The organism is Asanoa sp. WMMD1127, assembly GCF_029626225.1.
Taxonomy (GTDB): Bacteria; Actinomycetota; Actinomycetes; order Mycobacteriales; family Micromonosporaceae; genus Asanoa.
On record NZ_JARUBP010000001.1, the window covers coordinates 3,920,497 to 4,034,892 of the forward strand.

104 protein-coding genes and 3 tRNA genes (2 of these 107 cut by a window edge) are annotated in these 114,396 nt (G+C 72.5%); 69 read left to right on the plus strand and 38 right to left on the minus strand.

What is annotated here, in order from left to right; all coding sequences use genetic code 11:
* Both O7635_RS18750 and O7635_RS18755 read right to left on the minus strand, forming a co-directional pair.
* Positions 1-800, minus strand: the 5' portion of a protein-coding gene (locus O7635_RS18750) for an extracellular solute-binding protein (protein ID WP_278081732.1). The gene continues 556 nt to the left of window position 1, outside the view; 800 of the gene's 1,356 nt are visible here — the first part of the coding sequence; the start codon lies at positions 798-800; the stop codon falls past the left edge of the window.
* 6 nt (positions 801-806) lie between these two features.
* Positions 807-1,859, minus strand: coding sequence for a LacI family DNA-binding transcriptional regulator (locus O7635_RS18755; protein WP_278081733.1), 1,053 nt, complete (start codon positions 1,857-1,859; stop codon positions 807-809).
* 224 nt (positions 1,860-2,083) lie between these two features.
* On the opposite strand from O7635_RS18755, the gene O7635_RS18760 reads away from it, so the two are divergent.
* The 12 genes from O7635_RS18760 to O7635_RS18815 all read left to right on the plus strand — a co-directional run bounded on the left by O7635_RS18760 (position 2,084) and on the right by O7635_RS18815 (position 19,337).
* Complete coding sequence (locus tag O7635_RS18760; RefSeq protein ID WP_278081734.1) at positions 2,084-3,403, plus strand: Gfo/Idh/MocA family oxidoreductase; 1,320 nt, start codon at positions 2,084-2,086, stop codon at positions 3,401-3,403.
* 14 nt (positions 3,404-3,417) lie between these two features.
* Complete coding sequence (gene uxaC / locus O7635_RS18765; protein WP_278081735.1) at positions 3,418-4,824, plus strand: glucuronate isomerase; 1,407 nt, start codon at positions 3,418-3,420, stop codon at positions 4,822-4,824.
* Positions 4,821-6,107, plus strand: a complete 1,287-nt coding sequence (locus tag O7635_RS18770; RefSeq protein ID WP_278081736.1) for an enolase C-terminal domain-like protein — start codon at positions 4,821-4,823, stop codon at positions 6,105-6,107. The genes uxaC and O7635_RS18770 overlap by 4 nt, the downstream gene beginning before the upstream one ends.
* Positions 6,104-7,570 (plus strand): mannitol dehydrogenase family protein, encoded by a 1,467-nt coding sequence (locus O7635_RS18775; protein ID WP_278081737.1) that lies wholly within the window; start codon positions 6,104-6,106, stop codon positions 7,568-7,570. The genes O7635_RS18770 and O7635_RS18775 overlap by 4 nt, the downstream gene beginning before the upstream one ends.
* Entirely contained in the window at positions 7,567-8,802 is a 1,236-nt protein-coding gene (locus O7635_RS18780) for a Gfo/Idh/MocA family oxidoreductase (protein ID WP_278081739.1), read from the plus strand. The genes O7635_RS18775 and O7635_RS18780 overlap by 4 nt, the downstream gene beginning before the upstream one ends.
* Before the next feature lie 155 nt (positions 8,803-8,957).
* Positions 8,958-10,268 (plus strand): pectate lyase, encoded by a 1,311-nt coding sequence (locus O7635_RS18785; protein ID WP_278081740.1) that lies wholly within the window; start codon positions 8,958-8,960, stop codon positions 10,266-10,268.
* Between the two features lie 10 nt (positions 10,269-10,278).
* A complete protein-coding gene (locus tag O7635_RS18790) occupies positions 10,279-11,835 on the plus strand; it encodes a pectate lyase (protein WP_278081741.1) in 1,557 nt (518 codons plus the stop codon).
* 183 nt (positions 11,836-12,018) lie between these two features.
* Positions 12,019-13,635, plus strand: coding sequence for a family 16 glycoside hydrolase (locus tag O7635_RS18795; protein WP_278081742.1), 1,617 nt, complete (start codon positions 12,019-12,021; stop codon positions 13,633-13,635).
* A gap of 11 nt (positions 13,636-13,646) precedes the next feature.
* Positions 13,647-15,197, plus strand: coding sequence for a right-handed parallel beta-helix repeat-containing protein (locus O7635_RS18800; protein ID WP_278081743.1), 1,551 nt, complete (start codon positions 13,647-13,649; stop codon positions 15,195-15,197).
* Between the two features lie 59 nt (positions 15,198-15,256).
* Positions 15,257-16,267, plus strand: coding sequence for a pectate lyase (locus O7635_RS18805; protein ID WP_278081744.1), 1,011 nt, complete (start codon positions 15,257-15,259; stop codon positions 16,265-16,267).
* Positions 16,267-17,823, plus strand: a complete 1,557-nt coding sequence (locus O7635_RS18810) for a pectate lyase (RefSeq protein WP_278081745.1) — start codon at positions 16,267-16,269, stop codon at positions 17,821-17,823. Before O7635_RS18805 ends, O7635_RS18810 begins: the two co-directional genes overlap by 1 nt.
* The gene (locus tag O7635_RS18815) at positions 17,823-19,337 is read left to right on the plus strand and encodes a pectate lyase (protein WP_278081746.1); all 1,515 of its coding nucleotides are present in this window, start codon (positions 17,823-17,825) and stop codon (positions 19,335-19,337) included. Before O7635_RS18810 ends, O7635_RS18815 begins: the two co-directional genes overlap by 1 nt.
* Here the strand turns inward: O7635_RS18815 and O7635_RS18820 are convergent.
* From O7635_RS18820 to O7635_RS18835, 4 genes are read right to left on the minus strand one after another with little or no spacing between them, the layout of a single operon-like run.
* Complete coding sequence (locus tag O7635_RS18820) at positions 19,306-20,118, minus strand: PmoA family protein (RefSeq protein ID WP_278081747.1); 813 nt, start codon at positions 20,116-20,118, stop codon at positions 19,306-19,308. The two genes, O7635_RS18815 and O7635_RS18820, sit on opposite strands and share 32 nt — an antisense overlap.
* Positions 20,115-20,924: a sugar phosphate isomerase/epimerase family protein gene (locus O7635_RS18825; RefSeq protein WP_278081748.1), complete on the minus strand. Its 810-nt coding sequence runs from the start codon at positions 20,922-20,924 to the stop codon at positions 20,115-20,117. Before O7635_RS18825 ends, O7635_RS18820 begins: the two co-directional genes overlap by 4 nt.
* A complete protein-coding gene (locus O7635_RS18830) occupies positions 20,921-22,048 on the minus strand; it encodes a DUF993 family protein (protein ID WP_278081749.1) in 1,128 nt (375 codons plus the stop codon). Before O7635_RS18830 ends, O7635_RS18825 begins: the two co-directional genes overlap by 4 nt.
* Positions 22,045-23,196: a Gfo/Idh/MocA family oxidoreductase gene (locus O7635_RS18835; RefSeq protein WP_278081750.1), complete on the minus strand. Its 1,152-nt coding sequence runs from the start codon at positions 23,194-23,196 to the stop codon at positions 22,045-22,047. The genes O7635_RS18830 and O7635_RS18835 overlap by 4 nt, the downstream gene beginning before the upstream one ends.
* Positions 23,197-23,281: 85 nt before the next feature.
* Between O7635_RS18835 and O7635_RS18840 the strand changes: the two genes are divergently transcribed.
* From O7635_RS18840 to O7635_RS18890, 11 genes are all read left to right on the plus strand, one after another.
* Positions 23,282-24,313, plus strand: coding sequence for a LacI family DNA-binding transcriptional regulator (locus O7635_RS18840; protein WP_278081751.1), 1,032 nt, complete (start codon positions 23,282-23,284; stop codon positions 24,311-24,313).
* Complete coding sequence (locus tag O7635_RS18845) at positions 24,310-25,020, plus strand: hypothetical protein (protein ID WP_278081752.1); 711 nt, start codon at positions 24,310-24,312, stop codon at positions 25,018-25,020. The genes O7635_RS18840 and O7635_RS18845 overlap by 4 nt, the downstream gene beginning before the upstream one ends.
* 13 nt (positions 25,021-25,033) lie before the next feature.
* The gene (locus O7635_RS18850) at positions 25,034-25,780 is read left to right on the plus strand and encodes a prepilin peptidase (protein ID WP_278081753.1); all 747 of its coding nucleotides are present in this window, start codon (positions 25,034-25,036) and stop codon (positions 25,778-25,780) included.
* A gap of 169 nt (positions 25,781-25,949) precedes the next feature.
* The gene (locus O7635_RS18855; RefSeq protein WP_278081754.1) at positions 25,950-26,147 is read left to right on the plus strand and encodes a hypothetical protein; all 198 of its coding nucleotides are present in this window, start codon (positions 25,950-25,952) and stop codon (positions 26,145-26,147) included.
* Positions 26,132-26,578: a TadE/TadG family type IV pilus assembly protein gene (locus O7635_RS18860; protein ID WP_278081755.1), complete on the plus strand. Its 447-nt coding sequence runs from the start codon at positions 26,132-26,134 to the stop codon at positions 26,576-26,578. The genes O7635_RS18855 and O7635_RS18860 overlap by 16 nt, the downstream gene beginning before the upstream one ends.
* Positions 26,579-26,631: 53 nt before the next feature.
* Positions 26,632-27,630, plus strand: a complete 999-nt coding sequence (locus tag O7635_RS18865) for a pilus assembly protein TadG-related protein (RefSeq protein WP_278081756.1) — start codon at positions 26,632-26,634, stop codon at positions 27,628-27,630.
* Positions 27,631-27,654: 24 nt separating this feature from the next.
* Positions 27,655-28,446 (plus strand): RcpC/CpaB family pilus assembly protein, encoded by a 792-nt coding sequence (locus O7635_RS18870; protein ID WP_278081757.1) that lies wholly within the window; start codon positions 27,655-27,657, stop codon positions 28,444-28,446.
* A 1-nt stretch (position 28,447) separates the two neighbouring features.
* A complete protein-coding gene (locus O7635_RS18875; RefSeq protein ID WP_278081758.1) occupies positions 28,448-29,623 on the plus strand; it encodes a P-loop NTPase in 1,176 nt (391 codons plus the stop codon).
* Entirely contained in the window at positions 29,620-30,969 is a 1,350-nt protein-coding gene (locus tag O7635_RS18880; RefSeq protein ID WP_278081760.1) for a CpaF family protein, read from the plus strand. Before O7635_RS18875 ends, O7635_RS18880 begins: the two co-directional genes overlap by 4 nt.
* Positions 30,966-32,801: a type II secretion system F family protein gene (locus tag O7635_RS18885; RefSeq protein ID WP_278081761.1), complete on the plus strand. Its 1,836-nt coding sequence runs from the start codon at positions 30,966-30,968 to the stop codon at positions 32,799-32,801. The genes O7635_RS18880 and O7635_RS18885 overlap by 4 nt, the downstream gene beginning before the upstream one ends.
* A gap of 2 nt (positions 32,802-32,803) precedes the next feature.
* On the plus strand, positions 32,804-33,703 hold the full coding sequence (locus O7635_RS18890; RefSeq protein WP_278081762.1) for a type II secretion system F family protein: 900 nt from the start codon (positions 32,804-32,806) through the stop codon (positions 33,701-33,703).
* 1 nt (position 33,704) lies between these two features.
* Here O7635_RS18890 and O7635_RS18895 read toward each other — a convergent pair whose 3' ends face one another.
* Entirely contained in the window at positions 33,705-34,271 is a 567-nt protein-coding gene (locus O7635_RS18895) for a response regulator transcription factor (protein WP_278081763.1), read from the minus strand.
* A gap of 181 nt (positions 34,272-34,452) precedes the next feature.
* On the opposite strand from O7635_RS18895, the gene O7635_RS18900 reads away from it, so the two are divergent.
* Entirely contained in the window at positions 34,453-36,588 is a 2,136-nt protein-coding gene (locus O7635_RS18900) for a protein kinase (protein ID WP_278081764.1), read from the plus strand.
* Positions 36,589-36,628: 40 nt separating this feature from the next.
* Positions 36,629-37,474, plus strand: a complete 846-nt coding sequence (locus tag O7635_RS18905) for an MBL fold metallo-hydrolase (RefSeq protein ID WP_278081765.1) — start codon at positions 36,629-36,631, stop codon at positions 37,472-37,474.
* 40 nt (positions 37,475-37,514) lie between these two features.
* Here the strand turns inward: O7635_RS18905 and O7635_RS18910 are convergent, their stop codons facing one another.
* Positions 37,515-38,936 carry an RICIN domain-containing protein gene (locus O7635_RS18910; protein ID WP_278081766.1) on the minus strand — a complete coding sequence of 474 codons (1,422 nt, stop codon included), beginning with the start codon at positions 38,934-38,936 and terminating at the stop codon, positions 37,515-37,517.
* Between the two features lie 180 nt (positions 38,937-39,116).
* Here O7635_RS18910 and O7635_RS18915 point away from each other — a divergent pair, with 180 nt between their 5' ends.
* Together O7635_RS18915 and O7635_RS18920 are read left to right on the plus strand one after the other, a co-directional pair.
* Positions 39,117-39,665 carry a QsdR family transcriptional regulator gene (locus tag O7635_RS18915; RefSeq protein ID WP_278081767.1) on the plus strand — a complete coding sequence of 183 codons (549 nt, stop codon included), beginning with the start codon at positions 39,117-39,119 and terminating at the stop codon, positions 39,663-39,665.
* Positions 39,666-39,730: 65 nt separating this feature from the next.
* The gene (locus O7635_RS18920; protein WP_278081768.1) at positions 39,731-41,044 is read left to right on the plus strand and encodes an alpha/beta hydrolase domain-containing protein; all 1,314 of its coding nucleotides are present in this window, start codon (positions 39,731-39,733) and stop codon (positions 41,042-41,044) included.
* Positions 41,045-41,076: 32 nt separating this feature from the next.
* On the opposite strand, the gene O7635_RS18925 is transcribed toward O7635_RS18920, so the two are convergent.
* Positions 41,077-41,853: a hypothetical protein gene (locus tag O7635_RS18925; protein WP_278081769.1), complete on the minus strand. Its 777-nt coding sequence runs from the start codon at positions 41,851-41,853 to the stop codon at positions 41,077-41,079.
* Positions 41,850-42,770 (minus strand): ATP-binding cassette domain-containing protein, encoded by a 921-nt coding sequence (locus O7635_RS18930; RefSeq protein ID WP_278081770.1) that lies wholly within the window; start codon positions 42,768-42,770, stop codon positions 41,850-41,852. Before O7635_RS18930 ends, O7635_RS18925 begins: the two co-directional genes overlap by 4 nt.
* A 55-nt stretch (positions 42,771-42,825) precedes the next feature.
* Here O7635_RS18930 and O7635_RS18935 point away from each other — a divergent pair, with 55 nt between their 5' ends.
* The 3 genes from O7635_RS18935 to O7635_RS18945 all read left to right on the plus strand — a co-directional run bounded on the left by O7635_RS18935 (position 42,826) and on the right by O7635_RS18945 (position 45,050).
* The gene (locus O7635_RS18935) at positions 42,826-43,902 is read left to right on the plus strand and encodes a sensor histidine kinase (RefSeq protein WP_278081771.1); all 1,077 of its coding nucleotides are present in this window, start codon (positions 42,826-42,828) and stop codon (positions 43,900-43,902) included.
* Positions 43,899-44,549 carry a response regulator transcription factor gene (locus tag O7635_RS18940; RefSeq protein ID WP_278081772.1) on the plus strand — a complete coding sequence of 217 codons (651 nt, stop codon included), beginning with the start codon at positions 43,899-43,901 and terminating at the stop codon, positions 44,547-44,549. The genes O7635_RS18935 and O7635_RS18940 overlap by 4 nt, the downstream gene beginning before the upstream one ends.
* A gap of 105 nt (positions 44,550-44,654) precedes the next feature.
* Positions 44,655-45,050 carry a hypothetical protein gene (locus O7635_RS18945; RefSeq protein WP_278081773.1) on the plus strand — a complete coding sequence of 132 codons (396 nt, stop codon included), beginning with the start codon at positions 44,655-44,657 and terminating at the stop codon, positions 45,048-45,050.
* Between the two features lie 86 nt (positions 45,051-45,136).
* Here the strand turns inward: O7635_RS18945 and O7635_RS18950 are convergent, their stop codons facing one another.
* Together O7635_RS18950 and O7635_RS18955 are read right to left on the minus strand one after the other, a co-directional pair.
* A complete protein-coding gene (locus tag O7635_RS18950; RefSeq protein ID WP_278081774.1) occupies positions 45,137-46,435 on the minus strand; it encodes an FAD-dependent oxidoreductase in 1,299 nt (432 codons plus the stop codon).
* Positions 46,432-47,325 carry a ferredoxin gene (locus tag O7635_RS18955; RefSeq protein WP_278081775.1) on the minus strand — a complete coding sequence of 298 codons (894 nt, stop codon included), beginning with the start codon at positions 47,323-47,325 and terminating at the stop codon, positions 46,432-46,434. Before O7635_RS18955 ends, O7635_RS18950 begins: the two co-directional genes overlap by 4 nt.
* A gap of 276 nt (positions 47,326-47,601) precedes the next feature.
* Here O7635_RS18955 and O7635_RS18960 point away from each other — a divergent pair, with 276 nt between their 5' ends.
* The 3 genes from O7635_RS18960 (at position 47,602) to O7635_RS18970 (ending at position 50,232) form a co-directional block, all read left to right on the plus strand.
* On the plus strand, positions 47,602-48,531 hold the full coding sequence (locus tag O7635_RS18960) for a DUF4142 domain-containing protein (protein ID WP_278081776.1): 930 nt from the start codon (positions 47,602-47,604) through the stop codon (positions 48,529-48,531).
* A 40-nt stretch (positions 48,532-48,571) separates the two neighbouring features.
* Positions 48,572-49,684, plus strand: coding sequence for a Pecanex-like protein 1 (locus O7635_RS18965; RefSeq protein ID WP_278081777.1), 1,113 nt, complete (start codon positions 48,572-48,574; stop codon positions 49,682-49,684).
* 95 nt (positions 49,685-49,779) lie between these two features.
* A complete protein-coding gene (locus tag O7635_RS18970; RefSeq protein ID WP_278081778.1) occupies positions 49,780-50,232 on the plus strand; it encodes a hypothetical protein in 453 nt (150 codons plus the stop codon).
* Positions 50,233-50,238: 6 nt separating this feature from the next.
* Here the strand turns inward: O7635_RS18970 and O7635_RS18975 are convergent, their stop codons facing one another.
* Complete coding sequence (locus O7635_RS18975) at positions 50,239-51,597, minus strand: glutamine synthetase family protein (RefSeq protein WP_278081779.1); 1,359 nt, start codon at positions 51,595-51,597, stop codon at positions 50,239-50,241.
* 17 nt (positions 51,598-51,614) lie between these two features.
* Between O7635_RS18975 and O7635_RS18980 the strand changes: the two genes are divergently transcribed.
* Positions 51,615-52,676: an amidohydrolase gene (locus O7635_RS18980; RefSeq protein ID WP_278081780.1), complete on the plus strand. Its 1,062-nt coding sequence runs from the start codon at positions 51,615-51,617 to the stop codon at positions 52,674-52,676.
* Positions 52,677-52,704: 28 nt separating this feature from the next.
* Here O7635_RS18980 and O7635_RS18985 read toward each other — a convergent pair whose 3' ends face one another.
* Together O7635_RS18985 and O7635_RS18990 are read right to left on the minus strand one after the other, a co-directional pair.
* Positions 52,705-53,898, minus strand: coding sequence for an endo-1,4-beta-xylanase (locus O7635_RS18985; protein WP_278081781.1), 1,194 nt, complete (start codon positions 53,896-53,898; stop codon positions 52,705-52,707).
* A 159-nt stretch (positions 53,899-54,057) separates the two neighbouring features.
* A complete protein-coding gene (locus O7635_RS18990) occupies positions 54,058-55,689 on the minus strand; it encodes a glycoside hydrolase family 43 protein (RefSeq protein WP_278081782.1) in 1,632 nt (543 codons plus the stop codon).
* A 256-nt stretch (positions 55,690-55,945) separates the two neighbouring features.
* Between O7635_RS18990 and O7635_RS18995 the strand changes: the two genes are divergently transcribed.
* Genes O7635_RS18995 through O7635_RS19010 form a run of 4 tightly spaced genes read left to right on the plus strand, consistent with a single transcriptional unit; the run spans position 55,946 to position 59,603 of the window.
* On the plus strand, positions 55,946-56,995 hold the full coding sequence (locus tag O7635_RS18995; RefSeq protein WP_278081783.1) for a LacI family DNA-binding transcriptional regulator: 1,050 nt from the start codon (positions 55,946-55,948) through the stop codon (positions 56,993-56,995).
* Positions 56,996-57,033: 38 nt separating this feature from the next.
* Positions 57,034-57,858, plus strand: coding sequence for a dioxygenase (locus tag O7635_RS19000; protein ID WP_278081784.1), 825 nt, complete (start codon positions 57,034-57,036; stop codon positions 57,856-57,858).
* A complete protein-coding gene (locus O7635_RS19005) occupies positions 57,859-58,503 on the plus strand; it encodes a spermidine synthase (protein WP_278081785.1) in 645 nt (214 codons plus the stop codon). It begins immediately after the preceding gene.
* Entirely contained in the window at positions 58,500-59,603 is a 1,104-nt protein-coding gene (locus tag O7635_RS19010) for a winged helix DNA-binding domain-containing protein (protein WP_278081786.1), read from the plus strand. Before O7635_RS19005 ends, O7635_RS19010 begins: the two co-directional genes overlap by 4 nt.
* 27 nt (positions 59,604-59,630) lie before the next feature.
* On the opposite strand, the gene O7635_RS19015 is transcribed toward O7635_RS19010, so the two are convergent.
* The 6 genes from O7635_RS19015 to O7635_RS19040 form a co-directional block, all read right to left on the minus strand.
* Positions 59,631-59,900: a hypothetical protein gene (locus O7635_RS19015; RefSeq protein WP_278081787.1), complete on the minus strand. Its 270-nt coding sequence runs from the start codon at positions 59,898-59,900 to the stop codon at positions 59,631-59,633.
* Positions 59,875-60,516, minus strand: coding sequence for a response regulator transcription factor (locus O7635_RS19020; RefSeq protein WP_278081788.1), 642 nt, complete (start codon positions 60,514-60,516; stop codon positions 59,875-59,877). The genes O7635_RS19015 and O7635_RS19020 overlap by 26 nt, the downstream gene beginning before the upstream one ends.
* Positions 60,509-61,693: a sensor histidine kinase gene (locus tag O7635_RS19025; protein ID WP_278081789.1), complete on the minus strand. Its 1,185-nt coding sequence runs from the start codon at positions 61,691-61,693 to the stop codon at positions 60,509-60,511. The genes O7635_RS19020 and O7635_RS19025 overlap by 8 nt, the downstream gene beginning before the upstream one ends.
* Positions 61,683-62,054 (minus strand): hypothetical protein, encoded by a 372-nt coding sequence (locus O7635_RS19030; RefSeq protein ID WP_278081790.1) that lies wholly within the window; start codon positions 62,052-62,054, stop codon positions 61,683-61,685. Before O7635_RS19030 ends, O7635_RS19025 begins: the two co-directional genes overlap by 11 nt.
* A 121-nt stretch (positions 62,055-62,175) precedes the next feature.
* The gene (locus tag O7635_RS19035; protein WP_278081791.1) at positions 62,176-63,039 is read right to left on the minus strand and encodes a helix-turn-helix transcriptional regulator; all 864 of its coding nucleotides are present in this window, start codon (positions 63,037-63,039) and stop codon (positions 62,176-62,178) included.
* A 91-nt stretch (positions 63,040-63,130) separates the two neighbouring features.
* The gene (locus O7635_RS19040; protein ID WP_278081792.1) at positions 63,131-63,364 is read right to left on the minus strand and encodes a DUF397 domain-containing protein; all 234 of its coding nucleotides are present in this window, start codon (positions 63,362-63,364) and stop codon (positions 63,131-63,133) included.
* A gap of 226 nt (positions 63,365-63,590) precedes the next feature.
* On the opposite strand from O7635_RS19040, the gene O7635_RS19045 reads away from it, so the two are divergent.
* The 3 genes from O7635_RS19045 (at position 63,591) to O7635_RS19055 (ending at position 68,085) form a co-directional block, all read left to right on the plus strand.
* On the plus strand, positions 63,591-65,084 hold the full coding sequence (locus tag O7635_RS19045) for a GGDEF domain-containing protein (protein ID WP_278081793.1): 1,494 nt from the start codon (positions 63,591-63,593) through the stop codon (positions 65,082-65,084).
* Between the two features lie 242 nt (positions 65,085-65,326).
* Entirely contained in the window at positions 65,327-67,387 is a 2,061-nt protein-coding gene (locus tag O7635_RS19050; protein ID WP_278081794.1) for a M14 family zinc carboxypeptidase, read from the plus strand.
* 74 nt (positions 67,388-67,461) lie between these two features.
* Positions 67,462-68,085, plus strand: a complete 624-nt coding sequence (locus O7635_RS19055; protein ID WP_278081795.1) for a fasciclin domain-containing protein — start codon at positions 67,462-67,464, stop codon at positions 68,083-68,085.
* Positions 68,086-68,091: 6 nt separating this feature from the next.
* On the opposite strand, the gene O7635_RS19060 is transcribed toward O7635_RS19055, so the two are convergent.
* Complete coding sequence (locus tag O7635_RS19060; RefSeq protein WP_278081796.1) at positions 68,092-69,051, minus strand: 4a-hydroxytetrahydrobiopterin dehydratase; 960 nt, start codon at positions 69,049-69,051, stop codon at positions 68,092-68,094.
* A gap of 155 nt (positions 69,052-69,206) precedes the next feature.
* Here O7635_RS19060 and O7635_RS19065 point away from each other — a divergent pair, with 155 nt between their 5' ends.
* Entirely contained in the window at positions 69,207-71,720 is a 2,514-nt protein-coding gene (locus O7635_RS19065; RefSeq protein ID WP_278081797.1) for an ATP-dependent Clp protease ATP-binding subunit, read from the plus strand.
* A gap of 7 nt (positions 71,721-71,727) precedes the next feature.
* Here O7635_RS19065 and O7635_RS19070 read toward each other — a convergent pair whose 3' ends face one another.
* Together O7635_RS19070 and O7635_RS19075 are read right to left on the minus strand one after the other, a co-directional pair.
* Positions 71,728-72,396 (minus strand): hypothetical protein, encoded by a 669-nt coding sequence (locus O7635_RS19070; protein ID WP_278081798.1) that lies wholly within the window; start codon positions 72,394-72,396, stop codon positions 71,728-71,730.
* A gap of 2 nt (positions 72,397-72,398) precedes the next feature.
* Positions 72,399-75,518: a CHAT domain-containing protein gene (locus O7635_RS19075; RefSeq protein WP_278081799.1), complete on the minus strand. Its 3,120-nt coding sequence runs from the start codon at positions 75,516-75,518 to the stop codon at positions 72,399-72,401.
* 89 nt (positions 75,519-75,607) lie between these two features.
* Between O7635_RS19075 and O7635_RS19080 the strand changes: the two genes are divergently transcribed.
* Together O7635_RS19080 and O7635_RS19085 are read left to right on the plus strand one after the other, a co-directional pair.
* Positions 75,608-76,210, plus strand: coding sequence for a TetR/AcrR family transcriptional regulator (locus tag O7635_RS19080; RefSeq protein WP_278081800.1), 603 nt, complete (start codon positions 75,608-75,610; stop codon positions 76,208-76,210).
* A 45-nt stretch (positions 76,211-76,255) separates the two neighbouring features.
* Positions 76,256-77,347: an aldo/keto reductase gene (locus tag O7635_RS19085; RefSeq protein WP_278081801.1), complete on the plus strand. Its 1,092-nt coding sequence runs from the start codon at positions 76,256-76,258 to the stop codon at positions 77,345-77,347.
* Between the two features lie 20 nt (positions 77,348-77,367).
* Here the strand turns inward: O7635_RS19085 and O7635_RS19090 are convergent, their stop codons facing one another.
* From O7635_RS19090 to O7635_RS19105, 4 genes are all read right to left on the minus strand, one after another.
* A complete protein-coding gene (locus O7635_RS19090) occupies positions 77,368-78,006 on the minus strand; it encodes an HNH endonuclease family protein (RefSeq protein ID WP_278081802.1) in 639 nt (212 codons plus the stop codon).
* Positions 78,007-78,082: 76 nt separating this feature from the next.
* Positions 78,083-78,574 carry a pyridoxamine 5'-phosphate oxidase family protein gene (locus O7635_RS19095; RefSeq protein ID WP_278081803.1) on the minus strand — a complete coding sequence of 164 codons (492 nt, stop codon included), beginning with the start codon at positions 78,572-78,574 and terminating at the stop codon, positions 78,083-78,085.
* 41 nt (positions 78,575-78,615) lie between these two features.
* On the minus strand, positions 78,616-78,972 hold the full coding sequence (locus O7635_RS19100) for a hypothetical protein (protein WP_278081804.1): 357 nt from the start codon (positions 78,970-78,972) through the stop codon (positions 78,616-78,618).
* A gap of 225 nt (positions 78,973-79,197) precedes the next feature.
* Complete coding sequence (locus O7635_RS19105) at positions 79,198-80,556, minus strand: aromatic acid exporter family protein (RefSeq protein WP_278081805.1); 1,359 nt, start codon at positions 80,554-80,556, stop codon at positions 79,198-79,200.
* 270 nt (positions 80,557-80,826) lie between these two features.
* Here O7635_RS19105 and rpmJ point away from each other — a divergent pair, with 270 nt between their 5' ends.
* Positions 80,827-80,949 carry a 50S ribosomal protein L36 gene (gene rpmJ / locus O7635_RS19110; protein ID WP_278081806.1) on the plus strand — a complete coding sequence of 41 codons (123 nt, stop codon included), beginning with the start codon at positions 80,827-80,829 and terminating at the stop codon, positions 80,947-80,949.
* On the opposite strand, the gene O7635_RS19115 is transcribed toward rpmJ, so the two are convergent.
* Positions 80,940-81,671, minus strand: coding sequence for a class I SAM-dependent methyltransferase (locus O7635_RS19115; protein WP_278081807.1), 732 nt, complete (start codon positions 81,669-81,671; stop codon positions 80,940-80,942). The genes rpmJ and O7635_RS19115 overlap by 10 nt on opposite strands.
* Positions 81,672-81,820: 149 nt before the next feature.
* On the opposite strand from O7635_RS19115, the gene O7635_RS19120 reads away from it, so the two are divergent.
* From O7635_RS19120 to O7635_RS19135, 4 genes are all read left to right on the plus strand, one after another.
* Positions 81,821-81,893 (plus strand) — tRNA-Gly (locus O7635_RS19120).
* A gap of 22 nt (positions 81,894-81,915) precedes the next feature.
* A tRNA-Cys gene (locus O7635_RS19125) sits at positions 81,916-81,986 on the plus strand.
* A gap of 13 nt (positions 81,987-81,999) precedes the next feature.
* A tRNA-Val gene (locus O7635_RS19130) sits at positions 82,000-82,074 on the plus strand.
* 195 nt (positions 82,075-82,269) lie between these two features.
* Entirely contained in the window at positions 82,270-83,151 is an 882-nt protein-coding gene (locus O7635_RS19135; protein ID WP_278081808.1) for an SMP-30/gluconolactonase/LRE family protein, read from the plus strand.
* Between the two features lie 111 nt (positions 83,152-83,262).
* Here the strand turns inward: O7635_RS19135 and O7635_RS19140 are convergent, their stop codons facing one another.
* Positions 83,263-83,682: a hypothetical protein gene (locus O7635_RS19140; RefSeq protein ID WP_278081809.1), complete on the minus strand. Its 420-nt coding sequence runs from the start codon at positions 83,680-83,682 to the stop codon at positions 83,263-83,265.
* Between the two features lie 63 nt (positions 83,683-83,745).
* Between O7635_RS19140 and O7635_RS19145 the strand changes: the two genes are divergently transcribed.
* The 3 genes from O7635_RS19145 (at position 83,746) to O7635_RS19155 (ending at position 88,445) form a co-directional block, all read left to right on the plus strand.
* On the plus strand, positions 83,746-86,988 hold the full coding sequence (locus O7635_RS19145) for a CHAT domain-containing protein (RefSeq protein ID WP_278081810.1): 3,243 nt from the start codon (positions 83,746-83,748) through the stop codon (positions 86,986-86,988).
* A gap of 77 nt (positions 86,989-87,065) precedes the next feature.
* Positions 87,066-87,476 (plus strand): adenylyltransferase/cytidyltransferase family protein, encoded by a 411-nt coding sequence (locus tag O7635_RS19150; RefSeq protein ID WP_278081811.1) that lies wholly within the window; start codon positions 87,066-87,068, stop codon positions 87,474-87,476.
* A 57-nt stretch (positions 87,477-87,533) separates the two neighbouring features.
* Positions 87,534-88,445, plus strand: a complete 912-nt coding sequence (locus tag O7635_RS19155) for a GNAT family N-acetyltransferase (protein ID WP_278081812.1) — start codon at positions 87,534-87,536, stop codon at positions 88,443-88,445.
* A gap of 1 nt (position 88,446) precedes the next feature.
* Here O7635_RS19155 and O7635_RS19160 read toward each other — a convergent pair whose 3' ends face one another.
* On the minus strand, positions 88,447-89,208 hold the full coding sequence (locus O7635_RS19160; protein ID WP_278081813.1) for an AfsR/SARP family transcriptional regulator: 762 nt from the start codon (positions 89,206-89,208) through the stop codon (positions 88,447-88,449).
* 184 nt (positions 89,209-89,392) lie between these two features.
* Here O7635_RS19160 and O7635_RS19165 point away from each other — a divergent pair, with 184 nt between their 5' ends.
* From O7635_RS19165 to O7635_RS19195, 7 genes are all read left to right on the plus strand, one after another.
* A complete protein-coding gene (locus O7635_RS19165; RefSeq protein ID WP_278081814.1) occupies positions 89,393-89,824 on the plus strand; it encodes a hypothetical protein in 432 nt (143 codons plus the stop codon).
* Positions 89,825-89,885: 61 nt separating this feature from the next.
* Complete coding sequence (locus tag O7635_RS19170) at positions 89,886-90,764, plus strand: hypothetical protein (protein WP_278081815.1); 879 nt, start codon at positions 89,886-89,888, stop codon at positions 90,762-90,764.
* Positions 90,765-90,852: 88 nt separating this feature from the next.
* Entirely contained in the window at positions 90,853-92,388 is a 1,536-nt protein-coding gene (locus O7635_RS19175; RefSeq protein ID WP_278081816.1) for a hypothetical protein, read from the plus strand.
* Entirely contained in the window at positions 92,385-93,071 is a 687-nt protein-coding gene (locus O7635_RS19180; RefSeq protein ID WP_278081817.1) for an ABC transporter ATP-binding protein, read from the plus strand. Before O7635_RS19175 ends, O7635_RS19180 begins: the two co-directional genes overlap by 4 nt.
* Positions 93,061-94,260: an ABC transporter permease gene (locus tag O7635_RS19185; protein ID WP_278081818.1), complete on the plus strand. Its 1,200-nt coding sequence runs from the start codon at positions 93,061-93,063 to the stop codon at positions 94,258-94,260. Before O7635_RS19180 ends, O7635_RS19185 begins: the two co-directional genes overlap by 11 nt.
* 266 nt (positions 94,261-94,526) lie before the next feature.
* Positions 94,527-94,934 (plus strand): hypothetical protein, encoded by a 408-nt coding sequence (locus tag O7635_RS19190; RefSeq protein WP_278081819.1) that lies wholly within the window; start codon positions 94,527-94,529, stop codon positions 94,932-94,934.
* A 137-nt stretch (positions 94,935-95,071) separates the two neighbouring features.
* The gene (locus tag O7635_RS19195) at positions 95,072-97,162 is read left to right on the plus strand and encodes a hypothetical protein (protein WP_278081820.1); all 2,091 of its coding nucleotides are present in this window, start codon (positions 95,072-95,074) and stop codon (positions 97,160-97,162) included.
* Between the two features lie 62 nt (positions 97,163-97,224).
* On the opposite strand, the gene O7635_RS19200 is transcribed toward O7635_RS19195, so the two are convergent.
* Both O7635_RS19200 and O7635_RS19205 read right to left on the minus strand, forming a co-directional pair.
* Positions 97,225-97,857, minus strand: a complete 633-nt coding sequence (locus O7635_RS19200) for a pentapeptide repeat-containing protein (RefSeq protein WP_278081821.1) — start codon at positions 97,855-97,857, stop codon at positions 97,225-97,227.
* 14 nt (positions 97,858-97,871) lie between these two features.
* On the minus strand, positions 97,872-99,797 hold the full coding sequence (locus O7635_RS19205; RefSeq protein WP_278081822.1) for an AAA family ATPase: 1,926 nt from the start codon (positions 99,795-99,797) through the stop codon (positions 97,872-97,874).
* Between the two features lie 88 nt (positions 99,798-99,885).
* Here O7635_RS19205 and O7635_RS19210 point away from each other — a divergent pair, with 88 nt between their 5' ends.
* Together O7635_RS19210 and O7635_RS19215 are read left to right on the plus strand one after the other, a co-directional pair.
* The gene (locus O7635_RS19210; protein ID WP_278081823.1) at positions 99,886-100,503 is read left to right on the plus strand and encodes a TetR family transcriptional regulator; all 618 of its coding nucleotides are present in this window, start codon (positions 99,886-99,888) and stop codon (positions 100,501-100,503) included.
* An 11-nt stretch (positions 100,504-100,514) separates the two neighbouring features.
* Positions 100,515-101,024: a nuclear transport factor 2 family protein gene (locus tag O7635_RS19215; protein ID WP_278081824.1), complete on the plus strand. Its 510-nt coding sequence runs from the start codon at positions 100,515-100,517 to the stop codon at positions 101,022-101,024.
* Between the two features lie 4 nt (positions 101,025-101,028).
* Here the strand turns inward: O7635_RS19215 and O7635_RS19220 are convergent, their stop codons facing one another.
* The gene (locus O7635_RS19220; RefSeq protein WP_278081825.1) at positions 101,029-101,541 is read right to left on the minus strand and encodes a hypothetical protein; all 513 of its coding nucleotides are present in this window, start codon (positions 101,539-101,541) and stop codon (positions 101,029-101,031) included.
* A gap of 90 nt (positions 101,542-101,631) precedes the next feature.
* Between O7635_RS19220 and O7635_RS19225 the strand changes: the two genes are divergently transcribed.
* Together O7635_RS19225 and O7635_RS19230 are read left to right on the plus strand one after the other, a co-directional pair.
* Positions 101,632-102,921 carry a DUF1800 domain-containing protein gene (locus O7635_RS19225; RefSeq protein ID WP_278081826.1) on the plus strand — a complete coding sequence of 430 codons (1,290 nt, stop codon included), beginning with the start codon at positions 101,632-101,634 and terminating at the stop codon, positions 102,919-102,921.
* Positions 102,922-102,933: 12 nt separating this feature from the next.
* Positions 102,934-104,139, plus strand: a complete 1,206-nt coding sequence (locus tag O7635_RS19230; RefSeq protein WP_278081827.1) for a DUF1501 domain-containing protein — start codon at positions 102,934-102,936, stop codon at positions 104,137-104,139.
* Here the strand turns inward: O7635_RS19230 and O7635_RS19235 are convergent.
* Both O7635_RS19235 and O7635_RS19240 read right to left on the minus strand, forming a co-directional pair.
* Entirely contained in the window at positions 104,126-104,947 is an 822-nt protein-coding gene (locus O7635_RS19235; protein ID WP_278081828.1) for an alpha/beta hydrolase, read from the minus strand. The genes O7635_RS19230 and O7635_RS19235 overlap by 14 nt on opposite strands.
* 21 nt (positions 104,948-104,968) lie before the next feature.
* Entirely contained in the window at positions 104,969-106,600 is a 1,632-nt protein-coding gene (locus O7635_RS19240) for a protein kinase (protein WP_347405291.1), read from the minus strand.
* A gap of 214 nt (positions 106,601-106,814) precedes the next feature.
* Between O7635_RS19240 and O7635_RS19245 the strand changes: the two genes are divergently transcribed.
* From O7635_RS19245 to O7635_RS19255, 3 genes are read left to right on the plus strand one after another with little or no spacing between them, the layout of a single operon-like run.
* A complete protein-coding gene (locus tag O7635_RS19245; RefSeq protein WP_278081829.1) occupies positions 106,815-107,111 on the plus strand; it encodes a hypothetical protein in 297 nt (98 codons plus the stop codon).
* 9 nt (positions 107,112-107,120) lie between these two features.
* Entirely contained in the window at positions 107,121-107,894 is a 774-nt protein-coding gene (locus O7635_RS19250; RefSeq protein WP_278081830.1) for a hypothetical protein, read from the plus strand.
* On the plus strand, positions 107,894-109,072 hold the full coding sequence (locus O7635_RS19255) for a threonine synthase (RefSeq protein WP_278081831.1): 1,179 nt from the start codon (positions 107,894-107,896) through the stop codon (positions 109,070-109,072). Before O7635_RS19250 ends, O7635_RS19255 begins: the two co-directional genes overlap by 1 nt.
* Here the strand turns inward: O7635_RS19255 and O7635_RS19260 are convergent.
* Positions 109,055-109,960, minus strand: a complete 906-nt coding sequence (locus O7635_RS19260; protein ID WP_278081832.1) for a DJ-1/PfpI family protein — start codon at positions 109,958-109,960, stop codon at positions 109,055-109,057. The genes O7635_RS19255 and O7635_RS19260 overlap by 18 nt on opposite strands.
* Positions 109,961-109,970: 10 nt before the next feature.
* Positions 109,971-110,567 (minus strand): isochorismatase family protein, encoded by a 597-nt coding sequence (locus O7635_RS19265; RefSeq protein ID WP_278081833.1) that lies wholly within the window; start codon positions 110,565-110,567, stop codon positions 109,971-109,973.
* Positions 110,568-110,703: 136 nt separating this feature from the next.
* On the opposite strand from O7635_RS19265, the gene O7635_RS19270 reads away from it, so the two are divergent.
* The 3 genes in view from O7635_RS19270 to O7635_RS19280 are tightly spaced (each overlapping or abutting the next) and all read left to right on the plus strand, a layout consistent with a single transcriptional unit that may run on beyond the window.
* Positions 110,704-112,362, plus strand: coding sequence for an FAD-dependent oxidoreductase (locus O7635_RS19270; RefSeq protein ID WP_278081834.1), 1,659 nt, complete (start codon positions 110,704-110,706; stop codon positions 112,360-112,362).
* On the plus strand, positions 112,359-113,864 hold the full coding sequence (locus O7635_RS19275) for an ATP-binding protein (protein ID WP_278081835.1): 1,506 nt from the start codon (positions 112,359-112,361) through the stop codon (positions 113,862-113,864). The genes O7635_RS19270 and O7635_RS19275 overlap by 4 nt, the downstream gene beginning before the upstream one ends.
* Positions 113,861-114,396, plus strand: the 5' portion of a protein-coding gene (locus O7635_RS19280; RefSeq protein ID WP_278081836.1) for an HAD family hydrolase. 121 nt of this gene lie beyond the right edge of the window; 536 of the gene's 657 nt are visible here — the first part of the coding sequence; its start codon is at positions 113,861-113,863; its stop codon lies beyond the right edge, outside the window. The genes O7635_RS19275 and O7635_RS19280 overlap by 4 nt, the downstream gene beginning before the upstream one ends.

Below are 114,396 nucleotides of genomic sequence, written 5' to 3' on the forward strand. Positions count from 1 at the left end.
GCGCCCCGGTCCCGCGCGCCCTTCCAGAGGGTGAACCAGCCGGCCACGTCCTGCTCGGTGAACCCGAGCTGCTTGTCCTTGTAGAGGTCCTTGCCCTGCTGGCGCAGCCACACCCAGAACGCCTTGTAGTCGGCGCTCGGGTCCTGGGTGCCGGGCACCTTGGCGACCTTCGACACGTTCTCGGCCCAGGCGATGTGGTCCTCCCAGCTCTGGCCCGTCGTCGGCGGCTGCAGCTTGTGCTTGTCGAGCAGCGTCTTGTTGTAGACCAGGCCCTGCGTGTTCTCGCCGAACGCGACGCCGGCCAGCTTGCCGTCGACGACGCCGTACTGCCATAGGCTTTCCGGGAACTTCGACAGGTCGAGCTTGCCACCGTCCTTGTAGGACGTGAGGTCGAGCGTGACGTTGCGGGACGCGTACTCCGTGAGGTAGTTGTCGTCGATCTGGAAGAGGTCCGGCGCGTCGCCGCCGGCGGTCAGGGTGGCCAGCTTGTCGAAGTAGCCCTGGTTGGCCTGCCACGTCTTCTTGAACGTCACGTTGGGGTGCTTCTTGGTGTAGAGCGCCAGCGCGTCCTCGGTCAGCTTCGCGCGGCCCTCGGCGCCCCACCAGAAGATGGAGAGCTCGATCGGCTTGTTGGGATCGTCGGCGGCGCCGCCGTCGTCACCGCACGCGGCGGCGGTCAGCGCGAGGGGGATGGCGACGAGCGCGGCCAGCAGGCGTCGCCGCAGGCCAGGCCCGGAAAAGGCGGTACGGTGGTGGCGCGTGGCCGGCTCGACCGCACGCGGGGATGGTGCGCGGTGCATGTGCGCTCACTCCTTGGCGTAGGAGGCGACATCTCCGGGGGCGGCGGCGACCACGCCGCCCGGGTCCGCATGGCTGTGCGGACCCGGGCCCGGCCCCGTCGAGTCGCGGATGACCAGTTCGGTCTGCAGGGTTACCTGTGCGGTGGTGCGGCGGTCGTCGCCGTGCGCGAGGAGCATGTCGACGGCCGCCCGTCCGGCGGCGGCGGTTGGAGTCGCCACCGTCGTCAGCTTGGGCCGGGTGAGGCGGCTCAGCGAGATGTCGTCGATGCCCACCACGCTGATGTCTTCCGGGACCCGGCGGCCCTGGATCGAGAGGCCTTCGATGAGGCCGATGGCCATGAGGTCGTTGTAGGCGAGGACGGCCGTGACGCCGGAGCGCGCGATCTGCTCGGCGACGGCCATGCCGCCGTCTTCGGTCGGCAGGTTGGGGCCGAAGACGGTCAGGTCGGCGTCGCCGGCCCGCGCCGCCGACATGGCCGACCGGCGGATCTCCCGGCTGGTCCACGAGCCGCGGGGGCCGGCGACCAGGGCGATCCGCCGGTGGCCGAGCCGGCCGAGGTGGTCGATGGCGAGCCGGGCGCCCTGCGCCACGTCCATCACCACGGTCGGCAGGCCGGTGAGCTGGCGGTTGACCACCACCAGCGGCACCTCGCGGCTGAGCTGCTCGATCAGGCTGTTGCTCATCCGCGGGCTGCACAGCAGCACCCCGTCGACCTGCTTGGCCAGGGCGCGGACCAGCCCTTCCTCGACGCTCGCGTCCTCATTGGTGTCGGTCACGAAGATGTGGTAGTCCCGTTGCCGGGCCTGGCTTTCCGCGGCTTTGATCAGCGGCGGGAAGAACGGGTTGGCGATGTCGGCCACGATCAGGCCGATGTTGTGCGTGCGCCCGGTGATCAGCGCCCGGGCCGCCCGGTTGGGTCGGTAGCCGAGGTGCTCGGCGCAGGCCAGCACGCGGCTGCGGGTCTCCGGGTTGACCAGGTGCGGCGCCGAGAACGTGCGCGAGACCGTGGAGATGTGCACCCCGGACTCGCGCGCGACGTCGCGGATGGTGGCTGGCACGCGGAAACCCCTCCCGAGGTGTGGTGGCGGTCACTCAAGTGCGCCAATTAATGCAAACGGTTGCGTGACTGTCAACGGTCTCTTGTTGCGACTCGGTTGCGGGCGCGATCCCGGCGGGCACTTAGGACTGGCATAGCCGGGTATAACGGACAAGACATTGACGGGTACGACGGCTGCGTGGTTAGTTTCCTGCAAACGTTTGCAGATCGCGAAGGGAATCGTCGATGCCTGACGGGCGACGTCGCTACGCCTTGGTCGGCGCCGGGGCGCGGGCCGGGATGTTCCTGCGCGCGCTGGCCGTCGACCACGCCGACCGGGCCGTCGTCACCGCCCTCGCCGACGTCAACCACACGCGGATGGCCGCGCACAACCGCTGGCTGGAGGAGCTCGGCGCGGCACCGGTCAACACCTACGCCGCCGCCGAGTTCGCCGCGATGCTGACCAGAGAGCGGGTCGACGAGGTGCTGGTCACCAGCGTCGACGCGACCCACGCCGACTACATCGTGGCGGCCCTGCGGGCCGGCTGCGACGTGGTCACCGAAAAGCCGATGACCACCGACGTCGACGGCTGCCGGCGCATCCTGGCCGCGGTCGAGGAGACCGGCCGGCGGGTGCGGGTGGCCTTCAACTACCGCTACAACCCGTTGCACGAGGCGCTGCGCGAGCTGCTGGCCGGCGGCGAGATCGGCGAGATCGGCTCCGTCCACTTCGAGTGGTTGCTCGACGTGCGGCACGGCGCCGACTACTTCCGCCGCTGGCACCGTGCCGCGGCCAACTCCGGCGGGCTGCTCGTGCACAAGTCCGGCCACCACTTCGACCTCGTCAACTGGTGGCTCGACGCGACGCCGGCCACCGTCTTCGCGCAGGGCCGGCGGTTCTTCTACGGCCCGGAGGGGCGCCGGCACGGCTACGCGCGCGACTACGCCCGCGGGCACGGCGCGCCCGAGGCCAAGACCGACCCGTTCGCGCTGCACCTCGCCGACAACCCGCAGCTGCGCGCCCTCTATCTCGACGCCGAGGACGAGGACGGCTACCTGCGCGACCAGAACGTGTTCGCGCCCGGCGTCACCATCGACGACGACCTCGCCGTGCTGGTGCGCTACTCGACCGGCGCCACCATGACCTACCACCTCACCGCGTACGCGCCGTGGGAGGGTTATCGCGTCATGGTCAACGGCAGCCGGGGCCGCCTGGAGCTCGAGGTCGTCGAGAGCGACCACGTCAGCCCGGCCGGCGCCAGTGAGGTCAAGGGCGCCGCCGTGCACGGCGAGGTCGCCGCGGCCGAACGCGGCCGGGCCCGGCTGACCGTCCATCCGTTCTGGGCGCCGCCCCGCGAGGTGCCGGTTCCCGGTTACCGCCGGGGCGGCCACGGTGGCGCCGACGCCCGGATGACCGCCGTCCTCTTCGGCGGCGCCACGGACCCGATGGACCGCTCGGCCACGGCCCGCGACGGCGCGCTGGCGCTGCTCACCGGGTTGGCCGCCAACCGTTCGATGGCGACCGGCGCTCCGGTGGCCGCCGCCGACCTGCTCGATCCGACCTGACCGCGAGGGAGTGCATGTCCGACCTGCTTTTTCCGGCCGAGCCGGGTCAGCGCGCGATCGCCCGCGAGCTCTACGAACTCGCGCGCGACCAGCCGCTGATCTCGCCGCACGGCCATGTCGACCCCGCCGTCCTGGCCGACGACGAGCCGTTCCCCGACCCGGCCCGGCTGCTCATCGTGCCGGACCACTACCTGACCCGGATGCTGCTCAGCCAGGGCATCCCGCCGGCCCGGCTCGGCGTGCCGACCCGCGACGGCGAGCCCACCGAGACCGACGGCCGTGCCATCTGGCGGCTGTTCGCCGCCCACTGGCACCTGTTCCGCGGCACCCCGTCGCGGCTCTGGCTCGAGCGCACGTTCGAGACCGTCTTCGGCGTCACCACCCGCCTCACGCCGGAGACCGCCGACGAGGTCTACGACGCGATCGCCGCGCGCCTCACCGAGTCGGCCTTCCGGCCCCGCGCGCTGTTCGAGCGCTTCAACATCGAGGTGCTGGCCACCACCGAGTCGCCGCTGGACGACCTGGCCGCGCACGCCAAGCTGGCGGCCGACGGCTGGGGCGGCCGGGTGATCACCACGTTCCGCCCCGACGACGTGGTCGACATGGAGTTCGAGGGCTGGGCCCAGCGGGTGGCCCGGCTCGGCGAGGTGGCCGGCGAGGACACCGCCACCTACAAGGGCTACCTGGCCGCCCTGCGGTCGCGCCGGGAGGCGTTCATCGCGGCCGGTGCGACGTCCAGCGACCACGGCCACCCGACCGCCCGTACCCTCGACCTGGCCCCCGCCGAGGCGGCCCGGCTGTTCGCCCGCGGCCTGCGCGGCGAGGCGGACGCGGCCGACGCGGAGGCCTTCCGCGCGCACATGCTCGTCGAGTTCGCCCGGATGTCCATCGAGGACGGTCTGGTGCTGCAGCTGCACCCCGGCGCGGTGCGCAACCACAACCGGTGGCTGCACGGGGCGCACGGCCGCGACGTGGGCGGCGACATCCCGCAGGCGACCGAATACCTGCACGCGCTCACCCCGCTGCTCGACGCCTACGGCAACGACCCCCGGCTGCGCGTGGTGGTCTACACGCTCGACGAGTACACGTTCACCCGGGAGCTCGCCCCGATCGCCGGTGGCTATGCCGCGATCTATCTCGGCGCGCCCTGGTGGTTCCTCGACTCGCCCGAGGTGCTGCGCCGGTTCCGCGAGGCGGTCACCGAGAGCGCCGGCTTCTACAACACGGCCGGCTTCGTCGACGACACCCGCGCGTTCTGCTCGATCCCGGTGCGCCACGACGTGGCCCGCCGGGTCGACGCCGGCTTCCTGGCGCGGCTGGTGGCCGAGCACCGGCTGCCGTTCGACGAGGCCGCGGAAACCATCGTCGACCTCGCGTACCGGCTGCCCAAGCGGGTATTCCGGCTGGGAGATGAGCAGTGACCACGATCCGCGCCGTGGAGGTGCACGACGTCCGGTTCCCGACCGCGGCCGCCGGCGACGGCTCCGACGCCATCAACCGGGGCGACTACTCGGCGACCTATGTGGAGCTGAGCACCGACGGCCCGCTGGTCGGCGCCGGCTTCACGTTCACCAACGGCCGGGGCAACGAGCTGACCTGCGCCGCCGTCCGGGCGCTGGCCCACCACGTGGTCGGCCGGGACCTGGCCGGGATCGCCGCCGAGCCGGTCGCGTTCTGGCGCTCGCTCACCGCCGACCCACAGCTGCGCTGGCTCGGCCCGGAGAAGGGCGTCATCCACATGGCGACCGGCGCGCTGGTCAACGCCGTCTGGGACCTGCGGGCCAAGGCCGCCGGGATGCCGCTCTGGCAGCTGCTGGCCGAGCTGCCGACCGAGGAGCTGGTCGCCAACGTCGACTTCCACCACATCACCGACGCGCTCACCCCCGACGACGCGGCGGCCATCCTCGACAAGGGTCGCCACGGGTACGCCGAGCGGCTGGCCCAGGTGCGGCGGGACGGCTTCCCGTCGTACACCACGTCGGTCGGCTGGCTGGGCTATCCCGACGAGAAGGTCCGCGAGCTGACCCGGGCCGCGTACGCCGAGGGTTGGCGGGCCATGAAGATGAAGGTCGGCGGCGACCTCGACGACGACGTGCGGCGGGCCCGGATCATCCGTGCCGAGATCGGCCCCGACGCGCTGCTGATGATGGACGCCAACCAGGTGTGGGACGTCGACGAGGCGATCGCGGCGATGGCCCGGCTGGCCGAGGTAGACCCCTACTGGATCGAGGAGCCGACGCACGCCGACGACGTGCTCGGCCACGCCCGCATCCAGCGTGCGGTGGCCCCGATCCGGGTCGCCACCGGCGAGGTCGCGGCCAACCGGGTGATCTTCAAGCAGCTGCTCCAGGCCGAGGCGATCGGGGTCATGCAGATCGACGCGTGCCGGGTCGGCGGGGTCAACGAGGTGCTCGCCGAGCTGCTGCTGGCGGCGAAGTTCGGCGTGCCGGTCTGCCCGCACGCCGGCGGCGTCGGCCTCTGCGAGCTGGTGCAGCACCTCGCGTTCTTCGACTACCTGCGGGTCGGCGGCTCGCTCGACGGAAGGATGGTGGAGTACGTGGACCACCTGCACGAGCACTTCGTCGACCCGGTGCGCACCCGGGGCGGCCGCTACCTCCTGCCGACCGAGCCCGGCTACAGCGCCACGATGAAACCCGAGTCGGTCGCCGAGTTCTCGTTCCCCGACGGGCCGGTGTGGCGATGAACCCGCTGCTCGGTCTCGGCTCGCTGCGCCGGCTGCCGGTCGAGAGCCGGCCGCTGGTGCGGCCCGGCACGGTGCCCGCCGGCATCGTGCACATCGGACTCGGCGCGTTCCACCGGGCACACCAGGCGCTCTACACCGAGGAGGCGCTCGCGGCCGCCGGCGGCGACTGGGGGATCGTCGGCGTCGCGCCCCGCTCGACGGCGGTGGTCGCCGCGCTCGAGGCGCAGGACCTGCTCTACAGCGTCAGCGAGGTGTCCGCGGAGGGCACCCGGGCCCGGGTCGTCGGGGCGTTCGCGGGCGCCCGGGCCGCGTCCGCCGACCCGGACTCCGTCGTGGCCCTCCTCGCCGACCCGGCGATCCGGGTGGTGACGCTGTGCATGACGGAGAAGGCCTACCGGCTCGACCCGGCGACCGGCCGGCTGCTCGACGACCCGGCGCTGGACGCGGACCTGCGCGGTGACCGGCCGCCGACCACGGTGCCGGGGCTGCTCTTCCGCGGCCTGGTCGCCCGGTCCCGCACCGACGCCGGCCCGATCGCGATCGTGAGCTGCGACAACTTCTCCGCCAACGGACGCCGCACGGGCGGCATGCTCGAGGCGGCGTACGCCCGCGCCGGGCACGACGACTCCTGGCTGCGCGCCAACGTGCGCTGCCCCGGCACGATGGTCGACCGGATCGTGCCGGCCTCGACCGACGCGAGCCGGGCCGCCGCCGCCGCGCTGCTGGGCGTGCGGGACGAGGTCGCGGTCTACGGCGAGCCCTACCGGCAGTGGGTGATCGAGGACGACTTCCCGGCCGGGCGGCCCGCCTGGGAGACCGCCGGCGCGGTGCTGACCGACGACGCCGGGCCGTGGGAGCGGCTCAAGCTGCGCTCGCTCAACGGGGTGCACTCGGCCATGGCCTACCTGGGCGCGCTCGCCGGGTGCGAGACGATCGCCGACGCCTACCGGATGGCCGGTCTCGCCGACGCGATGCGGCGGTTCGTGGCCGAGGACGTGGCGCCGAGCTTCACCCCGCCGGACGGCGTCTCGGTGGTGGAATACGGGGAGTCGGCGCTGGAGCGGTTCGCCAACCCGGCCATCGTCCACCGGACCACCCAGGTCGCCATGGACGGCTCGCAGAAGCTGCCCCAGCGGGTGCTGGAGACGATCCGCGACCGCCGGGCGGCGGGCGGGGTCCCGCGCTACGGCGCCCTGGTCGTCGCGGCCTGGATGCGGTACGCCCGCGGCGTCGCCGACGACGGCCGGTCGCTGACCCTCGACGACCCGCTGGCCGACCGGATCCGCGCGGCCGTGGCCGACGCCCCCGCAAGCCCGGAGGGCCTCGCCGACGCGCTGTTCGGGCTGACCGCGGTGTTCCCCGCCGACCTGGCGGCCGACGAGACCGTGCGCGGTCTCGTCGTCGAGTGGCTGACCGAGCTCGACAAGCACGGCGTGGAGTCCACACTGGCCGGTGTGCGATGACCACGGGGGCGCGGGTCGCGCTGATCGGCGCCAACGGCCACGGCCGCTGGCACCGGCGGCGGCTCGCGCCCCGGCACGAGGCGGGCGAGATCGTGTTCGCCGGCATCGCCGAGCCCAACCCGGTCGACCCGGACGCGCCGGTGCCCGCGGACACGCCCGTCTTCGGCGATCATCGTGAGCTGCTCGCGAACGCCCGGCCCGACGTGGTGGTGATCTGCACGCCGCCGGGCAGCCACCTGCCCATCGCGCTGGACGCCCTGGCCGCCGGGTGCGACGTGCTGCTGGAGAAGCCGCCGGTGCTGTCGCTGGCCGACCACGAGCGGCTGGCGGCGGCCCTGGCCGAGACCGGCCTGGCCTGCCAGGTGGGCTTCCAGGCGCTCGGGTCGGCCGCGTTGGACGAGCTGCGCGCGTCCGTCGCGGGGGGCGCGCTGGGCCGGCTCACCGGCGTCGCCGCGGTGGCGTCGTGGCAGCGCGACGACGCCTACTACGCCCGCTCGCCGTGGGCGGGCCGCCGGGCCGTGGACGGCGCCCTGACCAACCCGCTCGGCCACGCCGTCATGCAGGCCCTCGCCATCGCCGATCCCTTGCTCTGCAGCCATATACGCATCACCGGTAGCGGGCCGACAGGTGATGCGTATATGGCTGCAGAGCAAGGGGCGGCGACCCTGCCGAGTCGGATCGAGGTCGAGCGGTACCGGACCCGGCCGATCGAGAGTGACGACACCGCCGTGCTGCGGCTGACCGTCCCGGGCGGGCCACCGGTCGTCGTCGCCGTCACGCTGGCCGGCGAGGAGTTCATCCCCGGTGAGGTGGTCGTCACCGGGGAGCGGGGGAGCGCCACCTTGGAATACCCGACCGACCGCCTGCGGCTGCCCGGCGAACCCGGCCTGCGCGAGGTGCCCGGCCGGGTCGACCTGCTCGACAACCTGCTCGCACACCGGGCCGACCGGGCGGGCGTCCCGTTGCGGGCGCCACTGGCCGCCACCGTGGGCTTCACGGCGGTGGTCGACGCCCTCGGTGACGCGCCGCCGCCGGTGGCGCTCGACGCCGGTGTCGTCAGCGACATCGGCGCCGGGCCGGCCCGGATCCGCTCCATCGGCGGGATCAACGACGTGCTCCGCCGGGCCGCGAACGGGCTCGCGCTGCCGTCCGAGCTCGGCGTGCCGTGGGCCCACCCACCGCACACGGAAACGGTTCTGCAAACCACGGGGTCAACCGCCCACCTGAAATAGGGCCAATAGGCGCCTACCCGACCGTTTCGACGGTCGGGCCCATTGGCATTGCCGCAATTCTCTGCAACATACCTGCACATCGACAGCATTGACACTCATAAAGACCGATACCTATGTTTCAGAATAGGTTTCCAGGTTGCGAACGGAGTGTCTCAATGCGATTTCGCAGTCTCGCCGCCAGCGTGGCCGGCGTGCTGGTCGTGGCCTTCGCGGCGCCTGCCGCAGCCGCCCCGACCTCTATGATCGACCGCTTGGCCAGGCAGATCCTGCCGGCCGGCGACGGTTGGGCGGCGGACGGGGCCGGCACGACCGGTGGCGCCGCGGCCACCCCGGAGAATGTCTTCCACGTGACCGACCGCGACGAGCTCGCGGCCGCGGTCGCCGGCCCCGATCCCGCGATCGTCGTCGTCCACGGCACCATTCTCGGCAATGCCGACCCGTCCGGAGCGCCATTGTCGTGCGCGCAGTTCGCCGATCCGGCGTACTCGTTGGACGCCTTTCTCGCCGCCTACGACCCGGCGGTGTGGGGCCGCGTCGCGCCGAGCGGACCGCTGGAGGAGGCCCGGGTGCGCTCGGCCGCCAACCAGAGCGCGCGGGTGCGGGTCAACGTCGGCTCCAACAAGACCATCATCGGTGCCGGCGCCGCCCGGCTGAACGGTGTCTTCCTGCGCCTCGACGGCAGCGCCAACGTGATCATCCGGAACATCACCCACGAGGACACCCGCGACTGCTTCCCGGTCTGGTCGCCGACCGACGGCGAGGCCGGCAACTGGAACGCGGCGTACGACAACGTCTGGATCCGCAACTCGCAGCACGTCTGGATCGACCACAACACGTTCACCGACGCCGACAACCCCGACTCCGCCCAGCCGCTCCACTTCGGACGGCCCTACCAGGTGCACGACGGGCAGGTCGACATCACCAACGGCAGCAACTACGTGACGGTGTCCTGGAACCGGTTCACCAACCACGACAAGACGATGCTGATCGGCTCGACCAACACGCCCGGCGCCGACGTCGGCGCCCTCAAGGTGACCCTGCACCACAACGAGTTCGACGGCAGCGTGCAGCGCGCGCCTCGGGTCCGGTTCGGCCAGGTCGACGTCTACAACAACCTCTACCGCGTGCCCGTCGCCGAGCCCTACGAGTACAGCTGGGGCGTCGGCGTCCAGTCGGCCATCTACGCCGAGAACAACTACGTCGCGCTCGGTGCTGGCGTCGCAACGGACGCGTTCGTCTACGACTGGGGCGGCACGGCGCTCACCGAGGTCGGCACCTGGGTCCGCTCGGGCTGGTCACTGCCGCGGCCGGCCAGCCTGCTCGCCGCCTACAACGCCACGCACGACCCCGACCTCAGCCCCGACGCCGGCTGGACGCCCAGCCTGCGCGCGGGTCCCGTCCTGCCCGCGCCGGCAGCCGCGCTCGTGGTCGAGCTGTGCGCGGGCGCCCGCCGCCTACCGACCTAGGAGAGCCTCGATGAGAAGACGTCTGGCCGCCGTCGCGGCGGCCGCTGCCCTCGCCCTGCCGCTGAGCGTGGTCGGGATGAACATGGCGTTCGCCGCGCCGGTGTTCGCCGACAGCTTCGACGACGGCAACGCCAACGGCTGGTCGCGGTCGGGCGGGAGCTGGTCGGTGGTGAGCGGGGCCTTCCGGCAGTCGAGCACCGGCGCCAACGCCCGCGCCCTGGCCGGCACCACGTCGTGGACCGACTACACCGTCACCGCTCGGGTCACGCCGATCGCGTTCGGCTCCACCGCCCGCACGGTCGGGGTGGCGGCCCGGGTGCAGACGTCGAGCAACTACTACGCCCTGGTGCTCACCGGCGGCGGATCCGTGCAGCTGCAACGGGTCTCGGGCGGCACGGCGACGGCCCTGGCCACCGGGGTCGTCGGGGTGACGCCGGGCACCGCCTACGGCCTGAGCCTGCGGGTCGCCGGCGGTCAGCTCTCCGGCGCGGTCAACGGCGTGACGCTGGTGCGGGCGACCGACAGCACCTTCGCCTCGGGGCGGATCGGCCTGGTGGCGTCCTACGCCAGCGCCGCCTTCGACGACGTGGCCGTCGAGACCGGCGCCGGGCCCGACCCGACCACGCCGCCGCCGACCGACCCGCCGCCCACCGGCACCTGCCGGGTCAGCGGCACGCCGAGCGGCTTCGCCACCGTCGACGGCACGACCACCGGCGGCGCCGGCGGCCCGACGGTCGCCGTGGACACCGCCGCCGAGTTGCTCACCGCGATCGCCCGGACCGGCCCCGTCACGATCTGCGTGCACGGCACGATCGCCCTGCCGGCCGGGATGCACGACGTGGCCAGCGACAAGTCCATCGTCGGCGTCGGCGGCACGGCCGGCATCACCGGCGGCGGCTTCAACATCGGCGGCCCGGTCTCCGGTGCCACCACGCCGCCGGCCGACGCCGTGCACAACGTGATCATCCAGAACCTGTCGTTCCGCAACGCCAGCGACGACTCCATCAACGTGCAGATGTTCGCCCACCACGTGTGGATCGACCACAACGACCTGGCGCAGGGCTACGACGGTCTGATCGACATCAAGCGCGGATCGTCCTATGTGACCGTGTCGTGGAACCACACCCACCACCACACCAAGAACATGCTGCTGGGCCACGACGACAGCAACGGCGCGCAGGACGTCGGCCGGCTCAAGGTGAGCTACCACCACAACTGGTTCGACGCGACGCCGCAGCGCAACCCACGGGTCCGGTTCGGCGAGCCGGTGCACGTCTACAACAACTACTTCTTCTACAACACCGACACCGGGGTGGCGTGCCAGGCCGACGCCGGCTGTGTGGTGGAGGGCAACTACTTCGAGAACGTCGAGGAGCCGGTGACCAACACGTACGCCGGCCCGCGTGGCCGCTGCGTCGCCCGGCTCAACGTGTTCGCCGGTGAGTCCGGCGCGCCGGAATGCTCGGGCACCGTGCAGGAGCCCAGCGCGTACTACGCGTACACCCTCGACGACGCTTCGGCGGTCAAAGCGCTCGTGACCGCCGGCGCCGGGGTCGGCAAGGTCTGACCCCGGCGAAGGTGCCGGCGGGTCAGTGGCGACCGGAAGGCGTCACGAGGCGGCAGCCTCGAGACGGCTGAGGACCACCGGAGACCCGGCCCGCCGGCACCGCGCAATCAGGTACGGAAGGCGTTCTCAGCCCGGGCCTTCCGCACCCTCAGAGATCGACAACTATCGATCAAGGAGGAATCCGTGTCACCCACGTCAAGACGCCGCGGTTTGCTGGCGGCTCTCGGGGCCGGAGTCGCCGCCGCGGCGCTGGTCCTCGGCATGACCACCGGCGCCAGCGCCGCCACCCTGCTCTCCGACGACTTCGAGGACGGCAACTCGGCCGGGTGGACCACCAACGGGGGCAGCTGGTCGGTGGCCACCGACGGCTCCCGCGTGCTCCGCCAGAGCAGCACCAGCAGCGACGCCCGCGCCATCGCGGGCACCGCGAGCTGGACAGACTATTCCGTGCAGGCGCGGGTGAAGCCCATCGCCTTCAACGGCAGCAACCGGTTCGTCGCGGTGCTGGCCCGGGTGCAGAGCAGCACGAGCTACTACTACCTGGCCCTGCGCTCCAACAACACCGTCGAGCTCAAGCGGCTGGTCGGCGGCTCGTCGACCACACTGGACACCGCCTCCGTCGGCGTGAGCGCGGGCACCTTCCACACGCTGCGGCTCGAGGTGGCGGGGTCGCGGCTGCGCGGCTACGTCAACGGCACGCTGCTCACCGAGGCCACCGACACGCGGTGGGCCAGCGGGCGGGTCGGCGTGGCCACCTTCTACACCACGGCCAGCTTCGACGACGTGCTCGTGTCGACCGTCGGCAGCGGCGAACCAACGGGAGAGCCGACCGGCGAGCCCACGGGTGAGCCCACCGGTGAGCCGACGACCGGGCCCACCAACCCGCCGCAGCCGAACGTGGCCGACGGCTGGGCCTCGGTGAACGCCTGGGGCCAGAACGGCACCAGCGGCGGCGCCGGCGGTCCCACCGTGACGGTGACCACCGCCTCCGCCTTCCTGTCGGCGATCGCGCAGGCCGGCCCGCGCGTCATCCAGGTGCAGGGCATGCTCACGCTGCCCGGGCCCATGCACGACGTCACCTCCGACAAGACGATCGTCGGGCTCGGCTCGGGCTCCGGCCTGACCGGCGGCGGGCTCAACATCGGCCTGCCGATCGACGACGACGTCACCGCGCCGCCGGCCAACGCCGTGCACAACGTCATCGTCCGCAACCTGAACTTCCGCGGCTGGCCGGACGACGCCATCAACGTGCAGATGTTCAGCCACCACGTCTGGATCGACCACAACACGTGGACGACCGGGTCCGACGGCGGCGTCGACGTCAAGCGGGGCTCGTCGTACGTGACGATCTCCTACAACCACGCCGACGGCACTGACAAGAACATGCTGCTCGGCCACGACGACGAGAACGCCGCCCAGGACACCGGCCGGTTGAAGGTCTCCTACCACCACAACTGGTTCGACGCGACCAACCAGCGCAACCCGCGCGTCCGGTTCGGCGACCAGGTGCACGTCTACAACAACCACTACAACGACACGGGCAACTACGGCGTCGCGTCGACCGAGAACGCCGGCGTCATCGTCGAGGGCAACTCCTTCGTCAACGTCGACGACCCGTTCCACCTCGGTGAGGCGTCGTCGGGACCGGGCCGGATCGTGGCCCGCGCCAACTGCTTCACCAACTCCGGCACCGGCGAGGCGGGCGGCAGTGTCTCGGCGGTCCCGTACGCGTACACCCTGCTGCCCTGTGCCCAGGTGCAGTCCACCGTGACCGCGCAGGCCGGCGCGGGTCGGATCTGAGGAGACAGCTGATGACGAGAACGGCACGCCGCGGGCTGCTCGCGGTGACAGCGGCGGCCCTGGCCGCCATCGTGGTCGCGTTCGGCCTGGGCGGCGTGGCCCAGGCGGCGACCCTCTTCTCCGACGACTTCAACGACGGCAACGCCAGCGGCTGGTCGAAGTCCGGCGGCGACTGGTCGGTGGTCAGTGACGGCACACCGGCGTTCACGCAGTCCAAGACGGACAGCGAGCTCGCCCGCGAGTTCGCCGGGCAGACGAGCTGGACCGCCTACTCGGTGCAGGCCCGGGTCAAGCCGTTGGCCTTCAACGGCAGCAACCGGCTCGTCGCGCTGGCGGCCCGGTCGTCGTCCGCCACGAAGATGTACCGGCTGGCGCTCACCAACGCCAACCGGGCCGAGCTGCAGGCGGTCGACGGCTCCGCGGTCACCGTGATCGGCTCGGCGGCGCTGACGGTGTCGACCGGCACCTGGTACACGCTGCGGATCGACGCCAACGGCAGCACGATCTCGGGCTTCGTCAACGGCAACCGGATCGCGTCGGGTAGCAACAGCGCGCACAGCGCCGGCCGCATCGGCCTGGTGACCGTGTTCGCCTCGGCCCGGTTCGACGACGTGGTGGTCAGCTCCGAAGGCTCGACCAACCCGACCGACCCGCCGACCGGCAACCCGACCACGCCGCCACCGACCGGTGGCCCCACCACGCCGCCGCAGACCGGCCTGGTCGGCTGGGCGACGCAGAACGGCGGCACCACCGGCGGCGGCAGCGCTTCGGCCACCACGGTCACCAGCGCGGCGGCCCTGACCAGCGCGGTCGGGGCGAGCGGGGCCGCGGTGATCCGGGTCAGCGGCACGATCTCGTGCTCCGGCATGATCCGGGTGCGGTCCAACAAGACCATCCTCGGCAACTCCGGCGCGACGATCTCCGGCTGCGGCTTCACCGTCAACGGCGACCGCAACGTCATCATCCGCAACCTGTCGTTCCGCGGCTGGGCCGACGACGCGATCAACGTGGAGCAGTCGGCGACCAACATCTGGGTCGACCACAACAGCTTCACCGACGGGTACGACGGCGCGGTCGACATCAAGCGCGGCTCCGACTTCGTCACCGTCTCGTGGAACCGCGTCTTCGGCCACGACAAGTCGATGCTGCTCGGCCACTCCGACGACAACGCGTCGCAGGACGTCGGGCACCTGCGGGTGACCTATCACCACAACTGGTTCGACGGCTCGGGCACGCGCCACCCGCGCGTGCGCTTCGGCAACCCGGTGCACGTCTACAACAACTACTACTACAACAACGAGTACGGCGTCGCGTCCACGATGGACGCCGGCGTGCTGGTCGAGGGCAACTACTTCGAGGGCGTCGACGAGCCGACCCTGGTCGGTTACGCGGACTCCGACCCCGGCGACCTCGTGCAGCGCAACAACGTCTTCGTCGGCTCCGGCGCACCGCAGAGCGCGGGCAGCACGGGCGGCATCCCGTACTCGTACCAGCTCGACAACCCCAACAACGTCAAGTCCATCGTCACGAGCGGGGCCGGCGCGGGCCGGATCAACCCCTGACCGTGGTGGCGGGGCGGCCCTCGCGGCCGCCCCGCCACCCGCCACCGTCTGGAGGACGCATGCGCACACCCATCCGGCTCGCGGCGGCCGCCGGCGCCGCGCTGCTCGTGGCCACCACCCTGACGCCGACCGCGGCGGCGGCCACCGGGCCGGTCGGCTTCGCCGCGGTCGCCGGCTACGGCCAGGCGACCACCACCGGCGGCGCGGGCGGTCCCGTGGTGACGGTCTCCACCACCGCCGCCTTCCTCGACCACATCGCCCGGCCCGGCCCGTACGTCATCCAGGTGTCGGGCTCCATCACGCTGCCGACCGGCCGGACCGACGGCATGCACAACGTCACCTCCGACAAGACGATCGTCGGCCTGGGCGCGACCGGGCGGTTGGTCGGCGGCGGCCTCACCATCGGCCTGCCGGTCGACGACGACGTCACCGCGCCACCGGCCGACGCCGTGCACAACGTGATCATCCGGAACCTGTCCATCACCGGCGCGACCGACGACCTGATCAACGTGCAGATGTTCAGCCACCACATCTGGATCGACCACAACGACCTGTCCAACGGCGACGACGGCGCGGTCGACATCAAACGCGGCTCCGACCTCGTCACCGTGTCCTGGAACAGGTTCCACGACCACGACAAGACCACCCTGCTCGGCCACGACGACGACAACGCGGCCCAGGACACCGGCCGGCTGCGGACGACCTACCACCACAACTATTTCGACGGGTCCGACCAGCGCAACCCGCGCGTGCGGTTCGCGCCGCTGGTGCACGTGTTCAACAACTACTACCGCGACAACAGCTACGGGGTCGCCTCGACGAACAACTCCGGGCTGTACGTGGAGGGCAACTACTTCTACAGCGTCAACAACCCCGGACGGGTCGACTTCAGCGGGCCGTTGGGCCGCCTGGTCGAGCGCGACAACATCCTCGTCGACTGCAACCACGCGATCGAGACGCGCGGCACGGTCACCGACCCGCGCTCGGTCTATCCCTACACGGCGGACGCCGCGGCGGCCGTGCCCACGATCGTGCCGGCCGGCGCCGGCGTCGGAAAGGTGAGTGGCTGATGAGACGAGCCGTCATCGCCGCGCTCGGCGCGGCCGCGCTGGTCGGTGTGCTGCTGTCGTCGGCCGCGCAGGCGGCGACGCTGTTCGGCGACGACTTCGCCGACGGCAACGCGTCGGGCTGGTCGACCTCCGGCGGATCCTGGTCGGTGGCCGGCGGCGCCTACCGGCAGTCGAGCACCGGCGCGGACGCCAAGGCGCAGGCGGGCTCCACGACGTGGGCCGACTATGCCGTGCGGGCCACGGTGACCCCGGTCGCGTTCGGCTCCTCGGCACGATCGGTCGGGGTCGTGGCGCGGGCCCAGAACACCACCACGTTCTACTCGCTCGTGCTGGTCGGCGCGGGGCGGGTCGAGCTGCGCCGGGTGTCCGGCGGTAGCGTCACCGTGCTGTCGTCGGCGGCGACCGGGGTGACGCCCGGCACCGCCTACCAGTTGACGCTCACCGTGGCCGGGTCCGCGCTGCGCGGCGCGGTCGGGGGGCAGGAGCTGGTGGCCGCCACGGACAGCACGTTCGGACGCGGCCGGATCGGGCTGGTCGCCTCCTATGCGGGCGCGGTCTTCGACGACGTGTCGGTGTTCACGGGCGCCGGGCCGGACCCGACGCCGACCGCCACGCCGACCGCCACGCCGACCGGCGGCCCGACGACGCCACCGCCGCCGCCGCCGCTGCCCGGCCGGCCCGACGGCTTCGCCAGCGTCGCAGGGCTCGGACTGTCCGGCACGACCGGCGGGGCGGGCGGTCCGACGGTCACGGTGACGACGGCCGCGGCGCTCGCCGAATTTGCCGGCGCGCCGACTCCGTACACCATCATGGTTTCCGGTCGGATCGCCATTGACGACATGGTGACCGTGGTGGCCAACAAGAGCATCATCGGCGTGGGCAGCACTGCCGAGATCACCGGTGGGGGTCTGCAGCTCGGCACGACCACGCGGCCCGGCAACAACGTGATCATCCGGAACATCCGGTTCAGCGACGCCTCGGACGACTCGATCAGCGTCACCAACGCCGCACACCACGTCTGGATCGACCACAACGAGTTCCTGCCGGGCTTCGACGGCTCGGTGGACGTCAAGCGGCAGTCGACGTTCGTGACGGTGTCGTGGAACCGGTTCACGGGCACCGACAAGTCGATGCTGCTCGGCCACTCCGACTCGTACCCGGCGGATGTCGGCTATCTCAAGGTGACCTATCACCACAACCTTTTCGACGGCGCCAACCAGCGGCATCCACGGGCGCGCTTCGGCGAGCCGGTGCACGTCTACAACAACTACTACCGCGACATCGGCCTGTACGGCGTCGCGTCCACCGAGAACGCCGGTCTCGTGGTGGAGGGCAACTACTTCGAGAACGTGGCCTTCCCGTGCCACTCCGTCAGTGGCTACGCCGACAGCGGTCCGGGCCGGCTGGTGCAGCGCGGCAACGCGTTCGTCAACTCCGGCGTGTGCGAGGCCGGGGGAGCGGTGCAGGAGCCGTCCGCCTACTACTCCTACACGCTGAGCCCCGCCTCGTCCGTCCCGTCCGCGGTGACGGCCGGCGCGGGCGTGGGGAGGTTGTGATGCGCGTCCGTGCGGCGCTGACCGCGCTGGTGACCGTCGTCGCGGGTGTCGTGCTGGTCGCCGGCTCGGCCAGTGCGGCGCCGCTGCTGAGCGACGACTTCGCCGACGGCGACGCGGCCGGCTGGTCCACCTCGGGCGGTTCCTGGTCGGTGTCCGGCGGCGCCTACCGCCAGTCCGGGCTCAGCAGCGACGCGCGGGCCCGGGTCGGTTCGGCGGCGTGGACGGACTACACCGTGCGGGCGCGGGTGACGCCGGCCGCCTTCAACGGCGCCAACCGGTTCGTGGCCGTGGTCGCCCGGGCGCAGTCCGCGACCAGCTACTACTACGTGGCGCTGCGGTCCACCAACGCGGTGGAGCTCAAGCGGTTGGTGAACGGGACGGCCACGACGCTCGACACAGCCCCGTTGACCGTCACCGTCGGGCAGTCCTATGTGGTCACTTTGACCGTCGCCGGCTCGCGCCTGTCGGCCGCGGTGGACGGCGCCGAGCTCGTCTCCGCCTCCGACACCCGCTTCACCGCCGGCCAGGCCGGGGTGGCCACCTACTACGCGGGCGCGGCCTTCGACGACGTCGTAGTGGAAACGGTCGGCTCCGCACCGCCCACCCCGACGGTGCCGCCTACGGAGCCGCCACCGGCGGGTGCGGCGGACGGGTTCGCCTCGGTTGCGGCGTTGGGCCTTTCCGGGACGACCGGTGGGGCGGGCGGGCCGACGGTCACGGTCGACACGACCGCCGAGCTGCTCGACGCGATCGACACGACCGGGCCCATGACGATCCAGGTCTCCGGGCGCATCACGATCAGCAGCAAGCAGGGGGTGCGGCCGAACAAGACGATCGTCGGCATCGGGGCGGCGCCGACCATCGCGGGCGGTGGTTTCGACTTCTACCGCTCGTCCAACGTGATCGTCCGCAACCTGACGTTCGTCGGCGCCGAGGACGACGCCGTCAACGTCGGCCAGGAGTCGCACCACATCTGGATCGACCACAACACGTTCGTCGCGCCGGTCGACGGGTCGATCGACATCGTCCGGGGCGCCGACTACGTGACGGTGTCGTGGAACCACTTCGCCGCCACCGACAAGAGCATGCTGGTCAGCCACTCGGACGGCGCCGCGTCCAGCGACGTCGGCCACCTGCGGGTGACCATCCACCACAACTTCTTCGACCGTTCCCGGCAGCGCCACCCGCGGGTCCGGTTCGGGGAGCCGGTGCACGTCTACAACAACTACTTCCTCGACAACGAGCTCTACGGCGTGGCGTCGACGATGAACGGCGGCGTGCTCGTCGAGGGCAACTATTTCTCCGGCGTGCCGTTCCCGTGCTTCTCGGCCGGCGGCTACGCCGACAGTGGGCCGGGGCGGCTCGTCCAGCGGGCCAACGTGTTCGTCGACTCCGGGCCGTGCGAGGTGGCCGGAACCGTGGTCGAGCCGCGCACCTACTATCCATACACCTTGGACAGTGCTGCCACCGTACCGGCCCGGGTCACCGCGGGGGCCGGCGCGGGCAAGCTGTAGCCACCTGCTCGGCGGTGAGGGCACCGTCGGCGACGAGCACCGTGAGGCGCCGGGCGACCGGCGCCTCCGGCGTGACCGGCAGCGGGCGCGCGAACGCCAGCGCGGCGCAGACACCCGGATAGATGCCGGTCCGCACGAACCACCGGTCGTCGCCGGCCAGACCCTGGAACACGAGGGTGTAGGGCCCCGGCCCGGTCAGCGCCAGCCACTCCGCCGTGCTGCCGTTGACGTGCTCCTCGCCCGCCGCGTCGGCGGTGAACACCCGGGTCTCGCCCGGCGCCGCCCGCCAGAAGAAGCCGCCGTAGCCGGCGCCGTCGGGTCGCCCGTTGGTGGCCGGGCTGCCCAACTCGATCGGCCGCCGCGCGGCCAGCGTGAAGTCGACCGACAGCACCCAGCCGAGATCGGCCGGCGTCGCGCGCAGCTGCCGCTCCTCGGTCAGCAGCACGGCGCCGTCCTTGTCGCGCCACTCCATGGTGTGGCGCAGGCCCTCGTCGGCGGGGAGCCAGCCGGTGTGGACGATCGCCCCGTGGTCGTCGAGCCAGGTGTAGCCACGGTCGCGGACGTAGGTGCGGCCGCCCCACAGGTTGGCGCCGGCCACGTCCTGCAGCGCGACCGAGACGCCGAGGTGCCAGACGTGGTCGTCGGGCGCGAAGTCGGTGACCGGCGTGCCGCCCAGCGTCCGCACGGGATGCAGGTAGGGCCGCGGGCCCTGGATCCGGTCGACCTTCGGGTCGACCACATAGGACGCGACCGGCACGCCGCCGACGGTCAGCTCGGTCACCCCTCCACCGTCTCCCGGTAGCCGCGCAGCGCCGCGTCGAGCACCTCGTCGCCGGGCCGGGCCCACACCTCGGCGGAGAACACCTCGACCTCGACCGGGCCGGTCCAGCCGGCGGCGTCGACCGCGCGGCGGAACCGGCGGTTGTCGACGCAGCCGTCGCCGGGCAGGCCGCGGCCGAGCAGCACGCCGGCCGGCAGCGGCGTCACCCAGTCGGCGACCTGGAAGCAGGCGATCCGGCGCTGGCGGCCGGCCCGCTCGATCTGGGCCCAGACCTGGTCGTCCCACCACAGGTGGTAGGTGTCGACCACGACACCGACCGCGTCGACCGGATGCGGCGCGGCCAGGTCGAGGGCCTGGCCGAGGGTGGAGACCACACAGCGGTCGGCGGCGAACATCGGGTGCAACGGCTCGATCGCCAGGCGTACGCCGGCCGCCAGCGCGTGCGGAACCAGCTGGCCGATCGCGTCGCCGACGTGGGCGCGGGCGCCGTCCAGGTCGCGGCTGCCCTCGGGGAGGCCGCCGGAGACCAGCACCAGCACCGGCGCGCCGAGCGTCGCCGCCTCGTCGATCGCCCGGCGGTTGTCGTCGAGCCAGCCCGGGTCGGCGAAGAAACCACCCCGGCACAGCGAGGTGACGGACAGGCCCGCGTCGCGTACGAGAGCCGCGGTCTTCTCCAGGCCGAACGCGGCCGTCTCCTCGCGCCACAGGCCGACGCCGCGCACGCCGGCCCGCACACAACCGGCCACCAGGTCGGGCAGCGGCCAGTGCTTCGTGGTGGCCGAGTTGAGGGCGAACCGCTCGCTCACGGCCGCACCCCCACGGTGGTGGCCCAGGCCCGGGCGCGACCGGCGGCGAGGTCGGCGTCGGGCAGCACGCCGGCGGCGTCGGCCAGCCGGATCAGCGTGGCCAGGTGGCCGGGGGAGCGGCCGCTCTGCAGCCCGCCGACCATCGTGAAGTGGCTCTGATGGCCCGAGAGCCAGGCCAGGAACACGATGCCGGTCTTGTAGTAGAAGGTGGGCGCGCCGAAGACGTGGCGGGCCAGCGGCACGGTCGGCCCGAAGATGTCGTCGTAGCCGGCTTCGTCGCCAGCGTCGAGGGCCTGCAGCGCCGCCGCCGCCGGGGCCGCTATCGCGGCGAAGATACCCAGCAGCGCGTCGGAGTAGCCGTCGCCGTCGCCCTTGATGAGCGCGGGGTAGTGGAAGTCGTCACCGGTGTAGAGCCGCACCCCGGCGGGCAGCCGGCGCCGCAGGTCGACCTCGAACGCCTCGTCGAGCAGCGACACCTTGATGCCGTCGACCTTGGCCGCGTGCGCGCCGATCAGCTCGAGCACCGTGGCGACCGGGTCGGCGCCCCAGTAGCCGGCCAGCGCCGGGTCGAACATCTCGCCCAGCCAGTGCAGCACCACCGGCCCGGCCGCCTGGCGCAGCAGCTCCGCGTAGACGTCGAGGTAGTCGTCGGCGTGCCGGGCGGTGGCGGCGAGGTGGCGGCTGCACATCAGCACCGGCGTCGCGCCGGCCGCCTCGACGTCGGCGAGCTGCTCGGCGTAGGCCTTGCGGACCTCGTCGAGGGTCGTCGGGCCGGGCGGCAGCTGGTCCGTTGCGACGCCCGCGACGATCGGCCCGGTCGCCGCGGCGGTGGAGCGGCGGATCAGCTCGCGGGTCGCCGCGTAGTCGAGGCCCATGCCGCGCTGCGCGGTGTCCATCGCCTCCGCCACCCCGAAGCCGTGCGACCAGAGGTGGTGGCGGAAGGCGAGCGTGGCGTCCCAGTCGAGGGCGGCCTTCGTGCCCGGTGTGTTGTCGGCCCGTGGGTCGGCGACCACGTGCGCCGCCGCGTAGGCCACCCGGCTCGTGAACGGCGCCCCCGGCGTCGCCCAGGCCGCGCCGGCGCCGGTGAAGGTGAACGGGCCGTCGGGCAGGACCACGGTGGTCATGCGGTCAGCTCCGGGATCTCCATCCGCCGGCCCTCGCGCGCCGACCGGGCGCCCAGCTCGGCCAGCTGCACGCCCCGGGCGCCGGCCCACAGATCCCAGGCGTACGGGGCGTCCTCGGCCACGTGGCGCAGGAACAGCTCCCACTGCTCCTGGAAGCCGTTGCGGAACTCCTCGTTGTCGGGGACGACCTGCCACTGGTCGCGGAACCGTTCGGTGACCGGGAGATCGGGGTTCCAGACGGGCTTGGGCGTGGTCGAGCGGTGCTGCACCCGGCACTCGCGCAGGCCGGCCACCGCGCTGCCCTCGGTGCCGTCGACCTGGAACTCGACCAGCTCGTCACGGTAGACCCGGACGGCCCACGAGGAGTTGACCTGCGCGACGATGCCGCCCTCGATCTCGAAGATGCCGTAGGCCGCGTCGTCGGCGGTCGCCTCGTAGGGCTGGCCCGCCTCGTCCCACCGCTGGGGGATGTGCGTGGTGATGTGGGCGGTGACCGCGCGGACCGGACCGAAGATCTGCTCGAGCACGTAGTGCCAGTGCGGGAACATGTCGACGACGATGCCGCCGCCGTCGGCCGACCGGTAGTTCCACGATGGACGTTGCGCCGGCTGCCAGTCGCCCTCGAACACCCAGTAGCCGAACTCGCCGCGCACGCTCAACACCCGGCCGAAGAAGCCGCCCTTGACGAGACGGTCGAGCTTGCGCAGGCCCGGCAGAAAGAGCTTGTCCTGCACGACGCCGTGCTTGACGCCGGCGGCGTCGGCCAGCCGGGCGAGCTCGACCGCGCCGGCCAGGTCGCCGGCGGTCGGCTTCTCGGTGTAGACGTGCTTGCCCGCCGCCACCGCCGCGCGGATCGCCTTCTCGCGGGCGTTGGTCACCTGGGCGTCGAAGTAGATCTCGACGTCGGGGCGGGCCAGCGCGGCGCCCAGGTCGGTGGTCCACTCGGTGAGGCCGTGCCGCTGGGCGATCGCGCGGAGCTTGCCGTCGTCGCGGCCGACCAGCACGGGCTCGGGCCACAGCCGCGTCCCGTCGCGCAACGGCAGGCCGCCGGCCTCGCGGATCGCGAGCAGCGAGCGCACCAGATGCTGCCGGTAGCCCATCCGCCCCGTCACCCCGTTGAGGACGATGCCGACTGGTCTGCGATCCACGAGCAACCTCCCGAGGTAAGCGCTTTCCCGAGCAACGTATCGATGTCGATGGGCCTAGGCAAGGGCTTTCCCGTATGATCTCGGCGTGGCCACGCTGGACGACGTCGCGCGCCGGGCGGGCGTCTCGACGGCGACCGCCTCGCGCATCATCAACGGCAGCAGCAAGCCGGTCAGCGCGGCCCTGCGCGACCGGGTCGAGGCGGCCGTGGCCGATCTGCACTACGTGCCCAACGCGCACGCCCGCCAGCTCGCCCGCTCCGAGCGCACGGCCGTCGGCGTCGTCGTCCACGACGTCTCCGACCCCTACTTCGCCGAGATCACCCGCGGCCTGCAACGCGTCGCCACCACCGACGGCCGGCTGGTGATCATCTGCAACACCTACCGCGACCCGGCCCGCGAGCTCGACTACGTCGAGCTGCTCCGGGCCCACCAGGTGGCGGCGATGGTGCTGGCCGGTTCGGGCTACCACGACGCCGGGTTCGCCCGGGCGCTGCGCGGCAAGCTGCGGGCCTACGAGCTGTCCGGCGGGCGGGTCGCGGTGATCGGCCGGCACGACCGGGCCGGTGACGCCGTCGTCCCCGACAACGAGGCCGGCGGCTTCCTGGCCGGCGAGCACCTCTACGCGCTCGGCCATCGCGACATCGGCGTCATCGCCGGCCCGCGCAACCTGACCACCACCACGGACCGGCTGACCGGCCTCCGCCGGGCCGCCCGCGCGCACGGCCGACCCGCCCCGAAGGTCTGCTACGCCGACTTCGACCGCGACAGCGGCGCCGCGGCCACCGCCGACCTGCTCGCCGCCCATCCGCGGATCACCGCGATCGCGGCGCTCAACGACTCGATGGCCGTCGGTGCGCTGGCCCACCTGCGGGGGGCCGGGCGGCGGGCCAGCGTGATCGGCTTCGACGACATGCCGATCGCCCGCGACGTCACGCCGGCCCTGACCACCATCCGGCTGCCGCTGGCCGACATGGGCGCCCTGGCCATGTCGCTGGCGCTGTCGGCGCCGTCGCCGAGCCCGCGGGTCGAGCGGGTGCCGGCCGAGCTGGTCGAGCGGGAGAGCACCGGCCCGCCGGACGTTTCCGCGACCGGCGCGCCGGGCACCATCGGTCGATGAGCCGCCGACGTGCCCTCGTCCTGCTGACGGTCCTGACCGTGGCCGGGTGCTCCAGCGCCGGCACCGGCAACCCGCCGACCAGCCCGCCGCCACCCACGAGCCCGGCCGCTCCGACGAGCGCTCAGGCGTCGCCGGGCGTACCCACCACGATCCCGGTCCGGGCCTTCTTCGCCGTGCCCGAGCCGATGCGGGCCGGTGAGGTGCGCGGCCACGCGGAGGTCGAGGAGGCGCTGCCGCGGCTGTGCGGCGACGAGTTCGCCAGCGCGGGGGAGACCGCGGCCGGCGCGGCGGTGCGGTCGACCTACCGCCGGCGCGAGGATCCGGCCGAAGGCATCCCGCACGGCGTGCTGTTCCAGACGATCCGGACCTACCCCGGCGACGGCGCGGCGTCGTTCCTGACCCGGCTGCGTGCGGACCTGACGTCGTGCAAGACGTTCCGGCGGGACGACGTCGACTTCCGGGTCCGCACCGCGCCCATGCCGGGCGTCGGCGACGAGGCGCTCTGGATCGACCTCATCCAGCCGCAGACCGACCTGCCCGGCAACCCGATCGGCGGCGACCAGGTCAACCGCGTCGTGGTGCTGCGGGTCGGCGACACGGTGAGCGTCCTGCGGGACACCGAGTACGAACGCTCCAGCAGCATCCCGGCCGTCGTCGACGAGTTCGCCCGGGGCGTCGTCACGGCCATCGAGGACTGGCGCCGCTGACTACGATGCGCGCGTGTCGCTGCCGCTCCTTCTCGTCGCCGCCGCCCTGACCGGCGCGGCCTGGGGCACCCTCCTACCGGGCCTGATCTCCCGGTACGCGGTCGCCTGGCCGGAGGACGCGGAGCACCCCCCACCCTGGCGGCGCACCTGCCCGCACTGCGGCGCGGACCGGCCGAGGTGGTGGCGGGCATCGGGTCGGTGCCCGACGTGCGGCCGCGCGCCGAGGCCCGGCCGCCTGCTCCTGGCGCCAGTCACCGCCGCGACCCTGGCGCTGCTGGCCTGGGCCGTCGGGCCGACGGCCGAACTGCCGGCCTTTCTCCTCCTCGGCGCCCTGGCGGTCCCGCTGGCCGCCGTCGACCTGCGGGTGTTGCGGCTACCCGACCCGTTGGTCGGCGCGCTCGGGGGTGGCGGGCTGGCGCTGCTCGGTCTCGCGGCGGTCGTCGAGGGCACCGCGGGCGCCCTGCTGCGCGCGCTGGCCGCCGCCACGGCCTGCGGCGCGCTCTACGCGTTGCTGGCGATCGTCCTGCGCGGCCAACTCGGCTTCGGCGACGTCAAGCTGGGCGCGGCCCTCGGCCTCTATCTGGGGTGGTTCGGCTGGTCAGCGGTGGTCGCCGGCGTCGTCCTGGCCCCGGTCGTGAACCTGCCGCTGGTGCTCGGCCTGCTGGCCACGGGCCGCACCGATCGCCGCGCGTCGGCACCATTCGGCCCGGCGATGCTAGCCGCCGCACTGGTGGCCGTCACCTTCGTCGCCCAAACGTAGCCGACCGGTCACTCTTGCCCTCCGTCAAACGTGTCGTGGTCGTGTGGCCACTTCTAGCGATCATCCAGTCGGGATATCGACCAGCGACGGACTGACAGAGATCTCTTCCCGAAACAGACTCATGTGCGTTCCCGGCCATGTCCCGACACTCACAATGGAGTCTTTTCCGATGATCGAACTGATCAAGCGGTTCGCCATGCAGCGCGATCGTGACCGCGGCGCCACCGCGACCGAGTACGCGCTGGTTCTGGGGTTCATCGTCGCGGCGCTCATCGTCGTCCTCGCCGTCTTCGGCCCGTCGATCGCCCGCACCTTCGACAAGGCGTGCGACAAGGTCGCTCCCACGGACACGTGTCGCGAAGGGTAGTCCGCGCAGGTGAGGCCCCGGCCGGCCGTCGTCGGTCGGGCCTCGCCAGGCGGCGGCGTGATCGAGGAGCGGCGGCCGTCGAGGCGGCCCTCGTCTTCCCGATCCTGCTACTGCTGATCTTCGGGATCATCGATTTCGGACGGATGCTCAACGCCCAGATGAATGCCACGGAAGCGGCGCAGCAAGGCGCCCGGATAGCGTCGTTCGGCGAGCGCCCCGACACCCGGATTCGCGAGATCGCCGGCACCGAGGCCCGTATCGCGGCCGAGGTCTGCGCGCTCTCCGCGACCGGCTCGACCGATGCCGACGTGACCGTCACGTACCCCTTCGAGTTCGTCACCCCGGTGGGTGCCTTCGTGTCCCTGCTGGGCGGCGGCGGGCTCGGCGGCACCGTCGAGCTGACCGGCCACGGAGTCATGCCGTGCTCCTGAACCGCCTCCGCCATCTGGATCGCCGAGGCGACCGGGGGGCCGTTGGCGCCGTCGTGGCGGTGTTCTTCGGCTTCGGCGTCGCGCTCGGCGTCTGCGCGCTCGTCCTCGACATAGGGCTCATCGCGGTGGCGCGTAAACAACTCCAGACCGGCGCCGACGCCGCCGCCGTCGAGGTGGCCCGGACCTGCGCGACCAGCGCCGCCGCTTGCGGTGGCGCGGACAGTGGCGACACCGCCATCGCGTACGCACAGGAGAACGTCCCCGACGGCGCGGCGACGGCGGTGGTCTGCGGCCGTGGGGAGGGCCTGGCCGAATGCCCGCCTCCGGCCGGCGCCGGCGCCTGTGCCCAGCCGGCGCCCGAGACCGGCGCCTACGCCGAGGTGCACACCAGCATCCTGCGGGCCGACGGCTCGACGCTGCTGCCGCCCGTCTTCGCGCAGGCGGTCGTCGACGGCTTCGACGGCGCGGCGGTGACGGCGTGTGCCCGGGTCACCTGGGGGTCACCCGCTGCCGCCCGCGCGCTCGCGCTGACCGTCTCGACGTGTGACTGGCAACGGATGACCGACGGCGGGGCGCTGCCCAGCGCGGAGCAGGCCATCCCGCTGTTCGCCGACACCGATCCCGCCGCCTGCGGCCGGGCGGGTGCCGGGGCCGGCGACCCGGGCGGTTTCCGGTGGGTGGCCGGCGCCGACGCGACCTGCCGCACGGCGACGTCGGCCGGCGCGCAGTTGCGGGTGACGGATCCGACCGAGCGGCCGACGGCCTGCCTCCCGGCACTCGAATCGCTGGTCGGCGAGCCCGGCCGGCCGGTGGCGGTGCCGATCTTCTCGGCGGTCAGTGCCGCCGGCGACTACACCGTCCGCGGCATCGCGGCGTTCGTCGTGACCGGCTGGCAGCTGCCCGACTCGGCGGTCCCGTCGCCACGCATCACGACGTGCGACGACGGCGTGGACTTCTGCGTATTCGGCTTCTTCACCCGGGCGCTGGTGCCCGGCGGAGGCACGGTCGGCGGGCCGGACCTCGGCGCACAGATCACCGCACTCATCGGCTGACCGCGACAAGGGGATAGACCACAGATGAACCGACGCATCATCGCGGTGCTCGCCGCCGTCGTCCTGGCGGCGGTCGGGGCCGGCGCCGTCCTGCTCTACGTGCGGTCGGCCGACAACCGGGCCGTCGCGGGCAAGCAGGCGCGCACCGTGCTGGTCGCCGAGAAGCTGATCCCGGCGGGCACCAACGGACGTGCGCTGCGGGACGGTGGCTACCTCCGCCAGACTCGGATGCCGGCCGAGACGGTACCGGACGACACGCTGGCCACGGTCGAGGGTGACCTCGACGCGCTGGTCACCACGGCCGCCGTGCAGCGGGGACAGCTGCTGATGCGCACGATGTTCGGCACCGCGGTCAACCGCTCCGGCCTGGCGATCCCTGACGGCAAACTGGCGATCTCCGCGAAGGTCAAGTCGGCGGTGTTCGGCCCCGGCGCCGTGCGGGCCGGCACCCGCGTCGCGATCTTCTACACCTACACGCCGGTCGCCGTGGGCAAGCTCGACGAGGTGTCCGGCAGCGGCCTGGAGCGCGGTCGCGACGTCAACAACGTCACCCGCCTGCTGATGACCGACATCGAGGTGATCTCGGTGGGCGCCGCCGCCGGCGAGGGCGACGGTGAGGTGGCGCGGCCGGCCACCGCCACCACCGGCGGGGGCGACGTGGCGATCACGTTCGCGCTCGACCAGCGGCAGGCGGAGATCCTGGCGCACGCGACCGCGCTGGGCGGTCTCCTCAACGTGGGCCTGCTGGGCGACTCGTCCGACGTCCGCCCGGACCGCGGCGTCGACAACGGATCCCTCTTCGGGAAGGCGGGATGAGATGACCATCCTCTTCGAGCCGAACCGGCAGTGGTCGGCGCATCTGGCCGCATTGCTGGGCGGGAACGTGCACGCCGTCGGGCAGCTCGCGGATCTGCAGCGGCTGCTGGTCGACCTGCCCGCCGAGCCCTTGGTCGTCTTCGGCCCGAGCGCGCCCACCTCGGTCGCGCTGGAAGTCGCGGCGCAGCAACGGCTGCAGCGACCCGCCCTCGGGGTGGTCCTGCTCCGCGAACGGCTGGACATGGAGACGATGACGCAGGCGCTCCGCGCCGGCGTGCGGGAGGCGGTCGACGCGCACGACGCCACCGCCGTGCGGACGGCCTGCAGCCGGTCGCTGGAGGTGTCCCGGCAGCTGACCGGAGCGGTCGCACCGGTGGCGGCCCCACCGGCCGAAGCCAAGATCGTCACGGTCTTCTCGGCCAAGGGTGGCTGTGGCAAGTCGACGCTGGCCACCAACCTCGCCGTCTGCCTCGCCGACGGCGGCCGGCGGCGGGTCTGCCTGGTCGATCTGGACCTCGCGTTCGGCGACGTCGGGATCATGCTTCAGCTCTCGCCCGACCGCGGGATCGCGGACCTGGTCGCCTCACGGGACCGGGTCGACCCCGGCCTGGTCCGGGCACTGCTGACGTCGTACGCCCCGGGTGTCGACGTGCTGCTCGCTCCCGTCGGTCCGACCGAGGCCGAACGGATCGACCGCGACCTGGTCGTCTCGGTGCTGGCCGCGGTCCGCACGATGGCCGACTACGTCGTCATCGACACGCCCGCCCACTTCACCGAAGGTGTCCTGGCCGCGCTGGACGTGACCGACGTGCACGTCCTGGTGGCGACGCCAGACGTGCCGGCGCTGAAGAACCTGCGGATCGCCATGGACATGCTCGACCTGCTCGGCCTCGGCCAGGACAACCGCCTGGTCGTGCTCAACCGCAGCGACGCGAAGGTCGGCCTCTCCGGCGCCGACATCGAACGCGTGCTGCAGAGCCGCATCAACGGCCACATCCCGTCGAGCCGCGACGTGCCCATCGCGATTAACCGCGGTCGGCCGATCGTCGTCGAGAAGCCGACGCATCCCGTCAGCAAGGCGATCCGGGACCTGGCGAACGGTGCGATCGCCCAGCAGGCCGCGGGCCGCGGCGGTCGGTGGCAGCGGGCGCGGGCCGGCCGGGCGGGTGGGCGATGAGCCTGACCGACCGGCTCACCCAGCGGCACCACGCCGGCGGCGACAGCGGCACCTGGCCGATCCGCAACGGCGCGGGTTCCGCGGCCGCTCTGCGGGTGCGCGTGCACCGCGAGCTGCTGTCGATCCTCGGTCCCCAGCTCTACGACCAGCGCACCGGCGACCAGGCGCTCGAGCAGAAGGTCCGGGAGACCATCAACGACGTGCTGGCCCGGGACGACTCGCCGCTGGCGGTGGCCGACCCAGCCCGCGTCGCCGCCGAGCTGATCGACGAGATCCTGGGTCACGGCCCGGTCGAGCCGCTGCTGCGCGACCCCGACATCACCGAGATCATGGTCAACGGGCCGAACCGCATCTTCGTGGAGCGGTTCGGTCAGATCCACCAGGTCGACGCCGCGTTCGTCGACGAGGACCACCTGCGCCGGGTCATCGACCGGATCGTGTGGCGGGTCGGGCGGCGCGTCGACGAGGCCAGCCCGATGGTGGATGCCCGCCTGCCCGACGGCAGCCGGGTCAACGTCGTGCTCCCGCCGATCGCGCTGGACGGCTCCATGCTGACCATCCGCAAGTTCGCGCGCGAGGCGTTCACGGTCGACGATCTGATCAGCTTCGGCACGCTGACCCAGGAGGTCGCCCAGCTGCTGTACGCGTGCGTACGCGGCCGCCTGGATGTGGTGATCAGTGGCGGCACCGGCTCGGGCAAGACGACGACACTCAACGTGCTGTCCGGGTTCATCCCGGCCAACGAGCGGATCGTCACCATCGAGGACGCCGCCGAGCTGCAGCTCCGCCAGGACCACGTGCTGCGGCTCGAGGCCCGCCCGCCCAACATCGAGGGCCGCGGTGAGATCAAGATTCGGGACCTGGTCCGCAACGCGCTGCGGATGCGCCCGGACCGGATCGTGGTCGGCGAGGTCCGTGACGGCGCCGCGCTCGACATGTTGCAGGCGATGAACACCGGCCACAATGGATCGTTGACGACGGTGCACGCCAACGCGCCGCGGGACTCGCTCGCCCGGCTCGAGACCATGGCCATGATGGCGGGCCTCGAGCTGCCGGTGCGGGCCATCCGCGAACAGCTCGCCTCGGCGATCGACGTGATCATCCACCAGGACCGCATGCGCGACGGCGCACGACGCGTCACGCACATCTCCGAAGTGGTCGGCATGGAGGGCGACGTCGTCACGCTGCAGGACCTGTTCGTCTTCGACCATCGGGCCGGCTTCGACGAGCACGGCCGGCACCGGGGCACGCTGCGCTGGACGGGCCTGCGGCCGCGGTTCCTCGACACGCTGGCCGACAGCGGCATCCCGGTGCCGGCCAGCGTCTTCGAGGGCGCGCCGTGGTGACCCGGCGGCTGGTGGCGGTGGTCACCGGCGCCCTCGCGGCGGTGCTGCTGGCCGCGTCGCCGGCGCATGCGGACAGCACACTCGCGGTGTCGGTGGCCGACGTGCGCCCTGGCCAGGTCCGGTTGGTGGCGGCGCTGCCGGGCGGCGTCAATGGCCGGATCCCGCCCGTGACCGTCTCCGTCGACGGCCATGCGCTCCCCGCCGCCGTCCAGTCCGGCGCCGTGCCCGGCGCGCCGGTACCCGTGCGCTCCCTGACCGTCGTGGTCGAACCCGGCCTCGATTCGAGCACCGACGCATTGGTCGCGCTGGCCGGGGCCGTGCCGGCGGACGTCGCGCTCGGCCTGGTCGTCGCGGCCGACCCGCCCGTGGTCGCCGTGCGGCCCACGCGGGATCGGGCCGCGTTCCGGACCGGGGTCTCCGACCTGCCCGCGGGCGCCGACGCCGACCTGGGGGCCGCGTTGCGCGTCGCCGGGACCCTGGGCCCGGCCGGCGGCGAGCGCCGGCTGTTGCTGCTCGCTGCCCCACCGAGCGACGGCGGGTCCGGAAACGCCCCGCCGCCGACGGGCCACCGGGTCGACGTGGTCACCGTGGGCCCGCTGGGCGACCTGCGACAGCTGGCCGTCACCAGCGGGGGCAGCTCGCGGGCGGCCACGGCGGACACGCTGGCGAGCGCCGTCCGTGCCACCGCCGCGCTGCCCGCGCTGTCCACCATCTCCGTGGCAGTGCCCGTCGAGCTCGGCGGCGCCGCGGCGACGGTGCGCGTCAGTGCGGGATCGGGCGCCAACCGGGCGACTGCCGACGTGGACGTGCGGTTCGCCGAACCGCCGGCGGACCCGGCGGCGGCCGGTGGCGGCCCAGGATCGTTCCTGGCCGGCATGGGACCCGGCACGCTGGGCGGGCTGATCTTCGGCGCCCTGCTGGTGGCGATCCTGCTCGTCGTGTTCGGAGCCGGCGGCACCACTCGGCAGCGTCGCCTCGACCAGGTTCAGCGCTTCCGAACGGCTGGCCGGGGTGGACCCGGCGGCGCGCCGGTCCCGCCCGGCGCGGGCATCGCCGGCACCGTGTCGAACCTGGCCCGGGCGGCGGGCGACGACCAGCGGGTGGCGAAGCGGCTCGACGACGCGGGCATCGCGTTGCGACCCGGCCAGTGGCGGAAGATCCAGATCGTCGCCGTCGTGGTCGGCGCTGCCGTGCTGGGCCTGCTGCTCGGTCTGCTGGGGATCCTCCTCGGCGCCCTGCTCGGTCTCCTGCTGTCGATGGCCTATCCCCGGTTGCTGGAGCGCCGCCGCAAGCAGGCGTTCGCCGACCAGCTGCCGGACGCGCTGGCGCTGATCGTCGGGTCGCTGCGGTCGGGCTTCTCGCTGTCACAGGCGCTGGACGGCGTCGTGCGGGATGCCCCGCCCGGTCCGCTCGCCGTGGAGCTCGGCCGGGCGATGTCCGAGGTGCGGCTCGGCGCCGACCTGGCGGACGCGCTGGAGCGGGCCGCCGTGCGGGCCGACAGTCAGGACCTGGCCTGGGCCGTTATCGCGATCCGGATCCAGCACGAGACCGGTGGCAACCTTGCGGAGACACTGGAGACCACTGTGGACACGATCCGCGAACGGGCCCGGCTCCACCGCCACGTACGCGCGCTCTCGGCCGAAGGCCGGCTCTCCGCGTACCTCCTGATCGCTTTGCCGATCGTGATCGCCGGGTGGATGCTGCTGGTCAGTCACGACTACGTCAGCGTGCTCTGGACCACCACCGTGGGCCTGGTCATGCTCGTCGGCGCGGTCGTGCTGATGACGCTCGGCGCGTTCTGGCTGTCCCGCTGGCTGAAGGTCGAGGTCTGAGCATGCTGCTGCTGGTAGGGGTGGTCGCGATCGCCGCCGCGATCGCGGTCGTCGGCGTCACGTTGACCGCCGGCAACCCGCACGAGGCGGTCACCCGAACCATCGACACGGCCGACCGCGGCTACCGGGTCGCCGGGGTCGAGGCGGTCAACCCCGCCGCCGGCGTGTCGCTCCCGCCCGCCGCGTACGCCCTCGGGCAGGCGCTGGGTCGCGGTGGTGTGTCGGCCTGGCTGGCGCGGCGGTTGGACCAGGCCGGCAATCCCGCGTGGCTCAGCGTGCCCAAGGTGATCGCCTACCAAGGCCTGCTGGTGGTCGTCGGCGCGGCGGTGGCGTTCGCGCTCGCGGTGCTGTTCGCGACGCCGCTGACCTGGCCCGTGTGGGCGCTGGTCGGGGCTGCCGCCGGTTACGCCGCCCCCGCGCTGCTCGTGCTCCATCTCGCTCAGGAGCGGCAGGAGCTGCTCCGGCGTACGCTGCCCGATGTGCTGGACACCCTCGTGGTGACGGTCGAGGCCGGGCTGGGTTTCGAGGCGGCGCTCGCGCAGGTGGTGCGCAACGGGCGCGGGCCGATGGTCGGTGAGTTCGCCCGGGTGCTGCACGAGATGCAGATCGGCCGGTCGCGGGTCGACGCGTTGCGGGAGATGGCGGCGCGCACCAACGTGACCGAGTTGCGGGCCTTCGCGTCCGCGGTCGTGCAGGCCACCACGCTGGGCATCCCGATGGGCAAGGTGCTGCGGCAGCAGTCGGCCGAGATGCGGGTGCGGCGCCGGCAGCGGGCGGAGGAGCTGGCGCAGAAGGTGCCGGTGAAGATCCTCTTTCCGATGATCTTCTGTATCTTCCCGGCGCTGTTCGTGGTCGTCATCGGACCGGCCGCCATCAAGATCCTGCAGGCGTTCGGTGGCTGAGTCAGCCCGCCTGGGGCAGGTCGCCGCCGCCCGCGAGCTTCGCGCGGATGCGGGCCACGTGGGTGCGCACCGTGGACTCGTTCAGGCCCAGCCGGCGGGCCACCTCGGCCTGGCCGAGGCCGGTGCGCACCAGGTCGTGGACCTCCTGCTCGCGCGGGCTCAGGGCGACCGACCGGGTGCGGCGCAGCGCCGCGTTCAGCGTCTCCGCCGAGTAGCTCACGCCGCCGGACAGGCAGGTCCGGATCGCGGCCGCCACCTCGACGACCCCGGCGTCGCGCGGGACGTACGCGGCCACGCCCGCCGCCAGCGCCCGCTCCAGGAGGCGGCGGGTGGCCGCGCCGACCACCAGGACGGGAACGCTCAGGCGCTGGGCCAGCGCGATGCCGTCGCCGTCTGGCAGGCGCAGGTCGACGGTGACCACGTCGGGGGCGAGGGTCTCGACGACCCGCAGGGCCTCGACCGCGGACGCGGTGCGGCCGGTGAGCTCGGTGTTGGGCAGGGTGGCGACCGCGCGGCTGATGGCGAGGTGAGTGGTCGCGTTGGCGTGGATGGCGAAAAGGGTCGCCATTGCACCACTCCGATCCGGTCGAATCCTTCCTGGGCCCCGTGTGAAGTCCTGTCGACGGTACTTGACATGCCTATGGATGGGCCTAGCGGACGATTAGGCGTCGATTAGGTCTTCCTTAAATCGCCAGTGGCGATCTATTTCGGACAACAGGTCGACGCAGCCGGGAGGAGGCCTCGGAATCGTGGACGACGAGACGATCGGCGCGCGCTACCGGCTGATCCGCCGGCTCGGCGCCGGCGGCATGGGGGTCGTCTGGCAGGCGTACGACCGGGTGCTCGACCGCGACGTCGCGATCAAGCTGCTGGCGGCCCAGTTCGCCCGCGACCCGGAGTTCCGCCGCCGCATCCTCGCCGAGGCGCGGGCCGCCGCGCGGCTGAGCCATCCGCACATCGCCAGCGTCTACGACTACGGCGAGACGGCGGACGGCGGCGAGCCCCGGCCCTACGTGGTGATGGAGCTGCTGCACGGCCGCTCCCTGGAACAGCGGCTCAAGCGGGGCGCGGTGCCGGTCGAGCCGGCGCTGCGGATCTGCGCCGAGGTCGCGTCGGCGCTGGCCGCGGCCCATGCCCGGGACGTGGTGCACCGTGACGTCAAGCCGGGCAACGTGATGCTCGCCTCCGGCGGCGCCAAGGTGGTCGACTTCGGACTCGCGGCCGTGGCCGGCAAGCGCGACGCGATGGAGGGCGAGCTCGTGCTGGGCACGCCGGCCTACCTGGCGCCGGAGCGGCTCGACGGGCGCCCGGTGGTCGCCGCCACCGACGTCTACGCGCTCGCGCTGCTGCTCTACCGCCTGCTCGCGGGGCGAATGCCGTGGACCGCCGAGACCAGCACGCAGATGCTCGAGGCGCACATCTATCTCGAGCCGGCGCCGTTGCCCAAGCTGCCCGGTGTGCCGCCGGTCGTCCGCGACCTGCTCCACCGCTGCCTCAACAAGGAGCCGGACGCCCGCCCCGTCAGCAGTGAGGTGACCGTGACGCTGGCCCGCGCCGCCGGAGTGCGGGTCCCGCTGGAGGGACTCGAAGACGTCGACCCGGACGACGGCGACGACATCGACGACTCGCCGGGGAGCGGCAGCCTCGGTTCGCGTACGACCGCGGACCGGCCCCGGATCGTCGGCGGGCCGCCCCGGACCGGCCGGGAGCCGTTCGCCGCGCGGCTGGGCGCCGACCTGGACGTCGCGCTCGACCACGTCAACCTGCGCCGCCAGGCCAGCGAGATGCTGCGCGGGACGGTCGGGTTCGACCTGGCGATCTGGGCGGTGCTCGACCCGTCGACGCTGATGTGGTCGGCCTGCGTGGTCGACGGCGGGCCACACGACCAGGCGCTGGAGCGCGAGCTGTTCGCCAACGAGTACACACAGGACGATGTGCTCAAGCTCGTCGACCTGGTCGGCGACCAGCGGATCGGCACACTTCACGCGGCCACGCACGGCGACCCGACGCTGAGTCCCCGGTTCCGCACCGTGCTGGGCCCGCGCGGCTTCACCGACGAGCTGCGGCAGTCCTTCTACGACGCCGACGGCACCTGGGGCGCGCTGTTCGCCTACCGGACGGACGGCCGGTTCAGCGCCGACGAGGTGGCCCAGCTCGCGCCGGCCGGCCGGCTGTTCGGGGCGGCCCTGCACAACGCGCTCGCCCGCGGGCACGCCGCGACGGAGCCGCCACCCGCAACCGCGCCGCCGGCCGAGGCGCCCCGGTCCGGCCGGTTCCGTCTGCCACGTCAACGCCGCAACCGCGGCCCTGGCCTGGGTGAGCCGCCGGCCGCGGCGCCGGTCGCGCCCGACTCCGAGACCGGCCGTCTGGTGCTATCCCCCGACGGCCGGCTGCTGGACGTCACGGCCGCCGCGCGCAGCGTCCTCGACGCGGTCGAGCTCGACCGGGTCGGCAACGCCGTCGCCAAGGGCCGCCGGACCGGCCTGGTCGACACGTCGGGCGGCCTGCGCTACGACGGCCGGTGGCTGGCCTTCCACGCCGTCGACCTGGAGAGCGCGATCGCGGTCAGCGTCGGCCGCATCCGGCCGCACGAGATCGGCGCCTTCGTCGTGCGGGCCCGCGGCCTCCAGGCGTGGCACGAGAAGATCCTCGGCGCCGTCGCCCGGGGCCGCAACACGCGGCAGATCGCCCGCGAGCTGAGCCTGTCGGTGTACGCCGTCGAGGACGGCCTGACCGAGCTGCTGACCGCCTTCCGCGCCGGCAGCCGGGCGGAGCTGCTGAGCAGCCTGTTCTTCGACCACTACGTGCCGTTCCACGCCTCCGACGTGCTCGTCCGGCGGGGGAATGCGCCCGACGCGGGAGGCGGGCACTCGAAGCTGCCCTGATCCGCCCCCGCCCGCGTCGATCGGTGCGAGCCTGGAGGGCATGGCAGCACTTTCTTACGAAACCTATGTGGCGCCGGCGAAACCGGTGGTTTCCGATGACGTGCCGGCCGGGGAGACCCGTGAGGTGTGGTCTCCGACCAGCGCCACGCTGATCCACGGCGAGCGGGAGGCGGTGCTGGTCGACGCGCTGCTGACCGACGGCGAAGGCGACGACCTGGCCGACTGGGTCGAGGACGCGGGCCGGGAGCTGACCGCCATCTATGTGACGCACGGGCACGGCGACCACTTCTTCGGCGCGGCGGCCCTGCTCGACCGGTTCCCCGACGCCCGGCTGGTGGCGACGCCCGAGGTGGTCGACGTGATGACCGAGCAACTGCGGCCGGAGGTCCTGGACGGCTTCTGGCGGGCCCGGTTCCCCGACCAGATCGGCGATCCGGTGGTGGCCGAGCCGCTCGACGGCGACACGATTCCGCTGGAGGGCGAGGAGCTGCACGCGGTCGCGCTCGGGCACAGCGACACCGACCACACGACCGCGCTGCACGCGCCGTCGATCGGGCTGGTGGTGGCCGGCGACAGCGTCTACAACGGCGTGCATCCCTACCTGGCCGAGGCCGGGCCTGGGGCCGACCGGCTCGGTGGCTGGTTCGGCGCGCTCGACACGGTGGCCGCACTGCGGCCGCGGGTGGTGGTGGCGGGGCACAAGGCGCCCGGCGCGCCGGACGCACCCGGCGACGTCGACGCCACCCGCGACTACCTGCGGGACTGGGCGGAGGCGGTGCGCCGCACGGGTGACGCCCGGGCCCTTTACGACACGATGGTCGAGCGATACCCGGACCGGATCAACCGCGCGGTCCTCTGGCACTCGGCCGAGGCCGCCAAAGCCTGAGGACCGGCGCGGCGGGTGCCCGCCGCGCCGGCCCGTTCGGTCAGACGGAGATCCGGCCCGCGCCGGCTCCCGCCGTGACGCTCGCCTTCACGCCGGAGGCGCTGTCGAGCTGGTACGAGTAGGGAATGCCGGCGACACTGCCCCCACCGCTCTCCGGGGTGCCGGAGCCGGTGAAGTAGTTGTTGCGCTGGACGATCGCGCCGTCGTCGGAGTCCGCGTAACCGACGAGGGTCGGCTCGTCGACGCCCTCGAAGTAGTTGCCCTCCACCAGCACGCCGGCGCCCATTGTGGACGCGACGCCGTACTCGTTGTTGTGGTAGTAGTTGTTGTAGACGTGCACCGGGTTGCCGAACCGGACCCGCGGGTGGCGGGTGCCGGAGCCGTCGAACCAGTTGTGGTGATAGGTCACCCGCAGGTGGCCGCGGTCCTCGCTCGCGTTGTCGTCGCTGTGCCCGAGCAGCATCGACTTGTCGTGCCCGTAGACGCGGTTCCACGAGACGGTCACGTAGTCGGAGGCGCGTTTGACGTCGACCGCGCCGTCGTACCCGTTGGTGAAGCTGTTGTGGTCCACCCAGACGCGGGTCGAGTACTGCACGTTGATCGCGTCGTCGTCCCAGTCGCGGAACGAGATGTTGCGGATGATCACGTTGCTGGCGTTGGCGACGTTGAGCCCGCAGCCGTCGATCACCGCGCCGGCGTTGCCGAGGATGGTCTTGTTGGAGCCGACCGAGATCATGCCGGAGCAGGAGATCGTGCCGGACACCCGGACCACCCGGGCGGTGCTGCCGGAGACCGCGCTGGACAGGGCCGACGAGCTGGTGACCGTGGTCGCCGCGGCGCTGCCGCCACCGGTGGTGCCACCTCCCTGGGTCGCCCAGCCGACGAGGCCGGTCTGCGGCGGGGTGCCGCCGCCGCCTCCGCCGCCGACCCGGTTCAGCGACCACTGCTGGTTCCAGCCGCCGAGGTCGGCGTACTGGGAGATGATGCCGCCGTCCGCGGTCGACCACTCCCAGAGGTCGAGCGCCTTGCCGCTGTGCCGGTTGAGCAGCTTCACGAAGCGGCTGTCGGTGTCGCGCACGGCGAAGTGCTGCCGGGTCGTGCCGTTGTCGGTGTTGGCCACGAGCTGCGCGCCGTCCTGGGCGTTGGGCAGCTCGAGGACCTTGCCGCTGTGCCGGGAGCGCAGCTTGTAGTAGCCGTTGCCGGCGTCCACGAACTGCCACTGCTGTGCGTTGTTGTCGGTGCGGGCCCACTGCACGATCGGGGCGCCGTCGGCGGTGTTGAAGTTGTAGAGATCGACGGCTTTGCCGCTGTGCCGGGAGACCAGCACGTAGTAGGCACCGGTGTCGATGGTCGCCGCGTGCGCGGGCGCGGCCACCACCTGCGTGACCGCGACGGCTGCCAGCAGGCCGAGGGCGGCCGCCAGCAGCGCGCGTACGCGGCGCGCGGGAGCGGATGGTTGCATTGTGAAAAGACCTCCATGCCGAGTCGCCGGCGGGGCTGGTCGCCGGCTTGCGTGAGTTGGCCAGGAAAGCGCTTTCCTCGGGCAACGTAGGGCTTTACAACCATGCTCGTCAATGCTTTGACGCGTGCAGGAAGTTTGCAGCCGTCGTGATCTTCCCTGGTCGGCGCTATCGTCAGCGGCATGCGGGTGGTCAGCCGGGAGCGGATCGTCGAGGGCGGCTGCGTGTTCTTCCTGCGGCACGCCACAGTGGACATGGGCGGCCTGGCCGACAGCCTGGCGGTCAGCCGGGCGACGCTCTACCGCGTGGTGCACGGCCGCGACCCGCTGCTCGGCGACGTGCTCTGGCGGCTCGGCGAGGCGACGTTGGCCCGTGCCCGGGCGCGGACGACCAGCCCCGGCATCGAGGGCGTGCTGGAGACCACCCGCCGGTTCGCCGGGCAGCTGCGGCAGGCCGAGCCGTTCCTGGCCTTTCTGCGGGCCGAGCCGGCGACCGCCGCCCGGGTGCTGTTCACGCCGGCCGGCGGGGTGCACGCCCGCGTCGTCGCCGCGCAGCGGGGCATCCTGGCCGCCGCGGCCGGTGTCGGCTGGTCGCCGGGCGACCTCGACAGCGCCGCCTACCTCTACGTGCGGATCATCGAGTCGGCCCTTTACGCCGAGCTGCTCGGCGGCGGCCCCGCCGACCCGGACACCGCCGAGCGGGCCGCGCGCGCCGTGCTGGAGGCATGCTGAGACGGCCGTCGCAGCTTGCCCGCCGGCCGTAGCCGCTCGCATCGACGACCACTTATGGTGCGGCCATGACTCGTCCCTGGCGCCGCGTCGCCCTCGCCACCGCCGCCGGCCTGGTCGGATCCCTGCTCACGGCCGCACCGGGCCAGGCCGCCGCCGCACCGGGCCAGGCCGCACCGGTCCTCCGCGGTCCGATTCCGGTGGGGGAGACGCACCCCTTCTTCTCGACGCCGTTCGACCTCGCCCGGCACGGCTACGTGGAGGAGGAGTTCTACCTCGCCGGCGCCGCGGACGGGTGGGACACCGCGGGCAACCAGGTGGCCACCGACGTGCCCTACCAGACCCGGCTCGTGGTGCGCCGCCCGGCGAGCCCGCGCGCGTTCAGCGGCACAGCCCTGGTCGAGTGGCAGAACGTGACGGCCGGCTACGACCTCGACGCGCTGTGGAACCCGGAGGCGACCGTGCGCGCCGGCCACGCCTGGGTCGGCGTCTCCGCCCAGCGGGTCGGCGTCGACCAGCTCCGCGGCTGGAGCCCGGCCCGCTACGGCGCGCTCGACGTGACCGGAGGCGGGCGGTTCGTGACCGACGAGCTGTCCTACGACATCTTCGCCCAGGCCGGCGCCGCGATCGGCCAGCGCCTGCGGGCCCGGACGCTGCTCGCCATCGGCGCCTCGCAGTCGGCGTCGCGGATGACCGTCTACTACGACCGGGTGCTGCCCCAGGTGCGGCCGGTCTTCGACGGCTACGGGTTCATCGTCGGCTCCGCGCCCACCCGGGTCGGCGCCGAGCCGGTCTTCCAGGTGCTGTCCGAGACCGACGTGCGTACGCCCGTCCGCCCGGCCGACACCGACCGCTTCCGCCGGTGGGAGGTGGCCGGCGGGGCGCACAGCGGCCACAACGGCCAGGTCTACCGGGCCCCGATCCAGGAACGCGACCTCGGCGCGGCGCCGGTATACACGTGCGCCCAACCGCCGTTCAGCCGGATCCCGGTGCAGCACGTTACCGCCGCGGCGTACGCGCACCTGGAGCGCTGGGTCGAGCGCGGCACGCCGCCACCGACGGCGCCGCCGATCGAGTTCAACGCCGACGGCACGAAGGCCCGCGACGAGCTGGGCCTGGTCCGGGGCGGCATCCGGCTGTCGCAGCTGGCGGTCCCGACGGCCCTGAACACCGGCGACAACGCGGGCGAGTCGTTCTGCTTCCTGTTCGGCACGCACCAGCCGTTCGACGAGGCCACATTGGACCGTCTTTACAGGACTCACCTGGGTTACGGCGCTCGGGTGGTGGCCGTCGACGCGCGCAACATCGTCGCCGGCTACCTCCAGCCCGCCGACGCGGCACAGAACCTGCGCGAGGCCCTGCGATCCGACGTCGGCCGCTGAAGAAGCCGGCGGCGCCGCAGGGCGCCGCCGGCTCAGGCGTCGCGGCGCCGGAAGAGGGCCCCGGCGGTGACGACGACCAGGGCGACGAAAACCGCGAACACCCCACCCGACGGCCAGCGGCTGAGCAGGCCCACCTCCGACGCCAGGCCGCCGGACGCCTCGCCGGCCGCGCTGACCAGTTGGAGGCCCGCGGTGAACGGCAGGAACTTCACCGCCGGCGTCAGCCAGTCGAGCTGCGGCACGTAGGACAGCCGGAAGACGAGCTGTTCGACGATCATCGGCGTCACCAGCAGCACCACCAAGGCCCCGGGGACGCCCCGCAGGAGCTGGCCGAGCGCGACCCCCAGCAGCGCCCAGCCGGCCGCCAGCAACAGGTAGCCCGACACCGTCGGGTCGGTCACGTCCGGCGGCAGGTCCCAGAACGGCAGCGTGGCGGCGATGTTGAGCACCATCGACAGCGCGGCCGTCAGCACCGCCGTGCCCGCGACCACGATCAGCTTGGCGGTGAACAGGGTGACCCGCTGCGGCACCGACGTCAGCGTCGGCTGGATCGTGCCATAGCGGTAGTCGTGGCCCGAGGCGAACACCCCCAGCACCGCCAGCAGGACGATCGCCATCGGCACCGGCGCGTGGGCCCCGCCCCCGGTCACCACCGCCACCACCACGTCGTGGGCCGGCGTCCCGTGCCGGGTCGCGTAGGCCGCCAGGAACGCGATCGCCGCGTTCACCAGCAGGGCCGAGCCGATCAGCCAGTACGTGGACCGCAGCGTACGCAGCCGCACCCACTCGAAGCGCAACGCGTCCGTCATGCCGCACCGCCCGGCGCCTGCGCGACGTACTCCTCGGCGTCGCCGGTCGCCGTCATGAACGCCGTCTCCAGCGAGGCGGTCGCCGTGGTCAGCTCGTGTACCCGCACCCCCGCGCCGAACGCGACGTCGCCCACCGCGGCCGCGTCGGCGCCGTGCACCCGCAGCGCGCCGTCGTCCAGCGGCTCGGCGCTGACCCCGTCGAGATCCCGCAGCGCGGCTGCCAGCACGGAGACCGACGGCGTGCGCACGAGGACCGTCGACTGCGTGAACTCGCGAACGAACCCCTCGACCCGGCCGTTGTAGATCATCCGACCCCGGCCGACGACGACCAGCTCGTCGGCCATCAGCGACATCTCCGAGAGCAGGTGGCTGGAGACGAGAATGGTCCGGCCCTCGGCGGCCAGCGCCCGCAGCACGTCGCGCAGCCAGTGGATGCCGTGCGGGTCCAGGCCGTTGGCCGGCTCGTCGAGGATCAGCGTGCCCGGGTCGCCGAGCAGCGCCTGGGCCAGGCCGAGTCGCTGCGCCATGCCGAGCGAGAAGCCCTTCGGCTTGCGGCGGGCCACGTCGGCGATGCCGACGAACTCGAGCACCTCGTCGACCCGCGCGGCCGGGATCGCGCTGCCGGCGGCCAGCATCCGCAGGTGGTTGCGGGCGGTGCGGGTCGGGTGGAACGCCTTCGCCTCGAGCACCGCGCCGATCTCGCGCATCGGGTGCCGAATCGTGCTGAACCGGCGCCCGTCGAAGAGGGTCTGGCCGGTGCCGTGGTCGAGGTCGAGCATCAGCCGCATGGTGGTGGACTTGCCGGCGCCGTTGGGGCCGAGGAAGCCGGTGACCATGCCGGGGCGGACCTCGAACGTGAGGTCGTCGACGGCGACCTTCGCGCCGTACCGCTTGCCCAAGCGGGTCGCTGAAATCATGCCGGCAGGATCGCCCAGGGTTGCTGTGTCCCGGCTGAGAGTCGAGAGTGGTGGCGTGAAACGGGCCCTGGCCGCACTGACCGTCGCCGCGTTCGTCACCCTCCTGGTCGACGTGCTCGCGGCGCACCGGCCCGCGTACGCCATCTTCCCGGCCGGCGTGTTCGTGCTCGCCGCTACCTTCGGCTTCGCGCTGGTCGAGACCCGGGCCGAGCGCTGGCCGCGGTACGCGTACATCGTGCTGCTCTTCCCCCTCGGCGGCACGGTGTTCGCGACCTCCGGCGCGTCTGTCGGCGCCACGCTGATGCTGGTCGTGCTGGTCAGCCAGACCACCCTGCTGCTGCCGATGCCGGCCGTGGTCGCGGTGGTCGCGCTCGTGCCGTTCTTCCACGCGGGCATGGCGTTCGCCGAGGGCCTGCGCGAGGGCCTCGGGCTGCTGGCCGCCGCCGTGTTCGCCGCCGTGCTGACCAAGCTGCTGATGCGCGAGCAGTCGGCCAGGGCGCAACTGCGGGAGTACGCGACGCAGGTCGAGCGGCTCGCCGCGGCGCAGGAGCGCAACCGGGTGGCCCGCGACATCCACGACGGACTCGGGCACGCGTTGACGGTGGTGCAGATGCAGATCAAGGCGGCCCGGGCGGTGCTGGCCAGCCAGCCGGAGCGGGCCGACGAGGTGCTCGCCAAGGCCCAGGACCAGGCCGAGGAGGCCCTGCGTGAGGTGCGCCGGTCGGTCGGCGCGCTGCGCGAGCCGCGGCCGGCGGTGCCGCTGCCGGAGGCGCTCAAGGCGCTGGCCGCGGAGACCTCGGCGGCCGGCGTGACGACCGAGCTGAGCGTGACCGGCACCGTGCGGGCGCTCGGCCCCGAGACGGCGGAGTCGCTGTTCCGGGCGGCCCAGGAAGGCCTGACCAACGTGCGCAAACACGCCGGCGCGAGCCGGGTGGAGCTGACCCTCGACTACTCGCGGCCGGCGGCGGTGCGCCTCGAGGTGCGCGACGACGGCGCCGGCACGGCGGGGGAGGGCGGCACGGGCTACGGCCTGCTCGGCGTACGCGAACGCGCCACGCACCTCGGTGGCCGGATGAGCCTGGAGTCGGCGCCGGGCCAGGGCGCCACCCTGCTCGTCGAGGTGCCCGGATGACCGTGCGCGTGTTGCTCGTCGACGACCAGGCGCTGTTCCGCGAGGCGCTGGCGATGCTGCTCGGCGTGCGGGCCGACGTCGAGGTGGTGGGCGAGGCCGGTGACGGCGCGCAGGCGCTGGCCCGGGTCGCCGAGACGGCCCCCGACGTGGTGCTGATGGACCTGCGGATGCCGGTGCTCGACGGGGTGGCGGCCACCCGCCGGTTGAAGGTCGACCATCCCGGCGTACGGGTGATCGCGCTGACCACGTTCGACGACGACGAGGACGTGTTCGCGGCGCTGCGCGCCGGTGCGGTGGGTTACCTGCTCAAGGACGTCTCGTCGGAGCGGCTGGTCGAGGCGGTGCTGGCGGCCGCCCGGGGCGAGTCGGTGCTCCAGCCGTCGGTGGCGGCCAAGGTGGTGGCCCGGATCGCCACCTTGCCCGTCGACGAACCGAGGCCGCCGCAGCCGCTGGTCGTGCCGCTCTCCGACCGCGAGCTGGACGTGGTCCGGCTGCTGGCGCAGGGCCGCAGCAACCGCGAGATCGCGGCGGCGCTCTACCTGGCCGAGGGCACGGTCAAGAACCATGTGACCAACGTGCTCGGCAAGCTCGGCGCCCGCGACCGCACCCAGGCCGCCCTGCGCGCCCGCGCCCTCGGCCTCCTGTGACCGCCGGGGTCATGACCCCGGTCATGACCTTCGGCACCTGGCACGGCGGCCGGCACCCGGGAGCATCGACGTCACCGAACGAGAGCTCACGAGGGGACACCGATCATGACCGCCGCCGCGCAGCCCACCCGCACGGGCCACCTCCGCTTCGCCCTCCACTACCTCGAGATGGTCGTCTCGATGTTGGTCGGCATGTTCGCGCTCGCGCCGCTGTGGCCGGCCGCGGCCACCGCCCACCCGGCCGCCGACGCGCTGGTCATGGCCACCAACATGTCGATCGGCATGGCGGTCTGGATGGCGATCCGCCGGCACGCCTGGCCCCGGATCGCCGAGATGGTGGCCGCGATGTACGCGCCGTTCGTCGTGCTGCTGGTGCCGTACTTCCTCGGCGCGCTGTCGGGGCACGGCCTGATGATGGGCGGCCACGTGCTGATGTTCGTGACAATGCTGGCCGCGATGATCTGGCGCCGCGGCGACTATTACCACCACGGTCACCACTGACGCGAATAAATGAGTCGGCCGGGAGCGAACTCGCTCCGGCCGACTCTTTTTCCTTTTGCTTATTTCTTCCTTAAGAATTGCACGGGTCAGGCGACTGACGCGAGGCGGCGCGGCGCCGGCTCCGAGATCTCCTGGTGCTGCGGGGTCTCGGTGCGCATCGGCAGCGGGACCGCCTGCATGGGGGGCAGCGGGGTCGCGATCATCGCGCGGGCCAGCGAGGTGAACGCGTGCGCCGCGTTGACCGAGACGAGGCCGACCAGCCGGTCGTCGCGGTGGTAGCCGACGACCACGCCGGACCGGGCCTTGTCGCGCCGGTGCCGCTTCAGCTCGCTGATCGAGACCTCGCCGTCGGGCACGAGCTCGCCGCAGACCTGGATGCGCAGGCCCCACTGCTCGGTCCAGAAGCGCGGGATGACGGTCACCGGGCCGGCCTCGCCGTCCTCGGCGAGCAGCGTCCGGGCAGCCCCGCGGCCCTGCTCGAGCGAGCTGATCCAGTGCTCGGCCTTGCGCGGGGTGGGCCCGTAGCGCAGGTTGGGCCAGCTGGCGACGGCGCCGCAGGCGACAACGTCCTCGAGGCCGATCACCCGCAGGCTCGGGTCGCAGGCGACGCCGTTGGACAGGTCGATACCGGCGTTCTCCAGCCAGCCCGTGTCGGGCCGGCCGCCGGTGGTCGCGACCACCACGTCGCCGATCAGGTTCTCGCCGTCGTCGAGCTGCACCATCCAGCCGTCGCGGAACCGGTTGGCGGAGGCGACCCGGTGCCCGAGCCGGAAGTCGACGCCCTCCTCGCGCATCACGTCGGTGACGTGGCCGCCGATCTCCTCACCGAGGGCGCGGGCCATCACCTGGTGCTTGGAGTCGATGACGACGCAGTCGCGGGCCATCGAGCGCACGGCCGAGGCGACCTCGGAGCCGGTGATGCCGCCGCCGACGATGATGACCCGCTCCGCGGTGCGCAGCGCGCGCCGCAGGGCCCAGGCGTGCTCCAGGTTGTGCAGCAGGTGCACACCCGGCTCCGCGGCCCACTTCGGCATGCTGGGCGACGAGCCGGTCGCGATGACCAGGCCGTCGTACGCGAAGGACTCGCCCGTGTCGGTCTCCACCCGGTGGTTGTCCGGGTCGAGGTCGATCGCCGTGCGGCCGAGGTACCAGGTCAGGTCCTCGTCGTGGAACGGCATCCGGGTGTCCTGCGGTCGCTTGTGGCCGGTCAGGATGCCCTTGGAGCACGACGGACGGTCGTACGGGCCTTCCTTCTCCGCGCCGAGCATGGCGATCTCGCCCGGGAACCCTTGGCGCCGCAACTCTTCGGCCGCGGCGACGCCGGCGCGCCCCGTCCCGACGATGAGAATTCGGCCGTAGTCCGCGCGCCTGATCCGCCGCGTCATCGGTCTCCCCTGCTACGTCGACGTGGACCGGCGCCCGAGCCCGCCGGAATCCTTGTTGGGCCGGTCAACGGCTGCTCGGCCGGCTCAGTCCGCTTCTGGGTCACCACCGTGGTCGCGGTCCGGTTGAGCTGGATCGCCCGGGCCGGACACACCTCCACGGCTCTGATCACGTCACTTGCCAGGTTGGGCGGCACGGTCGCCTTGTAGGCCAGGCGCCCGTCAGCGCGCAGGGCGAACACCTTGGGCGCCTCGTGCTCGCAGAACCCGAACCGCGCGCACCGGTTGCCGTCGACGTTGACCAGCAACTCGTCGCCGACGCCGGCATTGCCGTTGCGCCGGTTGGCGGACTCCTGCCGCCAGTTGAGCCACATGGGCGTCGTCGTCATCCACAACAGCAGCGTGATGACGAAGGAGCCGAGCACCGCGCCCCAGCGGATCCCCGTGGCCATCTCCGAGCCGGACATCAGCACGTGCCCGACCAGCAGCATGTAGGCCACGTAGTTGAACGCGTGGAACGCGCGCCACCTGGTGTAGCCGATCTTCTTCTGGATCAGCACCGAGATCGTGCACGCCGCGAAGAGCTCCAACGAGATCACGCCGACGCCGATGCCGATCGGGTCGTACGGGTTGGTGAACGGCACCACCACGTCGATCAGCCTGACCGTGCCCATCGGGCCGGCGAGCTGGGTGAAGCCGTGCACCACGCCGAGCGTGAGGCCCAGCAGGGCGATGGTCTGGTGGATGCCGTAGACGGTGGCGTGCTTGATCCGGCTCTGCGCCCAACCGTTGCGGAGCATGAGTCCCCAGAGGACCGCCAGCCAGAGCAGGAAGAGCGACAGGAACCCGACCGCGGCCGCCACGATGTGCACGGACTCTTGCGCATTGCGCACGGTGGATCCTCCGTTGTTCGCGACGGGAAGTGGGGACAACGCAAGTATGGTGCCGACCGTCGAATTGTCAATCTGGTGTCGTCGCCCGTTTCGGGGGTAGTTTTCCGTGGCCAACACGCTGCGAAACGAGTGCCGGACAGTCGGTTCGCGAACTATAAATTTCGTTTAGGCGCGGCCTAGGGGTTCCTTCACTTAAGCCTTCTCTAATTGACAGGTGTTTATCGTCATCCTTCGTGTCGAGGCGCGGCTGCGGCCGCCGACGTCGAGGGAGTGAAGGTGGAAGTCCGCCAGCTGGTCGGGTTGGGTGCGCGAGCGGTCGCTCTGGCGTCGTTGGTCGTGCTGGTGCCGGCGACCGCCGCGTTGGCGATCGACCGGCAACAGGCCGCGGCCCCGGCGGCGATGAGCCACCCGGGTCACGTCGCGGGCATGAACCACGCCGCGCACCAGGCGGCGATGGCCCAGGCCACCTGGGACCTCAAGCACGCCGAGCACATGGCCGCGATGAACGCCCTCGAGCAGGTGCTGAAGACCTCGACGCTGCTCGCTCCACCGGAACAGCCGCTCCCGGTCCCGGTGCCGCCGGACGTCGCGGTCTCCGAGAACGGCAAGTACGGGCCGCTCGGCCCCGCCGACATCGACCTGGTGGTCAAGGTCCGGCTGGCCGGCCTCTGGGAGCAGCCCGCCGGCGACATGGCGGTGAAGAAGGGCCAGAGCCCGCGGGTCCGTGAGATCGGCAAGATGATCGCCGAGCAGCACGCGGTGCTCGACCAGCTCGACCGCAACGCCGCCGCCAAACTGGGCATCGCCCTGCCGAACGAGCCGAACAACGACCAGAAGTTCTGGCTCCAGGAGATGGCGGACGCCGAGGGCGCCGAGTTCGACTCCGTTTTCGTCGACCGCCTCCGGGCCGCACACGGCAAGGTCTTCTCCGTCATCGCCGACGTGCGGTCCGGAACCCGCAACGACGTCGTCCGCGAGCTGGCCCAACAGTCGAACCAGTTCGTCGCGACCCACCTGACGCTGCTGGAGAGCACGTCCATCGTCGACTGGAAGCACCTGGCTCTGCCGCCGGAGCCCGCCGACGGCCCCGTTCCCGCCGCCGGCTACATCAAGAGCGGTGTCAGCCCCACAGTCATCTGGCTGGTGTTGGGAGCGGCGCTGGTCGCCGGCACCATCACCACGCTTCGCGTAGTCCGTCCCCGATGAAAACCGCAACGGTGAGTGTCCACATGGAAGGTGACACGGAATGACCAGAACCAGGCAGCGCCCCCGCAAGAACCGGCGGTTCATCGCCGTGTTCGCGACGCTGGCGGTGTTCGCCGGCCTCGTGGCGGTCACCCAGGTCTCGCTGGCCGGTAGCTGGCGGCGCAACAACAACAGCCTCCCGGTGTGCCCGCCGTCGGCTGCCGCCCCCGCGACCTCGCACGACCACAGCAACGAGCAGGACCCCGACGCGACGCCGCCGGCCGACGCGCCGCCCGGCGAGGTGGCCGGCGCGGCCGGTGACGGCACCACGGGCGACGCCCCGCCCGCCGACGCCGAGTCGCCGGCCGCGGACGCCCCGGCCGAGGACGCCGAGGCGGCGGCCACGACGCCGGCCGCGCAGCAGCAGCAGCAGCAGCGACGCCGTGACGGCGACCGGCAGCGGTGCCGGCCGGCCAGCACGCCGACCAGCACGACCGGCGGCGGCTCCAACGGTGGCGGCTCCAACGGTGGCGGCTCGAACGGTGGCGGCTCGAACCCGGGCAGCACCAGTGGCCCGACCACCAACCCGACCAGCACGACCAGCCCCACCTCGGCGCCCCCGCCGCCCACGCTGCCGGAGACGCTCGGCAACACCTGTGAGGGCACGCAGCTCCAGGAGCACGACGGCTTCCAGAACGGCCCCCGCTGCGTGGGCACGCAGTTCGGTGAGGTCGGCGCCGTCGAGGACAACCCGACGCTGCTGATCAGCCGGGCGCCCGGCCTGGTCCGGGTCAACCAGCAGTTCGACATCCAGGTCAGCACCCGCAACCTGGTCCGTGACCGGTTCCTGCCGGCCGCAGCCGGTGGCTACTACAAGGAGAGCTCGCGGCTGACCGAGGAAGGCCTGCAGCGCGGTCACTTCCACGTCGCCTGCCGCCTGCTCAGCGGCCGCCAGGCCCAGGACCCCGCGCCGGTGCCGGCCTTCTTCAAGGCGGTCGAGGACGGTGGCGGCGGCGCCAACCCCGACACCGTGACCGTGACCGTTCCTGGTCTGGCCGCGGCCGGTGTGGCGCAGTGCGCAGCGTGGGCCGGTGACGGTTCGCACCGCATCCCGATGATGGTGCGGGCCAACCAGATCCCCGCGTTCGACTCCGTCCGGGTCGTCGTGCGCTAGCAACAACGGAGCACTACCGCTGCGGCAGGGCCGGGCGTCGGGCAGCCGGCGTCCGGCCCCCGCGGCAGCACCACCCGATCCGCGAAGGGTGCATGATGGACCACCGACCCGCGCCGGTACGGATCCGAGCGCTCACCGGGGTCTACCGGTTCGACTCCGGCGTGCGGGGCGGAGCCGGCCTGCTCGCCGCCCGGCTGACCGGTGCCGGCTGCGCGTTGCGGGCCCTGACCCACCACGGCCTGCTCGTCAATCCTGAGTGGACGGCGATGGCGGCGGAGCTGATCGTCCCCATGACGCTCACCCATCTCGACCTCACCCCGGAGGCGGTCCACGCGATCGCCCGCGACGGCCGCCCCTGCGTGCTGGCCGAGACCCGCGCCGGCACCGTCCCGCTGCTGGGTCCGGCCGACCTCACCTGGATCGGCGGCCGGGTCACCGTCTTCCTCGACGAGGTCCGCCGCGCCGCCCGCGACGCCGGCCTGACCTGGACCATGCGGATGTGGGACAACAGCCCGGCCCCGCGCTACGCGGCCAACTCCGCCTTCTGACCGGGATCAGTAGCGCCAGCGGGTCGCCGCGACCACCGTCTCGTCGTCGGCACCCTCGAACAGCGCGATCTCGCCACGCCGCACCGTTGCCACCGTGTCGATCACCGCCGGGCCCAGCGCCGCCGCGAGCACCTCGTCGGCCTCGAACGCCACCACCGCGGCGGTGAGCGACTCCGGGAGCCGCTCGATGCCGCGCTCCGCGCGCTCGCCGGGCGCCAGCACCGCCGGGTCGACCGGCACCGGATCCGGCAGCCGCGCGGCCGCCGCGACGCCGGCCCGGCCGGCCGCGAGCAGACCGGCCAGCAGGAGATAAGGGTTCGCCGCCGCGTCGACGCACTTCACTTCCAGGTTGGCGTTGGGACCGGCGATCATCCGCAACGCCGCTTCCCGATTCTCCAGGCCCCAGCACGCGTACGCGCCGGCCCAGAGCGACGGCATCAGCCGCAGGTAGGACGCGACCGACGGGGCCCCGAGCGCCAGCAACGCCGGCAGCCGGTCCAGGATGCCCGCCGCGAACGCCTCGCCGACGCGGTCGAGCCCGAGCGGCCCGCCACCGCCCGACATCAGGCTCGCGCCGTCGCGCCACAGGCTCAGGTGCACGTGCCGCCCGTTGCCCACGGCGCCGGCGACCACCTTGGGCGCGAACGACGGGCGCAGGCCGTGCGCGGCGCTCACCGCCCGGATCGTCTCCTGCGCCAGCACGACCGTGTCGGCCGCGCCCAGGGGATCCTCCGGCGCGACCGAGACCTCGAACTGGCCGTGCGCGTACTCCGGGTGGATCTGCTCGACCGCCACGCCCTGCGCTGCCAGCGCCGCGAGCACCTCGCGCAGATAGGGTGCCAGCTCGACCAACCTGATCATCCCGTACGCGGGCCCGGTGGTGGCCGGCGTGAACGCGTCGCCGGGGCCGCGCGAGACGCACCACTCGACCTCGAACCCGGCGCGCACGTGGATGCCGTCGGCCCCCAGCCGCCCCACCTCGCGGCGCACCAGCCAGCGGCCGTCCAGCGGGTGCGGCACGCCGGCCTGGTCGAAGCGCTCCGCCGGCGCCCACGCCCAGCCCGGCGTGGCGGCCAGCGGCACCAGCCGGTCGAGGTCGGGGTGCAGGCGCAGGTCGCCGACCGGGCCGCCGGCGAACCGGCCGAGCACCGAGCCGTCGTCGACCAGGAAGGTGTCGAACACGGGCGCCGCGCCGGCGCCCCAGGCGGCGGCGTGCGGGAGCCGGGCGAGCGGCACGGCCTTGACGCGGGTGATGCCGCTGGTGTCGACCCAGGTCAGCGCCACACCGTCGACACCGTCGGCGGCCAACCGGTCGACCGCCTCCCGTGCGCGATCGGCCCGGCTGTCGCGCTCGCTGGCCTCCACGGACCTAGGTTAGGACGGTGGACCTGCTGGTGGACCATCATTGCCACGGCGTCGTCACCCGGGATCTCGACCGGCCGGCTTTCGAGCGCTGGCTGACCGAGGCGGACCGCCCGGCGCCGGGCACGACGTTCTTCGACTCGGGCCTCGGCGACACCCTCCGCGCGCACTGCTTCCCACTGCTCGACCTGCCGCCCACCGCCGCGCCGGACGACTACCTGGCCCGCCGCGCGGAGCTCGGGCCCGCCGCCGTCACCCGGCGACTGCTGCGCGCCGCGGGTCTCGCCGCCGTGCTGGTCGACACCGGCTACACGCCCGAGCCGTTGACGGCCCCGGCCGAGCTGGGCGAGGCGGCCGGCGCGGCGGCCTACGAGGTGGTCCGGTTGGAGTCGGTGGCCGAGTCGCTCGGGCCCACGGTCGACGCCCACGGGTTCGCGGCCGACGTTCGGGACGCGCTGGCGTCGGCCGCGGCCCGGTCCGGGACCGTGGCGTTCAAGTCGGTGGCGGCCTACCGGGTGGGTCTCGGGCTCGGTGACCGGCGCCCGACCGACCGGGAGGTGGCGGTGGCGGCCGGGCGGTGGCTCGCGGCCGGCGGCGGTCGGCTCGCCGACGAGACGCTGCACCGGTTCCTCGCGTTCGCGGCCCTCGACACCGGACTCCCGTTGCAGTTCCACACCGGCCTCGGCGACCGCGACGTCGACCTGCGGGCCTGCGACCCGGTGCTGCTGGCGCCGTGGCTGCGAGCGGCCGAGCCGACCGGCGTGCCGGTGCTGCTGCTGCACTGCTACCCGTTCCAACGGCACGCCGGCTACCTGGCGCAGGTGTTCCCGACCGTCCACATGGACCTCGGGCTGACCACACACAACGTCGGCGCCCGGGCCGGCGCGGTGCTGGCCGAGGCGCTCGAGCTGTGCCCCTACGGCAAGTTCCTCTATTCCTCCGACGGTTTCGCCCTGCCGGAGCTGCATTTCCTCGGCGCGGCGCTGTTCCGGGCGGCGGCCGACGCGGACCTGGTCCGGCGGACCACCGAGAACGCCCACCGGGTCTATCCGGCGGTGGGCGGAAGGGGCCCTGGCCGATAGGGTCCCTTCCGCCTCCTCACACCGCGCGTCAGCGGCGCGGCCTCTGTGGGATCCGCGGGAGCACGTACGGCGGGCCGCTGTAGATGAGATCCGCCTTGAGCTCGAAGTACGCCCGTTTCGGCTGGTAGTTCTCGTCCATGATGGTGGCCATCCCCTCCGGCGGGTCGGAGAACCAGCCGGGCACCCACGAGTGCTTGTCGGTGAAGCCCCACACCGTGTACGAGAGGCAGTGGCGGTCCGCCAGGCACGCCTGGAGCAGCGCGCTGTAGTTGGCCGCCGAGGCCTGGAGGCGCGGGTTGATCTCGTTGCTGTCGCCCGCCTGCACGCCCTCGGTCAACTGGCTGCGCACGTCGACCTCGGTGAACGCGGTGGCCACGCCGAGTCCGGCGAACTTCTTCAGCGCGGCCGCGACCTGAAGGGTGCTGTAGTTGCCGTACTGCGTGCCGAGGTGGCCCTGGCTGCCGACGCCATCGACCGGCACGCCGTCGCGGCGGAGCTGCCGGACCATGTCGTAGACGAACTGGGTCTTGTCGTTGGCCGGGTCACCCGAGCCGAACGCCTCGATGTTGTAGTCGTTGTAGAACAGCAGCGCCTTGGGGTCGGCGGCGCGGGCCCAGCGGAAGGCGTCGGCGATGTAGCCGGGGCCGAGGTGCTGCGCCCAGAAACCCTTGTAGTGCAACGTCGGCGGGTTGTCCCACGGGTCGCTGACCGCCTCGTTGACCACGTCCCACTGCCAGATCTTGCCCTGGTAGCGCTTGACCACCGTCGTGATGTGCTTGCGCAGCAGGTCGCGCAGCTCGTCGGTGCTGATGGAGCCGTCGTTGACGCCGTCGGTGAGCCAGGCTGGCAGCTGGTTGTGCCAGACCAGCACGTGGCCGCGGAGCTTCTGGTTGTTGCGCTTGGCGAAGGCGACCAGCTCGTCGGCCGGACCCCAGTTGTACGTGCCGCGGGTGGGCTCGAGCTCCGCCCACTTCATCGCGTTCTCGGCGGTGACCGAGGAGAACTCCTTGGCCACGGTGGCCCGGTACTGCGGGTCGGCGCTGTCGTTGAGCGCGGCCAGGTCGACCGCCGTGCCGAGGTAAAGGTTGTGCCGCAGGCCCAGGGTGCGCAGGCTCTGCTGGGCCGGGTCGACCGGGTGGCTCGCCGTGGCGGGCGCCGCGCCGGCCACGGCGGCCGCCATGATGACGACCGCGCCGGCGACGAGCCATCGTTTCAGCTGCATGTGCCCTTCCCTTCTCCGGGGGTGACCGGCGGGTTGGGGCCGGTCGGGCCGATAGTTGCGGATTGAGTTCCGTAACTTTTCCGAAACGTAGCGGCCGAGATTGCTCCTCGTCAATCCAAAAGAGTTCCGGAAATCGGACGGGCGCAGCGCTGGCGTGGATCAACTCTCCCGGTACGTCGCCTCGTCGAAGTCCGCGTGGACGCCGTCGGCGCCGAGGTCCTGCACCCACAGCCCGAGAAACGCCCCGGTGAACCCCCAGGCCGCGGGCTCGCCGTCGACGATCATCGCGGCGTGCTCGTCGGAGAGGATCGTCGCGTCGAGCGCGACCGGCAGGTCGCGCCAGCCGTCGCCGTCGGCCAGGTCGTAACCGAAGCGCACCACCGGACCGTCGAACGTCGCCCGCAGGCCGACCCGGGTCGCCCCGCCGGCGTCGACGGTCAGCCCGGGGTGGGCCGTGCGCCGGCCCCGGTCGCAGCTGAGCAGCTCCACCACCACGCGGCCGTCGTCGGCCCGCGTGAGATAGAGGAAGTGCCAGTTGAGCGTGTTGTAGTAAGCCGTGACGCCGGCCAGGTGCCGGTGGTCGCGGGGCGCGAACTCGACCACCGTGGACAGTTCGCAGTGGACGGCGCCGACGCGGCGGGCGACCAGGCTGGGCCGCTGCCGGCCGACCGGCGACTGGCCGCCGTGCAGCCGCAGGTGTGACGGCCGGCTGGTCAGGTCGACCCAGTCCGGGCTGGCCGGCCGGCGCAGCGTCGACCACCACGGCCCGAGCTCCGGGCCGTCGAAGTGGTCGGTCGCCGGCTCGTCGGGCCAGGGGTGGGGCGCCAGCGCCGGCGCCGCGACCTCGTCGGCCGGCACGCCGCCGTCGATCCGCGGCCACCCGCCGTCCGGCCACTCGACCCGCTGGATCGCCGTCTCCCGACCCAGCACGCAGTTGCCCAGGGGAGTGGCGGGGCGGGCGGCCAGGTGCGCGAGGTACCAGTCGCCGTCGGGCACGCGTACCAGGCTGCCGTGGCCCGCCTTCTGCAGCCGGAGGTCCGGCCGGCCGGCCGAGGTCAGCAGCGGGCCGGCCGGGTCGACCTCGTAGGGCCCGAACAGGTCACGGGAGCGGGCCACCGTGACCTGGTGCTCCCAGCTCGTCCCGCCCTCCGCGGTGACCAGCCAGTACCAGCCCGCGTGGCGGTAGACGTGCGGTCCCTCGGTGAGGCCCACCGCCGTACCGGTGAAGATGATCCGCGGGTCGCCGACCAGTTTCCGGGCGGCCAGGTCGTAGCGCTGGATCTCGATGCCGCCGAACCGGTCACGGTCGGGCCGCCAGTCGGCGCTCAGGCTGAGCAGCCACGTGCTGCCGTCGTCGTCGTGGAACAGCGACGCGTCGAAGCCGCGGCCGTGCAGCGGGGTCGGGTCGTCCCACGGTCCCTCGATCGCCGGCGCGCTGGTGTGGAAGTTGCGGGGGTCCCAGTAGCCGCTCGCGAAGCTGGCCACGTCGCTGTAGACCAGGTGGAACCGGCCCTCGTGGTGGGTCAGGTCGGGGGCCCAGACGCCGTTGGAGTCGCCGGCGCCGCCCAGGTCGAGCAGGCGGCGGTCAGTGATCACGCCGCCCAGCGCGCGCCAGTGCACGAGGTCGCGCGAGTGGTGCAGGCGGACACCCGGATACCACTCGAACGTCGAGGTGGCCAGGTAGTAGTCGGTGCCCACCCGCAGGATCGACGGGTCGGGGTTGAAGCCGCGCAGGACCGGGTTCTGGATCGACCGGGCGGCGGTGGCGGTGGCTGCGGTCTCGGTCGACATGGGCAGCGTCCCTTCGCGTCCGCTTCCGGTGACTTCCGGAAGCCCCTCGCTCGCGCGATCGGTGCGCGTTCCGAACAAGGTACCGGCTTACATCGAGATTCGACAGTTCCTTGACCGGCAGATGCCCACGTCGTAACGTCGCCGCCATACCGGAAATCAGGCTGAAAGTTTCAGCACCGAATCGCCGGGTGTCCCGGACTGATCGACGGCCGTAGGCTCCACCTATGAGGCTCCGAACATGAAGAAGGGGCGATCCATGTCCGCTGGCGGCTCCGCCCCTGGTGGCACGGCCTCCGACGACAAGAGGACGGTCACCATCGCGGCGATCGCGCGCCTCGCCGGGGTGTCCGTGCCCACCGTGTCGCGCGTCCTCAACGGCCGCGCCGACGTCTCGCCGCACACCCGCAAGCGGGTGGAAGACCTGCTCAGTCAGCATGGTTACCGGCGTCGGCCGCCCAGCATGCGGGCCAACTCGGGGCTCGTCGACCTCGTCTTCAACGACCTCGACAGCCCGTGGGCGGTCGAGATCATCCGCGGGGTGGAGGACGTCGCGCACGCGTCCGGCGTCGGCACCGTCGTGTCGGCCATCCACCGCCGCACGTCCTCGGCCAAGCAGTGGCTCGACAACATCCGCACCCGCTCGACCGAGGGGGTCATCTTCGTGACCTCGACGCTGGAGCCGCCGCTGCAGAGCGAGCTGCGCCGGCTCAACATCCCGGTCGTCATCGTCGACCCCGCCGGCGTGCCGCCGCAGGAGGCGCCCACGATCGGCGCGACCAACTGGGTCGGCAGCCTGCACGCCACCGAATACCTGATCGGCCTCGGCCACCGCCGGATCGGCTTCATCGGCGGCCCCCCGCAACTGATGTGCAGCCGGGCCCGGCTCGACGGCTACCGCGCGGCGCTCGAGTCCGCCGGCATCCCGATCGACGACGCGCTGATCAGGCCGGGCAACTTCTATCACGAGGCCGGGTTCTCCGGTGGCGCCGAGCTGCTGGCGCTGGCGCGGCCGCCGACCGCGATCTTCGCCTCCAGCGACCAGATGGCCCTCGGCGTCTACGAGGCGGTGCGCCAGCGGCAGCTGCGCGTGCCCGACGACATCAGCGTGGTGGGTTTCGACGACCTGCCCGAGGTGCGCTGGTGTTCGCCGCCGCTGACCACGGTCCGGCAGCCGCTGGCCGAGATGGGGCTGCTGGCCGCCCGCACCGTGTTGCGGTTGGCCCGGGGCGAGCAGATCGAGAGCCCACGGGTCGAGCTGGCCACGGAGCTGATCGTCCGCGACAGCGCGGTCGCGCCCGCCGAATGACCTGGTAACCATCCAGAGTGGTCTCTAAGCTCGGTGGGATGAGCGATCCAGCTGCCGCGCTGACCCGGGAGGTGCGCGACCGGGTGGCGGCCGCGCCCGACCCGCGGCTGCGCGAGATCCTCGACGCCGCCGTGCGCCACCTGCACGGTTTCGCCGCCGAGGTCGGCCTCACGCCCGACGAGTGGCTGGCCGGCATCCGGTTCCTGACCGCGGTGGGTCATCGCTGTGACGCGCAGCGCCAGGAGTTCATCCTGCTGTCCGACACGCTCGGTCTCTCGTCGCTGGTCGAGACCGTGGCGCACCCGTCCGGCGCGGCCACCGAGGCGACCGTGCTGGGCCCGTTCTACGTGCCCGACGCGCCGTGGCGGGCGGCCGGCGACTCGATCGCGGTCGCCGACCCGGGCGGCCAGCCGGTGCTGGTTCGCGGCCGGGTCCGGGGCCCGGCCGGTGCCGGGTTGCCCGACGCGGTGCTCGACGTCTGGCAGTGCGCGTCCAACGGGCTCTACGACGTGCAGGATCCCGCGCAGCCGCGGGGCAACATGCGCGGCCGGTTCCGGGCCGACGGGACCGGCGGCTACGCGTTCCGCACCAGCCGACCGGTCTGCTACCCGATTCCCGACGACGGTCCGGTCGGTGAGCTGCTGCGGGCCGGCGGGCGGCATCCGTGGCGGGCCGCACACATCCACGTGATCGTCTCCGCCGCCGGCCATCAACCGGTGACCACCCACCTCTTCGACGCCGAGGGCTCCTACCTGGACAGTGACGCCGTCTTCGGCGTACGGCCCAGCCTGGTCAAGGAGTTCCTGCCACAGCCCGACGGCAGCACGCTGGTCGAGCACGACTTCGTCCTGCGGGCGGCCTAGATGGACGTCGTCGAGCGGGTCGTCACCGACCGCGGCGAGCTGGTGCTGCGCCGTGACGCCGAGCACTACGAGCTGATCAGCAACGGGGTGTTCCTCATGGACACCCGGGCCGGCGAGTCCGAGCGCACGCTGGTCCGGGCCGCCCTCGGCGCCGCCGCGCCCGGCGCCCGCCTGCTGATCGCCGGCCTGGGCGTCGGCTTCTCCCTGGCCGAGGCCGTCTCCTCCGGGCAGCCCGCCGAGATCGTTGTCGTCGAGATCGAGCCGGCCGTCGTCGCCTGGCACGACAGCCATCTCGCGCCCTACAGCGGGGGAGCGCTGCGCGACCCGCGGGTCCGCGTGGTCACCGCCGACCTGGGCGGCTGGCTGGCCACCACCGACGAGCGCTTCGACGCCATCTGCCTCGACGTCGACAACGGCCCCGACTGGACCGTCTTCGACGACAACGCCGCCCTCTACGGCGACGCCGGCACGGCCCTGCTCCGCAACCACCTCAACCCGGGTGGCGTGCTGGCGGTCTGGAGCGCGAGCGCCTCCGCCGCCTACATCTCGCGCCTGTCGGCGACCATCGGCCCGGTGGAGACGGTGCTGACCGAGGTCGACCGTGGCGAGCCCGACGTCGTCTACCTGGCCCGCGTGCCCGCGTGACCCCACGCGAGCTCAACCGGGCGACGTTGGACCGGCAGCTGCTGCTGCGCCGGTCGCCGATGTCCGTGGGTGCGGCGGTGGGCCGGTTGCTGGCGGTCCAGGCGCAGGAGCCGGCCTCGCCGTACCTGGCGCTGTGGAACCGGGTCGAGGGCCTGCGCGCCGCGGACGTCGACGCTGCCTTCGCCGACGGGACGCTGGTGCGCGCGTCGCTGCTGCGGGTGACGCTGCACGCGGTCTGCCGCACCGACTGGCCGGCCGTGCACGCCGCGATGACGCCGCTGTTGCGCGCGGCGCGGCTGGCCGACTACCGCTGGCTGGAGAGCGACCTGACGCCGGCCGAGGCGGAGACGGCGCTGGCCCGGCTGGCGGCGTTCGCCACCACCCCACGGCTCGGCGCCGACATCCAGCGCATGCTCGACGGCACGGTCGGCGACCCGGCCCGGATGTGGTGGGCGCTGCGCACGTTCGCGCCGCTGCACCACGTGCCGACCGGCGGCCCGTGGTCCTTCCGCCAACCGGCGTCCTTCGTCGCCGCCTCCGGCTCCGCGGACCATGCTCGCTCGGTGCGGGAGCTGGTGCGCCGCTACCTCGCCGCGTTCGGTCCGGCGTCCACATCGGACGTGCTGGCGTACACCCGACTCAACAGCGCGCGGATCAAGGCGGCCGTGGCGTCGTTGGGGTCGGAGCTGACCCTCCGCGACGGCCTGCTGGACCTCGCCGACGCGCCACCGTTGCCGCCGGCGGACACCCCGGCCCCACCGCGACTGCTGGGGATGTGGGACAACGTCCTGCTGGCGTACGCGGACCGCACCCGGCTCATCCCGGCCGACTACCGCCCCCTCGTGGTGCGCCGCAACGGCGACGTGCTGCCGGCGCTGCTGGTCGACGGCTACGTCGCGGGCGTCTGGCGCCCCACCGAGGGCGGCATCGAGGCCACCGCCTTCCACCGGCTGTCCGATGCGGACTGGGCGGGCCTGGCCGCGGAGGCCCGATCCCTGACGGCGTTCGTCGGCGACCGCGACCCGGCCCTCTACCGGCGCTATGCGCACTGGTGGCGCAAGGGCATCCCGGCCGCCGAGGTCCGTCTCCTGCCGGCCTGACGGTCACCGCAGAGCGGCGACCAGGGCTTACCAGCTGGGGAGCTCGTGTGCCTGCCGGTAATGGGTCGCGGTGGTCCGCAGGTGGACGCCGCGTTCCGCCAGCGCGGCGGCGAAGCGGGCGTAAGGGGCGTAGGCCTCGTTGCGCAGCATCCAGCCGCGGTAGATCGCCTCACCGGCGTCGCGCGGCACTTTCGCGACACCGCCGCTCGCGTCACACCGCGCCAACGCGTCGTGGTCGACGAGCGCGACGTCGAGACCGGCGGACCGAGCGTCAGCGCAGGCCGGCGTCGCGGGCACGGACGATCGCCTGGGCCCGGCTGGCGACCTGGAGCTTGCTGAAGATGCTGCTCACATAGTTGCGCACGGTTTTGGCGCTCAACGACAGCTCGTCGGCGATGACCTCGTTCGACAGGCCGCGGGCCATCAGCTGCAGCACGTTGCGTTCGCTCGGGGTGAGGTCGGGGAAGGGTTCGGCGGTGCGGCCGGCCGCGGCGAAGAACGCCATGATGCGGGTGGCGACCGCCGGGCTGAAGATGGCGCCGCCGCCGGCGACCGCACGGATGGCCCGTGACATCTCCTCCTCGTCGGTGTCCTTCAGCACGTAGCCGCGCGCCCCGGCGCGCAGGGCGGCGAAGACCGAGTCGTCGTCCTCGAACATCGTCACCACCAGGATGTTGGTTCGCGGGGCCACGACGACCAGCCGGCGGATGGCTGCCAGGCCGTCGCCGCCGGGCATGTGCAGGTCGAGGAGGATCACCCGGGGGCGCAGCTCCTGCGCCAGACGCACCGCCTCATGGCCGTCGGCCGCCTCGCCGACCACCTCGATCCCGGGCAGGGTGCCCAGCAGCGCGCCCAAGCCACGGCGGAACATCGGGTGGTCGTCGGCGATCAGCACCGTGATCGGCTCAGTCATCGGAACCCCGCCGCGACGGAGGGACGGGAAAACTGGCAGCGACCCGGGTCCCGCCGCCTGGCGCCGGCCCGATCTCGATGGAGCCACCGAGCTCGGCGACGCGCTCGCCCATGGATCGGTGCCCGATCCCGGCCAGGTAGCCGCCGGGCAGACCACGGCCGTCGTCGGTAACGGTCAGCGTCACCACCTCGCCGGTCACACCCAGCTCGACCGTCGCGACGGTCGCGGCGGCGTGCCGTGAGATGTTGTGCAGCGCCTCGGCCGCGATCCGGTAGAGCGCCACCTCCACGGCGGCCGGCAGCGCGGGCATCGGCTCCGGCGCCCGAACCACCCGGGGCGGCCCGTCGACCGGGTGCAGGTGGCGCACCGCGTCGATCAGGCCGAGCTCGTCGAGCATCGGCGGGCGCAGCTCGTACACCAGCCGCCTGATCTCCGCCGTCGCCCGGCGGACACCGGTCCGCAGCTCTTCGGCCAGGTGTTCCGCGGCGTCCGGCTGATCGCGCAGGGTGCGTTGCAGCACGCCGAGTTGCAACGCCAGCGAGGCGAGCGTCGGCCCGAGGCCGTCGTGGAGATCGCGCCGGATCCGGCGACGCTCCTCCTCGCGCGCGCTGACCAGCTGTTCCCGGGAATGCTGAACGGCCAGGGTCGTCGCCAGGTGCCGGGCCAGGTCCGCGAGGAGGCGCAGGTCAGCCGCCGAGAGCCGGTCCCCGCGGCGCCGGCCGCTGACCCGCAACGTGCCGAGTCTTCGCCGCTGATGGGTCAGCGGGATCGTCGCGATCTCGGCGCCGTCGGGCGCGTTGCCGTGCGCGGCGACGACCTGCCCGCCCGCTTCGATCTCGGCGTAGGGCAGGGCCAGCGCGCCGGCGAGCACGGCGGCCATCGTGGGCAGCGGTTCGTCGGGCAACTGCCGGTAGACCTCGGCGGCATCGTCGCGGTGGCCGTACGCCAGCTGGTGCACGCTGCGATCCAGCTGGGCGGTCACCGGCCCCCAGGTCGCCACGACGACGGCCAGCGCGATGACGTGCGACCACCATGGGATGTCGGCGGGCGAGCCGAGTGGCCGGGACGGCCAGGTGGCCACCACCGCGACCAGCCCGGCCACAACGAAGGCGTACGCGATCGTCAGCAGCGGCAACAGAGCCTGGTGGAGCCACCGGTTGGCGACGTCAGACCGCACTGGCGACCCGTTCCCGCCAGAGGCACAGCGTCAGCACCGTGAGGTGGTGCACGAGCATGACCGAGGCGAAGACCGTCTCGCCGGCCGTCGTGTCGAGCAACAGCGACCCGATCGCCTGGACCAGCCAGAACGTGTTGACCGCGATCAGCAGTACGGCACCCCACTTCTGCGCCCGCCAGGCACCGTAGGCGGCGACGAGAGCGAGGACGTCGGAGGCGAAACTGCCGACGACGATCGCGAACGGATCCTGGCTGCCTTCGGCACCGAGCACGAGGTTCGGCAGGTCGAACATGGTGATGCCGATGATCGCCACGAGAACCGATAGAACGGCAGCGATCCTCAGCGCCATGGAGCGGGTCATGATTCCCATCAGAAGTCCTCCTGGCACGGGTTGTCGAGGAGGAGAACGCTAGGAACAGCGAGTCCCGACGGTCATGATGCGGATGTCCCGAGCGACCTGGGAACCTGCGTCGGGCAGTAGCTCACATCGACTTGAGGTGGTTCGTCAGGAAGGCGCGGGTGTCGGCCGGTGACAGGGCCGCGACCGTCAGCCGTTCCATGGCCTGCCGGTAGCGCTCCACGTGCTCCGGCTTGTCCAGATAGAGCGCGCTCACCAGCTGCTCCACATAGACCACGTCAGGCAGGTGCGGGTCGCCGAAGCGGAGCATGCTGAACGCTCCTCCGTCGGCCGTGTGTGAGCCTCGCTGCAGCGGCATCACCTGGATCGTGATGTTCGGTCGTTCCGACACCGACAGCAGATGCGTCACCTGCTCCCGCATCACCGACCGGCCGCCGACGGGCCGCCGCAGCGCGGCCTCGTCCATCACGACCCAGTAGGTCACCGGCGGGTTCTTGTCGAGGATCCGCTGCCGCTCCAGGCGCAGCTTCACGCGACGGTCCACTTCGGCCGGTGTCGCCGCCGGCAGTCCCGAGACCACCACGCCGGCGGCGTAGTCCGCGGTCTGTAGCAGACCTGGCACGAACTGCACCTCGTAGGCGCGGATCGTGCTGGCCGACTCCTCCAGCCCGACATAGGTGTTGAACCAGTTCTCGAGCACGTCGTCGTAGCGATGCCACCAGCCGTCCGACCGGGAGTCGCGGGCCAGCGCGAGCAGTGGCTCGCGCTGGGCCTCGTCGACGATTCCGTAGAGCGTCAGCAGGTCGGCGACGTCGCGTTCCTTGAAGCCGACCCGGCCCAGCTCCATGCGCGAGATCTTCGAGGCGGAGCCGCGGACGTGGTAGCCCGCGTCCTCTCTGGACACGCCCGCCGCCTCGCGGAGCCGGCGGAGCTGAGCGCCCACGACGATCCGTCTGGCCGTGGGGCCAACGGCGTCCGGCGTGGTCATGTCGTTCCTCGAGAGTCGGCGAAGAAGCCATAGCAAGCCGGACCAGGGTACGTGACGGCGCGGTTACGGGTCCATGTCGGACCGGACGACCTTAGTCGACGAGGTGGTCGAACTCGCCGTCGCGTACGCCCGCGAACATCGCCGTGATCTCCGCCGGGGTGAACAGCAGCGCGGCGCCACCGGGGTCCCGCGAGTTGCGCAGCGCGACGGTGCCGTCGGTCAGCCGGGCCAGCTCGACACAGTTGCCCTGAGCGCCGCTGTAGCGGCTCTTCACCCAGGTCAGGTCGCCGAGGGAAGGGGCGGCGACGCCGTTCTTGATCTTCATGTCCACCTTCTGCCAATGGGGAAGCGGGTGGTGCCCCCGCGAGCGCCAACCCTAATGCACGTGCATTCTCACGGGAAGATGCACGTTCGGGCGACGTCCTGTGTGGAATGTCCACATACGCAGGTGGCGACACGGAACACCGGCACAAGATCCGGTTGGGCATGAGCGCATTTGCACGTGCATTTGCTCTTGCGGCATCCGCGTGCACGCGAGGAGGATGCTCGATATGTCCCGCGATGGTGGTGGCCGGCTCCGGGAGTCCCGCGACCCCCGCGTCGACCAGGCGCTGCGCGCGACCGCGGTCATCGCGCTGCTGGCGGCCGGCCTGCTCGCCGCCGCCGGCGTGCTCGGCCCCGACGAGCCGGTGATCGTCACCATCCTGATCGGCATCCCCTACGCGGCGTGCGCGGCCATCTGCCTGCGGCACGCCCGACCCGGCCGGCCGCGGCGAGCGGCCTGGGCGACGGCGGGTTTCGCCGTCGGCACCGGCGCGCTGGCCCAGCTCTGGGCGGCGGTGACGGGACGCGGCGAGCCCGTGCACACCCCGACCACCGACGGCCTGACGGTGCTCGGCCTGGTGCTGCTCTACCTGTTCGTGGGCCTGCTGCTGCAGGCCGACCGACGGGTCTTCTCGACCGGGATCTGGCTCGACGGCGTCGTCGCCGGCTTCGGCATCGGCGCCCTGGCCTGCCTCGGAGCGCCGGGTCCCAACGGCAGCGACCGCCTCGGCGTGCACCTGGCCGCGGCCCTGGTCTTCATCGTGCTGACCCTGCTCGTGGTCGTCGGCGGCGGCCTGCGCGGCCGCCCCGTCGACCGCACGCACGTGCTCGTGGTCGCCGCGTTCAGCGCGGCCGGCATCGCGGACGGTTTCGCGATGCTCGGTCACGCCGGCGGAATGATCGCCGAACCCGGCTACCTGGTGGTGCTCTCCCTCGCACTGCCGACGTTGTTGGCGTTCGCCCCGGCGTCCCCACTGCCCCGACGCCGGGCCGGCGCGGCGACCACGCCGTCCATCGTGGGCTGGGCGACCCTCGCCGTGCCCGCGTTCTTCGCGGTCAGCAGCGTGCTGCTGCTGACCATCGGCCAGTCCGGGCGGCTGCCGGCGCTCAGCGGCGCGCTCGCCGCGGTCTGCGTGCTCGCCGCGTTCGCCCGGGCCAGCCTGACCTTCCGCGAGCTGCGCGACCTGCGCGACGTACACCAGCAGGCCCGGACCGACGACCTGACCGGCCTGCCGAACCGGCGCGCTCTCTATGAACACCTCGAGGCGCTCACCGAGCCGGCGTCCCTGTTGCTCCTGGATCTCGACGGGTTCAAAGAGGTCAACGACAGCATCGGGCACGCGGCCGGCGACCAGGTCCTCGCCCAGACGGCCGAACGCATCAAGGCGGTGCTCGGCCCGTCGCAGGTGCTGGCCCGCCTCGGCGGCGACGAGTTCGCGATCCTGCTGCCGGGCGCCACCCTCGCCGAGGCCGCCGACCTGGCCTGGCGGATCCACGTCGCGGTCACCTGCCCGTCGCACGTCGCCGACACCGAGATCCGCCTCGGCGTCAGCATCGGCGTCACCGGCACACACCTGTCAGAAACCGGCGCGGGCTCGGGCGAACTGCTGCGCACCGCCGACATCGCCATGTACGTCGCCAAACGCCGCGGCGGTGGCGTGGCCGCCTACGAGCCGCCCGCGCTGCGTACGCCGGAGCTCGTCACCGCGAAGAATCACTGACGCCGGTGTACGGCGCGGCGGCCGTCGTGGAGATCGAATGCCAGGTTAGCCGCGTGCGCCGGTGTTCACATTCGCTCAAGAGTTCCTCAAGATCGTTGCGATTGGCGCATGAGGACAGTCAGGCTGACGGGCACCGATGTCTTGATCAAGGCTAGGTTCCCCCACCTGGAGGTCCGATGAAACATCGGCGGTCGACTGTCGTCGCACTGTCCGCCTTGCTTGCCGCAACCTTCACCCCGGTCGTGACGTCCACCTCGGCGTTCGCGGCGCCTCTGCCGGCCTTCGCGGCGGCCGAGCCCAACCAGGTCGCCAACCTCACGGTCAGCCAGGCCGACGGGTTCGCCACCGTCGCCTGGACGCCGGTCGAGGGGGCCACCGACTACCAGATCGAGCGCACCGCGGTCGACGCCGCCGGCACCCCGACCGACGTCGCGAAGATCGTCGGTGTGTGGCGGCCGAACCGGCAGATCAACAACGAGTCGCCGACGTTCGCCGACGCCGGCTTCAACCCCGGCGACCGCTTCCAGTGGCGCGTCCGGGCCCGGATCGGCACCGCCGAGCAGCCGTTCTCCGCCCCCGTCGTCGACACCACCAAGGCGCCCTGGGGCGACCCGAACGTCGCCGGCCAGAACCTGCGTACGCAGTGGGAGACCACCCAGGCCGCGCAGTACACGAGCGATGTCGACGAGTACGCCTACACGGCGGCCGTCGACCAGCTCAGCGAGCGGGTCCGGGTGGTCGAGATCGGCCGTACCGTGCAGAACCGTCCGATCAACATGTTCGTGATCGGCTACCCGACCCCGCCGGCGACCCCGGCCGCGGTCGCGGCGACCTCGCCGTTGGCGGTCAACTGCAACGTCCACGGCAACGAGCCGGGCGACCGCGAGGCGTGCCTGATCATGGCTCGCCAGCTGGCGTTCAGCAACGACGCCCGGACGCTGGACCTGCTCAAGGCCACCACCGTCCTGATCGTCCCGACGATCAACGGTGACGGCCGGGCGGCCAACACCCGGGGCAACACCACCGGGCAGGACCTCAACCGGGACTACTCGTTGATCCGCCAGCCCGAGACCGCGGCGTACGTGCGGATGCTGCGCGACTACCGCCCGGTGGCCGGTTACGACGGTCACGAGTACGGCAACTCCCAGGCCGGCGACCTGCCGATGCTGCCGCCGCGGCACCAGAACGTGGCCCAGCAGATCTTCGACGAGTCGCTCGACATGATCGAGAACCACATGTACGTCGAGGGCGCCAAGGACGGCTGGTGGGCGTGCCCGTACGGCTGCGCCAACGGCAGTGGTGTCGGTCTGTCCGAGGAGACGATCCTGCGCAACACCCTCGGCCTGAAGAACACCGTCAACTCGCTGCTCGAGCTGCGCAGCTCCGGCGGCGCGACCCGGCCGGACGAGGGCAACACGGCGAACAACCGCCGTCGCAAGACCTTCTCGGCGCTGTGGACGTTCAACCAGTTCATGGACTACCACCACGCGCAGGTCGGCGACATCAAGAAGGCGCGGGGCGAGGCGATCGAGTTCCAGGCCGGCAACAACGGCCGGATCGTCTTCCGGGGCTCGCGGGTGATCCCGCTGCACCCGGCGCCGCACCCGGGCGAGGCGGGTCCGCGTGAGGACCTGCCGACCGAGGACATGATCCTCGACAACGCGCCGTGCGCCTACAAGCTCACCGAGGAGCAGTACAACGGCGCGCGTACCGACGGTCCGAACGACGTCGGCGCCACCGTCGCGGAGCGGATCGCCGCGCACGGCTGGAAGGTCGTCAAGGTCGACGACGGCTACCTCGTGCCGCTGGCCCAGCCGGAGCGGGGCCTGATCCCGCTGCTGCTGGACGAGCAGGCCGAGGAGGAGTGGGTGTCCGGCGAGCGGGTCTACCCGACCCTGACCGGGACGCGCAACGGCCCGCTGACCATCTCCGGGTTCGCCTGCCTCGAGGGCGCCACGGTCAACGGTCCGGTCAACCTGCGTCCGGGCGCGACCCTTGTCGCAACCAACACGACCATCAGCGGTCCGGTCAACGCCTCGAACGCGGCCGGGGTCTTCCTCGGCGACAGCACGCTGCGTGGTCCGCTGCAGGTCGCCAACACCAACGGTCCGGTGACCGTGATCGGCACCAAGGTGTCCGGTCCGGTCAACCTGTCCAACAACCGGAACGGGGCCGCGCCGTACGTGGCCGGCAACAGCATCAGCGGTCCGCTGAGCTGCTCGGGCAACAGCCCCGCGCCGACCAACCTCGAGGTCCGCAACTCGGTCAACGGGCCGCGGGCCGGCCAGTGCGCCACCCTGTGATCAACTGACGTCGCACCGGCGGGCCGGTCCGGGACTGTCCGGCCCGCCGGTGCGCGCCATCTCGAGGAGGTCTGATGCGGTCGTACCCCTTGCTCGCCGTCGTCCTGGCCGGGGCGCTGGCGATGGCCGGCTGCACCAGCGCCGCCGACGAGCCCGCCCGCGCCGCGGCCGGATCGGACGGCGGCGTCTCCGGGCCGCTCTGCGCCGAGCTGCCCCGCAACGACGAGCCGGGCAACCCGAACGCGCTGGCCAGCAAGCCGGTCGACGAGGCGCTGTCGTGGATCACGGTGCTGACCACGTTCGACGGCGCGATGCGGGCCTCCGACCTGTTGCCGGAGCTCAAGGGCAAGCAGGGCATCACGGTGCTGGCGCCCTCCGACGACGCGTTCGCCGCGAAGTTCTCCCAGGACAACCTCGACCAGCTCATGGTCAAGGACAAGGACACGCTGCGTACGCTGCTCCGCGCACACGTAGTGGACCGGTCGCTCAGCCTGGCCGACCTGCGGGAAGCGGGTTCAGTGACCACATTGGACGGCACCAGCGTGCCGGTCGCCGCGGCCGGCGCGATGGCCCGGATCGGCGACGAGGCGCAGACCGTGTGCGCGGACTACCGCATCGCCAACGGCCGGCTGCACGTGGTCAACCACGTCCTCGGCAACCTGCCGACCACCGCCGGCCAGGGCGACTCGGGGCACTGACGCCGGCTAACCCGCCATGCCGCCGCCGGCCTCGTCGATGGCGGTGTCGACGCGGTGGGCCAGGGTGACGTCCGCCTCCGTGACGGCTCCGGTCGCCGCCGTGTACGCCGTGAGCGTCGCGGTGCCGGCCGACGGCCGGGCGATGTGCGGGGCGCGGCCCGTCTCCCGCAGCCGCTCGATGCGCGGCAGCACGCGGTCGAGGTTGTCCGGCGGCAGCTCGATCGTCCGGCTGATCGCGTGGTGGTCGCCTTCCCAGTCGGGCAGGTCGCGCAGCGCGGCCACCACGTCGGCGTCGCTGAGCGGCAACGGGCGGCCGGGTGTCGTGCGCTCCTCGGGTGGCAGCGGGTCGGCCAGCTCCCGCAGCGCCGGCGGCAGGGGCAGGTCGAGGCCCGCGTCGCCGAGCACCGCGAACACCGCCTGCACCTTCACCCTTATCTGCTCCGGCCGCCGCTCGACGAGCCGGCCGGTCTCGCGCAGGAACATCGTCAGGTCGCGCTCCGGCGGGCCGGCCATCGCGCGGGGCACCTCGAGCTCGGCCGGCAGGCTGGCGATGAGCCGCTTGCCGTCGGGCTCGTCCAGCGAACGCGCGGTCACCCCGACCACCGCCCGGGTCAGCTCCTTGGCGAAGGCGAACTCCTCGCCCGTCAGCGTCGCGATCTCGGTCACCAGCTCGCGGTAGCGCAGCCGCGGGCCGGCCCCGGCGTCCGTGGAGTCGTCTTCGACCGGCGGGCGGCGCGGCCACTGCGGCGACGGCGTGCCCGGCTCGGTGATCTGCTCCGCCCCCGCCTGCGGCTTGTGCCGGCCGGCGGACGGCGGACCGGACCGCCGTTTCTCCTGCTGGTGCTCCTGCTGCTTGGACGCGCCGAGCGTGACGCCCTCCGCGCTGGGACTGCGGTCGGCGTTGCGGGCCTCGCGGGCCAGTTGGCGACGGCGCCGGTTGTCGCCTTCCATCTCTTTCGGGGCCATGCGGTACGGGTTACCGCTGCGCCGCCGCCTACACCACGCGGACCGCGCCCTTTCGACTCACTGACACCCCCACTCCCACCAGGCACAAGTCCGGTTTGCCCGCTCCGGCAACGGGTAGGCGCGGGCCAGTGCCGTTTGCACCGGAGGAGAGTGATATGTCGACCGGTTACTGGGGAAACGGGCCTTTCGGCGGCGACCCGTTCGACGAGTTCATGGCCCAGTTCCTGTCGCCCGGCCAACCCCGGGCCCGGCTCGACCTGGGCAAGGTGATGAGCCAGGACGCCCGCGAGCTGTTGCAGGCGGCGGCCGGCGAGGCCACCCAACTGGGCAGCGCGGACCTGGACACGGAACACCTGCTCTGGGCGATGACGCAACGCCCCCCGCTCAACGAGCTGCTCGCCCGGGCCGGCGCCGACCCGGCGACGCTGGCCGGTGAGATCGAGCAGCGGGACCGGCGTGGCAACGCGGTGGCGGGTCCGCCGGCGCTGACCCCGAACGCCAAGCGGGTCCTCCTTCAGGCGCACCAGATCTCCCGCCGGCTCAACTCCTCGTACCTGGGTCCGGAGCACATCCTGCTCGCGCTGACCCTCAACCAGGAGACCGAGGCCGGGCGGCTGCTGGCCATGCACGGGATCAACCCGGAGTCGCTGCAGGCCGCGGCCCGGCCGGGCACCGCGGGCGCGCCCCGCACGGCCCCGCCGCAGCCGGAGACCGGCACACCGACGCTCGACCAGTACGGCCGGGACCTGACCGCGATGGCCCGGGAGGGCCGGATCGACCCGGTGATCGGCCGGGGCGACGAGATCGAGCAGTGCGTGGAGGTGCTGGCCCGGCGCACCAAGAACAACCCGGTGCTGATCGGCGAGGCCGGCGTCGGCAAGACCGCGATCGTGGAAGGGCTGGCCCAGCGGATCGTCGACGGCGAGGTGCCGCGCACGCTCGACGGCAAGCGCCTCGTGCAGATCGACGTGACCGGTCTCGTGGCCGGGACCCGCTACCGCGGCGATTTCGAGGAGCGGCTCAAGAACCTGCTCGACGAGGCGCGTACGCACTCCGACGATCTGGTCGTGTTCATCGACGAGGTCCACACGGTGGTCGGGGCGGGCGCCGGCGAGGGCGCGAGCGACGCGGCCCAGATCCTCAAGCCGGCGCTGTCCCGCGGAGAGCTGCACGCCGTCGGAGCGACCACATTGGACGAATACCGGCGCTACATCGAGAAGGACGCGGCCCTGGAGCGGCGTTTCCAGCCGATCCTCGTGCCGGAGCCGAGCGTCGAGGACACCATCGAGATCCTGCGCGGCCTGCGGGATCGCTACGAGGCGCACCACGGTGTGCGGTTCACCGACCAGTCGCTGGTCGCCGCGGCCGAGCTGTCGGACCGCTACCTGACCGACCGGTTCCTGCCCGACAAGGCGATCGACCTGATCGACCAGGCCGGCGCCCGGGTGCAGCTGCGCAGCCGCTCGGTGGCCAAGGACGAGCGCGACCTCGAGCAGCGGATCGACCAGCTGTGCCGCGACAAGGACCAGGCGGTGGCGGCCGAGCTGTTCGAGCGGGCCAGCGAGCTGCGTGACCAGGTCAACGAGCTGCGCAAGCAGAAAGAGGAACGGGACGGCGGCGGTGGCCCGCACGTGCCCGAGGTGACCGCCGAGGACATCGCCGAGGTCGTGTCCCGGGCCACCGGCATCCCGGCCCGGCAGCTCAGCGAGGAGGAGAAGGAGCGGCTGGCCAACCTGGAACAGCGCCTGCACGAACGGCTGGTCGGTCAGGATGAGGCGGTACGCGTTGTCGCGCAGGCGATCCGCCGGTCGCGCACCGGGCTCGGCGACCCGAACCGCCCCATCGGCAGCTTCCTGTTCCTCGGCCCGACCGGCGTCGGCAAGACCGAGCTGGCCCGCGCGCTGGCGGAGGCGATGTTCGGCAACCAGGAGCGGATGATCCGGCTCGACATGAGCGAGTTCCAGGAGCGGCACACCGTCAGCCGGCTGGTCGGCGCGCCGCCCGGGTACGTCGGCTACGAGGAGGCCGGACAGCTGACCGAGGCGGTGCGGCGGGCGCCGTACTCGGTGATCCTGCTCGACGAGATCGAGAAGGCGCATCCGGACGTCTTCAACCTGCTGCTGCAGGTGCTCGACGACGGGCGGCTGACCGACAGCCAGGGCCGCACGGTCAGCTTCAAGAACACGGTGCTGATCATGACGAGCAACCTGGGTTCCGAGCTCATCACCGCCGAGCAGCCGTCGGTCGGCTTCGCCACGGCCGGCAGTGGCGACGCGGACCGCGACCTGCGGGACCGCATCACCCGGCGGCTGCGCGAGGAGCTGCGACCCGAGTTCCTCAACCGGATCGACGAGATCGTCATCTTCCGGCGGCTCGAACCCGAGCAGCTGGTGCAGATCACCGACCTGATGCTGGAGCAGACGCGCCGCCGGCTGCACGCACAGGACATCGCGACGGCCTTCACCCCGGCCGCGATCCGCTGGCTGGTGGACCGGGGCTACGAACCGGCGTACGGCGCGCGCCCGATGCGCCGCACGATCCAGCGGGAGGTCGACAACCGCCTCTCCGAGATGCTGCTGGACGGCCGGGTCTCGAAGGGCCAGAAGGTCACAGTGGACGAACGCGACGGCGAGCTTACCTTCGACGTCTCGACCGCCGTGGCCGCTTAGCAGCACCTCAGGTCGAGGTGAGCTCCTGCCGGACCGTGATGGCGCTCGAGCGGCGCCCGACCAGCGGGACCGCGCCCGCCACACCGTAAGCGGAGACGTTGCCACGCAGCGTGATCGCGACGGGGACGGCGTCCGCGGTGGTCGGCACCGCCAGCAGCAGGCGCAGGTCGCGGTCGACGTGCAGCGGCTCCTGGCCGACCGCCGTGAAGTCCCACAGGGCGTAGCGCAGGCTCGGTCCGGACGCGGTGACCCGTGGGAGGAAGACGTCCTGCTCCCGGATTCGCTCCACACTGGACTCCGGGCCGACGGGGATGCTGGCTATCTCGAACGACAGGCCGCCGGACCATCGGGTGGTCAGCTTCACGGGCGTGCTGGCGATCTCGTCGCGGGGGCTCATGTCGGCGACCTGCACGCCGCCGGCGGCGGAGAAGTCGACGTTCACCCGTACCCAGCGGAACCGGCAGTCCGGGTGAGCGTGGGCCACGCACCGCAGGCCGAGCGAGACCGCGCTGGTGCCGTCACCGACGTCGACCCGCTCGGGATCCGACCGCCACAGCGAGAGGCGGTTCTCGCGCGCCAGCACGCGCAGCCGTTCGTCGGCGACGATCTGCCCGTCCCAACGCTCCTCGAGGGCGTCGTCGTCCAGGTCGAGATCGACGTCGAGCCATTCCCGCATGCCTACCTCCAGTCGCCGACCAGGACGAAGGCGCCCCAGTGATAGAAGTGCTCCCGGCCGGGGTCGGCCGCCGACGTGCGCATCGCCTGGCGCAACGCGTCGGCCCGCGACAGGTCGGCGTCGCTGGTGTGGAAGGCGGTCAACAGGCGCTGCGCCGAGCGGTCGTTGACCCGCCACTGGCTCGTCAGGAGCGCTCGCGCGCCCCCGTGGATCAGCGCGCGCGGCAGGCCGACCGCCTCGTCGCCGGGCCGGTGGTGGCTGACGCCGGTCTCGCATCCGCTCAGTGCCACGAGGTCGGCGCCCACGGTCACGCCGAGCAGGTCCCGGGTGCGCAGCACGTCCGTGCCGGCCAGCTCGATGCCGGCGTCGAGGCCATCCGCGACCGACGCGCGGGCGTGGCCGGCGACGTGGACGGTGCGCGCCGCCCGCAGCGCCGCGACGACCGCGTCTCGCGTCACGCCCGCGCCGACGACCGGTTGGCCCGCTCCCAACGCGTCGGCGACCGCCTGAGCCTCGCGCCGGGCCCAGCGCAGGTTTCCGCGCGGGTCACCGAAGACCGCGACCTGCCCCGTCGAAGCTGGGCGGTGCGGACGGGTGAGGGTGTGGGTCAGCACCGCCAGGCTGGGTGAGTAGCAGACCGGGTTGCGCTGGCCGAGCGGCGTGCCGTCGCCGACCGGCAGCGTGTGCAGCGGGAGGTCGTGGAGATCCTGGTGAGGCACGAGATAGACGACGTCCTCGGGTCCGGCCCAGTCGGTCAGCGGGGCGACGAGTGCGGAGAACCCGTGCCAGGCGGCGAGGCCACCGTCGGGGCTGTCCTGCATGGCCATCCGTACGCCGCCCGATGTGCGGAATGTCCCACGGGCGAACGCTTCCAGCGCCGCGGCGTCGACGTCGACGGTGCACATCCGCGGTCGGGACCAGTCGGCCGCCATGCCGAACAGCAGCGTGACCGGCCCGTCGCGGAAGTACTGGGCGACCAGGATGCGCCGCCCTGAACGGTCGTGGTCCGCGATGAGCACGTCACGCGCTCCCGACCAACCCAGCGCGCCGCTCGGGGCCAGCACGTCCACGAGCGCGCGGCTCTTCATCCGCTCCAGCCAGAGCACGGCCTGGGTGGTGTCCTGCCGGCCGGCCACCGCGAGGTGGAAGCCCGTGCGGTAGACCTGCTGCTTGTCGACGCCGAACGCGATGCCGGTCGACTGCCGCTCGAGCGGACCGTCGCCACCGGCCGCGCCACGCAGGGTGTCCAGTTCGGCCGCGGCTCGCTCCAGGCCGTCCTCGGCCTGTCGCAGCCGGTCGCCGGCGGCGGTCGGATCGGGGTCGAGTCTGCTCGCTTCCCAGCGGGCGTTCGCGGCGAGAAAGAGGGCCCGCCACGCGACCTGACCCATCTCGGCCCGGAGAAACAGGTCGTGTGCCTCGTCGAGCAGCTCGGCCGCGTTGTCGAAACCGGCGACGTGGTGGTGGTCGCGGGCGTGCTGAGTCGCCGCCATCCCCGCGTGGGACAGCAGGAACGCCAGGTCCGGCCCGAGCGACGCGGCGCGCGCGACGCGCTCACCGGCCTGGAAGGCGGACACCCAGCCGTCGGTGTCGCCGTCGAAGAAGGCGCCCTGGCCGCGCATCTGGTGGACGCCGACCAGTGCCTTGCGCGCTTCCGTCGTCAGCACCGGTGCCAGCATCGCCTCCGCCGCCGCGAGATCGGCCTCGGCTTCGGCATCGAGGAACGGACGCCGCGCTGCCGCGAACCGCGCCTGAACCCGCAGCTGCGCGCGAATGGTGAGGTAGCGGCCGGCCGCGGGCAGGTCGCCGATCCGCCTTGCCGCGTCGACGGCATCCGCCGCGCGCGCCGACGCGGCCGCGGGATCGGTCGCGAGCTCGACGGTGGCGAGCTGAGCGAGCACCTCGCCGGAGAGCGTGCCCGGTGCGACGGGGGTGAGGTCCGCCACGGCGTCGCGCAGCAGGCCGGCGGCCACCTCCGGTCGGTTGAGCGCCACGAGCTGGGACGACAGCATGAGCCGCAGCGACACCCTCGCCTGCCGGTGGGGCGCGGCGGCGAGCTGGGCGTCGACGACCGCCCGCGCGCGGCCGATCCGTCCACCGCGGAACTCCGCCTCGGCCGACCCGATCGCCTCGACCAGGTCGAACATCTGCCAGTCGCCCTCGACGACGACGCGCGCGGCGGACCGGCTGGCCTCCCGCTGCGCGGCGCCGTCGCCGCGGTAGCCGTGGAACTGGTCCAACGCGCGCCACACGGCGTGCGCCAGCTGCGGCGCACCCTGTTTGGCGAACGCTCGAGCACAGTCACGCGCCGGCCCGACCACGTCGGCGACGCCGTGTTGGAGCAGGACGGCGATGACCGTCCACTCCGCCAGGTGCGACCCGAAAGCATGGCCGGCGCCGTCGAGGAGGGCGCCGACGGCGGTGACCTCGGCGGCTGTGTCGTCCAACGACCACGGCTCAGGACCGCGGAGCACGGCGAGCGTACGGATCTCGAGGGCGGCCAGTCGCGCGCCGGCCTCGGTCACGGGGTGGCCGGCGGCGCGCGCCTCGGCCGCGATCTCATCGAGCAGCCGGAGGACCGGTGCCTCCGGCGCATGAGGGTGCGCCGCGCGGACGGCGTGGCACCGCAACCGGGTCGCGGCCCATGCCTCCGGGAGGAGCCCGAGGCGCCGGTAGCCGTCGGCGGCGCGGGCGAACCCGTCTGCCGCGTCCTGCGAGGCGGCCATCGGCAGCTCGGCGTAGAGCACCCGCAGCCGGGTGACCCGGGCCTGCAGAGCGATCGCCTCGATGCGGCAGCGTTCCTCCGGGCCTCGCTTAGCTTCGGCGAGTCGGTCCAGGACGTCGGGGATCTCCGCGGGTCGCGTCAGGGCGCGCGTGTAGTCGCGCCACAGCCCGAGGACGCGGCCGTCACCGGCACGTCGATAGGTGGCGGCCGGGGTCTGGTCGAACAGCCGCGGCAGCTCTCCGATCCGCCCCTGCTCCAGGAGCACACGCATCTCCACCAGCCGGGCGGCCGGGTATCCCGCGTCATCGGGATCGACGGCCCGCACCAGCCGCAAGGCGTCGGCGTAATGGGCGCGATCAAGCAAGTCGGCGGCGGCCTTGGCCGGTCCGACAGAATCCACGCAAGAAAGTCTGACGAGCGACGACAAAGAAATCGAGCCGGTCCCTCCTGATGGGGAAATCGCTCTGATCTTCCGCTTAGACTGGACCAGTGAGTCCAGAAGCAGGTCGGTCGCTCACCCGCAAAGGGGCCGCTACCCGGCAGCGGATCGTCGAGGGGGCCGCGGCTGAGGTTCGGGAGCGTGGTGCTGCCGCTGTGACGCTCGATGACGTGCGCGCGCGGACCGGCACCAGCAAGAGCCAGCTGTTCCACTACTTCCCCGGCGGCAAGGATGACCTCCTCCTCACCGTCGCCCGGCACGAGTCGGCCAAGGTGCTTTCCGATCAGCAACCCCAGCTCGGCGATCTCACCTCCTGGCCCGCCTGGCGGGCCTGGCGTGACCGCGTGCTGGCCCGCTACCGCGCCCAGGGCACCGAGTGTCCGCTCAACAGCCTGATGTCGCAGATCGGCCGCAACACCCCGGGCGCCCGCGCCGTGACCAGCGAGCTGATCGACCAGTGGCAGCGCGAGATCGCCAACGGCATCCGGCACATGCAGGGCATCGGCGAGATCCGGGCGGGCCTCGACGCCGACGAGTCGGCGGCCGCTCTGCTTGCCGGCATCCAGGGTGGCGTCGCCGTGATGCTGGCGACCGGCCGCAGCACTCACCTCCAGGCCGCGCTCGATGTCGGGATCCAGAGCCTCAGGCGCTGATTTCTGGACTTGCGGGTCCAATTTTTGCGCGGCACGGTTGCCGGCATGAACGACTACTACCTGCTCGGGCGCTCGGGTCTGCGGGTCAGCCGGCTCGCCCTCGGGACGATGAACTTCGGGGTCGCGGGCTTCCACGCCGCTTACGGCAGGACCGCGGCGGAGGCCGAGCCGATCTTCCGCCGGTACGTCGAGGCCGGCGGCAACCTGATCGACACCGCCGACTTCTACACCGCGGGCGAGAGTGAGCGGATCCTCGGGAAGCTCATGACGGGCGGCGTACGCGATCGCCTGGTTCTGACCAGCAAGTTCACCAACACCGTGGATCCGACCGACCCGAACGCCGGCGGCAACGGGCGTAAGCACATGATCCGTGCGGTCGAGGCGTCGCTGCGCCGGCTCGGCACCGACTACCTCGACCTCTACCTGCTGCACACGTGGGACCGGATCACGCCGATCGAGGAGGTGGTGCGGACCTTCGACGACCTCGTGCGGGCCGGCAAGATCCGCTACGCCGGCCTTTCCGACGTGCCCGCGTGGTACGCCGCCCGCGCCCAGACGTTCGCCGAGGCCAACGCGCTGACGCCGATGATCACCGTGCAGCTGCCGTACTCGCTGGTGGCGCGCGACATCGAAGCCGAGTTCACGGCGATGGCGCAGACCCTCGGGCTCGGCCTGACCGCGTGGAGCCCGGTCGGCGGCGGCCTGCTGACAGGCAAGTACCGCAGGTCCGCCGACGGCCTGACCGGCGAGGGGCGGCTCGGCCAGGGAGCTCACCGCCCGGTGAGCGAGCGCGACTGGCGGGTGATCGAGGAGCTGGCGAAGGTCGCGGCGGAGCTCGACCGGCCCATGGCCCAGGTGGCGATCAACTGGGCGGCGACCCAGCCGGCCGTCGGCTCGGTGATCATCGGTGCCAGCAGCGTCACCCAGCTCGACAGCAACCTGGCCGCCCTGGACTTCGCGATCCCCGCCGACGCCCGCGCCCGCCTCGACGCGGCCGGCGCGCCCGACTGGGGTGCGCCGTACTCGATGTTCACGCCGGAATATCAGTCCTGGATCGTCAGCCCGGGCCTGGGCATCGGCGACAAGCCGGCCGGCTACGACCCTCCAGTGTGGAACGCGGCGGCCCGCGGAGCATGAAGCTCCACGGGCCGCCGGCCTCAGGAGGCGCAGGTGTTGAGCATCGTCTGCAGCGCCGACTTCTCCGACGACTGCAGGCGCAGGCCCCAGTAGTACTTGGAAGCGATCCACATCTTCGCGTACGTGCAGCGGTAGGCGGTCCGCGACGGCTGCCAGGTGGACGGGTCCTGGTCGCCCTTGGCCTGGTTGACGTTGTCGGTCACCGCGATCAGCTGCGGGCGCGACAGGTCGTTGGCGAACGCCTGCCGGCGGCTGGTGGTCCAGCTGTTCGCACCCGACCGCCAGGCCTCTGCCAGCGGCACGACGTGGTCGATGTCGACGTCCGCCGCGTTCGACCACGTGGCGCCGTCGTACGGGCTGTACCAGCTGCCCGACGTCGCCGCGCACGAGCTGCTGACCACGACGTTGCTGCCGTCGCGACGCAGCACCGTCTCGCGGGTGTTGCAGGCGCCGGAGATGGTGATCCAGTGCGGGAACAGGTCGCGCGAGTAGCCGCTGGTCGAGCCCTGTGTCGCGACGGTGAGGGCGTTGAGCTGCGACTGGGCGCTCGCCTTCGACGGGATGCCGGGCGGGGTCGCGCCGGCCGGCACGGCCGTCAGGGTGGCGACGGCGACCGCGGCCAGGGTCACCGCGGCCAGGGTGAGCCGGGATCGGAACATGGATGCCTCCAAGGGGGGTACGGAGGCATTGATCATCATCGAAAAGAGTGGCCGGGCGGTAGCCCTTGGTCGAACATCAGGTCTTGTGGACCGCACGTTCTCCTTGCCCCGGTTTCCAGATGGTGACCGTGAGCTGACCACCGTCGATCGTGACCGAGGACCCACCGGTCAGCTCGGCGACGTAGAACGGGTCGAACTCCTGGCCGCGCAGGTCGAAGCCGCTCTCGGCGAAGAGCATGTCGGCGAACCGTTGGTGCAGCGCGGTGTCCTGCTCGTTGCGCACGGCGCCGAACAGCTTCACGTCGCCCTCGCCGACGTGCGGGTCCACTGTGGCCGTGTGCAGGCAGAAACGCCCGTCCCGGGCCAGGTCGCGGAACTTCGTGGTGTGCGGCATGCCGACCAGCAGCAGCCGGCCCTCGAAGACCCGCGGCTCGATCGGGCTGATCCGCGGCGAGCCGTCGGCCCGCACGGTGGCGAGCAGGCACAGGTTGCCGGTGGCGGCGTGCCGCCGCTGGAAGATCTCGGCGATCCGCGGGGCCTCGTCGAGGAACTGCTGCCAACTGGCCATGGCCCGGCATCATAGCGATGCCGGGGCATGGTCGGACAGGGTCAGTCCACCGTGGGTGGTGCGGTGCGGGGGCCCCGGAAGCGCCGGCGTACGGGTTGCTGGTGTAGCTGCGCGAGACGCCACCGGGGATCGTGAAGTACTCGGACACCAGCTTCGCCGGACGCGAAGATGTCGACCAGCTTGTAGCGCACGTCGTTGCCGTCACTCGGCGCCTCGGCCACTGTGGACGGATAGAGGACCAGCCCGTCACCGTTGATGGCGAACTGCTGATAGGCCTTGAGGCCGTGCCCCTGCGCCTCCTGGGCGGTCACCGGGTGGGTGAAGGCGTCGTGGGGCGACGACTGGGGCTGGAGCGTGCCGTCGACGCTCTCGCGCCCGCTGGTCCAGGTGCCGCCCACCGGCGTGTACGACTAGAAGCCGCTGTGCGCCACGGTCACGGCGCCGCGGAGCACACCGTACGTCGATCCGTCACGCTCGATCGCGAGCAGCATGCCTTCGCCGTCGTGCTGACCGTCAGGGCAGCGACCGCCGCCGTGAGCCTCCTGTCACGCATGTGTGCTCCCGCGTCCGGAGTGGCGGGACCACCTCGGATCCTTGGGCCGGCAGGCGATTCGAAGCAAGCTCTAACGCCGGATGCGCCGCCGGAGCGACCGTGCGCCGACGTCGATCTGGCGGCGGATGACCGACGGCGTGAACCGGCGCAGGGGCCGCGACGGCTCGGGGCGCGGCCGGGTCATGGCGGGCGATACCGACTCCGTGTCCGGGTCCAGGTCGTTGATCAAGCGGTCGATGTGGCCGACCAGCGCGCCGTTGACCCGCCAGATCGCCGGCTCGGTCTTGGCGTCCTCCTGGAGCTGGAAGGTCGTCTCGTCGCGCAGGAACCGGGCCCGGCGCAGGGCATGCCGCAGCGGCTCCGGGCTCGGTGGCGCCGCCGTCACGTCGGAGGCCAGCACGACGCCGAACGCGAACACCGCGTCCGCGATCGCGTCGAGCAGGCGGGACAGGCTCAGTGACACCCACGGACCGGGTGGGTGCTTGCCGGCCTCCCCGGACCGGCGGTCGAGCAGCGCACGGGCCACGCCGCGCAGGGAGATCGCCGAGAACTCCAGCGCGGTGAGCCCGGGACGCATGGTGACCGGGATGTGCGCGGTGCGAACGGCGCGCGGGTTCAGCCGTACGCTGTCCTCCGCCTGCGCCAGGGCGTCGCGCGCCGTGTTGATCAGCGACTCGACGTTGCGGGCACGGCGCAGCCCCTCGGCCCCGCGTTCGGGGGTCCAGTCCGACTGCACCCAGCCCGCCATGTCGCGCAGCTGCTTGCCTATCTCGGCCGCGAGCGTGCCGATGGCGTTGCCGGCGGGCTGCACGTAGACCCGCGGCAGAGTGACGCTGACCAGCACAGCGACGGCGGCGCCGACCAGGGTCTCGTAGACCCGTTCCATGCCGACGTCGGTGCTACCGGCGACCGCGAGCACCAGCATCGCGGAGATCGGCACCTCGAGGGCATGGTCACCGAGCCGCAGGGCGTACGCGACGATCATGGCCATCGCCACGGTGATGCCGAGGCTCCACCAGTTGAGGCCGAAGACGCTGGAGAGGACCACCGCGACCAGCACGCCGGCGACGACGCTGCCGGCGCGTTCGAACCCTGAGCGGATGCTCTTGATCGGCGTGATCTGGACGACCAGCAGGGCGGTCAGCGCGGCGACGATCGGCGGCTCGGTGCCCGGCAGCCCCTCGGCCAGCACGAACGACAGGACGGTGGCGAGCACCACCTTGATCGTCCGTAGGCCCGGGACCGGCTCCTGCCCGCGCAGCCGTGCCCAGAGGCGGCGCTTGCGCGAGGCGGTCGGCGCGACGTCGGCGGGTTCGGCCGGGCCCAGCAGGTCACCGGTGATGCGGACGCTTTCGCTCGCGATTCGGCGCGCCCTGGCCGTGGGCCGGGCGACCGCGCCCGACCGTCCATGTCGCGAGCCCCTCGACATGCCCCTCCCGGCCTGTTGTCACAACTGACCGAGTTTACCGGCGGGGCCCCCGTCCCGGGCTGTGGTCGCGCGGGAGAGGGCCCCTGGATGCGGACTGCCGGAGGCTCAGCCGCAGTGGTCCGGTGCTGTCACACCGTACGGACTGAGCCATGATCCTGCAAGAAGTTTATCTATCCCTTGCAAGAACCGGACTGCAGTTGCATTCGGGAATGCGCAGGGTGGTCATTGCGTTGCGCTGACCGCACGTCAACAACGGGAAGAAGGCTTCTGATGAAGGTCCGTGCCTCATTGCGTTCCCTGCGCTGCAAGCCCGGCGCGAAGGTCGTCCGGCGCCGCAACCGGATCATGGTGCTTAACCGGAAGAACCCGCGCTGGAGCGGCCGTCAGGGCTGACCTTTCACACCGATGAAGAACGTTCGTGGCGGGCGGTCCTCCGAGGTTTCCTCGGTGACCGCCCGCGGCGCGTATCCGGCCTCGTGCAGCAGCCGGAGCCAGGTGTCCGTCGGGAACAGGCCGGTTTCGTGGGTCTCGTCGACCGCGCGGCACCGGCCGGTCTCGTCGCGCAGCAGGAACGCGTACGCCGTCAGGATCGTGGTGTCCGTGGGGTCCGGGTCGTAGGACCAGCTGAGATAGCGGGCGCCGCGACCGTCTGGCGCGTCGATGCCGCCGTGGTCGGTCTCGGGCGCGAAGGTCTCGGTGGTGGCGTCGGGGACGAAGACGGCCCGCCCGTGCGGTCTGGTGTGCGCGAAGGCGGTCGCGACGGCCTGCCGCAGGTCGGCCTCGGAGGTCATGTAGTCGACCGCGTCATGCACGAACACGGCGTCGAACTGTTGATCCAGCCGGACGGTGCGCATGTCGCCCCGATGGTGCACGAGCTCCGGGTTGATCTTCTGCGACTGCGCCAACATGCCGGGCGCCAGGTCCACCAACGTGAGATCAAAGTGCTTCTTGAGGTGTACGGCGTTGTGCCCGCCACCGCTCCCCAGCTCCAGCACCGTGGTGGTGGCGTCCCCCAGCAGCGTGGCCGCGAAGGCCGCCTCCTCGGCGTAGTCCTCCGCGGGCGAGATCAGCGGCCACCAGGGGGCGAGATCGCCGTAAAACCGATGCTCGGTCACGCCTCCATTGTGGTGACGCTGTCGCCTCTATTTTCTGGTGCCCGATTTGTCGGGTTGGTCGCGCCGACGCGCCAGGGGTACCCCGAGTTGGCAGTTGCCGGGAGGCTCGGCTAAAGTTCTCATCCGTCGCCAGGAACAACAAGCGACATGCGGACGTAGCGCAGTTGGTAGCGCATCACCTTGCCAAGGTGAGGGTCGCGGGTTCGAGTCCCGTCGTCCGCTCGGCACGTCGAGGGTTCACCTCGGTGGAGTGGCCGAGAGGCGAGGCAACGGCCTGCAAAGCCGTCTACACGGGTTCAAATCCCGTCTCCACCTCGCACAACAGCGAGGGCGATTGGCGCAGTGGGAGCGCGCTTCCTTGACACGGAAGAGGTCACTGGTTCAAACCCAGTATCGCCCACCAGTTCAGAGGCCATGACCGATCGAAGGTCATGGCCTCTTTCGCATCCCGAGTGAGCACGGTCCCTGACGTGCTCAGCCTCACAACTGGTCCAATCATTGGACTGTCCCGTCCTTGGACTATACGGTTCTGGGCGTGAGTTGGTGCCCCTGACGCGGCTGGACGTCGCTGAACATCGCCCAGTTGGGAGGAACTGCCATGTCGAAGAAGTTCAGGGCCGAGGAAGTGGCTTCGGGGTTCGGGTTTCTCGAAGGTCCGCGGTGGCGTGGGGGAAAACTGTGGGCCTCCGACTTCAACAGGCACCAGGTGTTCGTCATCGATCCGGGCACCGGCTCTGTCGACCCCGTAGGCAAGGTGCCGCACCAGCCGTCGGGGTTGGCGTTCTCCTCGCGTGGCGACGTGTTCGTGGTGTCGATGGTCGACCGGCAAGTGCTTCGCCTGCGGGACGGCGCCTTCGAGCCCTTCGCCGACCTGTCGGGTTTTACGCCGCACTGGCTCAACGACATGGTGGTCGACTCGGCCGACCGCTTGTTCGTTTCCAGCTTCGGCTTGACGCTCGGGGGTGACCCGACGTTGGCGCCCGCTCCGATCGTCCGGGTGGACCCGGACGGGTCGGCGACCGTGGTGAGCACGGACCTCACCTTTCCGAACGGATTGGTGTTCAACGCCAATGGATCCACGCTGTACGTGGCGGACACGTTCGGCGCCCGACTGGCCACCTACGCCGTGTCGGCCGAGGGCGCGTTGTCGCTGGTCTCCTTCCACGACTTCGCTCCGGCCACGCACCAATCCTGGGACGCCGGGTGGGAATCTCGCGACTTCCTGCCAGACGGGCTCGCCAGTGACAGCAGCGGACGGGTCTGGGCCGCGAACGCCAACGGGAGCAGCGTTGCGTGGGTCGAGCCGGCTACCGGCGACTCGGCGATCGTCGATGTCGAGGGTTTGGGTCCCGACGAGCGGGTCTACGCGTTGGCCTTCGACGAAGCGGACAACCTTTTCGCCTGTGTCGCTCCGCGCGTCGGGACGTGGGATATCGAGCGCGAGTTCCCGTCGCGTCTCGTGCGGCTCCACCGAATCTAGTTCGCGAGCCGCGCCGACCGCGTCCTGGAGCCCCGGAGGGCTCGCGGACGTCACCTGATCGTTCTTGGCCAGGTGAGGCCAGGAACCCGGCTGCGCGAGCGACGGCCGACGCTAGCCGGGCTCGTCATCGACGTGGACGGCGTCAGCGGGCGGCCCGGGGACGACCCGGATCGTCCAACCGGTGCCGTGCCCGGTGAGCTCCACCAGCAGCCAGCCGCGCCCGTCGTTGGCCGGCACCCGCACCTCGGTGAGCGCGGACATGTCGGCGCGCGTCACGGTCGCCGGCAGGCGAAAGGCCACCCGGGCTCGCGGATCCGCGAGCGCGAGCGGGCCCTCGCGCGGCTCCGGCGGCCGGCGGCGCCGTCGCGCGAACACGTCGCGGAGCTTCGCGTAGACGTCGTCGCCGGCCCTGCCGGCCAGAGCCTGCAGGAACGGCGCGATCGCCGAGCCCGTGAGGACGCCGAGGAGCAGCTCGCCCGTCCCGCGTTCGCCGCCCCATCCCGGCGCGGGCGACCCGTCGTCTGTCGGCATGCCATCAGTATTCAGGTGGATAGCTGATCCCGGGAGGGCAGGGACAACCGCGATCCTCGATGGATGAGTTCGACCGAGGACGCCGGCGGGTCCGAAGCGCGGGCGGAGCGCGTTGCCCGGTCAATGTCCGCGCTCATCGAAACCCACGGCGACGTGCCCGCGGACCTCCTCGACACCTTCGTCGACGCGCTCACCACGGTCGCCGACGGACCGGTCCTGCGCCCGGAGACAGCCGCCCGGGTGTGGTCTTCGCTCGGGTTCGTTCTGAAGTCGCGCTACCTTCGCGCGGGTCCGGGGCGCAGGGACACCGGCGACCTGGACAGGGCGATCGTCCTGTATCGACGCGCGATCGCCGCGGCGCCCGCGGGTCGGAGTCCGGCGCCGCTGTGGGGCAACCTGGCACAGGCCTACCTCGCCCGATGTCTGACGACGTCCCATACCGCACAGGACGAGCGCGATGCGGTGAGCGTGTACGCCCGCGCCCTGGACATCGAGTGCGACGAGCGATCGGATGTGACGGTCACGGCGCACGGCGTCGCCCTCCTGCTGCGCAGCGGCCGACTCGAGTCGGACGAGGATCTCGGCCTGGAGGTGCTGACGGCGTCCCTCGACCGGGCACTGCGGCTGACGGCGGGCGGGAGCGAGGCGGAGCGGGAGTGCGCGTACGGCCTCGCGATGACACTGTGCCTCATCCGGCAGCGCGGCGCGACGATGCCGCATCGTGTCGAGCTGGCGGCATGGCAGCTGGTGTTGGCCACCCACCCCGCCCGGCGGACCGACGCTCGCGCCGCGCTCTACGAGCTTGGCGAGGGGGCGCTCGGCCGCTTTCACTCCAGCGGCTCGGCGGCCGACCTCGACCTCGCGATCGACGCGCTGGGCGCCGCCGCGGCCGCGACGGCGGTCGAGGACCCGCCCGAGGCCGGCTTCTTCGGGCTGCTCGGATTCGCACTGCGCCTGCGCGCCGAGTCTGACCGGCCGCGGGAGCACGACCTGGACGACGCGGTGACCGCGATGCGCACCGCGTGGCAGGCCGGCACGACCGACGAGGAGCGGCAGGCCGCGGCCACGCAGCTGGCCGCTCTGCTGCTGCGGCGCTTCGAGGCGCACCGCCAGCGCGAGGATCTCGACGAGACCATCGAGGTCTGCCGCGCCGTCACCGGAGGACGCCCGAAGCCGTGGGAGACGCCGGTCGGCGAGACCCTCCAGCGAGCGCTGACCCTGCACGCCGAGCTCACCGGAAGCAGCTCCGCCGCGGTCGCGGCCTGGCTCTTCCGCCATTACGCTCGTGACCGGGGCCCACGGGACGACCGTCCGGTCGGCCGGCTGAAGCGGGCGTTCCACGAGCAGTACACAGTGCTCGCCGCCCGCCGGCGCGCTCACACCCACCCCGATCACGAGTTGGCCCGGGAGGCGGACGAGCTGGCCGCCTGGCTGCGGCCGGCGCTGGCCGCAGCGGACCCGGGGCCTGAGCGGACGGAGCTGCGTGAGGAGCTGATCGACGCGTTGGCCGGTCGGCTCCTCGCCGTACCCGAGCCCCGTGTCCTGGACCAGCTGATAGCCGAGATCTCCGAGATCCTCGTGGAGATCGGGCCGCAGCAGTCGACGCACCGCCTGCATCACCAGTTACAGCTCGGCGTCGCACTGGCGCAGCGATTCGAGGCCGACGGCCGCGAGGCGGACATCGACGTGGCACTGGCGACGCTGCTACCGGTCGCCGCCGAGGAGCTGCTGGCCACCGACCTGCGCCTCGGCGCCGCTGTCGCGGCGGGGCGCGTCGCCGCCGCCGGCGGCCGCTGGCGGACGGCCGCGGACGCCTTCGCGTCAGGCGTTGAGCTGCTCCCGCAGCTGGCCGGGCGCCAGCTGGCCCCCGACGACGTGCTGCGAGAGGTGTTCCCGTGGTCGACGCTCGCCTCGGACGCCGCGGCGACGGCCGTGCGCTCCGGTGCGCCCGACCGTGCGATCGAACTCCTCGAACGCGGCCGCGGCCTGCTCATCGGCCGTGCCCTGGACGCGCGCGGCGATCTCCCAGAGGTTGTTGCCGCCGACCCGCGGCGGGGCCCCGCGCTCGCGGCGGAGCTGCGCCGGATCGGCGCCGAACTCGCGCACGCACCGGCTGGGCACCCGGCAGAGGCGACGCGGACCGGAGCGAGCGACGTCGACCGACGGCGGGCCCTGGTCAAGGCTTGGGAGGCGACCGTCGAGCGCATCCGCGCGCTCCCGGGCTGCGCCGGCTTCCTGGCGCCGGTCATCCTCGCCGACCTGTTGCCGGCCGCCACGGCCGGGCCGGTCGTCGCCGTGAACGTCAGCCGGTACGGCAGCCACGCGCTGGTGCTCACCGAAGACGGCGTGGCGGCGGTCCCGCTGCCGCTGGTGACGGTGGAGGCCGTCGACGAGAAGGTCGACGAGCTCACGTTGGCCCTGCCCTACGCCGAGCTGGCGCCGCAGGACGAGATGGCGTCGCACGAGGCGCAGGAACCCATCCGGGACGTCCTCGCCTGGCTGTGGGCGGCCGTCGTCGAGCCGGTCGTGGCACATTTGCGGCGGCGCGGTGGGCTCGCGGGTCGCATGTGGTGGGTGCCTACCGGCATGCTCACCACCCTTCCGCTGCACGCGGCCGGGCCGCCCGACGGACCTTCGCTCGCGGAGCTGACCGTCCCGTCCTACGCTCCGACCGTCCGGTCCCTCGCGCGAGCCGCGGTCCCGAACGACGACGTGGTTGGCGCCGGCGTCGCGCTGGTCGCGGTGGGCACGAGCGACGGGCAGGCGCCGCTCCCCGGCCTCGCGTTCGAGGTCGACCAGATCCTGCGGCGCTTCCCCGAGGTGCGCCGCCTCGTCGACGCCGCGGCCACTGTGGAGCGGGTGAGCGCGGCGATACGCGACCACGCGTGGCTGCACCTGGCCTGCCACGCGACGAGCAACGCCGACGCTCCCGCCGACAGCGAGCTGAACCTGCACGGATCCGACCGGCTGACGGTCCGCCAGCTGTTGGCACAGCGCGCGTCGGGCGGCCGCTTCGTCTATCTGTCGGCGTGCGAGACGGTCCGTGTCGGCAACGTGGCGGCCACCGAGGTGATCAGCATCGGCACGGCGTTCCAGGCCGCCGGCTTCCCGCACGTCGTCGGGACACTGTGGAGAGTCACCGACGGCACCGCCACCGAGACGGCCCGACTGTTCTACGAGAAGCTCGGGACCGCCCTCGACCCCGCCCAGGCCGCAGCGGCGTTGCACCACGCCGCTCGCGAGCTGCGTCGTCGCTACCCGGGCCTGCCGACCCGCTGGGCCGCGTACACCCACATCGGGCCCTAGCTTGGTCATGGACTCTTTCGTACCCTGCACAGCAGCGGCGCTGTCAACGGGAGAACACGATGAGCCGGAACTCACGGGTGTATGTCGACATGGCCGGAGATCTGTTCCACTGCGGCCACGTCAATCTGCTCAAGGCGGCTCGCGAACTCGGCGACTCGCTGGTTGTCGGCGTTCTGGACGACGAGACGATCGCGCACTACAAGCGCAAGCCGATCATGTCGCTGGACGAGCGCGTGGCGGTCATCGGCGCGTGCAGGTTCGTCGACGAGGTCATCGCTCCGGCGCCCTTCAGAGTCACCTCCGACTTCATCAGGTCGCACGACATCTCCCTCGTCGCGCACGGCGATGACCTGCCGTTGGAGGCGGTGCACGACATCTACGGCGCCGCAGCCAGCGCGGGCATCTTCCGCTACGTGCCGCGCACCGCGGCTGTGTCCACGACCGAGATAATTCGCCGGGTCCTGGAGCGCGCACCTGCGCGGCCGTGACCTAGCGGCGGCGTTATTCGGTTGTGCCACCGGCGCTTCACGGGTCATCGTCCACGCGTGGTGGGTGTGGTGATGCGGGCCTGTCGCGGCGTCGACGACATCGACGGCATCCGGGCGCTGAGCGCCGCCGTGCGCCAGGCCGACGGTGACGCCTGGCTGCCCGACGACGTCAGCGCACCGGACCCGCACCGCGCCGTCGCGGCCGACGCGGAAACCGGTGAGATCGTCGGCGTCACGTCGATGGAGTGGTGGGACGAGGCCGACGGCACGCGGCTCTACCTGCTCTCGGGCTGCGTCGACCCGCGCCGGCGACGTCGTGGCGTGGGCGCCGCCATCCTGCGGTGGCAGGAGGAGCAGGCCGTCGCGTTCGACCGCGACCAGCCTTCCACCGCCGCGGCGCGTGCCTTCGGCGTCAACGTCGCGCCCCAGCAGACGGCCAACCACGCGCTGGTCACGGCCGCGGGCTACCGGGTCGCCTTCACGGTCCTGGAGCTGACCTGCCGACCCCAGGGCGACGCCGGGGCGCTTCCCGCCGGGCTGGAGCTGCGCGCGGTCGAGACGACGCACCACCGTCGCATCCACGAGGCCGTCGAAGAGTGTTTCGCGGCGTCCCGCCACGGCTATCAGGCGCGCACCCACGAGCAATACCTGCAGGACGTACGCGATGTCGACCTGTGGCAGGTGGCCTGGGCCGGCGACGAGGTCGCGGCGGTCGTGGCCACCGAGCTCGAACCCGACGGCACCGCGACGACCCCGTGGGTAGCGGTCCGCCCGCCCTGGCGGCGCCGCGGGGTGGGGCTCGCGCTGATGCGGCACACGCTGCGCGCCCTGGCCGGACGCGGCGTGCCGCTCGCCCGCCTCCGCACGATCGAGGAGAACCCGCACAACAGCGTCGGCCTGTACGAGCGAGCCGGCTACACGATCACCGACCGCCAACCCCGCTACCGCAAGCCATTGCCGCCCCGCTAGCTCAGGTCGGCGTGTGGCGGAGCATGCGCACATAGGAGGCCTGGAGGCGGGGTGAGGGGTCGCAGCCGGTTTCGTCGCGGAGGGTGCGGCGGTGTCGGTGGTAGGCGGCGACCGCCTCGGCCGCCTCGCCGTCGACATAGAGGGCGTGCATCAGCAGCTGCACCGGCCGCTCGCGCAGCGGGTTGCCGGACGCCAGCAGCTGAAGATCCGCGACCGCGGCCGCCGGGTCGCCCAGCGCTACCAACGCCTCGGCGAGGTCTTCGCGCGCCCGCGTGCGGCGGTCTTCGAGGTCGGTCGTAAACGCCCGCACCGGCGCCGTGTCCGGCAGATCCTCCCCGGCCGGCCCGGTCCAGATCGACAACGCCCGCCGCAGCCGGGTCACGGCGCCGCGTGGGTCGCCCGCGGCCAGCCTCGCCCGGCCTTCGTCGGCGACGGCGCCGAAGACAGCGGCGTCGAGCTCGTCGTCGCCGACGCCGAGCCGGTAGGCGCCGCCCGCGCCGCGGCGGGTCTCGAGCCGCTCGCTCAGGCCCGGCGCGACGTCGTCCAGGGACCGGCGGAGAAATGCCGCGTAGGTGCGGATGTTGGCGTCGGCGGAGGACGGCGGAATCGTCCAGATGAATTCGGCCAGCCGCGTCTTGGAAACGAACCGGTTGGCATGGAAAAGCAGCCCGCCGAGCAACGCGCGTTCGCTCGGCCGACTGAGTTGACCATTCCTGGCGTCCGGCCCGACCCGAAGTGGACCGAGGACACGAAACAGCGCCAAGGTGACCTCCCCGTCCGATCCACCATGCGGCGCATCGATCGTATTGGCTCCTCAACCGGCCGAACAAGGCCGGGCAAGTGCCACCGTATGCGCGATGTGTGCATTGACCGTCGACCATGGCATCGGGACCGGTGCGGCGAAAGCCGGCCCACGAGTCCTCACGTTCCACGCCTAAGGAGGTCAGATGGGGACGAGAGCACGGCTCAAGTCGACGTTCGCGGCGCTGCTGCTGGTGGCGGCGACAGCGGTGGTGGCGATCGTGCCGTCCACCGTGGCACAGGCGGGGTGCCGCGGCACCCGGGTGCAGTTCACCTACACCAACGCCCAGAACAGGGTCCAGGCCAGGGAAGACACCCGCACCGGCACCAGCGCCACCTGCGACGGCCTCAGTGACAACTACGGCCGGTTGATGGACGCGCTCGACGGTGACGGCAAGTGCGCCAACGCCGTCTGGCGGGACCCGTCGCAGTCGTTGGTCGGGCAGGACTGCTCGGCGGGCACCTGGGCCAACTACACGTCGTTCGACCAACAGGGCAACTCCAGCGCCGGTTTCGCGCTGTGCCTGTCCTGGAACTGCGCCGAAGGTCCCCTGTTCCACAGTGTCTGGAATTTCTGACGTCGACCCGGATGGCCGCGGGCCGACCCACCCGCGGCCATCCCGTCCACCGGGAAGGCTCATGAGGCTCGCCACGGCCGGCTTGGCCATCGCCACGATCCTGCTCGCCGGCGCCTGCTCGTCGGCGTCGCCCTCCGCCGCGCCACCGTCCGTCGGGCCGTCCCTGCGCGACAGCCTCGTCGGCGAGCCGGAGTCCGACCCGGGCACCCAACAGTCCAGACGCGACACCTACTACGCCGACCGCGACAAGATCATGGGCGACTGTCTCGGCGAGGCGGGCTTCGACTACCGTCCCTATCGTCCGCCCGCGCAGGCCCAGGAGGCGCTCGGGCTCTCCGACGACGAGTTCGCCCGCCGCTACGGACTCGGCATATCAACTCTCATCGACTACCCGCGGCCGGCCCAGTCCGCCGATCCCAACCAGACGGTGCGGTCCACGCTGTCCGAGGCCGCGCAGCGCACCTACGACGAGACGGTGCTCGGCTGCGAGGAGCGCGTCATCACCGACCTGGGCTTCCCGCCCGGCGGCGGGCAGGTCGTGCTGCCGCCGGCGCTGGCCGACGTGCTCGAGAAGGCCGACGAGTCGATGATCAATGATCCGCGGATCGTGGCCGCACGGGACAAGGCCCGTCGCTGCATGGCCGGCGAAGGCTTCGCCACCAGCGCCGACGAGCTCAGTGGCGAGATCTCGCAGAAGGCGATGCCACTGGTCCAGAAGTTCGAAGCGGCCCGTGACGCATTGGTCGAACAGGGCCGCGACGCCGCCGGCATCAAGGTGACCGAGGTCCTGGACAAAGCCGATCAGCGTACGCTGGGCGCCCTGCAAAGACAGGAGATCGCGCTGGCGTTGGCCATCCGCCGGTGCAATGGCGAATACCTCGATCTGCAGGGCTCTGTCTCGCGCGAATACACCCGCAAGATCCTTGACGGGCAGTCCTGAGCGACCCTTCGAATGGACTACGGCCTATCCCGGACCATCGTCCTTCGGTAATACTCGCTCTGCGAAACGACAGGGCTGATTGGCAGAAATGAGTGACGGGTCCTTGGCGCGGGGTCGGCTGCGGTTCACGCCGCTGGGCGGTCGCCGGCGAGCGGTGGCGATCGTGGTCGCGGTCGCCGTCGGCGCGGCCGCCCTCGGCTGGTGGTTCGGGCGCTCCATCGAGTCGCCCGACGACGTCGCGCGCCGGGCGGCGGCACCCGCCGCGGCGCCGATCCTCGTGCCCGTCGAGCGGCGCACGCTCGAGTCGACGGTGGTCACGCGCGGCGACGTCTCGTTCGCCCAGGCGGTCGAGGTGGCGATCGACAACGACCTCGGCGACGGCTCGCTCGGCTCGCTGGTCGTCACCGGCCGGGTTCCCGTCAGCGGCGCCCCGGTCGACGAGGGCGACATCCTCATCGAGGCGTCCGGTCGGCCCGTGATCCTCCTGCAGGGCGCCCTGCCGATGTACCGGGCACTCGGCCCGGGCAGCCGTGGCAACGACGTGCGCCAGCTCGAGGCGGCCCTGCGCCGCCTGCGGGTCTTCGCCGGCACGGTCGACACCGTCTACGACGGACAGACGGCGGCGGCCGTCAGCCGGCTCTACGCCGACCTCGGTTATGAGGCGGTGGCGCCGAGCGCCGACGATCGCGCGGGCGTGGCCGGCGCCCAGGCCGCCCTGCGTGCCGCGGAGGCGGCGGTCAGCGCGGCGACGGCCGCACTGGCCGAAGCGGCCAGACCCCCCGCACGGTCGGAGCTGCTGGCCGCGGAGGGCGCCGTCGAGAACGCGCGGTCCGCCCGGGACGCCGCCCGGGCCGCCCTCGACGCGGCCACCGGCGGCGACGACGCCACCCTGGCACAGCTGCGGGCGGCGCTGGTCGCGGCCGACAACGCGCTCGCCGTGGCGGTCGCCCAGCTCGCGGAGCTGCGCGCGCCCCGCGACACGACCGCCGCCGCCCAGGCGCTGGCCCAGGCCCGGGCCGAGGCGGCGTCGGCGCGCACGGCCCTCGCCGAGGCGCGGGGCGCCGCCGGCATCCGGCTGCCGCGCGGTGAGATCGCCTTCGTACCGAGCCTTCCGCGCCGGGTCGACAAGGTCAACGTCAAGGTCGGCGCGGTCGCGGCCGGTCCCGCCGTGAGCCTGTCCGGCGCCGACCTCCAGGTCGTGTCCGGGCTGTCCCGCGAGGAGGCCCGCCTGCTCCGGGTCGGCGCGGCGGCCCGGCTCGACGACGAGGCCAGTGGCGTCGACCTGACCGGCACGGTGACCGCCGTCGCGGACAGCGCCGGCACCGAGGGCGTCGACGCCGGGCGGTACGCCGTCCGGATCACCCCCGACGGCGGCGACCCGACCGCGCTCGCGGGCGCCAACCTGCGTGTCACGATCCCGATCGAGTCCACCGCCGGCGAGGTGCTGGCCGTACCCCTGGCGGCGTTGGTGACCGACGCGTCCGGCACCGCGCGCGTCCGCGTCTCCGACGGCGACGCCACCCGCGACGTCGTCGTCACGGTCGGGCTGGCCGCCGACGGCTTCGCCGAGGTCACCGCACCCCAGCTGGCCGAGGGTGACCTGGTCGTGGTCGGGGAGCGATGAACGCCGTCGTCGAGTTCGTCGGCGTCGGCCGCACCTTTCCGGGCACCCCGCCCGTCACCGCGCTGCGCCCGACGGACATGGTCGTCCACACCGGAGAGTCGGTCGCGATCACCGGTCGCTCCGGTTCCGGCAAGTCGACGATGCTCCACCTGCTCGGGCTCCTCGACGACCCGTCCGAGGGCAGCTATCTGCTCGACGGCGTGGACACCCGCGGCCTCGCCGACCGTGACCGCACCCGGCTGCGCGCGACCCGGATCGGCTTCGTCTTCCAGGCGTTCCACCTCATCGGCCACCGCACGGCCCTGGAGAACGTGCTCATCGCCCTGCTCTACCACGGGATTCCGCGCCGTGAACGCGCGCCGCGGGCGGCCGAGGCCCTCGACCGCGTCGGTCTCGCCCACCGGGCGCACGCGCTGCCGACGACCATGAGCGGCGGCGAACGCCAGCGGGTCGCGATCGCGCGTGCCGTGGTCACCGCGCCGGCCGTGCTGCTCGCCGACGAGCCGACCGGCAACCTCGACTCGGCGACCGCCGACAGCGTGCTCGCCCTCTTCGACGAGCTGCACGGGCAGGGCCAGACGATCATCCTCGTGACCCACGACGAGGCGGTCGCGGCGCGGGCCGGCCGCCGGCTGCGCATCCACGACGGTGTGGTGACGGAGGAGCTGACCCATGCTCCGTGACCTGGTCGGCGAGGCGTTGTCGGCGAGCCTGGCCCGGCCGCAGCGGATGGCGTTGACCGCCCTGGGCACGCTGCTCGGCATCGGCGCGCTGGTCGCGACCGTGGGGCTCACCGACACCGCCGGCGCGCAGATCGTGAGCCGCTTCGACGAGCTCGCCGCGACCGAGGTGATCGTGCGGCCGGCGGCCCGCTCCGCCACGCAGAGCGAGCTGGTCAGCGCGATCCCGTGGGACGCCGAGACCCGGCTGGCCCGGCTCAACGGCGTCGTGGCCGCCGGCACGATGAGCAAGCTCGACCTGCCGGACCTGACCGTGCGCACCACGGTAGTCGTTGACCCGCTCGCCCCGGACGACCGTGCCGCCGACGTGGTGGCCGGATCCCCGGGTCTGCTCGGCGCCGTGCGCGGCACGGTCGGCAGCGGTCGGTGGTTCGACGCCGGACATTCGCGGCGGGCCGACCCGGTGGTGGTGCTCGGCGCGACCCTCGCCGCGACGCTCCACGTCGCCGATGTCGGCCGGCAGCCGGCCGTCTTCCTCGGCGACCGCCCTTACACCGTCGTCGGCATCCTCGACGGCGTCGCGCGCGAGCCGTCGCTGCTCAACGCTGTGATCATCCCGGACGGCACCGCAGCGGCCGCGTTCGGTCTCAGCGCGCCCCGGTCGGTACGCGTCGACACCCGCGTCGGCGCCGCCCGGCTGATCGCGAGCCAGGCGCCGACGGCCTTGGCGCCGCAGTCGCCCGACGCGCTGGAGGCGGTGCAGGCACCCGAACCGACGGCCGTACGCGCCAAGGTCGCGGGCGACGTACGATCGCTGTTCCTGGTGTTGGGCCTGGTGTCCCTCGTCATCGGCGCCGTCGGGATCGCCAACACGACGCTGGTCTCGGTGCTCGAACGCACCAGCGAGATCGGTCTGCGCCGCAGCCTGGGCGCGACGCGCGGTCAGGTCGCCGGCCAGTTCCTGCTCGAGTCGGCGGGCATCGGCCTGTTCGGCGGGATCCTGGGCGCTTCGGCGGGCATCGTGGTCGTGACGGCGGTGTCCTATGTGAAGGAGTGGACCCCCGTGCTGGCGCCGTGGCTGCCGGCCGCGGCCGTGGCGGCGGGCGTCATCGTGGGTCTGCTGGCGGGCGCCTACCCGGCCCATCGCGCGTCGGGCATCGAGCCGATCGCGGCGCTACGCGCCGAAGGCTGACATCAGCCCGCCTGGGCGCGTAGCGGGCCCGTCGATCGGCGCCCACCGCATGGCCGTCCGGACCCCGTCGTGCGAGGGACGCTCGAACGGCGTAACTCCCGCCGTCGCGGGCGCATAACCGCAGGTCACCGGCTTCTGAAGAGGATTCGGGTAAGTTGCGGCGTCCGCCGCCTATCGTCCGGAGATGAACGGTGCAACGGTGGTGCGGATCGTCGTGGCAACCGACCAGGTCCGCGACGCGACTTCCGTACGCGTTGGAGGGCCTTGTGGTCGAGCGCGAATCCCTGGATGCCCCGTCTCGTCCGACGGAGCGGGTGACCTACCGCAACGTCGCCAGAGACAATGCGCGCGTCGCTGCTCAGATCGGTCGCGTCGACGGCAACATCTCGATCCACCAGGGTGTCGGCGCGTCCGCAGACCTTGACGATGGCCTCGAAGACCTGCGCCGGGCATTGGCCGTGGCGGCCGAGCGCGGGTTGATCGACAAGGGCACGCTGGCCGACGCGCAAGACGAGCTGGCCAAGGCCGGGGCGGTGCTGCCCGCCGGTGACGACGACGACCGGGGCCGCGTGGTGCGCTCGCTGCGCAAGGTGAAGGGCCTGGTCGGTGACGTCGCGGACCTGGGCGCCCGGATCGCCGCGATCGTGGCGGCTGTCGAAGGGTCGGGAGCGTGACCGCGACGCAGTACGGACCGGCCGTCGGCAACCTCGCCGCGGGCAACAGCCGGGTCGGCGCCCAGATCGACGTGGTACACGGTGACGTCCACATCTACCAGACGGCAGAGCACGATCCACCGGACCAGCAGCTCCGGGTGGCGGTCAACTACCTCAAGGGTGGAAATGCCGACGAAGCGCGGCAGCTGATCTCACGGCTCGTGCAGCGGCACCGCTATTCGTCGGCGGATGGGGCGTACTACTGGGCCTTGTCGGTGCTGAGTGGGCGCTCCCTCAGCGCGCTCGATGTCGGCGACCTCAACGAGTTCGACGAGGCTTTTGCGATGGCCGAGCGCCATCGGTCCGGCGACTGGTGGCGGGCCTCAGAGTTCCTGTATCGGTTCCTCAACGCGCAGCTCGACTTCGAAACCAGCGGGCGATCGGACGCGGAAGTCACGTCCGACCTGCTTCAGCGGTACAGCGAGCTCCCAGACCAGCTCCGCGAAGAGATCCAGCTAAACCTCGACCTGATTCTGGCCGGCGGCATGCAGGACCAGATCGAGGACATGAACGCTGACCGGGTTCGGGCCGCGCGTATGGCCGGCGATCGGCACGTGCGGGTCTGGAAGTTCTTCGAACCGGACCCGACGCCACCGGTCAAGAAGATCCCGAGGCCGGCTACGCCGATGGGTCCGGAGTGGACAAAGGCCGCGATAGGCGGCGGCTTCGGCGTAGTGGGGATTCTGGTGCTCGTCAACGCGCTGCTGGCGGAGAACCCCATCGCGGCCGTTCTAGTGTTGGTGCTTCTCGTCTGTGGCGTGTATACGGCCGGGCGGTTCGGGTTCGAGCGCGCCTACCTGCGCACTCGGCTCGCCGCCAAGGAGAGCGAGTTCGCGGCCGGACAGCGGGCCGAGTACACCCGGCCGGGCGGCGACGCGGTCACCGCCGGCTTCGCCGACCGGGTGGCGGCCGAGGTCCAGGACGCCTTCAGCCGTCACCAACCGCAGGACCCACAGTGGCGCGACCGGTGGTGGAGGGATACGGGCGGACTGCGGACGGCTCTGCGGGGCGATCTCGTCGACCTCTACGGCTACACCGGCGTCGCGCCATCGACAATCAGTTGGCTGGCCGACCATCACGCCGGCGACATCGCCGACCGCTGGCGCCAGGGAACGCTCACCGACTTCCGCCTGCGGCTGCGTGTTCCACCCGCGGTGCACGGCGCGTTCGCCCTCGGCGTCACGTCGCTGGCGGTCGGCGCGCTCGTCGCCGTGGCCGCGCTCGGAGCCGATCACCTGGCTGCCGTGCTCGGGGCGGCAATTTTGATCTTCTTCGGGCAGCGGTACGGCAAACGGGGAGCCCGACCGCTCTACTGCGAACGCCGACGCCTGCTGGATGACGAGGTCGAGTTCACCCAGCGCTGGCAAGCCGAGTGCGTTGCCCACGAGCGCCGAGTGCGCTGGCTGGCCGACCGACCCAGCGACATGGAGATGGCCCGCTGGCTTGACCTCGACCTGGTCCATTGGAAGCGCAGCGTGATGAAGGACTATCGCCTGTCCCACCACGAAGTCTTCGCGCACCTGGTGCTGAACGAGCCGGCGCCCGGCAGTGTCCGCGCCCGGATCGTCGGTGGCCCGTTCCGCCACTCGAGCTATACCGTGCTGCTGTTCCTGCTCACCGAGACCGGCGTGCGGCAGGTCTCGGCCACGCTCGACTTCCCGACCGGGATCTTCGCCGGTGAGCGCCGCACGACCTTCCGCTACGATGCCATCGCTTCGGTGAAGGTCGACGAGGTGAGTGTCCGGTACGACAACGGGAGGCGCCGGGTCGTGTCGACCGCGGAAGGCGACAACGCCTGGGCGGTGCCGTCCGACAAGGTCGTTTCCCACCAGGCGTTTCTGCTGACGCTGGTGAACAGCCAGAACGTGCGGGTCCTGGTGGACAACTTCGCCGAGAGCGTGGACCTCCGCAGGGAGAACATCGCCGACCTGGAGCGGTTGGCGCTGGACAGGTCAGGCGTGACCAGCGCGTTGCGGGTCCTCGAGGCGGTCGCCGCCGACGGCCGCGAATGGATCTCCATGGAGCGTCAGCGGCTGCGCCGCAGATTGCCGCGACGCTCGCTCACGCTGGGCAGCGCCGTCGCCGGTGAGCTGCCGTCCCCACGCGTACCGGCGGCGGGCGAACACGGCTCCGTCCAGGACCACGGCCCGAACGGTCCCGCACCGGCGTCCGGGTGGGTTCCAGGCTGAGAAGCCGATTGGCGTAACATTTGCGGCCCGGCCCGGTGCAGGAGCGCGCAGGACGGACAGCCTCACCCAGCGATCGTGATGCCGAGCGCTCGCGCGAACGTGTGTGACAGCGCCGCCAGGTCGTCGGCCGCGATGGTCGCTCCGGACAGGCTCGTGACGCCGCCGATGCCCGAGAGCTCGCAGGCCTCGAAGACCGTGCCCGCGCACTGGGCGTTGGAGAACTGCGCGCCGGTCAGGTCGCAGGAGACGAACTCCGCGCGGCGCAGGTCGGCGCCGGTGAAGTCGGCGCCGGTCAGGTTGCAGGCGGTGAGGCGCACGGCGGCCAGGGACGCGAAGCGGAACGCCGTCAGGTCCGCGCGGCACTCGGCGAACGTCACGTCGCGCAGCGTGCCGGCCGTGAAGGCCGCGCCGGTCAGCCGGACGTCGGACAGCCGCACCCGCAGCAGCGCCGGCTTCGTCAGACGCACGTTGGCCCAGTCCGACGACGCGACCACGCAGTCCGTGAAGCGCGGCTGGTCGAGGGCCGTGCCGGCCAGGGTCGTGCGGTCGAACTCGCACTGCTCGAACTCCACCGCGTCGGCGTCGAGGCCGGACAGGTCCAGCGCCGTGAACGACTGACCGCGCGCGAGCGCCTCGTGCTCCAGGGCCGACGAAGCCGCCGGAGTGAGCGAACGAAGGCGTGGCTCGACAGGCACGACCACCACCGTAGTCAACCGCCGAGCGGGCCCGGCAACGGCTCGCGGTGGACGATGTCGAGCCGGGAGACGGCCCGCGTCAGCACCACGTAGAGCCGGTGCGGCCCGCGCGCCTCCGCCGAAACGATGGCGGCCGGCTCCACGACGATGACGTGGTCGTACTCCAGTCCTTTGGCCAGGCGGGCCGGCAACACGGTCACGCGCGGGTCCACCGGGACCACGGCCGAGAGGGCGTCGACCGAGACGTCCGCGGCGATGACCGCCACCGAGCCCTCCTGCTCGAGAGCGGCGCACACGGCAGCGGCGGCTCCCGCCAACAGGTCCGCGCACCGCTGGACGCGCAACCACCCCGCGCCCCGGACCGCGCGGATCGGCGGCACGTCGACGTCGAGCGTCGCCAGCAGCCGGTTGGCCACCGCCGCCACCGCCCCCGGCACGCGGAAGCCGGCGGTGAGCGCGACCACCGGCGTCTCGGGCTTGCCGAGGTGCGCGAGCTGCGCCGGCCAGGACGTGGCGGCCCACGGAGTCGTTCCCTGCGCGAGGTCACCCAACACGGTCAACGACCCGTGCACGCTGCGCCGCGCGATCGCCCTGCATTCCATCGGCGAGAGGTCCTGCGCCTCGTCGACCACGATGTGCCCGTACCGCGGCGGATGGTCGATCAGCCCCGCCACCTCGTCGATCAGCACGAGGTCGGCCGCGGACCACCCGGCGCGCCGCCCTCGCCGGATCGCCACCTGCTCCTCCGCCGACAGGATTCCCTCGGCGGCCGCGGCCAGCTGCGCCGGCGACCGCAGTAACCGACCCACCAGATCAGCCGGGCGTACGCGCGGCCACAGCTGATCGAGCACCGCCCGCACCGGCCGGCTGCGCCCCATCCGCCACGCCCACGCCTCGCCGGGCGCCAGCCCCCGCCGCTCCGCCTGCCGCCGCAGCAGGCCGACGATGCGCGCCCGCAGGCGTTCCCGGCCGACCCCGTACGGCGGCGACTCCTGCCAGATCTCGCCCATCAGCCGGGACAGCGCGGCTGTGGAGACCCGCCAGCGGATGGAGTCCTCCGGCACCGTCAGCGGCTCGGTCGGCTCACCCAGCTGGGCGTAGAGCGCCCGGGACAGCACCGTGGCCATCCGCACGTCGTGCTTGACCGCCTCGGCCGCCGGACCGTCCACGACGGACGCCACGCCCCGGTCGAGCAGCTCCGGCAGCGTGCGCTGCTCGACGCCGAACTCGCCCAACGCCGGCAGCACGGCCGAGATGTAGGACAGGAAGGCGGGGTTCGGTCCGAGCACCAGCACCCCGTCACGGGCGAGCCGGTTCCGGTGGGCATAGAGGAGGTACGCCGCCCGGTGCAGGCCGACGGCCGTCTTGCCCGTGCCCGGCGCGCCCTGCACGCACACGGAAACGTCGAGGTCACCGCGGACCAGCTCGTCCTGGTCGGGCTGGATGGTCGCGACGATGTCGCGCATCGGGCCGACTCGCGGCCGCTCGATCTCCTCGGCCACCAGCCGGCTGGCGGTCTCGTGGTCGAGCAGCTCGTCCTCGAAGCCGGTCAGCTCGGCGCCGGACCACCCGTAGCGGCGCCGGGCCGCGACCTCCATCCGATCGTGCGGCCCGGCCCGGTAGAACGCCCGTGACACCGGGGCCCGCCAGTCGATGACGAGGGGAATGCCGTTCTCGTCGGGGATGTGCCGGCGACCGATGTGATAGCGCGCGCCCGTCTCGAACGACAGCCGGCCGAAGAACAACGGCCCGGCGGGTTCCTCGGCGAGCTCCTTGACGTGGCCCCGGAGCATCCGGCCCAGGGTCTCCGCGGTGTAGCGGTCGCCGGCCACCTGCGCCCCGGTCGCGACGCGCGTGCGCGCCGTGTCGAGCATGCGCGCCAGCGCGAGCCGGGCCGCCGCCAGGTGCGCCCGCTCCGCGGCCAACTCCCGATCGCTCACGCCGCCTCCTCCGCGAATCTTAACCCGGTAAACCTTAGTGCTAGCTAAGAAACTTGACCAGGTTAATAGTTCGGGTAGCCTTGGTCGGGTGACCGAGCAGGCGGGGCTCCGCGAGCGCAAGCGGCAACGCACCCATGACGCGATCTCGACCGCGGCGATCTCGCTCTTCCTGGAGCGGGGCTTCGACGCCGTGTCGGTCGCCGACGTGGCCGCCGCGGCCGAGGTGTCCAAGCCGACGCTGTTCAAGTACTTCCCGACCAAGGAAGACCTGGTCATGCACCGGATCGCCGACCACCGCGGCGAGGCCGCCCGGGTGGTGGCGGCGCGCGGCCCGGCCGAGAGCCCGCTCGCCGCGCTGCGCCGCCATTTCCTCGACGGCCTGCGCTGCCGCGACCCGGTCACCGGCCTCAACGACCACCCGGCCGTGCTCGCGTTCCACCGCCTCGTCTTCGAGACGCCGACCCTCACCGCCCGGGTGGCCAGCTACATCGAGGCCGACGAGGCGGCGCTGGCCGAGGCGCTCGACCCGCGGTGCGGCCTGCGCGCCCGGCTGGCTGCGGGGCAGGTCATCGCCGTCCAGCGGATCCTGTCCCGCGACAACTGGCGCCGGCTGAGCGAGGGCCGCTCCGCCGACGCCGCCTACCGGCCCGCGGTCACCGCGGCCAACAAGGCCTACGACCTCCTGCGCACCGGCCTGGGCGACTAACCTCAAGACGTATGACGTCGAACACGATCGCCGCATGGCGCGTGGCGCTGGAGGCCGGTGACGCGGATGCCGCCGGCGCCTGCCTGGCCGAGGACGCGCTGTTCATCTCGCCGCTGACGGAGAAGTTCCGGTTCCACGGCCGGCAGCAGATCACCGACGTGCTCCGGTCGGCGGTGGAGACCTTCGACGACGTCCGCTTCCACACGGAGGTCGCCGACGGGCCAACGTACGCCCTGTTCCTGCACTGTCGCGTCGGCGCCCAGGCCGTCGAGGAGGCGCAACTCCTCCGCCTCGACGAGGCGGGCCTGATCCGTGAGCTGACGTTCTTCGGGCGGCCGTTGCCCGCCCTCACCGCGACGATGGTCGGCCTCGGCCCGCGGATGCTGCGCCGCCAGGGCCGACCGGGCCTCGGCCGCCTGATCGGCGCGGCGGTCCGGCCGCTGAACGCGATGACCCGCCTCGGCGAGCAGCGGATCGTTCCCCTGGCCGATCCGAACCGGGTGCGCGACAGTGCTGGCTGAGGATTCAGCAGGCGCCGACGCCGAACTCGAGCCGGACTCGGATCGATCGACCATCGGAGGTGACGTCGACCGGCAGGCAGACCGGCGGGCGCACCGCGAACCCGCCGGCGAAGTCGGAGTGGGTGGCGCCGCCCGCCGAGCCGCACGCCCGGAAGCTCACGGTGTGCGGGTTGCGATCGTGATAGGTGAGCTTCGCGCGGTCGCGGTAGGCGGCCGGGACGCTCACCGTTGCCTCGGCGCCCGACCGCAACCGCACCGGCACCTTGAAGTAGGAGAAACCTGAGTCGTCCGGTCCCCGTCGTCCATCGATCGGCGCGCCGAAGCTGTAGTCCAACGGCAGAAACGTGACCTCGCCGGTCGCCGGCAGCGAGCTGGGAGCAACTGCGCCGCCGATCGTCGTGGCGGTCTCGCAACGCCGAACGGCTGCCGGCGTCGCGCTGACGGCGGGTGGGGAGACGCTGGGTGCCGGCAGCGGAACCGACGGGGTGCACCCGGCGACCGCGAGCACCACACACATCGACTGGACGCGCCAACTAAGCCTCACATCAAGATAGACCGCTGACGGCGCGCTTACGTTCCTCGTACAACGATGGCCTAGGTTTCTCGCATGGCTGACCGCGCGAGGATCGCTCACCTGCTGCGCCGGGCCACGTTCGGGCCGACCGCCGAGGAGGTCGACGCGGCCGAGCGGGCCGGTTACGACGCCACGGTGCGGCGGCTCGTCGGCGAGACCGGCGCCGTCACCGGCGTGCCGACCTTCGCCCCGATCGCTCCGGGCGAGAGCCGCGAGCAGAAGCAGCAGGCCAACCAGGAGCGGCGTAAGCAGGTCACCGCGACCGTCGAGTGGTGGCTCGACCAGATGGTCACCGCCGAGCATCAGCTCGCCGAGAAGATGGTGTTCTTCTGGCACGGGCACTGGGCGACCAGCGCGCAGAAGGTCAAGGCCGCGCCGCTCATGCTCGGGCAGCTCCAGACGTTCCGGGAGCACGGGCGCGGTGACTTCAGCTCCTTCGTCCGGCGGATGGTTCGCGACCCGGCCCTGATCCTCTGGCTCGACGGGCAGAAGAACACCCTCAAGGCGCCCAACGAGAATCTGGCCCGCGTGCTGATGGAACTGTTCACGCTCGGCATCGGCGCCTACACCGAAGACGACGTCAAGGCCGGCGCCCGCGCGTTGACCGGCTGGACCGTCGACCGCCGCCAGGGCACGGCGCGATTCGTGCCGCGCCGGCACGACAGGAAGCCCAAGACGATCCTGGGCCGCACCGAGGCGTTCGACGCCGACGGGTTCGCCGCGCTGGTCGCCGGGGAGCCGGCCGCCGCGGCCTTCATCGCGCGGCGCCTCTGGTTCCGCTTCGCGAGCGGTGAGCCGATCGCCGCCGACGTCCACCAACGCCTCCGGACCGCCTTCGCGCAGGGCGGCGTCGACGGCCTGCTGCAAGGGCTCTTCACGGACCAGGCGTTCGACGGTACGCGCGGCCAACTGGTCAAGCAGCCCGCCGAGTGGGCCGTCGGGGCCCTGCGCCAGCTCGGCATCCGGCCGGCCCGGCTCGACGACCAACGGCGCAAGCAACTGCTCGCGGGGCTCAACGCGCTCGACCAGGTGCCGCTGCGCCCGCCGAGCGTGGGTGGCTGGCCCGCCGGCGCGGCCTGGCTGACCACCAGCTCGCTGCAGGCCCGGCTGCGGATGGCCGAGCAGCTCGCCGCGCGGGCGGCGCCGGCGGTCAAGGAGCGGTTGCGGGCCGCTCCCGAGGCCGGCCGGCCCGACGCGTTGGCCCGGCTGCTGGTCGTCGACACCTGGACCGAGCGCACCCGGGCGGTGCTGGCCGGCGCGGCCGCCAAGCCCGACCGGCTGCTCCAGCTCGGCCTCGTCAGTCCGGAATACACCGTCCACTAGGGAGCAGGACCGATGGACACGCTCACCCGGCGGAAGTTCCTGATCGCGAGCGGCGTCGTCGGCGCGGGTGCGCTGGCGGCCGGCGCGGCCGTCTACACGCTGGACGACATCCTGGCCACGGCCGGCGACCGGCCCGCCGACGCGGGCACGCTCGTGCTGGTCACCCTCTACGGCGGCAACGACGGGCTCAACACGGTCGTGCCCTACGCCGACGCGGCCTACCAGGACGCCCGGCCCGACATCGCGTACGACGCCGGCGAGGTCCTGCGGCTCGACGACGCGACCGGGCTGAACCCGGCCCTGAAAGGGTTCCAGCGGCTGTTCACGGAGGACCGGCTGGCCATCGTGCGCGGAGTCGGCTATCCGAAGCCCGACCGCAGCCACTTCCGCTCGATGGACATCTGGCAGACCGCCGACCCCGTGCGCCCGGGCACGACCGGCTGGCTCGGCCGCTGGCTCGACACCGCCGGCGGCGACCCGCGGCTCGCGGTCAGCTTCGAGCCCGCCCTGCCGCCGCTGCTGGCCGGAGCCACCAGTGCCGGCGCCGCCGTGCCGACCGGCGCCCGGCAGAAGGCGACCGGCGTGACCGGGTTCGGCACCGCCGTGGCCGGCGAGCCGCCGCTGCAGGCCCGGGCCGCGCGGTGCTTCGCCGACCTCGAACGGGTCGAGGCGATGATCACCGAGGTGCGGGCGGCACAGGAGTCCGAAGAGGACGGTGCGGACGAGCCGGCGACCGGCACCGGTGGGCGGTCCGACCTCGCCGGCCAGCTCGACCTGGTGGCCCAGTGCGTCGAGGCCGGCGTGGCCACCCGCGCGTTCTCCGTGTCGCTCGGCGGCTTCGACACCCACGCCGACGAGAAGCAGCTCCAGGAGATTCTGCTCGGCAAGGTCGACAAGGCCGTGACCGGTTTCGCGGACCGGATGGCCGGCCGGCCGGTGACGATCGCGGTCTACTCGGAGTTCGGCCGCCGCGTGCGGGCCAACGCCAGCGACGGCACCGACCACGGCACGGCGTCGAACGTGTTCGTGCTCGGCAACGGCGTGCGCGGCGGCCTGCACGGCGAGCAGCCCAGCCTGACCGACCTCGACGACGGCGACCTGAAGCACACGGTCGACTTCCGCGACGTGTACGCGGGGCTGCTCGACGGCGTCCTCGGCGCCGACCCGGAGCGGGTGCTCGGGGGCTGGACCGGGAAGCTCCCGCTCACCGGCTCGTGAGCCACTCCAGCGCAGCGGGGAAGCGGCGCAGGACGGACACGTGTCCGTCCACATCGGAGATCTCAAGCCTGGCTTTGTCGAGGCGCCGGGCCAACCACTCGCTGTGGGTCGGCGGCACCATGCGGTCGCGGGCGCCGGCCAGCAGCAGCACCGGCGCGGTGATCGTCGTGAGGTCGAAGCCCCACGGCGCCACGTACGCCAGGTCGTCGTCGGCGGCGGCCGCCGGGCCCTGCGCGACGGCGGGCCGCACCACGTCGAGCATCCACGACCAGTCGGTGGCCAGCGCGTCCTCGTCGGCGTCGACGAAGCCGATGTCCGGGTCCGCCGGGCCGTCCGTGTCGTGGGCCGCGCGGGCCGCCGGCCCGGCCAGCGCCGCGTGCAGCGACGCCGCGGCCCCGGAGGCCATGCCGCTGAACCAGTCGAGGCCGTCGGCGCCCCAGGGGGCGAGGCTCGAACCGGCCACCACCGCGGTGACCCGCTGCGGCAGCAGCGCGGCGACGGCCAGCGCGTGCGGCCCGCCGCCCGAGTGCCCGACGACCGCGAACCGATCGAGCCCGAGCAGGTCGGCGACGGCGTTGGTGTAGCGGGCGGCCGACGAGACGTCGCGGCCCGGCACGCGGGTCGAGCCGCCGTAACCGGGACGGTCGTAGGAGACCCAGCGGATCGCCTCGCCGAACAGGGGCACCGGTGGCGCGCCGAGGTTGGGCGTGCCGTGGTGCCAGAAGACGGTGTGCGGGGCGGCGTGCCCGGTGTCGTACACGTGGAGGTTCTGGCCGCCGCCGAGGTCGAGATCGAACTCCTTGGTCACCCGGCCGACCCTACCGGCAGGTCAGAGCACGGAGGGAAGGCCGTTCCGGCAGGCGAGGCTCACGCTCAGGCCGAGCACGGTGATGGTGACGCGGTTCTGCGGGCCGGCCCGGTGTGCGGCGGGCTCCAGCACCTCGACCTGGTCGCCGACACAGCGGGCGGTGACGTTGATGCCGAGCAGCGGCAGGTCGAGCACCACCGACCGGCCCGGCGTCGGCCCGGGGTCCGGCTCGTCGTCGTCATCGCCGCTGCCGGGACCCGGACCGGAGCCCGTGCCCGGACCAGAGCCCGTGCCCGGGCCGGAGCCCGTGCCGGGGCCAGACCCGGAACCCGAGCCGGAACCGGAACCGGAGCCCGAACCGGACCCGCGCGTCGCTTCCGGCGCATTGCCGGCGTCAGGCCCGTCGTCGCGCGTGCCCTGCCCGGCGGTGCCGTTGTCGCCGCCGGGCGTACCACCGGCGGTCGGCGCGGTGCCGGTCGGACCGGCGCCCGGCGCGGTCGCGCTCGGCGAGGCGGAGATCGCGGGCGGGCGCGAGCCGGCCGCGTCGGCGGAGCCACCCGGACGCTCGGTGGGCACCACGATCGCGGCCACCACCGCACCCGCCACCAGCACGGCGCCGGCCGCGGCGAGCAGCGCGGGACGGCGGCGGTCGGGCCCGCGTACCGGCTTGGCGGTGACCACCTCCGTGGTCAGCTCCGGGTCGATCGCGGGCCGCTCGGCGTCGACGACGTCATCCGCGACCGGCGCCGCGGCCACGCCCTGGGTGGTCGCCGCGTCCATCGCCGCCACCAGACCGGCCAGCGCCGGGTCGTCGTCCTGCGGCGGCGGCACGATGCCGGCCGCGGTGGCGAGCACGGCCGCGACCTCCGCCGCCGACGGCCGGTCCGCGGGCTCCTTGGCCAGGCACCGGTCGCAGATCTCGTTGACCTCGGACGGGATCTGGTCGAGGGGCGGCAGCGGATCGGGCTCCACGTAGACGTGGGCGTCGAGCATCTGGGTCGTGGTGTCGGCGAGCCACGGCAGCCGGTTGGTCAGGGCCCGGTAGATCAGCAGGCCGAGCGCGTAGATGTCGGACGCGGGGGAGACCTGGCCGAGGGTCAGCCGCTCGGGCGCGAGGTAGGCCGGCGTGCCGAGCAGCAGCCCGTCGGCCTCGAGCTCGTCGCGGCCCACGACGGCGGCGATGCCGAAGTCGACGACCTTGGCGCCGGACGGCGTCAGCATCACGTTGGACGGCTTCACGTCGCGGTGCACGAGGTCCTGCGCGTGGGCGGCGGCCAGGGCGGCGGCGACCTCGGAGAGGGTACGCAGGGCCACCCGCGGCGGCAGCGGGCCGTCGTCGAGGCGCTGGGCGAGGGTGCGGCCGGGCAGCAGTTCCATCACCACGTACGGCACCTTGGTCCCGTCGTCGTCGGTCGCCTCGCCGTAGTCGAAGACGCCCGTGACGTGGGGGTGCCAGAGCCGGGCGGCGGCCCGCGCCTCGGCCCGGATGCGCTGCCGCGCCGCGACGCTCACCGCATGTCGGGTGGCCAGCACCTTGACCGCCACCGACCGCTGCAGCACGAGGTCGTGCGCGCGCCAGACCACCGACATGCCGCCGGCGCCGAGCCGGTCGTCCAGTCGGTATCGGCCGTCGAGGACCTGTTGGGACCGCACCCGCACAGCTTGCCAACTTCGGGCCCGATCGGCATCCCGGCCACGGGACCGCGATCGACATGCGTGATGACCGGAACATGCCGGATTGGCGCTCAGAGGGTAGGTTGGCCTGGTGCATCGCGACGTGCTGATCCGGCCTCTGCGCCGGCTCGTGCACGGGTCTGTGCGGGTTCTGACCGGTTTGGCGGCTTTGGCGCTAGCCGTAGGGATCGGCGTGTCGTCGATCGCCACGCCGGCGTCGGCACCGGCTACCGAGCCGGTCGCCGCCGCGGCCGCGACCACCCAGCCCACCGCCGACGAGCCGGCCACCGTTGAGCAGCGGGCCGCCGTCGACCAGCCGGACGCCGTGACGAGCAGCCGGCCGCCGCCGGCGTTCGCGACGACACGACCCGGCCGCACGCGTTCGCGTACCTCACGAAGTCCGCACCCCGCGCCCCACCGCACGACGACGACACCGCCGCCCGCTGAGCACCTTTTCGCGCTCGTCGTCCCCTCAATCGCCTACCGGTGAGGTGTCCCCGTGCAAACGGCCATGCAACTCTTCTTCGTCGGCGTGCCCCGCGCCGCGGTCATCTGGTTGATCCTGCTCGGGCTCGCGATCCTCGCGGTCACGGGCCTGCACCTGGTCGGGCCGCGCGGTCCGCGCCGCGCCGGCGTGCGCGTCCGGTTGCGCGCCGCCCGGATCCGTCGCGAGCGGCGGGCCACCGCCGCCGCCGAGCTCGTCCGCTATGCCGACGAGGTCGGTGTCGCCGCGCAGCGGGCCGAGGCCACCGCGCGCCGCCGGCACGAGGCCTGGCTCACCGCGCAGGAAACGGCCGAGCGGGCCTGGACGGCCTTCGAGGCGGCCGACCGCGCCGCGAGCCGGATGGCCGCGGCGGCGCTGCTGCCGAGCCCGGCCACACCGCAGACCCCGCAGGAGTACGCCGAGCGCGAGCGCTGGCTCCACCGCGCCGCGATGTCCGCGTGTGCCCACAATGAACTGTCCTTGTTGGACCTCAACGACGCCCTCGCGCACCGCAACGGCTGGGACCCGCGCCGCCACCCGGTGGAGCAGGAGGCCATGCTGCGCAAGGCGATCCGCGACACGCTGCGCTCCGCCGAGCGCGACGCCGCCCGCGCGGAGCGGTTCGCCTGGGAGACGGCGGAGTCCGCGGCCGCGGCGGCCCGCAGCCTGCGGGCGGAGGCGATCGCGGCCGCCGAGCGCGCGCATCCGGTGCGGCACCTGGTGCGAGCGGACGCCGCGGCCGGCGTCGCGACCCGGCGGCAGCGCCTGCGCACGGCCGTGGCCCGCTAGTGTTCCTCACCCACCTGGCCTGCCCCCGCTGCGGCACGGAGCACGACGCCGACGTGCTGACCAACCTCTGCGGCTGCGGCTCGCCGCTGCTGGCCCGCTACGACCTCGACGCGGTGCGCGCCGCGGTCGACCCGGCGACCGTCGCGGGCCGCGGGGCGGACCTCTGGCGCTACCGGGAGCTGCTGCCGCTGCGGGACGACGCGCAACGGGTGACGCTGGGCGAGGGTTGGACACCGCTGTGGCCGGCGGCCAGGTTCGGCGCCACGATCGGGCTGGATCGGTTGCTGGTCAAGGACGAGGGCCTCGTGCCGACCGGCTCGTTCAAGGCCCGTGGTGCGGCGGTGGGCGTCTCCCGGGCCCGCGAGCTCGGCGCCACGCACGTGGCCATGCCGACCAACGGCAACGCGGGCGCGGCATGGGCCACCTACGCCGCCCGGGGCGGGCTGCGGTCGACGATCGCGATGCCGCTGCGCGCCCCGGTGGTCACCCGCCAGGAGGTGGTCGCCGCCGGTGGCGAGCTCATCCTGGTCGACGGGCTCATCAACGACGCCGGGCGGCTGGTCGCCGAGCTGATCGCGGCGGCCGGCGGCGCCATCTTCGACGCCGGCACGCTGCGCGAGCCGTACCGGCTCGAAGGCAAGAAGACGATGGGGCTCGAGATCTGCGAGCAGCTCGGCTGGCGCGTACCCGATGTGATCGTCTATCCGACCGGCGGCGGGGTCGGGCTGATCGGCATCCACAAGGCGATCGGGGAGCTGCGGGAGCTGGGCTGGATCGGCGACAAGGTGCCACGGCTGGTGGCGGTGCAGTCGACCGGCTGCGCGCCGATCGTGCGGGCGTTCGAGGCGGGGGAGCGGCGGACGCGGCCGTGGGCCGGCGCGGACACTGTCGCATTTGGAATCAACGTGCCCGCGCCGCTCGGCGACGAGCTGATCCTCGACGCGTTGGCGGAGACCAGCGGCACGGCCGTCGCCTACGACGACCGACAGATCCTGGCCGACCTGCGGGCGTTCGGGGAGCAGGAGGGTCTGCTGTTGTGCCCGGAGGGCGCGGCCTGCCTGACCGCCGCCCGCGGGCTGCGGGAGAGTGGCTGGCTGGCCGCCGACGACGAGGTGGTCGTGCTCAACACCGGCGCGGGCATCAAATACCCGGAGACGGTGTCAGTGCCGGGCGCGTAGGCGGCGCAGCATGCGGGGGTCCTCGAAGCCGACCGCCCGGGCCGCCGCGTGCACCGTGCTGCCGTGGCCGATCAGGTGCTCGGCCCGCTCCAGCCGCAGCGCCTGCTGGTAGCCGAGCGGGGTCAGCCCGGTCGCGCGGCTGAACTGCCGGGTCAAGGTGCGTTCGCTGATCCCGCCCGCGCCGGCGAGCGCGGCCAGTGGCAGGCGCTCGGCGTACCGCTGGTCGATCAGGTCCTGGATCTTGTGCACCGCGTCGCTGAGGTGGCCGCGGTGCCGCAGCATCGCGCTGGTCTGCTGCTCGTCGCCGTTGCGGCGGGCGTAGACGACCATCTCGCGCGCGATCCGGGCCGCGGCCGCCGGGCCGTGCCGCACGGCCATCAGGTAGAGCGCGAGGTCGACGCCGCTGGCGATGCCGGCCGAGGTGATCACCCGACCGTCGACCACGTAGAGCACGTCGCGGACGACGGTGGCCCGCTTGTAGCGGCGCGCGAGTTCGTCCTGCAGGCCGTGGTGGGTGGTGCAGCGGCGGCCGTCGAGCAGGCCGGCCCGGCCGAGCACGTCGGCGCCGGAGCAGACGCTGGCCACGGTGCCGCCCGCGCGGTGGTGGTCGGCGACCCAGTCGAGCGTCTCGGCGGCGAGGCGGCCGGTGCCGCGCAGGGTCGGCGACCGCCAGCCGGGCACGATCAGCAGGTCGTCGGGGCGAAGGGCGGGCCAAATCGTCTCGGCGTGTACGGGCAGACCTTGCGCGGTGGGCACCTCGGCGTGCTCGCTGAGGTAGGCCAGCGCGTAGTCGTAACCGAGGTCGCGCGCGGTGGAGAAGACCTGGGCGGGCCCGGCCAGGTCGAGCAGGTGCAGGTCGGGCACCAGCAGGAAGCCGACGGTGGTCACGATCCGGTCATCATGCCACGAGTGCGGCCCCGAGCACGTCGGCGACCGTGCGCACGGTGGCGAACCGGCCGTCGAGGACCCGCTCCGTGCGCTCCACGATCGCGTCGACGCCGAGCGTGCGGGGGTCGGCCAGGATCTCGTCGACGCTCGCGCCGGTGGCGTCGCGGTGGGGGATCGGGAAGGTGAGCGTCGCGTCGGTGACGAACGTGACGGCGTACCCCAGATCGCCGCCGACCCGCGCGGTGGTCTCGACGCACTGCTCGGTCCGGATGCCGGTGACGGTCAGGTCGAAGATCCGCCGCTCGGTGAGGAACTGGCCCGCGTTGGTGGTGGTGAAGACGTTGTGCGAGGTCTTGACCATGGTGGGCTCGCCGGTCCCGGGCACACGGAGGCCGTCGAGGAGGCGGACGTGGCCGTTGACCGGGTCGAAGACTCCGCCGGTGCCGGGCTCGCTGTGCAGCACCCAGATCACGGTGTCACCGGCGGCGCGGAACGCGTCCACGAGCCGGTTGACGTTGTCGACGAAGTCGGGATTGGAGCCGGCCCGCCAGATTTCGCGTTGCCGGAAGGACTCCTGGGCGTCGATGACGAACAGTGCGCGCTTCATGTCCTGATCGTCGCCGCGGCGCGGCCTGTCGCGGAAGGCCGGATCGGGTCCGTGGGCGGACGGATCCGGTCATTCCCGGGGTGGCGCGATCCACAGGGTGCGGCAGCGCACGCGTGCTGAGTGCTTTCATTGGGGCATGGCGAATCCGGCGATCCTCACCGTCGACGACGACCTTGCCGTTTCCCGGGCCGTCGCCCGTGACGTCCGCCGTCAATACGGCGAGCGTTACCGGGTCGTCCGCGCCAACTCCGGGGCCGAGGCGCTCGATGCGCTCAAAGAGATCAAGCTACGTGGTGACCAGGTTGCCGTCCTGCTCGCCGACTTCCGCATGCCCCACATGAACGGCATCGAGTTCCTCGAAGCGGCGATGGACCTGTTCCCGCGCGCGCGGCGGGTGCTGCTCACGGCCTATGCCGACACCGACGCGGCGATCGACGCCATAAACCGGGTCGATCTCGACCATTACCTGCTCAAGCCCTGGAACCCGCCGGAGGAGAAGCTCTATCCGGTGCTCGACTCGCTGCTCGAGGCCTGGACGGCCACGCCCGAGGCGGGCTCCACCGTCACGCGGGTCGTCGGCCACCGCTGGTCGGCCCCCTCCTTCAAGGTCCGCGACTTCCTGGCCCGCAACCTGGTGCCCTACCGGTGGTACCTGTGTGACGAGCCCGAGGGCGCCCGGCTGCTCGCCGCGGCCGGGGTGACCGAGGCCGACGTGCCGCTGGTCATCACGCCCGAGGGCAAGTCGCTGGTCCAGCCGTCCGAGTCCGACCTGGCCACCCACGTGGGGCTGTCGACGACCCCGGCCAAGGACTTCTACGACCTGGTGGTGGTCGGCGCCGGCCCGGCCGGGCTGGGCGCGGCGGTCTACGGCGCCTCCGAGGGGCTGCGCACGCTGCTGGTCGAGCGGCACGCCACCGGCGGCCAGGCGGGCCAGAGCAGCCGCATCGAAAACTATCTGGGCTTTCCCGACGGGGTGTCCGGGTCGCAGCTCGCCGAGCGGGCGCGGCGGCAGGCGGTGCGGTTCGGCGCCGAGCTGCTGACCACCCGCGAGGCCACCGAGCTCGACGTGCGTGGGGCGACCCGGGTGCTCAAGTTCGGCGACGGCAGCGAGGTCGCGTCGCACGCGGTCGTGCTGGCCACCGGCGTCTCCTACCGCATGCTCGACGCGCCGGGCCTGTCCGACTACCGCGGCCGGGGCGTCTTCTACGGCTCGGCGGCCACCGAGGCGCCCAGCTGCTCCGGGCAGGAGGTCTACATCGTCGGTGGGGCCAACTCCGCGGGTCAGGCGGCGGTCTACTTCTCGCGGTACGCGCGGCAGGTGCACATCCTCGTCCGGGGCGACGGGCTGACCCGCACGATGTCGCGCTACCTGATCGACCAGATCGAGAGCCACGAGAACATCGACGTGCACTCCTACACCGAGGTCGCCGAGGCTACCGGCGACGACCACCTCGAACGGCTGGTGCTGCGCGACACCCGCTCCGGCGAGACGCGGGACGTCGACACGTCCTGGCTGTTCATCTTCATCGGCGCCGAGCCGCGCACCGACTGGCTCGACGGTGTGGTCACCCGTGACGCGCACGGTTTCGTGATCACCGGGCCTGACCTGATCGCGGGCGGCAACCGCCCCGTCGGCTGGTCCATGCCACGCGACCCCTACCACCTCGAATGCAGCATCCCTGGCGTGTTCGCCGCGGGCGACGTCCGCTCCGACTCGGTCAAGCGGGTGGCTTCGGCGGTCGGCGAGGGCGCGATGGCGATCTCCCTGGTGCACCGTTATCTGGAGGCACAATGAGCACCGAACTCGCCGGTCACGCCGAAGGTGACCGGCTCAGCCCGGCCGAGCTGCGCAAGCTGTTCCTGTTCGAGAAGCTCGACGCCGAGCAGCTCGACTTCCTGGCCAGCCACGGGTCGGTCGAGCACTACCCGGGTGGCGCCTACGTCTATCGCGAGGGCGAGCAGGCCACCTGCTTCTACGTGCTGCTCAGCGGCACGGTCGCGCTGCGCCGCAGCGTGCGCGGCGACGAGATCGAGGCCGCCCGCACCGACCAGGTGGGCGCCTACGCCGGGGCCACCCAGGCGTACATCGAGCGGATCCCGCAGATCTACCTCAACAGCATGGTGGCGATCTCCGACGTCGAGGTCTACCAGCTGCCCGCCAGCGAGCTGGCCGAGGCGCTCAGGGACTGGTTCCCGATGGCGATGCACCTGCTGGAGGGCCTGTTCTTCGGCATGCGCTCCATGCAGACGGTGGTCAGCGAGCGCGAGCGGCTGCTGGCCCTCGGCTCCCTGTCGGCCGGCCTCACCCACGAGCTCAACAACCCGGCCGCGGCGGCGGTCCGGGCGACCTCGGTGCTGCGCACACGGGTCACCGGCATGCGCCACAAGTTGGCCATGATCGCCGACGGGCGGGTCGACGGCACGCGCCTGCACGCCCTGGTCAACCTGCAGGAAGAGGCGATCAAGCGGGCGGCCGGCGCGCCCGAGCTGACCCCGATGCAGACCAGCGACGCCGAGGACGAGGTCGGCGAGTGGCTCGAGGACCACGACATCACCGGCGCCTGGGACATCGCGCCGACGCTGGTCTCCGGCGCCATCGACACCGAGTGGCTGACCAAGGTGCGCGGTGAGATCGGTCCGGAAAACTTCGAGAACGCGCTGCGCTGGCTGGTCTACACGCTCGACACCGAGCAGCTGATGACCGAGATCGACGACGCCGTCACCCGGATCTCGTCGCTGGTCGCGGCGGCCAAGCAATACTCACAGCTCGACCGGGCGCCGCACCAGACGGTCAACGTGCACGAGCTGCTGCACGCCACGCTGGTGATGCTGCACGCCAAGTTCCCGAAGGGCATCAAGCTGGTCAAGGAATACGACCGGTCGCTGCCCGACATCCCGGCCTACGCGGCGGAGCTCAACCAGGTGTGGACCAACCTGATCGACAACGCGATCAGCGCGATGGGGGAGTCCGGCACGCTGACGGTGCGCACGTCCCGCGAGGGCGACAACCTCGTGGTGTCGGTCGGTGACACCGGCCCAGGCATCCCCAAGGACATCCGGCCCCGCATCTTCGAGCCGTTCTTCACCACCAAGCCGGTGGGCGAGGGCACGGGGCTCGGGCTCGACATCTCCTACCGGATCGTCGTCAACAAGCACCACGGCGACATCCGGGTCGACTCGAAGCCGGGGGAGACCTGGTTCCACGTCGTGCTGCCGATCGACCCCGACGAGCCGGTCGAGCCGACGGACCTCGCGGAGCGGGCCGAGGCCGAGGCCGAAGCCACCGGCGCCGCGTGAGCCACATCCTCTTCGACTTCTTCGGCACGCTGGTCGACTACGACGACGGTCATGCCCGCACGCCGGCCCGGTCGGCGGCGATGGCCGGGCTGCCGGTCGACGAGTTCATCGTGCGGTGGGACGCGGTGTGGATGTCGTGGGAGGCGCGCTGCGCGCCGTCCGGTCGCGAGTTCTCGATGCTGGACGTGGCGTCGTCGTTCCTGCCCCGCGCCACGCCTTCGGAGGTTTCGGCGTTCGTCGGGGTCTACATCGACGAGTGGAACGCCGGCGTGCGTTATCTGCCGGGGATCGTCGACCTACTGGGCTCGCTGTCTTCCTCCTACCGGCTCGCGGTGGTCTCCAACACGCACGAGCCCGACCTGGTGCCGGCCCACCTGGCCGCGATGGGCGTCGCGTCGTTCATCTCCACCGTGGTGACCTCGGTCGAGGTGGGGGTGCGCAAGCCGGCGCCGCTGATCTACGAGGAGGCGCTGGGTCGGCTCGGCGTCGCGGCCTCGTCGGCCGTGTTCGTCGGTGACAACCCGTCGGCGGA

Coding starts and splice junctions, on each gene's coding strand:
- O7635_RS19065 (WP_278081797.1), top strand. CDS start 69,207: ATGTCGACCGGTTACTGGGGAAACGGGCCTTTCGGCGGCGACCCGTTC.
- O7635_RS18815 (WP_278081746.1), top strand. CDS start 17,823: ATGCGCGTCCGTGCGGCGCTGACCGCGCTGGTGACCGTCGTCGCGGGT.
- O7635_RS19225 (WP_278081826.1), top strand. CDS start 101,632: ATGGCTGACCGCGCGAGGATCGCTCACCTGCTGCGCCGGGCCACGTTC.
- O7635_RS18785 (WP_278081740.1), top strand. CDS start 8,958: ATGCGATTTCGCAGTCTCGCCGCCAGCGTGGCCGGCGTGCTGGTCGTG.
- O7635_RS18855 (WP_278081754.1), top strand. CDS start 25,950: ATGATCGAACTGATCAAGCGGTTCGCCATGCAGCGCGATCGTGACCGC.
- O7635_RS18895 (WP_278081763.1), bottom strand. CDS start 34,271: ATGGCGACCCTTTTCGCCATCCACGCCAACGCGACCACTCACCTCGCC.
- O7635_RS18910 (WP_278081766.1), bottom strand. CDS start 38,936: ATGCAACCATCCGCTCCCGCGCGCCGCGTACGCGCGCTGCTGGCGGCC.
- O7635_RS18890 (WP_278081762.1), top strand. CDS start 32,804: ATGCTGCTGCTGGTAGGGGTGGTCGCGATCGCCGCCGCGATCGCGGTC.
- O7635_RS19140 (WP_278081809.1), bottom strand. CDS start 83,682: ATGCCGACAGACGACGGGTCGCCCGCGCCGGGATGGGGCGGCGAACGC.
- O7635_RS19220 (WP_278081825.1), bottom strand. CDS start 101,541: ATGTGTGTGGTGCTCGCGGTCGCCGGGTGCACCCCGTCGGTTCCGCTG.
- O7635_RS18805 (WP_278081744.1), top strand. CDS start 15,257: ATGCGCACACCCATCCGGCTCGCGGCGGCCGCCGGCGCCGCGCTGCTC.
- O7635_RS18830 (WP_278081749.1), bottom strand. CDS start 22,048: ATGACCACCGTGGTCCTGCCCGACGGCCCGTTCACCTTCACCGGCGCC.
- O7635_RS19215 (WP_278081824.1), top strand. CDS start 100,515: ATGACGTCGAACACGATCGCCGCATGGCGCGTGGCGCTGGAGGCCGGT.
- O7635_RS18800 (WP_278081743.1), top strand. CDS start 13,647: ATGACGAGAACGGCACGCCGCGGGCTGCTCGCGGTGACAGCGGCGGCC.
- O7635_RS18845 (WP_278081752.1), top strand. CDS start 24,310: ATGAGCCGCCGACGTGCCCTCGTCCTGCTGACGGTCCTGACCGTGGCC.
- O7635_RS19085 (WP_278081801.1), top strand. CDS start 76,256: ATGAACGACTACTACCTGCTCGGGCGCTCGGGTCTGCGGGTCAGCCGG.
- O7635_RS18915 (WP_278081767.1), top strand. CDS start 39,117: ATGCGGGTGGTCAGCCGGGAGCGGATCGTCGAGGGCGGCTGCGTGTTC.
- O7635_RS19135 (WP_278081808.1), top strand. CDS start 82,270: ATGTCGAAGAAGTTCAGGGCCGAGGAAGTGGCTTCGGGGTTCGGGTTT.
- O7635_RS19175 (WP_278081816.1), top strand. CDS start 90,853: ATGAGTGACGGGTCCTTGGCGCGGGGTCGGCTGCGGTTCACGCCGCTG.
- O7635_RS19185 (WP_278081818.1), top strand. CDS start 93,061: ATGCTCCGTGACCTGGTCGGCGAGGCGTTGTCGGCGAGCCTGGCCCGG.
- O7635_RS18870 (WP_278081757.1), top strand. CDS start 27,655: ATGAACCGACGCATCATCGCGGTGCTCGCCGCCGTCGTCCTGGCGGCG.
- O7635_RS18810 (WP_278081745.1), top strand. CDS start 16,267: ATGAGACGAGCCGTCATCGCCGCGCTCGGCGCGGCCGCGCTGGTCGGT.
- rpmJ (WP_278081806.1), top strand. CDS start 80,827: ATGAAGGTCCGTGCCTCATTGCGTTCCCTGCGCTGCAAGCCCGGCGCG.
- O7635_RS18780 (WP_278081739.1), top strand. CDS start 7,567: ATGACCACGGGGGCGCGGGTCGCGCTGATCGGCGCCAACGGCCACGGC.
- O7635_RS18760 (WP_278081734.1), top strand. CDS start 2,084: ATGCCTGACGGGCGACGTCGCTACGCCTTGGTCGGCGCCGGGGCGCGG.
- O7635_RS18950 (WP_278081774.1), bottom strand. CDS start 46,435: ATGACGCGGCGGATCAGGCGCGCGGACTACGGCCGAATTCTCATCGTC.
- O7635_RS19090 (WP_278081802.1), bottom strand. CDS start 78,006: ATGTTCCGATCCCGGCTCACCCTGGCCGCGGTGACCCTGGCCGCGGTC.
- O7635_RS18920 (WP_278081768.1), top strand. CDS start 39,731: ATGACTCGTCCCTGGCGCCGCGTCGCCCTCGCCACCGCCGCCGGCCTG.
- O7635_RS19265 (WP_278081833.1), bottom strand. CDS start 110,567: ATGAAGCGCGCACTGTTCGTCATCGACGCCCAGGAGTCCTTCCGGCAA.
- O7635_RS19055 (WP_278081795.1), top strand. CDS start 67,462: ATGCGGTCGTACCCCTTGCTCGCCGTCGTCCTGGCCGGGGCGCTGGCG.
- O7635_RS19275 (WP_278081835.1), top strand. CDS start 112,359: ATGAGCACCGAACTCGCCGGTCACGCCGAAGGTGACCGGCTCAGCCCG.
- O7635_RS18990 (WP_278081782.1), bottom strand. CDS start 55,689: ATGTCGACCGAGACCGCAGCCACCGCCACCGCCGCCCGGTCGATCCAG.
- O7635_RS19000 (WP_278081784.1), top strand. CDS start 57,034: ATGAGCGATCCAGCTGCCGCGCTGACCCGGGAGGTGCGCGACCGGGTG.
- O7635_RS18775 (WP_278081737.1), top strand. CDS start 6,104: ATGAACCCGCTGCTCGGTCTCGGCTCGCTGCGCCGGCTGCCGGTCGAG.
- O7635_RS19035 (WP_278081791.1), bottom strand. CDS start 63,039: ATGACCACGCCGGACGCCGTTGGCCCCACGGCCAGACGGATCGTCGTG.
- O7635_RS18875 (WP_278081758.1), top strand. CDS start 28,448: ATGACCATCCTCTTCGAGCCGAACCGGCAGTGGTCGGCGCATCTGGCC.
- O7635_RS18985 (WP_278081781.1), bottom strand. CDS start 53,898: ATGCAGCTGAAACGATGGCTCGTCGCCGGCGCGGTCGTCATCATGGCG.
- O7635_RS18930 (WP_278081770.1), bottom strand. CDS start 42,770: ATGATTTCAGCGACCCGCTTGGGCAAGCGGTACGGCGCGAAGGTCGCC.
- O7635_RS19020 (WP_278081788.1), bottom strand. CDS start 60,516: ATGACTGAGCCGATCACGGTGCTGATCGCCGACGACCACCCGATGTTC.
- O7635_RS18945 (WP_278081773.1), top strand. CDS start 44,655: ATGACCGCCGCCGCGCAGCCCACCCGCACGGGCCACCTCCGCTTCGCC.
- O7635_RS18940 (WP_278081772.1), top strand. CDS start 43,899: ATGACCGTGCGCGTGTTGCTCGTCGACGACCAGGCGCTGTTCCGCGAG.
- O7635_RS19105 (WP_278081805.1), bottom strand. CDS start 80,556: ATGTCGAGGGGCTCGCGACATGGACGGTCGGGCGCGGTCGCCCGGCCC.
- O7635_RS19145 (WP_278081810.1), top strand. CDS start 83,746: ATGAGTTCGACCGAGGACGCCGGCGGGTCCGAAGCGCGGGCGGAGCGC.
- O7635_RS19230 (WP_278081827.1), top strand. CDS start 102,934: ATGGACACGCTCACCCGGCGGAAGTTCCTGATCGCGAGCGGCGTCGTC.
- O7635_RS19095 (WP_278081803.1), bottom strand. CDS start 78,574: ATGGCCAGTTGGCAGCAGTTCCTCGACGAGGCCCCGCGGATCGCCGAG.
- O7635_RS19070 (WP_278081798.1), bottom strand. CDS start 72,396: ATGCGGGAATGGCTCGACGTCGATCTCGACCTGGACGACGACGCCCTC.
- O7635_RS19005 (WP_278081785.1), top strand. CDS start 57,859: ATGGACGTCGTCGAGCGGGTCGTCACCGACCGCGGCGAGCTGGTGCTG.
- O7635_RS19030 (WP_278081790.1), bottom strand. CDS start 62,054: ATGACCCGCTCCATGGCGCTGAGGATCGCTGCCGTTCTATCGGTTCTC.
- O7635_RS18905 (WP_278081765.1), top strand. CDS start 36,629: ATGGCAGCACTTTCTTACGAAACCTATGTGGCGCCGGCGAAACCGGTG.
- O7635_RS19270 (WP_278081834.1), top strand. CDS start 110,704: ATGGCGAATCCGGCGATCCTCACCGTCGACGACGACCTTGCCGTTTCC.
- O7635_RS19165 (WP_278081814.1), top strand. CDS start 89,393: ATGGGGACGAGAGCACGGCTCAAGTCGACGTTCGCGGCGCTGCTGCTG.
- O7635_RS18965 (WP_278081777.1), top strand. CDS start 48,572: ATGACCAGAACCAGGCAGCGCCCCCGCAAGAACCGGCGGTTCATCGCC.
- O7635_RS18880 (WP_278081760.1), top strand. CDS start 29,620: ATGAGCCTGACCGACCGGCTCACCCAGCGGCACCACGCCGGCGGCGAC.
- uxaC (WP_278081735.1), top strand. CDS start 3,418: ATGTCCGACCTGCTTTTTCCGGCCGAGCCGGGTCAGCGCGCGATCGCC.
- O7635_RS18790 (WP_278081741.1), top strand. CDS start 10,279: ATGAGAAGACGTCTGGCCGCCGTCGCGGCGGCCGCTGCCCTCGCCCTG.
- O7635_RS19170 (WP_278081815.1), top strand. CDS start 89,886: ATGAGGCTCGCCACGGCCGGCTTGGCCATCGCCACGATCCTGCTCGCC.
- O7635_RS18970 (WP_278081778.1), top strand. CDS start 49,780: ATGGACCACCGACCCGCGCCGGTACGGATCCGAGCGCTCACCGGGGTC.
- O7635_RS19180 (WP_278081817.1), top strand. CDS start 92,385: ATGAACGCCGTCGTCGAGTTCGTCGGCGTCGGCCGCACCTTTCCGGGC.
- O7635_RS19040 (WP_278081792.1), bottom strand. CDS start 63,364: ATGAAGATCAAGAACGGCGTCGCCGCCCCTTCCCTCGGCGACCTGACC.
- O7635_RS19060 (WP_278081796.1), bottom strand. CDS start 69,051: ATGGCCCCGAAAGAGATGGAAGGCGACAACCGGCGCCGTCGCCAACTG.
- O7635_RS18995 (WP_278081783.1), top strand. CDS start 55,946: ATGTCCGCTGGCGGCTCCGCCCCTGGTGGCACGGCCTCCGACGACAAG.
- O7635_RS18925 (WP_278081769.1), bottom strand. CDS start 41,853: ATGACGGACGCGTTGCGCTTCGAGTGGGTGCGGCTGCGTACGCTGCGG.
- O7635_RS19045 (WP_278081793.1), top strand. CDS start 63,591: ATGTCCCGCGATGGTGGTGGCCGGCTCCGGGAGTCCCGCGACCCCCGC.